Genomic DNA, 91,695 nt, shown 5'->3' on the forward strand with positions numbered 1-91,695 from the left:
TTTCAAAGTTCACTTTGTCGCGTCATTTGCGACTTTTTCATGTTAACATCTCTTTAACAGCGAGTCAACATTTTTTTTATTTTTTATTACTTTATTTCGTTTTTTGTCGAACCATCTTGGCGACGTATATAAATATAACATCCCATTTAGATTATGACAAGCCCTTTTTTTTATTTTTTTTATAAATGATAAAAAAATTTATATATAGTACGGAGGAAGTGTAATACGCAATGTCGAATTAGCCATAAACTATATAGAAAAGGGGTTTAGAAAATGGATCTACAACCAGATATCCTCATAAAATTACTAGTATCAGCAATGTTAGGTTCCGTTATCGGTTTAGAAAGAGAGTTAAAGAGAAAACCTCTTGGATTAAAGACATGCCTTGTTATATCAATAATGAGTTGTCTATTAACAATTGTTTCTATTAGTTCTGCCTTTTCATTTCATGGAAGTGATTATTTAAATATAACCATGGACCCATTACGTTTACCTGCTCAAATAGTATCAGGAATCGGTTTCGTTGGAGCTGGTGTAATTCTCCGAAGAGGCAATGATACAATAGCTGGGTTAACAACAGCTGCTATGATTTGGGGCGCATCGGGTATCGGAATAATTGTTGGGGCTGGCTTTTACGTCGAGGCTTTTGCAGGCGTAGGGTTATTAATAATAAGTGTAGAATTAATTCCTTACTTAATTAACAAGCTTGGTCCTAAAAGATTAAAAGAAAGAGATATAAGTTTAAAGCTAACAGTAATAGGAAGTGAAAATATAAATATTGTCATTGATCAAATTACCGCTCATGATATTACAGTTAAAAACATTAAAATAAAAGGATTAAATAATGATGAACATTATGTCCAAATGAAATTATTGGTTTTTAATAAACGAAGAACGACAGAAATTTATTATGATATTGAACAAATAGAAAACATCCGTGGAATTGAAATAGAAAGTATATAGTAGTGATAAGTTATTGCTTATTGGTAAAAATAAGTGTTACGAAATTGCGATGGAGGTATAAGCTTGAAAGTATTTCGTAACCAACCTATCTATTTTAAATCCTATACACTATTCAAAATTACTTTAATTTTATTATCGATGATTGCTATTTTCGGATCAATCATCCATTTCGCTGAGCCATTTACTTTTCCAACTGTTTGGGACGGTATGTGGTGGTCAATAGTAACTACATTTACAGTAGGTTACGGTGATTACGTACCTCTATCTCCAGTTGGACGTTTCTTTGCAGTTATATTAATTTTACTTGGTACTGGATTTGGTTCTTATTATATGATTTCATTCACAGCACAAACATTTAGGAACCAGGACGCGGATTTTAGAGGTGCACTTACATTTACGAAAAAGAACCATATTATAATAGTAGGTTGGAATGAACGAGTTAAAAATGTTATTAAACAACTACGTGCATCTTCAAACCAGTTCTATATTGTATTAATTGATGAAAGTTTAGAGTTATTACCTCCTGATTTAGAAAAGGTGCACTTTGTAAAAGGCTCTGCCTCTAATGACTCAGTTTTAGAAAAAGCAAATATAAAATTTGCCAATACAATCTTAATTACAGCTGATCAAAATAAAAATGAGCAAGATGCCGATATGCAAACAATATTAACAATCATCGCTACTAAAGGACTTAACCAATCAATTAACTGTATTGCAGAAATCTTAACCAAAAATCAAGTAATTAACGCAAAACGTGCTGGTGCCAATGAAATAATTGAAGCTCATTTGTTAACTTCCTTTGTAATGTCAGGTTCGATTATGCATAGAGGATATTCAGATGTTGTGCTTAAGTTAACAAATCAATTAGAAAACTTTACAGTAAAAATATTGGAAGTTGAACAAAAAATGATCGGAAAATTTTATTTCGATATTGTAGTTGAAGAATTAAACAACGATAAAATGATTATTGGAATCATTCGTAATAAGCAAACCATCATCAGACCCGATAAAAGTACTAAGATTGCAAAAGATGATTTCCTTATCTTACTTACTTAACAATCGTTATCAAAAAAGAGCCATTCCAAAAGGTTTGGCTCTTTTTTTTATAAAAGTTCATCCTCAATTCTCTTAAGAATTTCAAACCCTTTTATTTGATATTTTCTAGGAACTTTTCCATCTTTTTCAATTGGTTCTTGGAACTGGTTTAAAGATCCAGTTAAATTTCCCTCTAAACCAACATTATCATCTAGCCCTTCATTATAAATATGAGTTAATAAAAAGGGAGTTTCAAATTGTATAACCGCCCCATTCATATCTAACGAACCTGAAGTAACATTAAAGGGTAATCTTAAATATTGATACCCGTCATCATCCTGCATTAATAAATCAAAACTACCATGATCATATTCCCAGTTTGCTCCAATTACAAATCCATGATTTTTTAATTTCCCCTCAATGTCATTAAGCGGAAATATTGCATTCTCTAATTTTGATTTTAAAGGATACATGCTTTTCTCCTCCTTTTTCAATAGTATTTTCTTATTAAGTAAAAACATGAATATTAATTTTAATTTCAATAAAAAAACCGTTGTTAAAGTCAATTTAACAACGGTCTTTTTTCTTAATATTATTTTAAGCGTTCTTCTAATTGCATTTTTAGTTCTTCAAATCCTGGTTTCCCTAATAATGCAAACATGTTTTTCTTGTATGCTTCAACACCTGGTTGATCAAACGGATTTACTCCAAGTAAATATCCGCTCATCGCACAAGCTAATTCAAAAAAGTATACTGTATAACCGAAAGTATACTCATCTAATTTTGGTAATGAAACAATTAGATTTGGTACTCCACCGTCAGCATGAGCTAAGATCGTACCTTCAAAAGCTTTTTTATTAACAAAATCTACAGTTTTACCAGCAAGATAATTTAATCCGTCAGAGTCGTTATCCTCAAGTTCAATTGTTAATTCATGGCGAGGATTTTCAACAGATAAAACTGTTTCAAATAAGTCACGTCGACCTTCTTGAACATATTGTCCAAGAGAATGTAAATCCGTTGAGAAGTTTGCTGAAGATGGGTAGATACCTTTTTGGTCTTTCCCTTCACTCTCTCCAAATAATTGCTTCCACCATTCTCCAAAATATTGTAGTGATGGTTCGTAGTTAACAAGCATTTCTATTGTTTTACCTTTGTTATATAAAACATTTCGAACAACTGCATATTGATAAGCTTGATTATCTTCTAATTCTGAAGAGTTGTATTCTTTATATGCATCTTGTGCACCCTTCATCATTTGTTCAATATCAATACCCGCTGCAGCAATCGGTAATAAACCTACTGCCGTTAATACTGAATAACGTCCACCTACATCGTCAGGAATAACAAATGTTTCATATCCCTTTTCATCAGCAACAGTTTTTAATGCCCCACGTGCTTTATCAGTTGTAGCGTAAATACGATGTTTAGCTTCTTCAGCACCATATTTTTCCTCTAACAACTTTCTAAAAATACGAAATGCAATAGCTGGTTCAGTAGTTGTCCCAGATTTTGAGATAACATTAATTGAAAAATCTTTATCCTTTAAAACTTGAGTTAAATCGTGCATATATGTAGAACTAATATTATTTCCTACGAAGAAAACTTGAGGTGCTTTTCTTTCTTCTTTAGAAGCAATATTAAAAAATGAGTGTTGTAACATTTCAATTGCAGCGCGTGCACCTAAATAAGATCCACCGATACCAATTACTAAAAGAACGTCTGAATCTGATTTAATTTTCTCTGCTGCTTTTTGAATTCGAGAAAATTCTTCCTTGTCATAGTCATTAGGTAACTCTACCCATCCTAGAAAGTCGCTACCTGCACCTGTTTTTTCATGAATTGTATGGTGAAATAATTTCACTGCATCCCTTAAATATGATATTTCATGATCCTGAAAAAACATTTTTGCTTTTGAATAGTCAAATTTAATATGAGAAGTCATACATCAAACCTCCTTAAATAGTTGTAATACCTTTACAATGTACCTAATTAAATAATTGAAAGCAAGTAAATGCAATTATATTTATGTGAAAAAATTAACAAAAAATCAAAAGATATTTCTTCTTATTATTATTTTTAAGTACATAAACAAAAATAAATGAGGAAAGCTATGTTAGAAGGTCATAAAAAGGAGGTTAACCTATATGAGTACATTACAACGTATTGCACTTATTTTTACAATTATTGGGGCTATAAACTGGGGTTTAATTGGATTTTTTCAATTTGATTTAGTTGCAGCAATTTTTGGTGGTGCAGATTCTGCTTTTGCTCGAATTATTTATGGTATCGTTGGTATTTCAGGATTAATTAACCTTGGCTTATTGTTTAAACCTTCAGAAGAGCTAGGAACACATCCTGAAACAAATGAAGTAAGATAGATTGCAGACGAATTTAGTCTCTTTTGTATCTATACTTTTCTAAGAATTAAAAAGGAAGGGTAAATCCCCTTCCTTTTTAATTCGTCATATTTTCTTTCTTCATCTCAACGCGAAGCCATTCATTTAATTTTTTATGCAGGGTGCTAAATCCATCTGGTTTTAGCTCTCTTAATAGTCTAGCTGCATGTTTTAAGCTCTCGTCACCATTAAATCCTTGATCGATACTTGCTCCTTTTAAAGACAAACTTATTTTTCCTGTCATCTCATCAATAGACAGCACACGTACATTTACTAATTGCCCAACAGAAATATAGTCTCGAATATCGCGAACATATCCATTAATAATTTCGGAAATATGTACTAGTCCTTGTGTTTGGTGATCAAGTGAAATAAAGGCACCATACGTTTGAATCCCTGTTACTTTACCAGTGTAAACTTTTCCAATATTGTAGTTTTGTGCCATTCAAAACACTCCTAATTTTCGTTCAATTCCACTAACTAAATTTTAGCACACACAGACCAACTTTTAAAGTTTGCTTACTACTCATAAATGGCACTTCTTTTCTAAAATCCCTTTACTTATTATAGTCACTTTAAAGGTTGGGCTATTTCAATTATTTTAAATAAATACTTGTCTCTATTAGAATTGACGAAAAACTTATAATTTAAAAGTATTTTAGCGATTTGCATATCATATGGTGACATACAGAGCATTACTTAGATAAAGAATGTATTCCTTCCGTTTGGACATAATAATCCAAAAACTTAAAGGAGAGTTTGGATGATGAATCATTCTGGAACAATGCAGTCAACATATAAGGTTTCTGGACTTGATGTTTATTATGAACTTTACGGATACCATAATAGCAATAAGCAAGATTCAAAAGTATTTGTATTAATTCACGGTTTTTTATCATCTTGCTTCAGTTTCCGAAGACTAATCCCTTTTATCTCAAAAGATCATGTTGTTGTCGTAATTGACCTACCCCCGTTTGGTAAAAGTGGAAAACATTTAAATTTTAAATATTCGTATGATAACTTTGCGAATGTCGTTATCTCTCTTGTAAATCATTTAAATTTACAAAACATTTATTTAGTCGGACATTCTATGGGTGGGCAAATTGCTTTATATGTCACAAAAAAAGAACCGGAGCTTGTTAAAAAAGTGATTTTATTATGTAGTTCTGGTTATTTAGGAAGGGCAAATCCACATTTAATTATTTCATCTTATTTTCCTTTTTTCTATCTATATATTAAAAGGCATTTAGCTAAACAAGGTATTATGAACTCACTAATTTCAGTTGTTCATGATCAGAAGTTAATTGATGATGAAATGATAAATGGATACAAGGAACCTTTTTTGCAAGATGAAATTTTTAGAGCATTGACAAAGATGATTCGTGATCGAGAAGGGGATTTAAGTCCTGAAGATTTACAAAATATATCTGTACCTATTCTATTAATTTGGGGTGAAAATGATAAAGTTGTTCCATTAGAAGTAGGCGAAAGATTGCATCGCGATTTAAGGTACTCAACTTTATATACTTATCCAGAAGCTGGACACTTAATTCCTGAAGAAATTCCTGAACATATTTATGAACGTATATCAAATTTTGTATAGGAAAAAGAGTCCTCAAACCTGGACTCTTTTTCACATTTTTTATAATTCAAATATCGGCAAAGTAATAATAACCTTCAAACCTTTACCATCTATATTCATAAATTTTATCTTACCATTGTGTTGGTCAATAATATGCTTTACGATAGCAAGTCCTAATCCGGTTCCACCTTCGTTTCTAGATCTTGCTTTATCGACTCGATAAAATCTTTCTCCTAAATGTGGAATCTCTTCAGACGGAATCCCTTTTCCTTCGTCTAAAATTTCCAACGTGACTTGTTTATCTTGAAATAGTGTCATATAAATTGTTTTACCTGTAGGTGTGTAACGAATTGAGTTATCAAGTAAATTGTGGATTACCTGTTGAAAACGATCTGGGTCAACATTTGCGATAATCGTCTCGTCTAAATTCTTTTGTATTTTAATATTACGTTTAATGAGGATTTGAGAATATGTTTCGATTGTATCTTCAATTAGCTGAGCAATTACGTTAGGTTCTTGACTAAGTGGAAATTGCTCACCATCTAATGTGGCCAAGTCAAGTAAATCTCTAACTAATCTTTGCATCCGACTTGCCTCTTTTTGAATGATACCAACATATTTTAGTTGTTGTTCTTGTTTTATTACACCATCTAAAATTGCTTCACTATATCCTTTAACATAACTTAACGGTGTTCTTAATTCATGAGAAACATTGGCTAAAAACTCTTTTCTATTTTCATCCTCTTTTTGTAAAGAATCAGACATTGAGTTAAACGCAGTAGCTAGTTTCCCTATTTCATCCCCACTATTGTAGTGTATACGTTCGGTGTAATCACCATTTGCCATTTTATAAGATATTTGCTCCATTCTTGATAATGGCTTAATTATTTGTTTTATTATACTTCTGCCAATTAAAAGAATAATGAAAGCAAATAACAATGTACTAATCGTAAAGATCCATTTTGATTGTTGGATTAATTCAGTAACACTCCTTAAAGGTAAGTGTAAATATATAATCCCTTCAAGTTTTTCTTTTTTTACAACAGGAACAACGACACCGATTATTTGATGCTTAAATCTTTTTTCAAATCCTGTCTTAGTAATCACTTTTCCTTTTAATAAAGTTTCACGATCATCTTCAGTAATGAAAGATTCGTGGCTTACATTATAGGGGATACATGCACTTAAATCTCTTGGATTACTAATAAATAAAACATTAGCATTTGAAACAGCATCAAATTTTGAAACAAATTCTGAAAAGTCATTAACATTATTCGTTTTATGATAATGTTTTACTAAACTTGTACCTTCTTGGATTAAAGTGGAACGAACATATGAAACATATAATTGCTTATATGCAAACTGAAACATTAAAAAGAAAAAGATTGTTGTACAGATTACGATTAAACAAATCGTTAACCAAAGTTTTTGTAAAAACGATAACGAATTGAGTAATTTCCTCATCCGTTTATCCCAAATTTATACCCTACACCCCAAACCGTAGAAATATAATCTGCATCCTGTCCTAATTTAATTCTTAATGTTTTTATATGTGTATCAACTGTTCTAGCTGTACCAAAATAATCGAAACCCCAAACCCTTTCTAAAATTTGTTCGCGGCTAAAAACGTGGTCTTGGTGCTTACAAAAGAAGAGAAGCAAATCATATTCTTTTAAAGTAAGTGATAAAGGTTTGTCCGATACAAAAGCATTCCTAGACTTTTCATTTATTTTGATTTGTCCAATCTGTAAAACGGAAGCATCTGAATTTTTCGTTCTTCTTAAAACCGCATCTACTCTTGCAATTAATTCTCCAGGACTAAATGGTTTTACGATATAATCATCCGCTCCCATTTTTAATCCATTTACCTTATCCCACTCTTCACCTTTTGCTGTTAAAAAAATCACAGGTATATTTGATGTTTCTCTAATCTTTTTACAAAGGGTCCATCCATCCATTATCGGCATCATAATATCTAAAATTAATAAATCATAGTTTGATTGACTTATTTTTGATAATGCGCTCTCACCATTGTTTGCTTCGTCCCAACTATATCCACTATTTTCTAAATACATTCCAACCAATTGGCAAATTTCTTGTTCATCATCAACAATTAATATCTTTCTTTCAATCATGACGATTGCCCTCTCTTAACAATAATTGAAAAGGTCCTCTTCCTACTGCAACTTCTTTTTCAATTTTCATCGTTGTCGTATTTATTTGGTACACCTTGTTTAAATCGTAGCTAGCTGCATACGCAGCATGTTTAAAACCAATAGCCGTATATGGATTCGATCCAACTTCAGTAAACTTAGTCTGATTAACTACATTCGGATTTAGCTTATAAATTTGATTTGTTCCATGGGCGATCGTAAACAATCCATCTTCATTTTGAAAAAACGAAATAGGCATTAATGGCGTATGAAGAGACTTTTGTTGCTTACCAGTAATAGTTGAATATACTTTTACGTCCTCATTTTCCACTTCACCATTTCCGTGTCCCCCAACAAATAGTTCAGATGAATCTCTGTTTAAAATTAAGCCTACCGATGTGTACGGCACTTCAATCGTTTGTTCAATTTTAAAGCGATCCAAGTTAATACCAATCACTTTTCTCTCGTTAAACAAGCTAACATATAATTTATGATGAATCGTATCTTCAACCATCGAAATTGGATTTCTACCTATTTTAATTTTTTTAAGAACCTTACCCTTACGATTAAAAAATGTAATGTTATTCTTCTTTCCATTCGTTACAGCAATCACCTGATTACTTTTTAAAGAAATTATATTAGTAATACCAGTACCAGCATTCCAACTATCGACATGTTCCCCTGTTGAAAGATGATATATATCTATTTTTGGATTTGTTGGATGATATACGGCAATATCTTCTCCATTTTGTAATAATACTGCTCCACTTATATATCTATTTAAATTCCAATCTGTTACTTTTTGTAATTCATCTAAATTTAGGAACGTTAAGCTTCCCACTTTTTTATTTACTGAAATTAGGACATTCTCCGTATCCTTAATATGTGACATATTATTTGACACACAGCCTGTACAAAATAAGAAAAGTAAAATCGTGCTGAAGATCAAAATCTTTCTCAAAATATTCACCCCCATAAAAGCGATATCAGTCAATAGCTATTGACTTCAAGCTTTTATATAAAAGAGGCTATCCTTCTATTCATCAAAGATAGGATAGCCTTCGTTATTATTTAATTTACTGTAACCTCTTTTTCAGTATGGTCATGTAGTTCCTCTTTTTCAACATGAACCTTTACTGTATTTGTTCCTTTTTCTTTAAAGGTATAATTAACTTCATATTCACCTGGTGCAACTTCTTTTGCATCAGTATAGCCATGCTTTCCTTGCTCATCTTTCCATGTTTCAATTCGCACGTTCGCTTTTTCAAGCGGTTTTCCATCATTCGTCATAAGATGAATCGTAAAGAGATTTTCTTTATTTGCATCAATATTTTCAGTGCCCATTAAATGAATCATTACATCGCCATGATGATCATCTCCACTGTGAGTTTCATGCTCACTCTTTTCACCATTACTATTACTAGTTGAGGTAGTAGTTTGAACTTTAAAATCCTTTTTAGGCATTGAATGTTGATCCCTAGCAGTAACATGGGCAATTACATAGTAATCTCCTGGATCAGTAAATTTGTATGTAGCTGAATAAATACCATCTGCACCATTTTTTGCATCAAGCATGGCAATACTATCTTCACCATTTTTACCAATTTCAAATTGAACTTCATCAGCGTCAGAAACAACTTTATTATTTTGACTAACTTCAGCACGTATTGTAATTTCTTTATTTAAATTAATATCGGATGTCGGCAGAAGTATATTTACATCAACTGGTTTTTCGACTACTGGTTCCTTCTTCTTCTCATTAGAACATCCTGCAGTAATCACAATGCTTACAATTAATAGACTTAATAATTTTTTCATATGTATTACCTCCTAAGAAGTTATGTATTAAACGCGCTTTGTCAATCTGATTTGAGTTAGTCTATGTAGCTAATAAATTCACAAAAATAAATCTATCACAAAAATGTGATAAAAATGTGATGTAATTCAAAAAAAAAGAGACCTTCCTTAGTAAGTCCCCATTTTGAATTATTTTATTCACGTAATGATTTTTTTTCTTTCGATTCCATTAATTCTGTTATACGCTTTTCTTCTTTCAGCGATGCCTTTTTAATTAAATAAAAAGTAATAAATGCACCGATCATAAAAATAATTAATGAAATAACGGCAGGTATATACTCTGTTTTATCTTCAGGAAAATATAAAAACTCCATCATAGTCCCATCACTCCCACTGCCAATTATACAAAGTATCCTATAATAATCAAAGTAAAATGAGGTATTGTTCAAAAGATTCTTCACTGATAATTAAATAATTTAATTGACAAGGTTGTTTTTCAACAAAATAAAAACCAACTGATTTAAAATCAATTGGTTTTTAATATGAAGATATTCTTTTCTTTAGTAATGAAAAATCAATTAAGTCTCCTAAAGTCGCCGGTGCAGGTTTTTTCATGTATTGCTTATCTTTTTCTACTAATTTATAAATATGATATGTTGTTAATGCATCGTCTAGTGCTTTGTGGTGATTTCCAGTTCCATCTTTTCCATACTCTTTCATTGCGTTCCAAAGGCCAGTTTGATTTTGGTTACCGAAGAAGGTTTTATACTCAAGACATAAGTCTCTTACTTCCCCATGAATTGGGAATGATAAATTCGCAGCCTCGCAATTATGTTTTAATACTCTCATATCCATATTGCCCCAAGTAATTACCGTGGTTCTATAGTTTTTTGTCGCTTCATTTAATATTTCTCCAAGTTCATTTAATTGTATTCCATGATCGACATTTTCTTGAGAAATATTTAGAAACCTTTTGCATCTTGAGGATAACGTTGGAAATTGCAGCGGTTTAACAAATGAAGAATATGTTTGATTAATCTCATCATTAATGACACTTACAAAACCAACTTCAATGATTTCCGGAAAAAATTTAATTCCTTTTGATTTTCCATCGGGCATTGTAAACTCAAAATCAATAAACAGGAACTGCTCTTTCATTTCCTCACCTCCAGAAAAATAAATTTTCTGATTTTTACTTATTGTCTTATATGATTAACGAATATTCAAGTAAGACAAATTTACTATTTTCAACTTTATTCCTTATTTTATTAATACAACCAATTTGTGTAAAAAATAACATAAGATACCCATCAAGATGAAAAATCGTGTTAAAATAATATCGTTCGTTTAATTAATTCTTTAAACGAATTAAAAAATAGAAAGTATATAGAGGGCTATTATGAAAAAAATTATTGGATTTATTATTATTATAATAAGCTTTCTTGTCTTTTATTTCACATCTCAGCAAGCTATGATGGCGTATGAGACTTCAAAACATATTCCCAAAAAGAAGGTAGAAGAACTGCCTGTTGTTTCTTTATCACAGAACAGTGTTTTTTATGATCGAAATAATAATCCTTTTTACATTCCTGCTTCTGGTGATAATAGAATTAATTTAAAAAGCGGTGAAATTCCGCAACTAGTAAAAGATATCTTTATTTCTACCGAAGATCGATATTTTTATTCCCATAAGGGTATTGATTTATTTGGAGTTGCTAGGGCATTTATGGTGAATGTTTCGAATAGTGGAATAGAACAGGGAGCTAGTACAATTACACAGCAACTTGCAAGAAACTTATATTTAACTCAAGCACGTACAGTCGAACGCAAAATAAAGGAGATTCAAATCTCTTTACAACTTGAAAAGCAATATTCTAAAGATGAAATTTTAGAAATGTACATTAATACAATTTATTTTGCAAATCGAAACTATGGAATTGAAGCTGCAAGTAAAGCATATTTTAGCAAATCGATAAAAGATTTGAGTATTGCACAAACAGCTTTCGTATGTACAATTCCAAATAACCCAACTTTATATGATCCTTTGAAAAACTTTAATAACGCTAAAAAGCGTCAAGAAAGAATTTTAGGTATACTTAGAGATCAGGGAAAAATCACTGAACAACAGTATACTACTGCCATGAAAGAAAAAATTACGCTAAAGAAAGATAGTAAAACACAGGAATATCCTGATTACTATTCTTACGTAGATTCTGAGCTGAAGAGTATTTTAGCTGGTAAAAAAGGAAAATTTAATACTAGCAAGCTATCAGTAGCTCAACAAAGTGAATTAAAAAAGTTAAAAACTGTCCAAGAGAGAGCATTATATTTACAAAATCAGGGCTTAAAAGTCTATACAAGCTTAAATCCATCGGTACAACAAGTGACAGTCAACGCAGTTAATCGAGGAACACTCTCAACAAATACACAGGGCGCAGCAGTTGTAGTAAAAAATGATACACATGAAATTATTGCAATTTCTGGTGGAAGAAACTATGAACCTCACAATCTAAATCGAGCATTCCAATCATATAGACAGCCAGGTTCAACAATTAAACCATTACTAGTTTATGCACCATATATCGAAACCTTTGGTGCTACACCGGATTCAAAAGTAAATGCAGATAACTACTGTAAAGGCACGTATTGTCCTAAAAATGATAGTAAAAAAGAATACGGGGATGTAACTATACGTACTGCTATGCAGAACTCATATAATACAGCTGCAGTTCGATTATATGAGCAACTTACACCACGTATAGGTTATTCATACTTAGATAAGTTTGGGTTTAGAACGATTACAAATGAAGACCGTATAGAGCTAGGTCGTGCTCTTGGTGGCTTCAATGTCGGTATGTCACCATTAGAAATGACAGATGCATACTCTACATTTGGTAACAATGGAGTATTCTATGAAAATACCGCTATTAAAAAAATCACATTACGAGATGGTACCGTATTATACGATAATGAACCTAAAGCAATTCGTGTTTACAATCCATCAACGAACGAAACTATGAGAAGCATGTTAAACTCTGTAGTAAAAGATGGTACTGCTAAACATATCTATATGCCGTTAAACTATATTGGCGGTAAAACAGGTACAACTAACGATAATACGAATCTATGGTTCATGGGATTAACTTCAAATTATACAATTGGTACGTGGATTGGTAATGATAAGCAAAGAATTCCAATTGCAAAAAACTATTCTTATCCACCTACTCAGCGCATATGGCAAAATATCGTTGTGAATGGCCAATTATATTAATCTATAAACAAAAAAGTAGCACTTTTGAGATAATCAAAAGTGCTACTTTTTTTAAAATGGCATTGAAGTTTTAAATTTAGCTAGAACTGTAAAAGCGCCATATACAACTCCGCTTCCTACTAATCCCCAAATAATTAATTGGATCATAATAAAACCAATGACACCTACAATTGTATAGTTAGATCTTTGCTTTATTAAAAATAAAATATAAAATGCAATTACTGATACTACTAAAATAATAGCAATATACACTAAAGATTTATTTAAAAAGATAGCAATTAATCCACCTATTAAAAAGACAAAAGAATATTTCTTGGTTGCTAATAAGTCTACTCCTTCATTGTCCTTTGAGAATAGTAGTAGCGCAAATTGCCAGATCATATCAGAAATTAATTTGAATCCACTCAAAACTAAATAGAAAAGAAATGCTATACCTAGAAATGTAAGGATTCTAATTTCCTTCTCTGGAAGTAGATCTGTAAGTGGTTGTAGAATACCAGATACTGATAAAAAGTTTATAGTCATTTGAAAGAAGTTTAATGTAATGGCGACCGTAAACATAATTATTGATAAAAGTGCATTAAAGCCTGTGAAATATATATTTTTCATCGAATGTCTCCTTTCTTCTCTATCTCAAGAAATTTCTAATTCCTTAAATAGAGGATGTCTCACTTATCTTCGAAATTTTATATTCACAACTTAATTATTTTACCATAAGTTTAAGATAAAATTGATGAGTTTCTATTTTTTCTTTTTAGAAATAATCATTTTAAATTACATTTTAATATTTAAAAACCTGACTGATTCGTTTAACAAGTGTTATTAGTTTGATATCCTTAGTCATAAAAAAAACTGCTAAATTACATTTATAATTTAGCAGTTCTTTATGTTAATTTCGTTTATCTTTAATTGCAACTGTACATCTCGAGATACAAACTAACTGCTCATCCTCGGAGTAAATTTTTATATCCCAAACCATTGTCGTTTTTCCAGTATGTACTGCAGTTCCGATTGCTGTTACGACACCGTCACGAACAGAACGTATATGATTTGCGTTTATTTCAAGGCCAAAAGCAAGTTGATTCTCTTGATCAATCATCGAAAACGTTCCTACACTCGCAACTGTTTCAGCTAAGGCAACTGAAGCACCACCGTGTAAATAACCAAACGGTTGATGTACTTTTTCCGTTACCTCCATTTTCATCACTACTTTGCCTTCTTCAACAGACTCTATCGTCATGCCTAAAGCATGCATTAATGTCATTTTCTCTTCCATTACTCCTCCACCTCTCTATTAAAGCTTACTTACTTAAACATCTCTGTTTTCGTCATACTCGTTTGAACAAAAGATTATGTTTAATACATTTTATTTTATTATAAAATTTTACTTATTTTAAATTCGAGATAATGAAAAGATTTTCCTTTTATTCAAAATAAATATCCGATTAACGTTTTAAACCCCTTGCTATTAATGCAAGGGGCATGTTTTTATAGTACACCATCAAATCGCTTTTCTGCATATTCTTTTAAACTACTCATTTGTTTTACTACAATTCGTTTTGTGAACCAACTGAATATGAAGCCTGTCATTATTGCTACTACTGAAGACATTTCCAAGCTACATTCATAATCTAATCGGGTTTGATTTGATTCAACAGAAAAAAAGTGATAGACTGCATCGGCTGTAAAATTAGTATGCTTTAATCGAATACCTAATTCTTTTGGCGGGCTATAAGAAATGATTTCACCATCATATTCTCGAATTTCCCCGTCTTCTTCTAACTTTTGCTTAAACTTATGACCAACTGGTTTTTCTCTGTTAAAATTTTCGTCATACTTATTCTCTATGAAACCATCCATCCACTTTTTTATATGCTCATCTGAATCAACAACTTCAAAAACAGCTTCGATTGGTGCATTAATGATTAAGCTATAATTTATTTTTTCCATAATCTATTCTCCAATTTGATTCTTTGATTGCTGTCTAAATACTTGTAACGAGTTTTGTTCATTCAATTCTTTAAGATCTGATTCAGTAAATCTTCCTGACCCTTGCTTTATTATATAAACAGCCAATTTCTTCTTTCCCCAATGCTCAAATACATCACCAACAGTTTGAAAATACAAATCCAAATGATGTCCCTTTACTGCAGCACCTTTATCTGCTACTACTCCATATCCATACCCAGGAATAAATAATACCGTTCCGATCGGAAATACGTTTAAGTCGGCTGCAATGGTTGAAAATAAATCCCTCTTTACTTCGACACCTGAATAAGTGATTCCATATGAATGGTCTTTAGGACTTTTTCCTGTCGATTCTCTTCCAGCTGTATACCCAGTTGCAGTAACTGTTACCTTTTTATAATTATTCCAATTCGTATTATGTTCAATGTTTTTTGCCATCGTAATCATTATGCTTTCATTTGTGATTGTTTTATTTTCTTCAGCAAATACTTTATTTATTGCAATTGAATCACTAAACCAGCCTTTTATAGTACCGACTTGAATATTTGCAAAGATTTTTAAAGAAGAAAACAAAGCAATAATGAATAAAATAGATAAAATAACACGTCTAAATAATTTTTTATTTATACCCAATGAATCATTTCACTCCTTTTCATCTTTTCATCTTTCCCTAAAACAAAAAAATTATAAAAAAAAACTTTCTCATACATGAGAAAGTTAGAAGTTAGAACATTTGATATCCATTTTTTCTTAATGAAAGGATTACTACTCCTGACATAATTGCCCCTACTAAACCAGCTGTTAAAATAACAATATCACCTGTTCCTACTGCCATAAAGTTTGTTTTTAATGTCTCAAAAGCTGCAGTAGTATTCGTAAAATATTTTACCGTACTAATCTTGTCCACAATCATAACGATTAATAGTGGATAGATTACTACCATAAACCAAGTAGTTCGAAAAAGCATATTTGCAAGGAAACCGATTCCAAAAGCTAAAACGAAAAATAACAAAATTGAAATTAGTAAAACTGGAATACTCATCACCATATAAAAAACACCCCACATTTTTTCTATATACAGTGTAAAACCTTCTTGTCCTATCGTCAATTTTAAAAATATTCAAATTATTGAAAAATTATTTAATGAAGTGATAGGCTGTATATTGGAATTGATCTCCTGGGTTTAAACCTTTAACCACATTCATTGGTTTATTCGGAGGATTTTCAATTAAGTATTTAATTAGTAATGAAGATGTAGGATCCTTTAGTAGCTCTTCTTCAGTAATAAAACGTGCATCTGATAACTCTTCTTCTTGAATCGATATCGTTGTATCATCTGCCTGTAATAAGAAAATCAACATATTATCACTAATTTCTTCACGAATAACGCCAGTCCTAACACCTATTAAACCGATTAAGGTTGCATTTACGCCTGTTTCCTCTTTAATCTCTCTTAAAACTGCTTGGTCAACAGTTTCATCTTGTTTTACAAAACCTGCTGGTAAAGACCATAAACCTTTTAAGCCACTATATTTTTTCTTTACAACTAACCATCTTCCATCAGGGTCTTTCACTAACCCTGCTACTCCTAGCCATACACTGCTTCTTTTACTCATCATTATGACCACCTTTTCGATAAAGAAAACTCGCCGATTGGCGAGCCTTTAGGCGAAGACAGAGACGTAGTTGAACTTATACTTAATACTAAAAATTGGAAACTACGTCAACTTCTTGCTGCCAATTCACACTTGAATAATGTACAAAGAAAAAGCCCGACTTAAGTCGAGCTAATATGCTTATAGTAAGTTTAATTTACCTTTTTTAAGAACTAACATTGGTCCACCAAGTACGAATAAGTAACGGTTATCGATTACTTTCTTCATAAATGAAGCTTTCCAACCAGTTAATTTTTTACCGTAAACTACGCCAATTGCATCATCATGTCCTAATGAACATACTGTACCCTTAATGTCTGGTGTGAATTCTTCTAATTCACCTTTTCCACGAACTAGTACTGCCAAGTTGTGTGCAACATTAAATCCTTGTTGGATTGCAATTTGTGCTGTTGGTGGGTATGGACGGTTACTTGCTTCGTCAATTAATAAAGCAGAGTCACCAACGATAAATACATCGTCATTTCCAGGAACACGCATATCTTTTGTAACTTTTACACGTCCACGCATAGCTTCAAAACCAGATTGCTCTACTAATGCATTTCCACGTACACCTGCAGCCCAAACAACTGTTGCAGAGTTGATTTTCTCTTCTACATCACCTTTAGCAACGATAATTCCTTCTTCAGTACATTCTTTAATAGCTGTACCAATTTTGAATTCTACACCTTTTTTCTCTAATTGAGAAACTGCATAGTCAACTAATTCAGGATCAAAACCTGGTAATACCATTGGTGCAGCCTCTACGCAAATAATACGAACTAAATCACGATCGATATCATATTCTTTACATAATTCTGGCACACGGTTTGCAAGTTCACCAACAAATTCAATACCAGTAAATCCAGCACCACCAACGATAATCGTTAATAACTCTTCGCGCTTTTCAACTGGAGTGTTGTAGTATTTAGAGAAGCTGTACTCAATATGCTCACGAATTTGACGAGCAGCATTGATGTTAGCAATTGAGAATGCATGTTCTTTTAAGCCTTTAATTCCAAAAGTTTCTGACTCAAAACCAAGTCCAACTACTAAATAATCATAGTCTAATTCGCCGTTAGAAAGAAATACTTTCTTCTCTTCAGGTTTGATTTGAGTAACAGTATCTTGAATAAAGTTAATTTTATCTTGATTAATCACGTCTTTAATATCAAGACGTGTACGGTCATGGTGTAATGTACCTGCTGCATTTTCATGTAACCATGTTGCTTGGTAGTGGTAGCTGTTTTTATTTACTAGTGTAATGTCCGCTTCATTTGCTGATAATGTTTTTTGAAGTCGAGTTGCAGTAATAATTCCACCGTACCCAGCTCCAAGGATTACAATCTTAGGCTTATTCATGATATACATACCATCCTTTTAAATTATATTAAGTACCTACAATTTGCTGTAATATCTCTAAATTTATAACTAAGCTCAATGGTGAGCAATCTAAATCATTATAAATTAGTACATAAGTGAGCAAACGATTATATAGGGATATTTGTCTAAATATTTCGTAATAATTGTCACAAAATGTTAACAATTAGCCTATAACAATATTAAAGTTTTTTGTTTAAGATTTCAAGCATAAATCTAATCGGTAGAATTATCGAAATATTAAGCAAAATTGGTTATTTTTTGATTCACACCTCAGTTTAACGGTATAAAATATGATATTATTCTATTATAGATGACATGCATTTATACATGAGGGGGATACTTACGTTTATGAAAAACGAAAAAGTATATGATATTACGATTATTGGTGGAGGCCCAGTTGGTTTATTCACTGCTTTTTATGGTGGAATGAGACAAGCCAGTGTAAAAATCATAGAAAGCCTTCCACAGCTTGGTGGTCAATTATCTGCACTTTACCCTGAAAAATACATATATGATGTAGCTGGCTTCCCAAAAGTACGCGCTCAAGAGTTAGTTAATAATTTAAAAGAGCAAATGAAAAAATTTAATCCTACCGTATGTTTAGAGCAATCAGTTCAAATAATTACTAAAGGTGACGATGGAGTATTCCATTTAGTTTGTAATGATGGTTTTGAGCATTATACAAAAGCTATTATCATCACTGCGGGAAATGGTGCATTCCAACCACGCAAACTGGAAATCGATGGTTCTGAAAAATTCGAAAAAACAAACTTACATTACTTTGTAGATGATATGAATAAATTTGCTGGTAAACGAGTTGTTGTTTTCGGTGGCGGAGATTCTGCCGTAGACTGGTCATTAATGCTTGAACCAATCACTGAAAAAGTAACACTAGTTCACCGTCGTGATAAATTTAGAGCTCATGAGCATAGTGTTGAAAACTTAATAAACTCTAAAGTAAAAGTAACAACTCCTTGGGTTCCTGTTGGAATCGTTGGTAAAGAGCGTATTGAAAAAGTTGTACTTCAAAATGCAAAAACTGAAGAGCGTATTGAAATCGAAATTGATGATGTAATTGTTAACTATGGTTTTGTTTCGTCTTTAGGACCAATTAAAAACTGGGGCCTAAACATTGAAAAGAATAACATTGTTGTTAACTCACGCATGGAAACAAATATTCCAGGTATTTATGCAGCTGGCGATATTTGTACATATGATGGAAAAGTTAAGCTAATTGCTTCTGGATTTGGCGAAGCACCAACAGCAATCAACCATGCTAAAACATATATTGATCCAACTGCGAAAGTACAACCAGGTCATAGTTCTTCAATGTTCTAATATATAAGATTTTAATCATAAGAACTGTCTTTTAATAGGCAGTCTTTTTTTAATCTTACTTGTGATACTTTGAACAATATACATCATAATTCGTGAATCATTTCACAACCAACTTCATAAAAAACCAATTCGAATTTTTATCTACACTATATAATAGTACACAACTTCAAAAAAGATTCAATAATTTACCCTGAATTTGTAAAAATATTAACAATTAAGAATTTTGCCTAGTTTGTTTAATAGAAAAAATAGGATACAAAAGTATCCTATCAGTTTGTAGACAAAGTACTAAAAAATTGATTTAGCACTCTTCAGGTGAACCTGCATTCGTAGCTGTTCTAAAACTTGAACCACATCCACATGATGCGATTGCATTTGGATTATCGATTGTAAATCCTCCGCCTAGTAATGACTCTTTGAAATCAATTACAACTCCTTTTAAAATAGGAGCACTTTCATTATCAATTAAAAACTTAATGCCATTATATTCTAATTCTGTGTCATCATCATTTTTTTGTGGATCGAAACCAAGTCCATATGAAAGTCCAGAGCAACCTCCACCTTTTACTCCTAAGCGAACAAAAGTATTTAGATCTTCTTCGTTTTCAATCATTTCTTTAATTTTTAAACTTGCTTGTTCAGTAACTGTAATCATTTATTTCACTCCTCTTTGAGTATAGTATATGCCTTCTGTTATTGTAACTGCTGGGCCTTTCATCCATACATCCCCATCAGTAGACCAAGTAATTTGTAAATCTCCACCTTGCAGGTGAACAGTTATCGGTTCATCTCGTTTATATTTACCTTCTTGTATCATAGCGACTGCTGCAGCACAAGCTCCTGTTCCACAGGCCTGAGTTACACCAGAACCTCGCTCCCATACAACGAAATTTATCTCATTATGAGGCAAACATTCGATAAATTCAACATTTACGCTTTCCGGAAATAAATCATGTTTTTCAACAATTGGACCTAAAGTTGTTAATGGTGCCTTTTTTATATCACTTACTTCAAAAACAGCATGTGGATTTCCCATCGAAACTGCTGAAAATTCATAGTTTTTTTCTTCATATAAAATTCTGTCCTTAGCAAATTCCTGATCATTACCAATCATTGGGATTCTTGATCTTTGGAATATTGGTTTCCCCATATTTACTGTTACTTGATTAACAATATTATTTTCAACATGTACTGTTGCTTCAACAATAGTACTGATTGTTTCAATCTTAAATGAAGTATTATTTGCAATTCCATGTTCGTATGCATATTTAGCTACACATCTTAGACCATTACCACAATTTTTAGCTTCTGACCCATCATTATTAAATACTCGCATTTTTACATCTGAAACTTCTGATGGACAGATTAATATCATTCCATCACTACCAATACCTGTATTAATATTTGAAACTTCAACTGCAAGTTTAGAAAGCTCTTCTTCTCTTAAATTTTCTTCAAACATATTTACATAAATATAGTTATTTCCTAATCCATGCATTTTTGTATAACGAAAAGAATTCATTTCCATGACTCCTTACTTTTTTTATTAATTCAAGTATAAATTTTAAATGAATTGAGCACAATAAGAACATCCCCCGTTTCTCGATATAGAAACATTTTAAGAGCTTCACTTAGGTGAATGCTCATTTTTTTTTGCATTAAATTTGCTAAATAATTAAGGATAGTGTACGTAATAAAAATAATATTGGTTAAAGTAATTAATCTAAAGAATAGTAATTTCCCCCTAATATTAAATTGTTTAAATTAGGGAATGTCGAGGGATGTAAAGCGTGTTTTGAGGAAGACTAAAATATTGTTGAAATAGCTCGAAAAATAAAAAAAGCACTGTTAATTATTAACAGCGCTTCTTATATTAACATATTTTCTTCTAAGAAAATATAAATATTATCTACTAGCTCGGTTGCGGTTTCTCCAGTAACTACTTCCCCTTCAACTAGTGCAAAAAGTGATAGACTACATTTTCCACAATATCCAAGGCAGCCATATTCTAGTATGTCTAGATTTGGATCACGTTCAAGCTGTTCTAAAGCTTTTTGTGCACCGTCAGCTAGGTTTTTTATACAAAATTCGACTAATGGTCTCACTATTTTTCACTCCTTGCTCCTCATAAAGTTACTCTTTTTTTTTTAAAACGTCAATCCTTTTGAGAATTAATGGAATGAGCTTTATTTTACCGAGTTAGGCGTTGTTATTTTAACATAAAATATATATAATATAATTGTCGAAAAATAGAAAATTTTTTTCATTCAACGCTAATAAAACAAAAGGGGAACATCAACTATGAAAAACCTCGTATTACTAGGTGCCGGATATGGAAATATTCGTGCTTTGTCACGTCTATTAACATCTGATTTACCTGAGGATGTTCATATCACATTGATTGATCGAAATTCTTTTCATTGCTTTAAAACTGAGTATTATGCATTAGTTGCAGGTACGGTTCCAGAGCAACACATTAGAATACCATTACCAACTCATGAGAAATTAAAGGTTGTATATGGAGATATTACTACAATTGATACGGCAAACAAGAAAGTAGAATTAAGCAATGGAAAATCAGTTTCTTATGATGATTTAATTATCGGTTTAGGTTGTGAGGATAAATACCATAATGTACCTGGTGCACCGGAACATACTTATAGTATTCAAACAATTGAAAAAACAAGAAACGCTTATGAAAATGTAAACAGTCTACCTCCTAATTCAGTAATCGGTGTTGTAGGTGCTGGTTTAAGTGGTGTAGAAGTAGCTAGTGAACTAAGAGAAAGTAGAAGCGATTTACAAATTTTACTTTTTGATCGTGGAAGCCGAATTTTATCAATGTTTCCAGAAAAACTTAGTTATTATGTACAAAACTGGTTTATTGAGCACGATGTAAAAATTGTTAGCAATTCAAACATTACAAAAGTTGAGAAAAATACTCTATTTAACCATGATGATGAAATTCATTGTGACGCTGTTATTTGGACAGCGGGAATTCAACCAGTTGAAGTTGTCCGCAATTTAGACGTAGAAAAAGACAATACAGGAAGAATCGTTGTAACAAAATATCATCACATGCCAAACGATGAGCATGTTTATGTAGTAGGAGATTGTGCATCATTACCATATGCACCTTCCGCACAGCTTGCGGAGGCTCAAGCAGAACAAATCGTTATGATTTTACAAAAAAAATGGAAAGGTGAAGACCTTCCAGAAGAAATGCCTAAAATAAAATTAAAAGGTATTATGGGCTCATTAGGTAAAAAACATGGTTTTGGACTATTCAATGAACGCCCACTTATCGGACGAGTTCCAAGATTAATTAAGTCTGGAATCCTATGGATGTATAAATACCACAATGGTTGATTAACAAATCATCTTTTTAGTTATACTTATATGAAAAAGCCCCTTAACTTAATTGTTAAGGGGCTTTTTTTTATTCTGTTTTGTCAGATTTAATAACTTCTTTAACACTTTCAACCATCCCTAAAAGCTTTGTAGCGTCTGTCGGAATAACAAGTTTTGATGCGTGACCGTAAGCTACTTTTTCTAAAGCTTCCATTGAACGCAATTGAACCATTTCTTTAGTTGGCGCTGCATTTCTCCAAACATCTAACACAACTTGTTCCCCTCTAGCTTTCGCTTCAGCAAGTTTAATGATTGCTTCCGCTTCCCCTTCAGCGCGTAAAACTTGTGAATCTTTATCACCTCGGGCTTTTTCAACTTGGCTTAAACGTTCCCCTTCTGCTTCAAGAATTTTTGATTGCTTTTCTCCTTCTGCTTTCAGGATTTTTGATTCTTTTTCACCTTGTGCATTTAATACTTTTTCACGACGTGTACGTTCTGCTTGCATTTGTCTCTCCATCGCATTTTGAATATCAACAGGTGGAATAATATTTCGGATTTCTACACGATTAACCTTCATTCCCCATTTATCAGTTGCTTGGTCAAGAATTGCACGGAGTTTATTATTAACTGTATCACGACTTGTTAAAGTTTCATCTAAATCTAATTCCCCTATTAAGTTACGTAAAGTAGTAGCAGTCAAATTGGAAATCGCAGACAGTGGATTAGCAATTTCGTATTCATGACGCACAACATCAGTTACTTGATAAAAGACAACTGAGTCTACTTGGATACTAACATTATCTTTTGTAATCATTGATTGTGGTGGAAAATCTACTACAGTCTCACGCAATGTTTTTTTACTAGCTACACGTTCAACAAATGGCATTACAACGTGGATTCCACTCTCTAATTTACGATGGAATTTCCCTAATCGCTCTACTAGATATACTTCAGATTGTCTAACAATACGAATACTTGATAACAAAAGTAACACAACAAATAAAACAATAATACCAATAATAATTGGACCAACCATAGAACTTACATCAGACATAGCACTTCTCCTCAATTAGTTATTTTTCACGTATAAAGTTGCACCTTCTATTTTTGTTACAATGACCTTTTCATTTAAAAATAATGGTTCAGTAGAACGGATTGTCCATTCGTCACCATAAACTTTAGTCGTTCCTACTGTATCATCATTTATTTCAACAGAAGCTACAACGACCTCTTTACCAACTAATGCATACACTCCATTTTCTATCGTTTTATGCTGGTGGATTCTTTTTGCAAATTTCTTTGTACTAAGCCACAAAATTAATGCACTAATTATAAAAACGATAAAAGTAAAGGTGTTTGATCCTGTTAAATAATTTACAACTGATGCTAAAATGCTCGCAATACCAATCCATAAGAATACAAAGGTTAACGAAAACATTTCGATAATAATTAATAAAACTCCAATTACAAATAAGCTGATCGCAACCATTCCACCCCTCCTCCCAATTCTATATATATGCCAAAAATTGTAATTTATTTATGCTATACCTTTATTCTATCATGTAAATCTTCAGCATTTTACATAAAATAATGAATTTTATTAAAACATTTTAATTTTTTTGGATAAGAATCAATACAATAAGAACCCTACAAAAAACATTTTATAAACAATAAAAAACCCCTTACATTTTTGTAAGGGGTTAATTCATTATAGTTCAATAGCGTTATAAACATCTTTTAATTTTGGATTACCTTCACCAACAACGTTTCCATTTACTAATACTACTGGATAGAAAAATTCATCATTTCTAACTCGTTCAGCGAAATCTTCTTTTTCATTATTCTCTACATTAAATATATCAATGTATTGAAAATCAAAGGCTAAGTCAGGATATTTTCTTCGAAGTGCAGCTTGAAGCCATTCAAAAGTTTCAATTGATGATGGCATTCCTACACAACTTGCACATATTACTTCAGCTCCAAAAACTTCCACTAAAATTTTATTACTCATTTTCTCCTCCTAGCATACAATAAGGGTGTGTCCAAAAATAATTTCAAACACACAAAGTACTCTGTAATAGATTTTTTCCTCTTAACTGATTATAATAAAATTAGTGAAAGGAGTCGATATGAATGGACATGAGAGAACAAGTACAAGAAGTTTTAGATAAATTAAGACCGTTTTTACTACGTGATGGTGGAGACGTTGATTTAGTTGATATTGAGGATGGAATTGTTAAACTTCGCCTTTTAGGTGCATGTGGCAGCTGCCCAAGTTCAACTATTACATTAAAAGCTGGTATTGAGCGAGCTTTATTAGAAGAAGTACCTGGTGTAATTGAGGTAGAGCAAGTATTCTAATATATTTTCAATACTAAAAGAGAGGGTTTAAAACCCTCTCTTTTATTTTAGCCATTTAATTTCACGAATCCCTAACTTAGCAGTTGGTAGTCCGATCAAATCATAAAATCCACCTAAAAAAGATTCAAACTCACTTGTATTTTCAAGATAATTAACTAATTTACGCTCATACCTTTTACGATCCGCATCGCTCCTTGCCAAATAATATCCTTCAATTGTTTCAAAATAGTGTACGGGGAAAAGAAGTCTTGCAAATAATAAACGCCACGCAAAAGTAGATAATGGACTTTTCTTTTCATAACCATAAAAAAATGAGAGGATTTTCTTTTGATGATTATCAGGATTCTCTAAATATTCATCCCTCACCCATTCAGCAAGATCCCTGCTTGGATGATCGTAAATCCATTCAATCGGTACTTTCGCAAAATGAATTTCTTTCTGTCTTCGTTCAGTCATTTTTTGATGACAAATTGTTGCTGCATCAACAACTTGAGGAGTATCATCTAGTTCAGTATCTACAACATATTGAATCGCATTTTCAGTCATTCCGAGATAATAAGGAAAAGATTCAATAAATATTTGATCGAAAAAATTTTCGGGATGACTATTCACTTTACTTTGCCAAAATCTTTCTAATTGCTCTAAACGTTTTTCCCATAAATTCTTCCATTTCCCAATCCTATTTAATCTTTTCAATTCATCTGAATATTTTTTCCCTCTTAAATGAAAAATCGCCAGTTCTTCACCGTTATTATTACTGCGTTCATTTTGTCTGTTACTCTTAAATAAGGAATAATTATTTCCATCAATCTTACTCACATAGTACCCTTGAACATTTTGAACAAAGGTTGCGATCGATTGATCTCCGGTTGAGCTCATAAAATCACTTAAACTCTTCATTTCCTGCAAATCATCTTCTTTTAAATTTCCAATGGGCGCAAGAAAATACACCCTATTCCGCTGCCAAAACATGTAATATGACTGTACTTGAAGCAATTCAGCTGGTTGAATTTGATAATGAGTAAACATGTCTTGAATGATGTTTTGGTTGCGAATAAACATCATCACTCACATCCTTCTTATACCTACTTAATTAATATATATGTCACAAATCTAAAAACCTGTACCCTACTTTTTCACTTTCTATATATAAACCCGAATGGCCATACACAAAAAGGGAGAAAATGACGTAGTATATAACAAAAAGTGGAAGCGAGTTGGTCAGCCCCGACAAGCATAAGACTAAGGCCAAAAAAGGTTGCTTTTTACCTTTATTGGCATTTGGCTTATGACCTCGAGGGGCTACTCGCTGGAACTAGACATCACGAAAATGCGGAAGCGAGTTAGTCAGCCCCGACAAGCATAAGACTAAGGCCAAGAACTCGGGCGTGCTAATCACATGAACTTTACAAAAATATGAAGGCAAGTGGTTCAACAGATAAGACCTAAGTAATAAATTATATGCCTTAACAATTTTTTACTATGTTTAATTTTTTTTATAAAGGGGAATTTTGTTCAATATCGAATCATATATAATTAATCCTCTTATTTCTTAAAAATAATTTATAGTAAAAGTTTTAATTATTTTATGAAATTTCCATTTTAGTTATTTTTATAGTAATTAAATCAATCGATAAGGAAAAGGTGATGAAATGGACTATTTAAATCACGATTTAGAAAAGACTGCATTATCGTTAATAGAAAAAAGAGGTGTTACGCTCGATGACATTGCTGATTTAGTTTACTTTTTACAGAGTAAATATCATGAAAATTTATCTTTGGATGAGTGTAAACACAATGTTGAGAGAGTCTTGACAAAACGTGAGATACAAAATGCCATCATTACTGGTATTGAATTAGATATCTTGGCAGAGCAAGATAAACTACAGGAGCCTTTGTTGGCTATTATCAAAAAAGATGAAGGCCTTTATGGTATTGATGAAATAATTGCCTTATCGATCGTAAATGTATATGGTTCAATTGGATTCACGAATTACGGATACATCGATAAATTAAAACCTGGAATTTTAGAAAGATTAAACGATAAATCTACAGGCTTAGTAAATACATTTTTAGATGATATTGTTGGAGCGATTGCAGCTGCTGCATCTAGCCGACTTGCTCATCGCGCAGCACATAAAAAGGCTGATCAAATTAAAGCTGAAAATGAATAAAAAAAATGAGTGGTCTCATAAGTCAATCTACTTTGAGACCACTTTTTCATTTGAAGTATCACAAAAACCCCACAAGTAAATAAATTACTAGTGGGGTTTTTTTATGTCTAGATGTTTCATTAAATATATTTAATCCACTCTTCTAATGAGTCAACTGAATATGTTGGTTGCGTTTCGTAATTTGACAACATATCCCTTGTCGTTACTCCAGTATGAACAATCAATGTGTCAACACCAGTATTAATCCCAGCCATAATGTCTGTATCATAATAATCACCAATCATTAATGTATCCTCTTTTGCAACCCCAAGAACTTTTAATGCTTGTTCCATAATAATTGATTCAGGTTTTCCAATAAAAATTGGTTTTACTGTAGTAGACACTGCAATAACAGATGTTAGTGAACCATTTCCAGGTAATAAACCTCTTTCAGTCGGAATCGCTATGTCGCCATTAGTAGAAATAAATGTTGCGCCATTTCTTACAGCTATACAAGCCTTTGCTAATTTCTCATAATTAATACTACGGTCTAAACCACTAATTACAAAATCAGGATTTTCATCTGTAATTGTTAAGCCAACTTCCTCTAAGGCATATTGTAAGCCCTCTTCACCGATCATATAAACAGTAGCATCTGCCTTTTGTTCTTTTATGTAATTTGCTGTGGCATTACTTGTTGTAAAGACCTGTTCTTTTGTAGTTGGAATATTAAAGGAATTAAGTTTATCAGCAACTTGTTCTGGTCTACGTGTAGAATTATTCGTTACAAAAAGGTATGGAATATTTTTTTCCTTCAGAGCCTTTATAAAAAGACTAGCTTCCTCAATTTGCTCCTCGCCACGATACATAGTTCCATCTAGATCAATTAAGTATCCTTTATATTGTTTCATATTGCCACTCCTTACTAGTCAGGCTGTTCTCTCGGTATTACAAGTAAAACAGCGTTAGAATCAAATTTTACATAGAAAAATTAAGATTATTTTTCCTCCTCACTACTAAAAGCATTAATTACTCCAAGTTCCTTATCAAGAAAAGCTTGAACCGCAACCGGGAATTCCTTATATGCTTCTATATTTTCGCTTAATGTCGTCACTATATTTTCTGTAATTGAAGATGTGTAATCTTGTAATAAATGTTTTCGAATTGGAATTAATTTTTTTATCGATTCTCCAGTTGATGCAGTAATAACTTTTTCATCCATTAGAATATCAACAATGTCATCATAACTTCCTGGGTCCCTCATTATAAAGCCATCAATCATTGTATTTCCAATATCTAACATACTGTCAATCAAAAGATGTGTCATTCTTTCCAAAGCTAATTCTTCTATTTTATTTTTTGGTTGGCTGTTTGACGCATAAAATTTAAGCATTGAATTTAAAATTTCAATTCGATCTAATATGTTTTGACGATTTACAAAGTACATATGTACACTTCCTTCTCAATTCTATCTTCTACATTTTATGGACTTATATTTATTTTATAGCTAAATTCGAAAAAAATCGACAAATGAAAGCGTTTCTTACCGATTTTTGTTATATTATATAGGTGAATATTTTTCTGGGGGTTGGACTTTTGGAGCGTGAATTAGCACTTGAGATTGTAAGAGTTACTGAAGCAGCTGCCCTTGCCTCTGCTCAATGGATGGGACGCGGTAAGAAAAATGAAGCTGATGACGCTGCTACTTCTGCAATGCGTTCGATGTTTGATTCAGTAAATATGGCAGGTACTGTAGTAATTGGTGAAGGTGAACTCGATGAGGCACCAATGCTTTATATAGGTGAGAAATTAGGAACTGGTAATGGACCAGAAGTAGACATTGCAGTTGATCCTCTAGAAGGAACTAATATCCTTGCAAAAGGCCATGCAAATGCAATGGCAGTAATCGCAATTTCTGATAAAGGTAACTTATTACATGCACCTGACATGTATATGGAAAAAATAGCTGTTGGTCCTCGTGCTGCTGGTAAAATATCATTAGATGATCCGATTGAAAAAACGATAGATATTATTGCTGAAGCAAACAATAAGCGTGTACTTGATTTAACCGTAATTATCCAAGAACGTCCTCGTCACGAGGAAATTATTGAACGAATACGTGAAAAAGGTGCTCGGGTTAAATTATTTGGTGATGGAGATGTCGGTGCTGTTATCGCTACAGCATTACCTCATACCGGAATTGATCTCTTTGTAGGTACTGGTGGCGCACCAGAAGGTGTTATAGCCGCTGCAGCGATAAAAGCCCTTGGCGGTGACATGCAAGCTCGATTAGTACCAATGAATAAAGAAGAAGAACTACGTTGTATGGATATGGGCCTTAATAACCCAAGACAATTATTAACATTAAATGATTTAGTAAAAGGTGACGATGCAATTTTTGCTGCTACAGGCGTTACTTCAGGTGAATTACTTGAAGGGGTTACTTTCTTAGGTGGAGACTTAGTCGAAACTCATTCAATAGTAATGAGAAGTAAAACGAAAACTGTGCGACATATTAAAGCACATCACCATTTAGGATACAAGCCAAATCTTATTTTAGTATAATGGAGGAATAAAAAAATGTCAGAACGTTTTTTCTTATATGATGACACTATTCAAGCAAAGACTCGTTTTGTAAGCTTTATGGGAGAAGAGCAAAGACATGATCTTGCTTTAGTATATTCTGATCGTCATTATGGCAAAGTTATGATTATGGATATGCAAAGTAATCGTTTTGCAATTATTGGTTCAGATGATTTAAAAGAAGAAGGTTACTTAGAATTCGCTTTCGGAATTTCTGAAGAAAAGGCAGCTGAATTATTAGATTTTCTAAGTGAAATTATTTTCTAATTTTTCGATCCTGTGGATAAATAATTTATTTTTACTAAATAATCTGAAAAAAAGTGGATAACTAAAAAGTTGTCCACTTTTTTTGTGATTAAGTCTTTAGTTATTCACATTTTTGTTGAAAGATTCAAACTTATCCACAAGGTTTTTATTCTTTTAAAAAATCAAAAAATATTTTATCCACAAAATTTGTTTATGTAAGATCAAACATCTTTCAATAAAATTCTTAGTGCTTCTCTTTTATAAACAAAAAAAAAATGAGGTTTCCCCCATCATTTCAGTGTATAGATAAAGTTCTATAAATTTGATTTCAGACTGATTACAAGCGTGTGTCTTTCCAGGCGCGAAGCCTGGCGAGGAGCGGAATTAACCTAAACGGTAATGAGCACCGCAGACAGGCGAAGCAACGAAGAAAGCGAGCGTTTGGCGGGCAGTCTGAAACGATGGGTATCCCCAGCGTTTAATTTTTTACTTTCTTAACTACAAAATATTTACATCCAAAATTACAATACTCATAAATATATTCACGTAATGTACTTATTTTTGAATCATATGGAACATTTTTTTGAGAATCATCAAAAAATCCTCTAAGTCTTAGTTGCTCATAGCCCCAATCCCCAACAATGTAATCATACTTTGAAAGGATCTCTGCATATCTCGCTTTAAAGGCTTCTTCATTGAATCCTTCACGGTAATCTTCAACTACTTCATAGCAAATATTCTGTATGCAAACCAATTTGTATTCTCCTTCCTTTTACTCCCATAAATATGTAACAAATATTTTGGCATACTAATTTTACATTGATTATTAAAAGGTGGTATTTAATATGCGCAAATATTTAGTTTGTTTATTAACCTTATTTTTATTAACAGGATGTTCATTCGGTCCGAGTCATTCGAGACAGTTCGATTATGAGGACGTAACATATAAAAATGAACATCGAACAAATCCAACACCTAAACAATTAAATACAAAGCCGATGGATTTAGGCGATGTAAATGCTAAAATGTCAAATAACTCTTACAAAGATTATGGCTTTTCTAGACTACAAAAGCAAGATGTTTTAGGTAAAGATGGTGAATATACTTTAACAATTGATAAACAAGAAGTATCAAAATTCATTTCTTATTTAGTTGTAAAGCTTCCTGATATAGACGATGCAGCTACACTAGTTACAGACCAAGAAGTATTGATTGCTTATCGATCAGATGGTGATAAATCATTAGCTAGAAAACAGGTTGAAAAAACTGCTCAGTCTGCACTTCCTAGTTACTATCATATCTTTACTTCAAATTCGATACAAAATATTAATAATATTGAGGACCTAAATAAATATGGTCAGCTTAATGATGGACAATTAGAGCAACAAATAAAGGATTTGGCTGAAGGTTTTGATGTGGATAAACAAAGTATGCATTTTGATCAGATTTCAAAGTAAAAAATAAAAGCACTAGCATAGGCTAGTGCTTTTTTATTATGCTTGTTTAGCAGCTTCTACTTGTTCGTCAGCATGGTATGATGAACGAACTAGAGGACCAGCCTCACAGTGTGAGAAACCTTTTCCTAAAGCAATTTCTTTTAGGGCTGCAAACTCGTCAGGAGTATAGTATTTTTTTACAGTTAAATGAGTTTTCGTTGGTTGTAAATATTGACCTAATGTAATGATATTTACACCTGCAGCACGTAAATCATCCATTGCTTCGTAAATTTGTTCATTTGTTTCACCTAATCCAAGCATGATGCTTGATTTTGTAGGGATGCTAGAGTTAATTTCTTTTGCTCTACGTAAAAATTCAAGTGATCTTTCATACGTAGCTCTTGCACGAACACGTGGAGTTAACTCTCTAACTGTTTCAATATTATGGTTCATAATATCTGGTTTTGCATCCATTAACATTTTTAGGTTTTCAAATTTCCCACCCATATCAGATGGTAAAACTTCAATTGTAGTAAATGGATTTGCTTTTCTAACTTCTCTAACAGTTTCTGCAAATACAGCTGCTCCACCGTCTCTTAAGTCATCACGAGCAACCGCTGTAATTACTACGTGCTTTAAATTCATTTGTGTTACTGATTCAGCAACACGAACTGGTTCTTGTAGATCAAGCTCAGTTGGTAAACCAGTTTTAACTGCACAAAAACGACATGCACGAGTACAAACCGCACCTAGGATCATAAATGTAGCTGTTTTTCTAACTGCCCAACATTCATGGATATTTGGACAACGTGCTTCTTCACAAACAGTGTGAAGATTTTTAGATCGCATCATTTTCTTTAATTCTGTGTAAGATTCATTTGTGTTTAATTTTATTTTTAGCCACTCGGGCTTTCTCAAATATTCTTCTTTTTTTGATGCCATTTGAAATTCCTCCAACGTTTATCGTTTACGACATATTTCATTTTCTCTTCCAATAGTTTATATATTACTACATTTTTCGCGGATATGAAAAACTTTCGTTTGATTATCTCTATTATCCCTATAATTTCCATTTATGAAAGTCGCTCCTTTAACCAAACTATATATGTAAATCAATTTAAAGGATGATGGATTTGAAAAAAATAATTGTACTTTTTTGTATGGTGGTTATCTTCATAATGCCATCATTTACAAATGCAGAAGAAAGCGATCAAGCTCAGCTTAATAAAGAACGAATGGCCTTATATAAAAAAGGTGAAACGCTAACTTTTATCCCTTGGTATTACTTTGCAGCTATAGATACTTATGAACGAAATGTACGGAGTGTAAGGAACGATATACCAAAACGCGAAAATGGGGTCCTTTCGATCTATATCAAACCAGAGGATTGGAGCGGCCTATCAAATCCGGTTAAGAAAGACACATACGCTCCTACTATCCATTTATTTAGCGGCATTGGTTTAGATGGGAATAACGATGGAAAAGCTTCATTAGAAGATGATGAGGATATTCTGTACACTTTCATTCATCGATTACATTTCTATGGCCCATCCAGGCAGTATATTCGAATGATGCTATGGGATTACTACCAAAGAGCAATAACTGTTGATATTATCGATGAATACGCAAGATTGTATCAATATTACGGAAAATTAAATATAGAAGGTAATGCCTTCCCATTACCAATTCGCAGTACACATAGTTATCGTAGTACATGGGGTGCACCTCGAAGCTTTGGTGGACGAAGAGTTCATGAAGGTACTGATATTTTTGCAAATTATGGTACTCCTGTAAGGTCTACATGCTATGGAGTTATTGAGACAAAGGGCTGGAATCGAATTGGAGGATGGAGAATCGGAATTCGAGACTTATATAATAATTATCATTACTACGCTCATCTAGGTGGCTTTAACAAAGACCTTCAAAGAGGGCAAGTAGTAGAGCCAGGAACACTTATTGGGTATGTTGGAAGTACTGGATATGGACCTCCAGGGACATCTGGAAAATTCCCTCCACATTTGCACTATGGTATTTACAAAGACAATGGTTATTCAGAGTGGTCTTTTGATCCTTATCCAAAATTACGTCTTTGGGAGCGTCAGGATAGAAGCAAATAAAGAAATCTCACCGATTGGCAAATTTCAGGTAAATTGAAACCATTAATGAGAAAAAGCAGACTAATCCTAGTGTACTAAGTTAGTCTGCTCTATTTTAAATTTATTTTTTTCCTTTTGTTGTTGATGGAATTTGTTGAGTATTTGGAGTAAATGGAATATAACTTGGAACTTCCCCATCGATAATTTCAGTAGCAATTGGGACTTCTACTTTCACCTTTGTTGATTTTGTACTAAACGGGATAATTACATTCATATTTACTTCTACATTCATAATAATTTCGACTACAGAATTATCAAATCCAAATGGCTTAACTTCTTGTGTAACATTAGCCACTGCATCACCAACTACAGAAAAGCGAACTGGTATAGTAGGTCCAAGTTTTCCTAAAAGTACTGTATTAGTAACGACCCCAATCGGTACTTTTAAATAAAGCCCCTCATGATCCGCCTTCATTTTCTTCATTTCTGCTTTTGATAAAGATAAAAATGATAAATCCCCATTTTCCACTCTACGTATATTTTCTTCAACATGCTTAGTAGTAGAACCAATTATTTTATTGATTAAATATGTATTCGTACTTATTATCGCCTTACCATTCTCATCAACATCCCGAATAATAATATTCTGCCCTTGCAGTTCCTTAGATGCTGATTCATACGCTTCATTGATCACTAAAGAAGCAATTCGTCTTGTTTGTTTCTCAGAATATTTTAAGATCGTCGGAGTAAAAATTTTATCAATTTCCCAAAAAGCATATAAGGAAAAAAATAATAGAACAATACAAATAACTACATATTTATTTGGAAATATATTACGAATTGTTTGTGTTATTTGAGTTGAATCAGTTTTAAATCCGCCAAAAGATTTTCTTTTTGAAACAAAGTATTTATTTTTTGGAACACGTCTGTACTTAAATCTCTTCATCGCATCCATGCCTCCTTACTAATGGGTATGCATGTCAATGCCTGTTCATTCTAATGGATTTGTACAATTCAAAATCGCTTTTTTTATTATTTGACCACACTCGATAATCTCTAATTTCAACTCATTATATAAATTCACTTCATAAGGAATACTTAATTTCCTTCCGTTTTCTTCAATTATCAGCACAACTGGACGATCTGTAGAAGCATCATTTTGTCTAAAAACGATTCCCTGTCTACCATCACTCAATCTTACTTGTAATCCCGTTGGATAAATGGTTAGTAGATCGCTAAATATGCTGATTAATTTAGCATCGTATAATTTATCCCTACCACTCATTAATAAAGTTAAACCTTCATGCGGGAGCATTGCTTGTCGATATACTCGATTTGAAGTAACAGCATCAAAAAAGTCGGCAATCCCAATAATCTTTGAGAAAAGATGCATCTCCTCACCACATAAACCTTTTGGATAGCCGCTCCCATTGATCCTTTCATGATGCTGTAATGCACAGTCCGCAACAATTGGATGAATAGAAGGTACTTGTTGTAGCATATCGTATCCAGCAATTGTATGTTGTTTAATGAAAGCATATTCATCTTCAGTTAAACGGTCCTGTTTATTTAAAATCTTTTTTGGTATGGCCATCTTCCCGACATCATGTAAAAGTGCACCCAATCCAAGTAAATTAAGTTGGATTTTACTTAAATCTAATGCCGTTCCAATTCCTAAAGAATACATAGCCACATTTAGAGAATGAGTAAAAAGATACTCATCATATAGTAATACGTCAATCAATAAAGATAAAACATCCTTCTGTTGCCATAATTCGTTTTGCAGTGATTTTATAATTTCTTTAAGCCTAGATGAGTTTTTTTCTAAAGATAGCCCTCTTAAATAAAGATCTTCGCTAATTAATTTAACAAAAGCATCTTCTATTTTTTTTGTGATTTCAGTGCGAAGTTCGTCTGAAATAATTGTCTTTCCCATTAAATCTGATGATTGAGCATGTACTAAAACAAATGGAATAGCTAATTTATGTATTCGATTAATCATCTCTTCTGTTAAAGGAATATTTGCATTAACGATCATTTCTCCATGTTCATTATAAACCGGTTTTCTTAAGATCGTACCTGGAACAAGTGTTGATGCTTCAACAACTCTCATTGTTTTCTCCTTAAACAATTTTTTAATTAAATATATGGCTCTTCATAACAGTTAATACTTTATAATAATCAATTTTTTTAGACTTCATTTTCATAAAAAGCCACTAAAAAAATTTAGTGGCTTTTTTTATATCATCTTTAATAATGCGTCTCTTCCAATCATTCCTTTTTGAATACCTAACTTTTCTGCTTCAACAGTAATGGATTCTAAAGGCGCATTTAATAATTCTTCTATTGTTTTTACACCAACTGCTCGGCCTGCAATAATTTGACGATCGCGCAATCTTTCATTTAATAAAGCTACATCTAATGCTCCGCACATAATATACCCGTTATCATTCATAACGACCAATAATGTAGTTTTTGGAAGTAAAACCGTAACAGCATTAAATGTATGATTATCTATTTTAATTGGGCTTAAATTGATCAAGTTCAACGCTCCTTTCTCATTCTAAAATATGAGAAAAAAACAAAAGTGTAACCTGTCTAATCTTGATAAATTTTATACATCTTTTAAAGCCGAAAATAAAACATCACGAATAAATTCAGGCATAAAAAATCTTTTATGACCAGCATCTCGAATTGTAGGAATTAAATGACCAAATGTAAATAAATCCAAAGTTCCGATCGCATACATTCGATTTAAATCTAACATTTCACCATTAATAAATAGATCCTCTTTTTTTAAATGCTTTTTCTTATCTTTATTAACAATCGTGATTCCATCGTAAACCATTTTTCCAATTACTTTCCCTCTAAATCCAAAACCTTTCATCTTTAAATGAGTCAACTCTTTATCTTCACAACGATTTAAAACATTTAGTAATTCCTTACCAGACAAATTAACGACACAAGGATTAATAGGATGTGGGCAAATCCGATGAATGTCACCCTTAGTAACAAGCCCTTTTGTTAAACCTTCAAGTAAAATACCGGAATTTAGTATACTAATATCTGATTTAGTCCATTGGCGAAGTGCATTTGCTAATAATTTCAGTAATGGACTATATTTAAACCAATTTACACCCATGTTATTCGGTAGTTGTGTCACTGGTTCATTTAAAATTTCTTTACTTAATCTCATTAAATTAGCCAACATCATTTTCGTCATTTCATCTTGGTAATATGTTGGGACTGTATGTACTTCAGTAACTGAAGCTTCAGTATTTATAATACTTTTCGTCTCTTTATTTACAGTAATTAAAACCTCGCCTAAATAGTTACCGTGTTTCCCTGTTCCACAAAGTAAAGTTTCACCAACATACTCTCCATTTGGAAATAAATGATGAGTATGTGCGCCTAAGATAATATCGACTCCTGAAAATTGTTCAGCAATTCTCTGATCGTCTCTCATACCTAAATGAGAAAGTATAATGACAATGTCTGATTGCGCTTTGACAATTGGCAATATGTTATTTAACATTTCAAACGGATCTCTTATACTCCATCCTAAAGTTTCATAAAACACAGGATAAGCGACTGTTAAACCAATTACTCCTAGCTTTACTCCATTTTTTTCATATATTTCAAAAGGCTTGCTGAAACTCTCGGTACCTTCATCTGAAATGTTTAAATTACCAACTAATACATCAAACTCTGCATCTTCATAAAGGTTTAACAACTCACCTTTTGATAAAGTAATTCCTTCATTATTTCCTATTGTAATCGCATCAAACTTTGCATCATTTAAAAGTTCCACATTTCCTTTTCCTAAAGTAGCCTCCGAAATTGGATGAAATCGATCAACGAAATCCCCAATATCAAAAGTAAGGGTGGCCTCACCTTTTCCTTTAGCTATCTCTCTTTTAGACTTTAACAAACCGACGATTGTTGGCCACGTTTCAAAGTGGCTATGAATGTCATTTGTATGGAACAACCGAATATTTATAGTTTGATTTGTTTCCATTGTTCCACCATCCTTTTTTAAATATTTTCTATAATTAATTTTATGCCATAAAATAACACAACTAACCTTAAAATTAATGCGATTGTTTCAGTTTTTAATTTTTGATTAATATATGCTCCAATTTTCCCACCAAACCATGCACCAGGAATAAGTAAAAGAATGTAATAGAAATTTACTTCTCCTAATGTTATGTATGAAATCGAGCTTCCAAGAGTCGTAAACATAACGACAAACATTGAAGTCGCAACAGCTAACTGAGGTGGAAAACCAAATAAAAACGCCATCATTGGTACTAACAATATTCCTCCACCAATTCCAAATAACCCCGAGATGATCCCGATACAAATAGACAAAGAAATCGCTAATGGAAGACTATAGCTATATGTATATGCCTCGCCTTTATCATTTGTATATGTTCGTATAATCCCTTTATGTACTTCCTTTGATTTTTTATTTAATTTTGAAGAAACAAATAGAAAGACTGATATACAGATTAAAAATATACCAAAAAATAAAGTAAAGCGCTCTGTATTTAAAAGCGAATTGAGGTATGTACCTAGTAAGCTACCAGGAACACTACCTATTAAAAATAAAATACCACTCTTATAATCGATTCGTTTTTGCTTATGGTACGAAAGGGTGGATGAAAGTGAAGAAAACACAATTGTAATTAGTGAAGTTCCAACTGCAACATGGATTGGTACAGTCGAAAAAGCGGATAAAAAGTGATCAATATTCAGTAGCATTGGAACAATAATAATTCCTCCGCCTAAACCAATCAATGATCCGACTGTTCCTGCAGCAAGCCCTATACTGATGAGTATAAGAATTTGTAGAATGATATCCAACCTAAATTTCTCTCCTTTTTAAATACACTAAAAATCTATTTTCTCTTTAATTTACATAATAGTTTAACATAAAAAAACTCGGATTTCCCCGAGTATAATTAATACCTTTTTATAAACACTGGCTATTATTTTAATATACTTAAATTTGCAATCCAAGGTCCTACGTCAGTTTTGTATCTTTTTGCCATCACTCTTGTAATTTGAGTTATATGGGTCAGATCATGTACGACGAAAGTGGATAATAATTCTCTTAATTTAACAGGGCCCAAGTCAGGATGAATCCCTTCTAATTCTAGATGATTATTAGGGTCCACTAATAATTGTAGTTTTTTAATATTTTCAGTTCTTAAATTCTTAAATTCAAGCAGTCTTTCTTCTATTGATTTCTCATGTTTTTCATTTAAATGCGAAAAACGATCGAATGGCGGGAAATGGTTGTTTCCTTCTTTGTTAAGCATGCAGTTCAACCTTGTAATCCAATTTGTTTTTTCGCACTCAATTAGATGGTCGATTACTTCAGAAACATTCCAGGTTCCTTCACCTTCATTACAGTTTAACCAAGATTCAGATAAACCCGATAAAAGGGACTCTAATGATTTAGGTGTTCTTTCTAAAACTTCAATCGCTTCTTTAAAGTTAAAATTCATTAAAAACACTCCTCCATTTAAATTAAAATTCTGAGAAAGCCTTCTATAAATACAGTTAAATTTTACCATAAATAGCTACTTTAAATTAGATAAGCAATTAAATTTATTAGAACAAAAAGAGAAGTAAAGACTAAAAGTTCCAGCCTATGATGGAATCGAATTAACATTAACTATAATCCTTGCGATTTCAACTATTCTCATAGTTAGTTGTGAAAATGTGAAGTTTAAAAGGGAAAAAAATAATGATCTTCATTAGCTTAATTAAACCACTATATTTAGTGTCTTATTTTTTTTTAGAACATTTTACTACAGGCTGTATACATCATCTTACTATAAACTCAATCATTCAAGTGTCGATTACAAAAGTACACATCGTTTTAGACATCCATGCGGTACTTTTACTTGAATCTGGTGCATGTAAAAAATTTGTTTCACAACGTATAGACCATAAAACAATTAACACTACTGCAGAAACATATTTAGATATTCCTGAAAAAATAGAAGAAGACGAACTTCAAAAGTTCGTCTCCACTATAAACTCTATTAACCAATTGAACCTTCCATCTCGAATTTAATCAGACGGTTCATTTCAACTGCGTATTCCATTGGTAATTCTTTTGTAAATGGCTCAATGAAGCCCATTACGATCATTTCTGTAGCTTCTTGCTCAGAAATACCACGGCTCATTAAGTAGAATAATTGCTCTTCAGATACTTTTGAAACTTTCGCTTCGTGCTCAAGAGAAATATTATCGTTTAAGATTTCGTTGTATGGAATTGTATCAGAAGTTGATGCATTATCCATAATTAACGTATCACACTCGATATTTGAACGTGATCCAGCTGCTTTACGACCAAAGTGTACGATACCACGGTACGTTACTTTACCACCATGTTTAGAAATTGATTTCGAAACAATTGTAGAAGAAGTATTTGGAGCTAAGTGAATCATTTTAGCACCAGCATCTTGGTGTTGTCCTTTACCAGCAATTGCAATAGAAAGTGTAAGGCCACGAGCACCTTCACCTTTAAGGATTACTGCTGGGTATTTCATTGTTAATTTTGAACCAATGTTTCCATCGATCCATTCCATTGTTGCGTTCGCTTCACAAACAGCACGCTTCGTAACTAGGTTGAATACGTTATTCGCCCAGTTTTGAATTGTTGTATATCGGCAGTATGCATCCTTTTTAATGATGATTTCTACTACTGCAGAGTGAAGTGAGTTTGTTGTATAAACAGGAGCAGTACATCCTTCAACATAATGTACGTGTGCACCTTCGTCAGCGATAATTAATGTACGCTCAAATTGACCCATATTTTCTGAATTAATTCGGAAATATGCTTGTAATGGCGTATCAACTTTAACACCTTTTGGTACGTAGATGAATGATCCACCAGACCAAACAGCTGAGTTTAATGCAGAAAATTTGTTATCTGTTGGCGGAATTACTTTTCCAAAGTGCTCTTTGAAAATTTCTTCATGCTCACGTAACGCTGTGTCTGTATCAGTAAATAAGATTCCAAGATCAGTTAAATCTTGTTTCATGCTGTGGTAAACTACCTCAGACTCATACTGTGCAGATACACCTGCTAAATACTTTTGTTCTGCTTCAGGAATACCTAATTTATCAAATGTATTTTTGATTTCTTCAGGTACTTCATCCCAAGATTTTTCTGTTTTCTCTGATGGCTTTACATAGTAAGTAATTTCATCAAAGCGTAAATCAGACATGTCTCCACCCCATTGAGGCATTGGCATATCATAAAAATGTTGTAAAGATTTTAAACGGAAATCTAACATCCATTGTGGTTCATTTTTCATGCGTGAAATTTCTTCAACGATTTCTTTTGTTAATCCACGTTCCGAACGGAAGATCGATACGTCACGGTCATGAAAACCATATTTATAATCACTAATATCTGGCAAATTAGTAGACATTTTTCTTGCTCCCTTCTAATAGAAGAGGAAGATTAAATCTCAGATGTTACTCTGACTTTAATCCCTTCTCCATCGCTTTCCATGCAAGTGTTGCACATTTAATTCGTGCTGGAAACTTTGAAACACCTTGAAGTGCTTCAATATCATCTAAATCAATTGATTCATCATATTCTTTTCCAAGCATCATATCTGAAAATATTTGAGCAAGCTGTAAGGCTTCCTCTATTTTTTTACCTTTAATTGCGTGAGTCATCATTGAAGCTGACGCCATTGAAATTGAGCATCCTTCACCGTCAAAACGAGCATCTGATACAATTCCATCATCAACCTTTAAACGAAGTTCAATGCGATCACCACAAGTAGGGTTATTCATGTTTATTGTTACATCGTTTTCTGATATTGCCCCTACCCCTTTGTTACGAGGGTTTTTATAATGATCCATTATTACGCGACGATATAATGCATCTAGATCAATGTTTCGATTAATAGACATCGCTGAAATACTCCTTCGTTTTAACTAATCCTCTTACAAAAGCATCTACATCTTCTTTTGTATTATAAAGATAAAAACTTGCACGAGCAGTAGCAGATACCTTTAACCATCTCATTAATGGCTGAGCACAATGATGGCCAGCTCGAACAGCAATACCTTCTACATCTAATACAGTTGCAACATCATGTGGATGCACATCTTCCACATTAAACGTTACTAATCCTGCACGATGCTTCGGACCATAGATTGTTACTCCTTTTACAGTAGATAACTGTTCAAGTGCATAATTCGCAATCTCATGTTCATGCTTTTCGATATTATCCATACCGATTTCAGTTAAGAAATCAATAGCAGCGCCTAAACCAACTGCACCAGCAATGATTGGCGTTCCACCTTCAAATTTCCATGGTAGTTCTTTCCAAGTAGAATCTTGTAAGTCAACGAAATCAATCATTTCCCCACCAAATTCAATAGGTTCCATGTTTTCAAGAAGATGTTTTTTACCATAAAGTACACCAATACCCGTAGGAGCACACATTTTATGACCAGAAAATGCGTAGAAATCGCAATCTAAGTCTTGAACGTCGACCTTCATATGTGGAGTACTTTGTGCACCATCAACAAGCATGATAGCTCCATTTTGATGAGCAATTGCTGCAATCTCTTTAACAGGGTTAATTGAACCAAGTACATTTGAAACGTACATAATCGCAACTATTTTTGTATTTGAGTTAATTGTAGCTTTTGCTTGCTCAACGCTGATTGAACCATCTTCTTCTAACGGTATATATTTTAATGTTGCACCAGTAGCTTTAGCGACCTGTTGCCAAGGAATAATGTTACTGTGATGTTCCATATAAGAAATCACAATTTCATCTCCAGCTTTTAAGTTCGTTCTTCCGTAGCTAGCAGCAACTGTATTAATTGCAGTAGTTGTACCTCTAGTAAAAATAATCTCTTCAATTGATGATGCATTAATAAATTTACGTACTTTATCACGAGCTCCCTCGTATGCATCAGTAGCTTTTGTTCCTAGAGTGTGTACACCTCTGTGAACGTTAGAATTATATTCTTTATAGTAGTTAGCAACAGCTTCTATTACTTGAACAGGTTTTTGTGAAGTTGCAGCACTATCCAGATATACTAAAGGATGTCCATTTACTTCTTGATTTAATATCGGAAAGGCTTCACGGATTGCTTTAACATCCATTACTTAACCTTCCTCTCAATTACATCTACAAGCATTTTTTTAACTTCTTCAATTGGTAATTCCGAAACTACAGGTGCTAAGAATCCGTGAATAACTAAGCGCTCTGCTTCTTTCTTCGGAATACCGCGACTCATTAAGTAGTACAGTTGAGTTGGATCTACTTTACCAACTGAAGCAGCGTGACCTGCCATAACATCGTTTTCATCAATTAATAGAATTGGGTTCGCATCTCCACGAGCTTTTTCACTAAGCATTAATACACGTGAAGTTTGTTGTGCATTAGACTTAGAAGCGCCGTGTTCAATTTTCCCAATACCATTAAAGATTGAAGTAGCAGAATCTTTTGATACACCATGTTTTAAGATCCAACCTTCAGATCCTTTACCAAAGTGAGTAATGTTTGTTGTAAAGTTTTGAGTTTGCTCACCACGGCCTACAGTAACCATTTTCATGTCACCGAAAGAACCGTCTCCAACTAGGTTTGTAACATTTTCGAAAACTGAGTTTCCATCGTTCATAAGGCCAAGTGCCCACTCGATTTTGCTATCGCGACCAGCATGACCACGACGAACAACATAAGCAGTAACACCTTTTGCTAAAGTATCAACAGCACCATAACGAACTTTTGCATTATCTAATGTAATTACTTCTGTAATAACGTTAACAACAGCCGCATCTAAATCAGCAGATGTAGAAACATAGTTTTCAACATAAGTAACTTCACTGAATGCATCTGCAACAACAAGTACGTGGTTATATGCAGGTACGTTTTCGCCATCTACTACGAAAATAGATTGGATTGGTTTTTCTAATACTACATTTTTAGGAATGTATAAGAACGCTCCACCATTTACTAACGCTGCATGTAAAGCGATTAATTTATTTTCATCGACTTTTACAGCCTCTGTCATAAAATATTTTTTCACAAGATCTTCATGATCTTTAATCGCTGTGTGTAAATCTACGAATACTACACCTTTTTCTTTTGCTTCAGAAGAAAGAGAGTGATATACAGCAGATCCATTATATTGTACATAAACTGATTGATCAGTGTCTTCATTCATTAAAGATGTTACTGATTCTGGTAATTGATCTTTTGTAGGAACATTTCCAGCTGTAACATTAAATTCTTTTCCAAAGAAATCCCATTTAGAGATATTTGTTTTATCTGGCTTTGGAAGAGAAAGTGATTCAGCTTTTGCTAGTGCATTTAAACGGAACTCTGTGAAATATGCAGGTTCATTTAGCAGTGCAGAAAGCTGCTTAACTGTTTCTTGACTAAATGGAATTGTAGTACCAGTTGTCATGAGAATCCCTCCTATCCGATTAAGCTTCTTGCCCAACAGTCTCGTCTTCGATACCTAACTCTTGTTTAATCCAGTCATATCCTTCAGCTTCTAAACGAGCAGCTAATTCAGGACCACCTGATTTTACAATACGACCTTGCATCATAACGTGAACGAAGTCAGGAGTAATGTAGTTTAATAAACGTTGGTAGTGAGTGATGATTAAGCAACCAAACTCTTCTCCACGCATTTCGTTAACACCTTTAGATACTACTTTTAATGCATCGATATCTAAACCTGAGTCAATTTCGTCAAGAATAGCAATTTTAGGTTGGATCATCATCATTTGAAGAATCTCATTACGTTTTTTCTCTCCACCTGAGAAACCTTCATTTAAGTAACGTTGAGCCATTTCTGGATCCATTTCTAAGAATTCCATGTTTTTATCTAATGTACGGATAAATTTCATTAATGAAATTTCATCGCCTTCTTCGCGACGTGCATTCACTGCAGAACGTAAGAAATCTGCGTTTGTTACACCGCTAATTTCACTTGGGTATTGCATAGCAAGGAAAAGACCAGCTTGAGCGCGCTCATCAACTTCCATTTCTAAAACATCATTGCCATCAAGCTCGATGCTACCACCGATTACTTCATATTTAGGATGACCCATAATAGCAGAAGATAAAGTTGATTTACCTGTACCATTTGGTCCCATGATTGCGTGAATTTCTCCACCTTTTACTTCAAGGTTTACACCTTTTAAAATTTGCTTTCCTTCAATTGCTACTTGAAGGTCTTTTATTTTTAATGTAGAAGCTCCCATTTTACACCCTCCATATATTACATAAAAATTCTATAAAATAGAAAATGGCTATTTTAAGTTCATTCTCATTTTATTCTCATTCTAATCTTAAAGCAATTAAAAAGTATTTTCAAGTTGTGCACTATTTTACCAAAAAAGTTTTATTACGTGTAACTTTTTTTCACAAATAAAGAATAAATAGAGATACTATATATATAGGAAATAAAATATCTAATATCACAACTAAAAAAGAGGGGAATTTAATGTCTAAAACAACTAAACTTTCGCCAGATCAACAAAAATTTGCGATTAATCAACTACAAACATATTTCTTACAAGAAAGAGACGAAGAATTAAGTGAATTAAGTTCAATGTTGCTATTAGACTTTATTTCACAAAAACTTGGACCTATGTTTTATAATAAGGGAGTTGAAGACTCACAAAGATTTATGTCCGAACGAGTTGAAGATCTTTACGCTTTATTATTAAAAGAACAGATTGAAGATTAAGTTGTTTTAGTAAACTTCTTTGCTTTTAGTTTTTAACTACCTTTAGCACACACTTTATTAATCGTACATACTCACTTTTAGATTATTCAATATTTATATAGTTGTTCAACTTATTCTTATATTGTTAAAACAAATGAATGTTTTCATGCAGACTCTACCATTATTTACGAAAAAGCTTTGTTTCATTATTAAATTATCAAATAAATAAAGAAAAGAACCTTTTGCATAATAATGAAGGTTCTTTTCTTTACGTTGTTCAAAACAATCTTGTCAATTAGCTATCAAATTTTCGCAAAAGGAGTAAAGTGATGTTGATTTCCATTACGGATGCTCGCTTTCCATGGGGCGAGATTCTTTAGCCTCCTCGGCAAGCCTGTGGGGTCTTTAGCCTTCCCGCTTATCCCATAGGAGTCGAGCATACCTCCATTCCAATCAACTAATTCATCAAAAAAAGTTTACGATAAAAACCTAATCAAATAACTTTTACTTAGAGTAAAATAACAATGTCAATTAAGAATGAACATTAATTTATAAACTAATTAATTGGACTTATTTTTCTAAAAAATAGCTCAAAATATTTTTAACTACTGAAAAAAAACATTACAAGTGTTTGTTGGAATAATAAAATTGCTCAAAACATATTAACTTTTAAAACTAATAATAGATCATCCAAAAATGATTATTTAATCATAATGAATGTACAAATAATGTACATTATCCCTATTGAACGTTTTATATTCCAATACTCTGAAAAGAACCTTTATTAAAATGAAGGTTCTTTTTTTCAGTTTTTATTATTGATAAACCTGTACAGGTATAAAGACTTCAGGCATGCCAGCAGCATATGCAGCTACTTCATATTCTTTAAAGATTAATTTAATTCCTGCGTGGTCAAATGCCCATAATCGGTTTTTGTCGTTTAAGTCAATTTCGTTAGGAGATTTTATTAATACATATCCTTTATATTTCTTTTGTAATTGCTGATAAGCATATTCTTGGACCGATTTTGTATTTTCATTTATTAACTTAGATAGTGGAACTACATCACCAGTTTTCACGTCAAAATTAAATGTAGTACCCATTGTCATCCCATGTGCCCCACCTGTATATGAATACTCATTATAAATAAAACTCAATTTATCAAGATTATTGTATAGTACTTTATAAGTAAAAACAGATTCATAAGGTCTCCACGGTCCTTGGCTAGCATCCCATTTTGTCTTAGCTTCTTTCTCGTCTTCTAATAGCTTTAAACGATTACTATTCGCTAAATCAGCACCTTGTTTTAAGATACTATTGATCTTTTGTTGTGCGGTTGAATTAGATGCTCCACTTATTTGTGGATACTTAATCGGTGCATCATTTAGTTTTTGTTCAGTAATTTTAATATGTCGAGGTAATGAGTTTTCATTGATTTGATCTTTATTATCCGCATTAACAAATTTAATAGTTCCCAAATTAATACTGCTAGTCATTATGATTAATAAGAAATAATATAGAAATTTTTTCACTAGACTCCTCCTATTTTCTTTATCAAAAAATAGTATGAGTATCTTTTAAATTATTTATGAAATATTTTATAAGAGTCTAGATTCTTACAATCGAACAGCAAACTGTTCTCAACTCATTTTGTTAACTAGTTTAAATAAGTTCATAGCTATGTCAAAAGTGTTTGGTTTCATCTTTTGACTATTAGAAAACACAATTACATATATTTTCGAAACTGGATCGAATATATTCATACAACTAATACCTGGAACTACCCCATGATTGTATAAATACTTTCCTTTATTATAAATTCCATATGCATAATGATTTTGATACGGCTTAATAAATTGAGTAAAACTTTTCCCCAAAATAAGTTTATTCGAAATAAGTGCCTCGTCCATTTTTTGTATTCCTGAAACCGTTGAATAAATATCTCCACAGCCCAATAAATAGTTAAAATTCGGGATTTGTAATTGCTTCGGATCATTTTTAGTTTGTATTAATGAATAACCTAGTGCGTGATTCCTTTTTTTATAAAAATCATTACCTTGTCCAATTTCAGTCATATTCGCTTTATCGAAAATATGTGTTTTTATATATTCTCCATAAGGAATTCCAGTTACTTTTTCAATAACGTAAGCAAGTAAAATATAATTTGTGTCATTGTAATCCCATTTGTTTAACGGTTTATAGTTAGCATTTAACTTAACTATTTTCTTTATTAAATCAGATGATGAAATCGGATTAAATAACTCTTTTTGTCTCTTTACCCCTGAAGTATGTGAAATCAAATGAAATAATGTTAATTTTGACCCATTTGGAAAGTCCGGTATATATTTTGAAATCGGATCGTTAAACGATATTTTGCCTTCTTCTTTTAATTGCATTAACAACGTTGAAACAAAAAATTTAGAAATTGAACCGATTGGATAATACGTATTTGCTGTGTTCCGTAACTGATTTGGGATATCTCGATAACCGTATCCTTTATTAAGGATATTTTGTTCATTCTTCCTAACAAGAACCACTCCGTTAAAATGAATTTGCTGCAAGTAGCGATCAATCTCTCTAGCATTATTATTTTGATCATTCGTAATATCAACTTTATTCATCGTAGAGTGATTTGAAACTGTCACTGTAGAGTGATTCGAAATTGTCACTTTCGACTGGTTTTTATTCCAGATAAAACTACAATAAGGAGATATTATTAAAACAGATAAGAAACTAGGTATCAATAACAAATAAATTTTCTTCATTAATTCACCAATCCCTCATAGTGATGGGCCAAGAGGATTTTCCTATATTCCCTTTTTCCCATTTTTTTTACGTTCCCCTAATTACTGTTCATTCTTTATGATCCAATCACCTACTATCTTAAAGCTACCGTACCCAAAACTTTTTTAGATTTTGAACTAAAAACAATAGTTCACTTCACTAACTTATCCTAATTGTATTAACAATCTTGTCCATTAATCTTTAGAATTTAATTAAAAAAAATTTACTAAACCTTTAATAACTTATTATCTGTCTGTAATTTTAAAAGGTGTTTGGTTAATTTTTCATCTTTTTTTCGGTGTTATAATACGTCTAGCTAAAAATTAAGAAAGGTGAAAACAAATGGGTAAAATCCATATTTTCCGTTCAAAGACTTTAAGATTTTTATTTTATACTGCGTTTTATTTATCAATTTTACTTGCACTACTCTACTTATATGGATTTAAAGATTCATTTACAGGGACCTTTATATATAACGATTTTTAGGACGTGAACTGATGAATTCAATTATTGAACAAATAGATTATTGGGCAATTAACACCCCAGACACTATCGCATTTCAAAATAGTGATTATTCGTTAACATATAAAACTTTAAAGCATCAATCAGATGCGATTGCTAGCTGGATGATTAGAAATAATTATACGAATAAACCCATTATTGTGTATGGACACATGCAGGCAGAAATGATTTCTATTTTCTTAGGAAGTGTAAAAGCAGGTTGTGCTTATATTCCCGTTGATGAGTCTATTCCGTTTGAAAGACTCAAAAAAATGATTACAAATTCTGGAGCAACTTTATTAATTACACCAAAAGAAATTACTTTAGAGTTTGAATCCATTAAAATCATAAATTTTGGAGAACTACAGAAGATTATCGATTCTACAAATCTAGTCAAATCTATAACTGATTTCTATGTTAAAGACGAGGAAACATTTTATATAATCTATACTTCTGGTAGTACTGGAGATCCAAAAGGTGTACAAATTACTGAAAAAAACTTACGTAGTTTTACCGATTGGATATTGAAGGATTTTAATATCCAAAAAGGACAACGCTTTTTAAATCAAGCTCCTTTCTCTTTTGATTTATCAGTAATGGATTTATATCCATCTTTATTATCGGGTGGCACACTCATCGCTGTTGAAAAATCTTTGATTGAGCGACCAAAAGCATTATTCGATTATTTAATGGAAAGTGATATTGAGGTTTGGACTTCTACACCTTCATTTATAGAGATGTGTATGATGAATCCAAATTTCAGCGAATTGTTACTACCAAACTTAAAGACTTTTCTTTTCTGTGGTGAAGTACTATCGAATAATAGTGCTAAACAGCTTTTATCTAGATTTCCTAAAGCAGAGATTTATAATACTTACGGTCCAACAGAAGGAACAGTTGCTGTAACATTCGTCCAGATTAATGAGGAAGTCATAAACCAATATTCCCCATTACCGATTGGAACACCGAAAGACGATACATTTATCTACATTATGGATGTATTGGGGAACCCACTTCCAGATGGAGAAACAGGGGAAATTATTATAGCTGGTCCAAGCGTTAGTAAAGGGTATCTTAATAATCAGTTAAAAACTGATGCAGCCTACTATCAAATAAATGGCATGCGAGCCTATAAAACAGGTGATTCTGGTTACTTTGATCACGGACTTTTGTTCTATAAAGGTAGGATCGATTTCCAAGTAAAACTACACGGTTATCGAATTGAAATTGAGGACATTGAAAATAACATTAGAAGATTACCATTAGTCCATTCTGCAGTTATTTTACCGGAGATGAAGGATGGTAAGTGTATAGATTTACATTGCTTAGTAGTCGTTAAAGAACACGATTTCGAAAAGGAATATCATTTAACACGTTTTTTAAAACAAGAATTAAACAAATATATGCCTACTTATATGATTCCAAGAAAATTTAGTTATTTACAAACTTTACCAATGACGACGAACGGTAAAGTTGATCGAAAAAAATTATTGGAGCAAACTTACCAATGATTCCATACAGTAGTTTTACGTTTTTCGGTGTTTTATTTGTTCTGCTAATTCCAGCCGTCATATTAGGGTTTTTAGGAAGAAGATCAACTAACTACACGACATTTCTTTCTTTTGTGTTTTTATTATTAGTCTTTTCCTCTTCTAAAATACAATCACTCTATCTAGTTGCTTATATAATTTGGGTAGTTATTTTAATAAAAGGTTATAGTGTTTATCGGAAGAATGCAAACCATTCAACTGTTTATTACTTAAGTGTTTTTCTATCAATTTTACCTTTATTGATTGTAAAGATTTCACCGATTTTTGAAAGTACTACACTTGTAGGCTTTTTAGGAATTTCCTATTTAACATTTAAAGCAACACAAGTTATTATTGAAATTCGCGACAACAGTATAAAGGAAATAAAGATTGTTGATTTCTTGAAGTTTTTATTATTTTTTCCAACGATCTCTTCTGGACCAATTGATCGTTTTAGGAGATTTCAACAGGATTGTCAAAAAAAGCTAACGGCTATTGAATACAAGGAGTATTTTCAAATTGGTGTTCATAAAATTTTTATTGGTTTTCTCTATAAATATATAATTGGTTATTTAATTAACGTTCATATACTTGAAACACAGTTTGCATTAGGGCATACTTTTGTCTCAAATCTAACGTATATGTATGCATATAGTCTGTACTTATTTTTTGATTTTGCTGGTTATAGTGCATTTGCAATTGGCGTTAGTTATTTAGTAGGCATTAAAACACCTGAAAACTTTAATATGCCATTCATCAGTCGGAATATAAAAGACTTTTGGAATCGTTGGCATATGAGCCTATCATTTTGGTTTCGTGACTATGTATATATGAGAATGGTATTCTTACTGACTAAGAAAAAAATGATTAAGAATAGAAGAAGTATTTCTTATATCAGTTACACTACCTTATTTTTACTAATGGGTGCATGGCACGGGATCCAAATAAATTACCTACTTTATGGTTTATACCAAGCCTTATTGATGTGTAGTTTTGATTGGTTTGAACAATTCAATAAGAAAAAAAAGTTTTGGAAAAATAATAAATTAACACATGTATTAGCGGTTATTATTACATTCCATTTTATTTGTTTCGGATTTTTAATATTTTCAGGACATCTAGTTAACTAAAGGAGAATTAGTATAATGGAAAATTTAAGAGCAGAAGTTTTAAAAATTTTAGCAGATTTATGTAATACAGATGAAGTGATTGAAAACCCAGATATTTTGATTTTTGAAGAAGGGTTATTAGATTCATTTGGAACAGTTAGCTTATTAGTTGAAATCGAAGAACAAATCGGTATCAATGTGACGATTTCTGACTTCGATCGCGAGGAGTGGGCAACACCAAATAAAATCATTTCGATTTTAGAGGCTAGAAAATGAAAAAAGTTCAATTTTTTGGGATGATAACAGCTATTTTCATTTTTTTACTAGCTTTGTATCTTCCAAATTCTTTTTACGAACTATTTATTACAAAAGAACGATTAAATAATACAGCAGCATCTTTAAACCCTGAAACATTTCAAGGGACCCTGCTTCAAGATAAAATGTTAAAAGACCCAAAATTCCTACCTATTTTTGGGTCTTCAGAACTTGCTAGAAGAGACCCCTTCCATCCTTCTAGAATTTTTATGGGAGAAAAAAATGAATTTACTCCTTATCTAATTGGTCGAGGGGGATCACAAAGTCTCGTTCATTTTCTTGACTTAGCATCTTTAGGTGATGGAATAAAAAATAGAAAAATTGTGTTTGTTTTATCTCCACAGTGGTTTATTCCACATGGCATTGACGATACTCATTTTTCACCTAATTATTCTGCGCTTCAAACTTATTCATTCGTTTTTAATAATTCAATTGATATTTCAGTAAAGAGACAAATTGCAAAGAGACTTTTAACGCTATCAATTATCAAAAAAGACTCTTTATTAGTTACCCAATTAAATGCTTTTATTTCAAATAGCAAAAAAATCAAGTTCAAGGCTATGGCTGAAAAACCATTAGCTTACACATATTTAAAAATACTTGAAAAGAAAGATCTTTTTGATACCGTTATAATGGATCCAGATAAAAACTTCCGATTAAAAAAATCAAAATATGAAGATTTATCCTGGGATCGGGTAGCTCAAGTTGCCGATAAAATTGGCAAAAGTGAGTCAACTTCTAACCATTTCGGTATAATTAATAAATACTATATAAAACACATTCAAAATCGTCTTCCAGCTTTAAAAAATTATAAACGAAATAGTAACTATGGTGTATCACCAGAATATGATGACCTTCAAATGGTATTAGCATTATTAAAAAAAGAGCACACAAAAGCGTTGTTTATTTCTGTTCCAGTAAATGGACCATGGTATGATTACGCTGGATTTCCTAAAGAAGGTAGAGACGTTTATTACAAAAAAGTAAAAAAACAAATTGAAGATGCTGGATTCCAAGTAGCTGATTTTTCTTCACATGAATACGATGAGTTTTTCCTAAAAGATACAATTCACTTAGGCTGGAAGGGCTGGGTATACGTAGATCAATCTTTAAATAAGTTTTATTCAGTAAATCGTACTCCCCCTACTGCAAGTTTAAATCATAGATATTAAAGAAAAAAGCAGACTAATCTCTGCTTTTTTTACGCTGTTGAAAAAGAGTCCTTTCAATTAATTTTCAAATTTTCGTAAAAGGGGTAGAGTGATGTTGATTTCCATTACAGGATGCTCGCTTTCCATGGGGCGAGATTCTTTAGCCTCCTCGGCGAGCCTGCGGGGTCTTTAGCCTTCCCGCATATCCCATAGGAGTCGAGCATCCCTCCATTCCAATCAACTAATTCATCAAAAAAAGTTTGCGATAAAAACCTTATTAAAATCCTTTACTTGGTGTAACATAACAGTTTATTAATCAGTTTGGAAGTCAATTGAGATTGAAGTTCAACTTATAAAAAATCATTTATAACTATATAATCTTATATTTGCTGCTCTTTATTAATTTCAGAAAAAACAATTACTATAGCTTGTTGGCATATTAAAATTGTTGAAACACTTTAATATTTAAAATCGTTAATAAATAAATGAATTTAAACATCAATAATGTTCCACTTAATTTTGTTTTCCCTATAGACTGTTTTATATTTCAACACTCTGTGAAAAAAGCATACCTCTGTCTGCTTTTATTTTGCTGACAGACCTTAAAAATAAATATATTCTTTAATCTGCCAAATACTAAATTAAACAAAAACTTGAAACTTCATTTATAATAAAAACGTTAATATTCAATTATTAAATTCTTGAAAGAAGGTTTCTAATTTGGCACATATCTTGGTAGCGGGAAAAATCCCAGAAAAAGCTGAGGAATTATTAAAAGATCATCATGTCATTGTTTACGAAAATGAGAAATTAATTACAGAAGATGAATTGTGTGAACTTGTAGGTGGGGTAGATTCAATTTTAAGTTTACTATCCACTCCAATCACAAAAAGAGTAATTGATGCTGCTAAAAATGTAAAAATTATTGCTAATTACGGAGCAGGATTTAATAATATCGATGTTGATTATGCAACTAGTAAGGGCATTCATGTTACAAACACTCCACTTGTTTCTACAGACGCAACTGCAGAGTTAACTTTCGGAATTCTCTTAGCTGTTTCCAGAAGAATAGTCGAAGGAGACGAACTTTGCCGTACAAAAGGTTTTGAAGGATGGGCACCTTTATTTTTTAGAGGAACAGAAGTATCAGGAAAAACTTTAGGTATTTTTGGTTTTGGAAATATCGGACAAGCAGTAGCTAAGCGAGCTAAGGCGTTTAATATGAATATTATTTATCATCAACCAAGAAGAATAAGCAAAGAGCTTGAACAAGAATTAAATGCCACTTACGTATCACTGAAGGAATTATTACAGACTTCTGACTATATTACCCTTCATTGTCCTTACAAACCTGAGTTACACCATTTATTTGGAAAAGAAGAGTTTTCCATGATGAAGGATACTGCGTTTTTTATCAATGCAGCTAGAGGTCCTTTAGCGAACGAACAGGAATTAGTAGACGCATTAAAGGATGGTGTTATTGCGGGAGCGGCTCTAGATGTATTTGAATTTGAGCCAAAAATAACAGAAGAACTAATATCACTTACAAATGTTGTATTAACACCTCATATCGGTAATGCAACATATGAAACTCGTGATGCTATGTCAGAAATAGCAGCTAAAAATATTATTGAGGTTATGGCTGAACGACCACCAATCTCACCTGTAAATCAAATTCTCGTGAAGAATTAAAAATAATAAGGGGCTGTTTCATAAGTTAGATTCACTCACTTATGTGCATCCCTTTTTTTTATTAAAATTAAATCTGCAAGTACTTTGGTTTGAGAGGTATTTTCGTTCATTTGTTGTTTGTAATCGATCTTTTTTATAAATAATTAGCATACCAACTTTAGAAAGAACCCAACGTATTTGCTAATCTTCCATTAAGAAGTCTCTACAATCGTACAGTTTTAAGGTCATAATACCTTAAATGGTATTAGTAATTTTCTATTTTATTTGCAATTCCTTAGGTTTCATTTGCAAATTAGCTAATTTTATTTGCGATTCTCTAAATTTAATTGCAGTTTTGCAAATTTTATTTGCGATTTTCAAAGTTTATTTGCAATTAATAGTTTTTCAAATAAAAAAAGAGGGTTCCCATAATAAATTTCACTTGGGATACCCTTTCTTTTTTTAATTATTGACTAACAGGTACTACAGCACCTTTATATTTTTTAATGATGAAATCTTGAATTTCTTTAGAGTGTAATACTTTTACAAGCTCTTTAATTTCTTTTTTATCTTTATCACCTTTACGAACTGCGATAATGTTCACGTATGGAGAATCTTTTCCTTCTAAAGCAATAGCATCTTTCATAGGGTTTAATCCAGCATCAATTGCATAGTTTGTGTTAATTAACACTGCATCGCCTTCGTTGTTTTGATAAACTTTTGGAAGCATTCCAGCGTCTACATCAGCTTGGAATTTTAAGTGTTTTGGATTCTCAGCAATATCTTTAATCTGAGCAGTAGTTGGATCTACTCCAGCTTTAAGTTTAATTAAACCTTCATGTTGTAATAAACTTAACATACGACCATGGTCAGCTACTGAGCTACTCATAATAATTTTAGCTCCATTTGGTAGGTCTTCTAGGTTCTTATATTTTTTAGAGTATACTCCGATTGGCTCGATGTGGATTCCACCAGCGTTTTCAAATTTATAACCATTTTCTTTCATTTGTGACTCTAAATATGGAATGTGTTGGAAATAGTTTGCATCTAATTCTTTTGAAGCTAATGCTTTATTTGGTAATACATAATCTTGGAATTTAACAATCTTTAAGTTAATTCCTTCTTTTTTAAGAATTGGTTTAGCTTGTTCTAAAATAACTGCGTGAGGTACATTTGATGCACCCACAACTAATTCTTTATTTTTATCTTCTCCACCTTTATTACATGCTGCTAAAGATAATGCTAAAACACCTGCTCCTAATAAACCTACGATTTTTTTGAATTTCACTGTCAGTTCCTCCCTTATGATTAAGCTCTTTTATCTATTTTCGTTGTTACTAAATCACCAATAAATTGAAGAATGAATACGATTAATAAAATAATTACTGTCGCAACAAGAGTTACTTGGTTATTAGAACGTTGGTATCCTTCCATAAAAGCTAGGTTACCAAGTCCACCGCCTCCTACTACACCAGCCATTGCCGTATAACCAACAATTGCGATCGTAGTAACAGTTAAACCTGAAATTATTGCTGGTAATGCTTCTGGAATTAATACTTTTATGATGATTGTAAAAGTACTAGCTCCCATTGCTCTTGCAGCTTCGATTACACCTTTATCAATTTCTCTTAATCCGATTTCGACCATCCTTGCATAGAATGGTGCAGCACCAATAATTAATGCAGGTAATGCTGCTTTTGCTCCAAGCATAGAGCCAAGTATAATGATCGTAAATGGAATTAATAAAATAATTAAAATGATAAACGGTATTGAACGAAATATATTTACAAACGCTGCTAGGATTGTATTTAAAAATTTATTTTCAAGTAACTGATCTTTACTAGTTAAAAATAAGAATAAACCTATTATTAGTCCAAAAATGAACGTTGCAAGCGCAGCTATTACTGTCATGAATAATGTTTCTTGAGATGCTAAAAGCATTGCATCCCAATCAACATTCGGAAAAAGTTGTGTCATCTTATGCTACCTCCACTTCAACTTGTTTTGATTCTAAATAAGTGATTGCCTCTTTGATGTTATTTATGTCTCCAACAAGTTGAATCTTCATTGTCCCATAAGAGCCTTCAGCAGTTTGAACAATTTTTCCTTGCAAAATGTTAATCTCAATATCAAAGTGCTTAACTACTTCAGAAATATGTGGCTGATCTGCTTGACCATTTTTAAAGGTTAGCTTGTAAGTATTATCCTTTCCATCTCCCTCAGATATTACTTCACTGTCTAATTCTTCATCATTGCCTTTGATTTGCGTCACAAATTTCTTTGTAATTGCTTGTTTAGGACGAGTGAATACGTCAACAACATGACCTTCTTCTACTACATTTCCGTTTTCCATTACAGCTACTCGTTGGCAAATCTTTTGAATAACATGCATTTCATGAGTAATCAGGATAATTGTAATACCAAGCTGTTTATTAATATTTGTCAATAAAGCTAATATTGAATCTGTTGTTTCTGGATCTAATGCAGATGTCGCTTCATCACATAAAAGAACATCTGGGTTATTAGCAAGTGCTCTTGCAATTCCAACACGTTGCTTTTGACCGCCACTAAGTTCAGAAGGATAAGCATTTTCTCTTCCTTCAAGACCTACAAGTTTGATTAATTCTTTCGCACGATTAATGCTTTCCTTTTTTGAAACTTTAGCAATTTCAAGTGGGAAAAGTATATTTTCTAATACAGTTCTCGACCACAATAAATTAAAATGCTGAAAAATCATACCTATTTTCTGTCTTGCTTTTCTTAATTGACTAGATGAACATTTAGAAATCGACTGACCATTAATAATCACTTCACCTGATGTAGGGGACTCAAGACCATTTAGCATACGTAATAGCGTACTTTTCCCTGCGCCGCTATATCCGATCATGCCAAAAATTTCACCTGTTTCAATAGTTAACGAAACATTTTGTACTGCCGTAACTGTGCCCTTCTTACCTTTGTATGTTTTACTTACATTATTTATTTGAATCATACACTTGATCTCCTTTCAAAACATTCTAACAACTAATCTTTCAATTTTTTGTAAGTAGGTACTTTTTTAGTCGCATAAAACAAAAAAACCTTTCAACTCACATGAGCAGAAAGGTTTAACATACAAAAAGTATTCCTTTCTCTCATCTCTCAAAGCATATATACTTTGCAGGAATTAGCACCATTTCAATGACGATCATTGACGGTTGCTGGGTTTCACAGGGCACAGTCCCTCCACCTCTCTCGATAAGAGTAATCTTACGATCTATTAAGTTGTTTAACGTAATTTCTTTAACGTAAGTCCAATTCTACAAAGTTAGATACTAGTTGTCAACAATTTTCTAAAAGTTTTTTTTCGTTTTCAACGCTCGTATATTGAAAAATCGTTTCCATTAGTAGTAATAATCGATAATTTCCTTCAAAAGAAGCATCGTTCAGTTTTAATAAAAGTCCTAACCTTTGCGAACCTGAATATAGATATTCCCATCCATCTTTTGAAAAATTAACTCTAAGTTGCGGAATCGAACGATCAATTACCTCGATAAAAGGAGCCTTTTTACTTAACTTTATAAAAACTTTTTCATTTAGACAGTTAAATTCTACAATCCTTTCTTCTATTGGCAAAATGATTTGTAAATATTCTTTTTTTATAAATAAGTTTCTAGCTTGTCCAATCCACTCCTTGATTTCCATAATAAACACCTCTTCCGGATTCTTTAATCTTATTTTCTCATAGATAAGAGGTGTATTCTTTATATTTCGCTCGACATTTACCTTGATAAAAATCTATATTTTAATTTTATTTCTACAGCATTCAACTCATTTCCCGAGAAATATGTCTAAAATCAGGAAATCTTTTAAACCATATAAAAAGAGTGCAACATACAGTATGCACTCATCGTTTAATATATAAATTATATTTTTTTAACAATTCATGTAAATACGGAACAGATTGGAAAGCGTAGATTTTTTGTTTCATTTCCCCATTCTCAAAAATAAGTAAACAAGGTACACTTTCAATCTTCCAGCTTTGAGCTTCCTCAACGATTTCATTAATATTTACCTTACTTATCGGTAAATTTGGCAGAATCTCATTTACAATTTCCAGCATTTTAGATGCTACTTGGCATGTACCACACATTGCGGTATAGATATAAATTACTGTTGTCTCTTTTGATTGAATTCTTTGCATTATTTCATTCTTTGTCCATTGCTGCATAATCTTAATTCCTCTTTAATTTGTACGTAAATAATCTGTAAATACCGAAATATCCGCTCCTAATAATACACTAGCTAAATGTTGACTCGGAGCTGTTGCTACTTCTCGATAACTTCTATCAATGTACAGATGCTCTGCCTGTGGAAATTCTCTTTTTAACAATCTTCTAAGCTTTTCACCAGCTTCATCCGCATCGACTAATACATAAATTTCTCTTAAATCTAACATTTCAGCAAGCTCATCTAGCTTTGAAGTACCAACTGTACCATTCGTACAGATAATATCTACAGGCTCCTTTATGATCGTCTGTATTTTCCTCTTATCAGTAGTACCTTCGACAATGATAACTTTTCTTTGATCTTCAATATTCACTGGGCATCACCTAATGTATAGGACTCAAAAACTTTTGACTAAAAATCTTTTGTATATAGTATATTCGATTTTGCCTTTCTTGTTTCCTTTTTTTCCCCTAAATGAAAATGTCCCTTTAAATTATGTTTTATGTAAATAAGTTAAGCTTTATTACTTTTATTATACACATAAAATAAAAAAGCGCCCAAAAGGACGCTTAATGCTAGATAATTAATCTTGATTGATCATTTCTTCGTATTGACCAGCAGTCATTAACTCATCAAGTTGAGAAGCGTTTGTAGCTTCAACAACTACCATCCATGCTTTTTCGTATGGAGATTCGTTTACGAATTCAGGATTTTCATCTAGATCAGAGTTTACTTCAATTACTTTACCACTGATTGGAGCATATAGTTCAGATACTGTTTTTACAGATTCAACACTACCGAATGGCTCATTAATAGTAAGTTCATCGCCTACTTCTGGTAGCTCAACAAATACGATATCTCCAAGCTCTGATTGAGCAAAATGAGTAATACCGATATAGTATTTATTACCTTCAACTTTTACCCACTCATGTTCTTCTGAATAACGTAGTTCATTTGGAATTGACATTGTGAAATCCTCCTCTGATTAATTACCTTAAATTATATAGTTATTTTATAACCAAACTTTTTCAAATACTTCTTCATTAAAACCAACTGTCGCTTGATCTCCATTAAAAAGTAGAGGTCTTTTAATTAACTTACCATCTGAACTTAATAGTTCTAAAAGCTCGTCCTCTGTTTTTGTTGGAATAACATCCTTCAACCCAAGTTCACGATATTTAACGCCACTTGTATTAAATAATTTATTTATTGAAATTCCACTTGCTTTAAAAATATCAGCAAGTAATTCCTTTGAAGGTGGATTTAATGTAATATCAACTGCTTCTACAGGAATATTATGCTCTTTAAGCCATGAAGCAGCTTTTCGACAAGTTCCACATTTTGGATATGTATAAAAAATGATACTCATTTAGCAACTCCTCCCAAAATCTATTTTATCACAGGGAATAAGTGAGTTTAAATAGTTCGTTCGAAAATTCTGTAATAATTTGTCGTTAGTACCATTATACCAATATTATAACAATCAAACTAGTATAATGTTCGTGTTTTTTTAATATCACTAGTGGAAAATACTAAGAAACATTATTGCTATAAAGTAATTTCCTAATAAACCTTATAATGGTCATTTAAGCTTTCACAACCTTTACTAGTATGGCACAACTTATGGGAAAAATATCCTTTCTTCTTTTATAATAGTACTTAAAAAAATTATCTTCCTCATCCTACTATTAATGAAACTTTAATAAAAAAAAAACCGAGCAAAAACCGCCCGGTCAATATTGGTCTAGCAAATATTCTTTATCATAATCTCAATTCAATTATACCAATATTTCTCTAAATCCATGGACCCAAACCCTCGTTTTTGGCAACATGGTATACTGGGATTGATTAGAAAAACTTCGCCTTATTTTCTGTTTATGAGTAATAAAAGCTAATACACTTTTTTACGAGCAATAAAAAAAATGCCAATCAACAGATCGGCATTTTTTTAAATTAAACAGTATAACGCTCCTCATCTAATACATTAGCTGCAATTTCACGCTTCTTCGCAATTACATTAATTGGCGTATGACGTGTAAACTTACGAAGTGCTGAAGTCATCATTCTTAAAGTATCACCAGACTCTACAGCAACTAGTGTTTCTTTCGCATGAGCTTCAATTTCATTAAATGCTTCTTGGCAGAACACTTGAGTATAAAGTAATTTTTGGTTTGATTTTTCTAAACCTACTTTATTAATTCCTTTTTCAGTACGTAGAACTGTCGATTCCATTGCATAAATATTGCTTACGATATCAGCAATATTTACTAGAATTTCTTGCTCATTACTTAATGCTTTACCGAATTTTTGAACGGCTAATCCAGCGATCATGATTGCGATTTTTTTCGCATTACGTACTAAATACTTTTCTTGCTCTAATGGAGCGTCTCCAACTTCTTCAGGCATTAACATCATTAATTCTTCTTGAATTTGTTGTGCTTGTTGAAGTAATGGTAGTTCTCCGCTCATTGCTTTTCGAAGGTAAGTGCTTGGTACGATTAAACGGTTAATTTCATTTGTTCCTTCAAAGATTCGGTTAATACGAGAATCACGGTAAATACGCTCAATTTCATATTCAGCCATGAAACCATATCCACCGTGGATTTGTACACCTTCATCAGCTACATAGTCTAATACTTCAGAACAGAAGAATTTATTTAAAGAACATTCAATTGCATACTCAGCTACAGCAGCTGCTACTGCTTTTGGATCTTTTGCTTGCTCTTCTGTTAATTGACTGAAGCGATTCTCAAAAAGTCCTACAGTACGATATGCCGAACTTTCACTTGCATAAATTTTTGTAGCCATACTTGCTAATTTTTCTTGAATTAAACTAAATTTTGCAATTGGCGTTTTGAACTGTTGGCGTTGGTTAGCATACGTTGCTGATAATTCTAATGCACGTTTTGATCCACCAACTGTTCCTACTGCTAATTTATAACGTCCAATATTTAAAATATTAAATGCAATAACGTGACCTTTTCCAATTTCACCTAAAAGGTTTTCTACAGGAACTTTTACATCTTCTAAAATCAAAGTACGAGTTGATGATGATTTGATTCCCATTTTCTTTTCTTCTGGACCAGTCGAAACACCTTCATATTCTCTTTCAACGATAAATGCTGAGAAGTGCTCTCCATCAATTTTTGCATAGACAACAAATACATCAGCAAAAGCAGAGTTTGTAATCCATTGTTTTTCACCGTTTAAAATGTAGTGAGTTCCTTCAGCATTTAATTTAGCAACCGTTTTTGCTCCTAAAGCATCTGATCCTGAACCTGGCTCAGTTAATGCATAAGCCGCAAATTTCTCGCCTGATGCTAAACCAGGTAAATAACGTTGCTTTTGATCGTGATTCCCAAATAATACGATTGGAAGCGTACCGATCCCTACGTGCGCTCCTTGGGAAAGTGAGAATCCACCACCACGTGCAATTTTTTCTGTAATTAATGCTGAGCTAATTTTGTCTAGTGCGATTCCACCATACTCTTCTGGAACATCTGCAGCTAATAATCCTAGCTCACCAGCTTCTTTTAATAATCTTACTGTGCGATCAAATTCGTGTTGCTCTAAATATTCTAATTCAGGTAAAACTTCATTAATTACAAAATCTTCAGTTGTTTTTGCAATTAATTTATGCTCATCTGTAAAATCCTCTGGTGTAAAAACTTTATCAAAAGTCACTTCTGTTGTTAAAAAGCTTCCGCCTTTAAGTAAGTTACCGATTGTTTTTTCCATGGAAAATTCCTCCCACTTTCTATTTACTTGTTTAACTATTCTCTTCTTCAAAGACATATTTCTAACAATCTATTTACGTACATCTATTAAACTAATTCAAATACTCCGGCAGCACCCATTCCGCCACCAACGCACATCGTTACGATACCGAACTGCTCTCCGCGACGTTTCATCTCATGTAATAAAGATAAAGTTAGTTTAGTACCAGTACAGCCAAGAGGATGGCCTAATGCAATCGCCCCACCGTTTACATTTACACGGTCTTCATCAAGACCTAAGTGACGAATAATTTGAATTGATTGAGAAGCGAAGGCTTCATTTAATTCAAATATTCCTATGTCAGATAAGCTTAGTCCTGCTAATTTAAGAGCTTTTGGAATTGCTTCAACAGGTCCAATTCCCATAACCTCAGGAGCTACACCAGCGACTGCAAAAGAACGGAATTTTAATAATGGACTTAATCCTTCAGCTTCAGCTTTTTCGCGATCCATTACTAATACTGCTGCAGCCCCATCACTTGTTTGCGAAGAGTTTCCAGCCGTTACTGAACCTCTCACATTAAATGCTGGTCTTAATTTACCTAATACTTCAGAAGATGTACCTTCACGAACTCCCTCATCTTGAGAGAAAGTAAAATTCTTTTCTTCCAATTTATTGTTTGCGTTAACCGAACGCAGCGTCACATCAACTGGAACGATTTCGTCTACAAAACGCCCTTCTTTAATAGCTGCTGCAGCGCGCCTGTGACTACGTACCGCAAAAGCATCTTGATCTTCTCTTGAAATACCATAACGATTGGCAACTTGCTCAGCAGTATGCCCCATACCCATGTAGTACTCAGGTGCATTTTCTACTAATCTACTATTTAAACGAGCGACATGCCCTCCCATTGGAAGTAAACTCATTGATTCTGCTCCGCCTGCAATAATAGCTTCAGAGTGACCTAACATAATACGTTCACTAGCATAAGCGATACTTTGTAGACCTGAAGAACAATAACGGTTCACTGTAATTCCTGGAACTGAATGCGGTAATCCAGCAAGTGCTCCAATATTACGCGCCATGTTAAAACCTTGCTCAGCTTCCGGCGATGAGCAACCAAAAATGATATCATCGATTGGACCATCGTAATTTCCCGCACGCTTTAATGTTTCTTTTACAACTAATGCCCCTAAATCATCTGGACGAACTGTTGCTAGTGATCCTTTTTTCGCTTTACCTACAGGTGTTCTCGCACCTGCTACAATAACAGCTTCTCTCATGTTCTTCCCTCCCTCTTTAGATTAATTACGTAACGGTTTTCCTTTTACAAGCATGTGTTGCATACGTGCTTGAGATTTCATTTCAGAAATTAAACTTAAAAATGCTTCACGTTCAATATTTAATAAATACTCTTCGTCTACTAACGTTCCGAATGGTACTTTTCCACCTGCAATTACATACGCTAATTTCTTAGCAATTGTTAAATCATGTTCACTAATATAGCCAGAATAGTACATTGAGTTTGCACCAGCTAATAAAGTTGCATAACCAGACTCACCAACTACTGGTACTTTTTCACGACTTGGAGCGCTATAACCTGCTTCATATAACTCAAGTACTCGTTGTTTTGCTTCATAAATTAAGTGATCTGCATTAAATACTTTGCGATCATCATGATTTAAGAAACCATTTTCAAATGCTTCTTGAGCAGAAGTCGATACTTTTGCCATTGCAACTGTCTCAAACACACGATTTGCAAGACCTTGTAAGTCAAACTCAACACCTTCTGGGAACTGTTTTAATTGTTTAATATAAAGCTCTTTACTACCGCCCCCACCTGGGATTAAGCCTACTCCAACTTCTACTAAGCCCATATAAGTTTCAGAAGAGGCAACTACGCTAGCAGCTGGTAAACAAATTTCAGCACCGCCACCTAGTGTCATACCGTAAGGAGCGACAACTACCGGCTTATCTGAGTACTTAATTTTCATCATTGCTTGTTGGAATCCTTTAACAACCATTTCAATCTCAAAATAGTTGTCATCTTGCGCTTCCATTAAAATCATTGCCAAATTAGCACCAACGCAGAAGTTTTTAGTTTGGTTACCAATAACTAAGCCTTTATAATTTTTTGAAACTTCATCAACTGCGAAGTTAACCATTTGCGTAATATCCATACCAATTGCATTGCTCTTTGTATGGAATTCTAAACATGCAACTCCATCTCCAAGGTCAATTAGACTCGCACCTGAATTTTGTTTAATTATTCGACCTTGTTCTTTTAAAACACTTAATTTAACTTCTTTATCATTTCTTACTAGCTCTTCATATTGGCCATTATGATAGAAGCTAGTAACTCCATTGTCTTGCTTATAAAATGTTTCATTACCACTATCGATCATATTCTTAACCCAATTCGGTACAGTTAGGCCTTCGCTTTCCATTCGTACGACTGATTTAGATACACCAATTGCATCCCAAATTTCAAATGGTCCTAAATCCCATCCAAATCCCCATTTCATTGCTTGGTCAATTCCGACGATGTTATCAGAAATTTCACCAGACAATTCAGCTGAATAGACTAATACCGGGCTAATAATGCTCCATAAGAAATTACCTGCACGATCATCAGCGTATACAAGCGCTTTCAACTTATTCGCTAAGCCTTTAACTTGTTTAATGCTTTCAGTTGAAGCTGTTTTTAAGCTTTTTCTTTCTCCATATTCAAATGTGCTTGGATCTAATTCTAAGATTTCTTTACCTTGCTTTAAGAAGAATCCTTGCCCAGACTTACTTCCAAGCCAATTACGATTAGCCATTTCCTTCATAAATTCTGGAACTTTAAATACTTCCTTCTCTTCGCCTTCTACTAGCTCATAAACATTGTTTGCAACATGGATAAATGTATCTAATCCAACTACGTCCAATGTACGGAATGTAGCACTAGAAGGGCGTCCAATCATTGGACCAGTAATTGAATCAACTTCACCAACACTGTATCCGCCTTTTAGCATTTCTTGTACAGTTACAAGTAATCCGTAAGTTCCGATACGGTTTCCAATAAAGTTTGGAGTATCTTTTGCTAATACAACGCCTTTACCTAAAACGTCTTCTCCAAAACTTTTCATAAATGTAAGTACTTCTTCAGATGTATGTTTAGTAGGAATAACTTCTAATAATTTTAAATAACGTGGTGGGTTAAAAAAGTGAGTGCCTAAGAAATGTTTCTTGAAGTCATCTGAACAATTTTCAGACATTGCTTCAATTGAAATACCAGATGTATTTGAGCTCACGATTGAGCCTGGTTTGCGGTATGCATCTACCTTTGCTAATACTTGTTTTTTAATTGTTAAATTTTCAACAACTACTTCAATAATCCAGTCAACTTCGTTTAAACGACTCATGTCATCTTCAAAGTTACCTGCTTGAATTAACGTTAAGTTTTTCTTAGATGCAAGAGGAGCTGGCTTTTGTTTCAATAATTTCTGAATAGCCGTTTGACTAAATCGATTACGAAATTCTTTGGAGTCAGTAGAAAGACCTTTTGCAGCATCTTCCTCAGATAGTTCTCTTGGGACAATATCAAGTAGTAATGTTGGAATACCTATGTTTGCCAAGTGTGCAGCGATACCAGATCCCATCACACCAGAGCCGAGTACAGCGGCTTTTTTAATTTTTTGGATCATATGCATTTCTCCTCCTCATATCTTTGAATGAATACTCATTCACTTTCTGGATAAAACAATCCATTATCAATGAGCCCTCTTCTTCCACTATATGATAAATTCTCATTTTTCGCAATAAACAAAAAGTTCAAATTAATAAAATTTTATTTTCGATTGAACTCTCTCTCTGCTTTTTTTATCACACTCCATTTTTTACTAATAAGTTTATTTAAATAGGTTAGTCTAAGAAATGGAGGTGATAAGATATGAAACGTGAAAGAAATCCATCAAAGGGTGGAGTTAGTGCAGCAAGTGTTCAAGGTAATGCAAGTCATGGAGATCAAAGAGAAGAAAAAGGAAGACAAAGTAACAATCAGCAGTACGGTAAAAAAAATATGGGTCAGTAAGCTTTTTTCACTCAAATTTAATAGCAAAACTAGGCCTTTGCTGACTAAAGCAATTATATGAATAATGTTGTTTTACTAATAACTACTTATCACAAAAAAATCCTGTATAAAGAGAAAAAGGCTGACTAAAAAGGATCCTCACTCAATCCTTTTTAGTTAGCCTCTTTAATTTTAAATTATTTACTGAACATACCTTTTAATACGAATGCAACGTTTGCAGGACGTTCTGCTAGACGACGCATGAAGTATCCGTACCAGTCAGTACCATAAGGAACATAAACTCGCATATTATAGCCTTCTTTAACAAGCTCTAATTGACGCTCTGTACGAATTCCGTATAACATTTGGAACTCAAATTGATCATTTGGAATATTATGTTCTTTTACTAATTGTTTTGTATACTCAATCATTGCTTCATCATGTGAAGCGATCGCAGTAAAGTTACCGTTTAATAAGTGCATTTTAATGATTTTTTTGAAGTTTTCATCCACATCTTTTTTCTCTGGGAATGCTACTTCAGCAGGCTCTTTATAGGCACCTTTTACTAAACGTAAATTTGGTTTTAAGCTGTTTAAATCTGTAATATCGTTTTCAGTTCTGTATAAATAAGCTTGGATAACTGTTCCGATATTATCGTACTCAGATCTTAATTGCTTAAAGATACGAATTGTTTTTTCACAACGAGTGAAATCTTCCATATCAATTGTAACGAATACACCATTCTTTTTAGCTGCCTCTAAAATACGACGCATGTTTGATAAAACTAACTCGTCAGAAATATCAAGACCCATCGAAGTCATTTTTAGAGAACATTGTGAATTTAATTTTTCTTTTCCAATCGCTTCAATTGCTTCGATACAGTGATCAGCCATTTCATTTGCTTCTTCAACCGTGTCAACGAATTCTCCAAGATAATCAATTGTTACTTTTAAATTCTTTTTATTTAAGTCCTTAATAACTTTTGTAGCTAAATCGATTGTTTCGCCTGCAACAAAACGTCCTGCACCAAATCTTAGGCCATATTTTTTAGCCATTTTAGTTAAAAACTTATTTTTAGACATAAATAAAAAAGCATTCTTCATAACTTGTTCCATTACTCTACCCCCAAAATTAAACTTTACTTTTCTCTCTATATATTACTAATGTATCATTTAATGAAATTTGTTAAAACAATTATTTAATAATTTGTCGAATTTTGTTTATTGAAAAATGTATGCCCTTACTTAATATTATATTATCATAATTTATATATGTCGTCATCTTTGAAAATTATGGATAAATATTATTGCTTATTTTTGTTAGCCATTGCTTCTCTATGCTGGTCATTTAACGTTTTAATCTCTTTAATTAAATTAACAACTTCATCTTTAGCTTGAGGATATGTATCATTCCAATGTTTTACTAATGCGGGCATTGATTTTGATATGTATGTATACATAACCCACTTTTCCACTTTTGCCTGTTTTTCCTCTGACCAATCGCCTAATAACAATTCCGTATATTTTTTTAGTAACGCATCAAATTTTGCTTCAAATTCATTTTCCAAACGAAATCACCTCTCCATATTATTATTAAGTTTTCAAAATCTAATTTGAATCTTTCCTTTTTTTACCTAAACCTATTTACTATGAAATTATATTATATCTTCAACCAGTTTTACGGTGATTATTTAAAAATGTAAAGTAAAAATAATAAATAGTATATAACTTGTTCAATTTCATATTTTGTTCATAATTTCACAAACTTATCGACATTTTTTGTCTGTATACTATATATGTGTTAATCAAAGAGCGTATAGGGAGTGAAACCATTTGGAACGAGATAGTATCCAATATTGTATTGATTTAGCTCTTAAAAAAAAGAAAATACTAGATCAAAGCTTAATTAAATATTTAACTCGTGCTGCCTTAGCTTCTATTTATATAAGCTTTATTCTCATTGTCTGTTTAAAATTAGCCGAATTATTTAGATTACAAAATTCACCATTTTCATCTGTAGCTTATCCACTTGTTTTTTCTACGGCATTAATTATGATTATTTATGGTGGTGGAGAATTATTTACTAGTAATACGATGTATTTTACCTTCTCTACATTAGCTAAAAAAACTTCAAAACTAGATTTAGTAAAAAACTGGATTGCATGTTACTCAGGGAATATTATTGGAGCATTTATTTTTGCGATTATTTATTTTTTAACAGGTTTAGCAAAAGATTTTCCTGCCGATCATTTTTTAACAGGTGTAGTTGACCATAAAATTCACGCATCATTTTTCCACTTATTTTTTAAAGGTATTTTATGTAATTGGCTTGTCTGTCTCGCTTGTTTTTTACCAACTAGATTTAAAGATGATTTAGCAAAAATGTTACTGATCTTTTTATTAGTATTTGCTTTCTTCTTCTCTGGTTATGAACACAGTATCGCAAATATAGCTGTCTTTACATTATCTTATATCATTCCACATCATGTAGCCTTTACATTTGGTGATGTATTGCATAATTTAATTCCAGTTACACTTGGAAATATGATTGGTGGTTCAGTTGGTGTCGGAATGGCATATTACTACTTGAATAATGAACAAAAATTAGAAGTAAAAGAATTAAAACGTGCTTCATAAACCTAATCTACCTGTCTTCTTTTTTTTGAAGACAGGTTTTTTCGTGCAAATCTAATTTTATTATGGTAATAATGATTTTATAATGAAAATTTTTCCTTTTTTGGTGGTGTGAAATTTGAAATACAATCATTTTGTTCGGTTTATCATGTTCATTTCATTACTTTGTTTTCTTTTATTATCATATGGCTTCGTGAAAGGTGCTTATTCAGTTTTAAATCCTCAAAAGAGCAAACTAATCGTGAATAATAATGCACAGAAAAAAAATCAAAATGACAGTGTTCACAAAAACAATAAACTGAAGATTGTTGCATTAGGAGATTCACTTACGCGTGGTGTCGGTGATGATGAAGGAACAGGTTATGTAGGAAGAGTAAAAACGATTCTTCAAAAAGAGTATAAACAACCAACAACGATCACAAATTTAGCTGTTAGTGGCGCAAAAACATCAAATTTACTTAACGATTTAAAGAAAAAAAATATACAAGAAACGATTGGCTCTGCTGACATAATCGTTCTTTCCATAGGAAGTAATGATTTATTTCCTGGCGCTAATCAATTAAACGAACAATTTTTAAAGTCATATCGACCAGATGAAAAAACGTTTAAAAATAATCTACAATCAATTTTTAAACTAATACGTCAAAAAAATACTACAGCATCTATTTATGCGTTTGGATATTATAATCCATTTCATAATGTTCAAGGATTAGATGCATCGTCAAGCTTTGTATCTAGATGGAACAATCTACTTGAATTATCGGTACTTCAAACTACTAATGCATACGTCATTCCAACATTCGATTTATTTTTTAACGAAGAAAAGAAATATTTGTACACTGACCATTTTCATCCGAACAAAGACGGTTATATTGAAATGGCCAATCGCTTAACTAGTAAAATAGGAAGTCAGCTTCGAGGTGAGTCGAATGAATAAAGTTCTTAAATTAGATGGTGTTACAAAGAGTATTAAAGGAAAAGTACTAGTCCATAAAGTTTCATTTGAAGTTTATGAAGGTGAAGTATTTGGCTTTCTAGGTCCAAATGGGGCAGGAAAAACAACAACTATTCGAATGCTAGTCGGATTAATCAAACCAACAAAAGGAACAATTGAAATCGCTGGTTATCCAGTTAAAACTCATTTCAAAGAAGCAATGCGACAAATTGGTTGTATTGTAGAGAATCCAGAATTATACGGTTATTTAACCGGATGGGAAAATCTAAATCAATTTGCGAGAATGTTAGGAATTAAAGATGAGAAAAAAATAAGTGAAGTCGTAAATTTAGTTAAATTAACCGATCGAATTCATGAAAAAGTAAAGACGTATTCACTCGGAATGAAGCAAAGATTAGGAATTGCTCAAGCATTACTTGGAGGCCCTAAACTTCTAATTTTAGATGAACCTACTAATGGATTAGACCCAGCCGGTATTCGTGAATTACGTGAATTTATTCATATGCTTGTAAAAGAGCAAAATATAAGTGTTTTTATTTCAAGTCACTTATTAAGTGAAATCGAATTGATTTGTGATCGCGTAGGAATTATAAATAGAGGAAAAATGGTTAGAGTCTCAACAGTAAAAGAATTAATAAAGGAAGCTGCTGAAAGAGTTGAATGGCGGGTTTCTCCAATACAAAAAGCGCTAGATTTATTAAAAAAGGATTCTACGATTCAAGATATCATAGTAAAGGATGAGCTTATCCAATGCCGAATGTCTCCTCTGAAAATAAATGAGGTCATTCAACAATTCGTAGCAGTAGATGTGCAAGTGAATGGCGTTAAAACAATGTCTGAAACATTGGAAGATTTATTCATGGAAATGACTGGAGGCGAGGTTCGTGGCTGAACTAATTAGACTCGTCTTTAACGAAATTGAAAAAATGGTTAGGAAAAGAAGAATACTTGTTATCTTTTTCATTTTAGCAGTGCTAATCCCTATTTTTGTTTATGCTCAACTGCAGCAAACTGAAGAAACAATTAAAAGACTTGGTACTGATAATTGGAAAGTAGCACTTCAACAAAAAATAGTCGACCAGCAAAATAGATTAAATTCATCAGGAATACCTGAAGAATGGAAAAGTTGGTTAAAGGTTCAAATTGATCAAGAGCAATATTATTTGGATAACGACATAAATCCTACTACACCTGGTGCACCTACATTTATACGAAAATTAATAGAACAAAGTATTGGGTGGCTACTTCTACCTTTATTAGTCATGGTCATCACAATCGATATTATATCTGGTGAGCGAAGCGACGGAACGATAAAATTACTACTAACCCGTCCCATCAAAAGATGGAAGGTCTTACTTAGTAAATACATATCCATTTGTTTATTAATCTCTTTTCTTCTCGTTCTATATGGCGTATTAGCATATGTCGTTTCAGGATTTGTTTTCAGCTTTAAAGGCTGGACAGTACCAGTGTTAACAGGATTTGTCATCAAAAATAACCAACTACTAACTGATTCAGTTCAACTGATTCCCCAATGGCAATACATCATTATGGCATTTGGACTTGCTTGGTTTGTCTGTATAATAATTGGAACTCTTTCATTTATGGTATCCGTATTAGTTCGAACGACACCTGCTGCAATGGGCATTATGCTCGCCGCTTTAATAACAGGAAGCGTTCTAAGTGGACTAGCTACATCATGGTCAGGAGCAAAATACTTCTTTAGTGTGAACCTTGGCCTAACTGACTACTTAGCTGGTCAACTTCCTTCCATTGAGGGATTAAACATGCACTTCTCTATTATGAATTTATCAATATGGGGAATATCAGCATTACTAATCTCTTTCATCGTATTTATTAAGCAAGATATGAATTAAATAGAACGGGGATTGAAAAAGTCTAAATTCTTTTCAATCCCCGTTCCTGTTTTATCCGTCCTAATCCTTTCCTGGTCTCCCTGACCTTAATGGCTCAACATGAATATGTGTATATTGAATTCCATGTTGTTCGCTTAAGATCATTTCGATTTGGTCAGTGATGCCGTGACTTTTACTCACATCTATTCCGCCGTCTACTTCAATGACTACATCTGCGATTGTTGTATTTCCGTACATTCTTGCTCTTAAATCTACAACTTTATGTACACCTGGTACTTTATCAACCGTTTCAGTAAAGAGATTCATTTCTTCTGGATCGAATCCATCTGTTAATAGGAGGGTTGCATCATAAAAAATCTCCCATGCTGTTTTGCAAATAATCACACCTACTAAAATGGCCGCGATTGGATCGATAATAGGAAAACCAATCGAAGCACCTAAAACACCAATCGTCGTTCCGAAACTAACTAATGCATCGGAAAAATTATCTTTTGCTGATGCCTCAAGCCCTTTACTCTTTGTTCTCTTGGCAACTTTATTATTATAAAAGTAAATACCAAACATAAAAATTCCAGAAGCAAATGCCACTACAGCTGCTAGTCTATTCGGAGTCTCATATTCTCCAACGAAAAGTGAACGAATATTTTCAATAATAACCTGTAATCCAACCGACATCATAATAAAAGACGCAATTAAAGTAGCTATTTGCTCTGCTCTTGAATGTCCATAAGGATGGTCTAAATCTCTCGGTTTTCTTGCGATTCTTATTCCGATAAATACAGCCAAAGTCGCACCAATATCAGTCACATTGTTAAGCCCATCAGCTAAAAGAGCACTAGAATTTGTATAAAAACTAACAAGTACTTTTACACTCGCAAGAACTAAGTAGGAAATAACACTTAAAAAAGCAGCAAAGTCTAATTGCTTTTGAAGATTTTTATCCATGAACTCACCCCGCTCTAATAAAAAATCATATGGGTTTATCATGCCCATAATGCAATTTTTCCATTTTAAGTAAAAAAAAACAGATCCGAATTATCGAATCTGTTTTTCCTATCATACCTCTTTAATCAAAGTGGCTTTGGATTATAGCTTGATCCCGTTAAATCTGTTAAGTCACAAACCGTTTGCCATAGTTCAGGATAAAATTCAAATCGTACAGCTCGTTCTAATGCTTCTGCTGGTACTCCTTTTAAGCTCTTTGTATTCATACCAATCATGCGACGAACAAGTTGAATATGCAGTCTGCGGAATGATTGGAATCTTTCATCGAAGCAAGTTAATTCTTGCATTAATTGGAATAACTCAAAGTTTTTAGCCGCATCTTGATGTAATTGAACAGGTGTAAGTAAATTTTCATCTAATAAATCTTTAAAAGGCTGCCAAAGTGTTGGACCTAATTTTAAGATTTCATTAAATCCTGGAGAATCTTGACCGCTACCTCTTCCTAAAGCTAAACGAATAATATGATAGTCACTTGGACTTACTAGTTTAACCATATCAAAAACTGCTGGTAAATGTACTAGGTGATTATTAATGCGTTGTAAGTGATGTGTTGCTTTTGTAACCTCTTTTGCACGCATATGTTTATCTGCAAAATGAATAGATTGGATGATTAATTTAAAATGTAACTCAGCAATTTGGTGAACTGTTTGAAACGTTAATTCATCTGGACAAAATAATTCTTCGTCAGGTTTTTGTAAACTTAATAATTCTTCTGTTCGAATATACTTCTCGTAATCTGTCAGTTTTTTTTGCTCTTGTGTCATTTCCCTTTTCCCCCTAAACTAATTTACGTAAAACTGCTCGTACTGGACTACCATCTGCATCTGTTAATGGCAGCGGTAATGCAATAAGCTCATACTCACCTGGAGTTACATTTCTTAAATCAATCGATTCGAGAATATGAATACCGGCATGATGGAGAGCATGATGTGCTTCTAGATCCTTACTATCAAGTGGGTCTACTGAAGGTACATCTACTCCAACTAATTTAACGCCTTTTTCATGTAAAAACTCTGCTGCATCCTTTTCAATATGTGGAATTCTCTCTGGGAAAACGCTATCATTTTTCCATGAATTTGTTTTAATTAATAAACGTTCTACACCATCGAATTGAAAAGCTTCTAAATCCGACTTTTTAATGCTATCTACTTCAATCAACTCGATTACTTTTGCAATCCCTACATATAAATTAGGATCTAAATCTATGACTCTCTTACCATTTTCATCAAAATGAAATGGCGCATCAATATGCGTTCCTGTGTGAGTACTTAAAGTTAACTTCCCAACATTAACAGAGCCACTTTCCTCTTTTGTCCAACTCAATTGGAATGAAAAATTCGTATCACCTGGCCATACAGGCATACCATCTTCAAGTCTTCTTGATATATCAATTAATGTCATTTCATACAACCCCTAAGCGATGATTTCTCGTTCATTCTTAAACTGTTCATATTGTTTCTCAACCATGATTTTCTTTAAGATTTGTACACTATTCCAAACATCTACATAAGAAGTATAAAATGCGATTGGTGCTAATCTGATTACGTTTGGTGCTCGAAAGTCTGGTACAATCCCATTTAACTTTAATGCTTTACAAACCCTTGCAGCATCATCGTGTTCAAGACAAACATGCCCACCACGATCTGAATCCTCGAGTGGATTACCAATTGTAAAATCAAATTCACTTAATTCTTCATTGATTAAACTCATTAAATAAGCTGTACTGTGTAAAGACTTTTCACGAATTCTCTCAATTGTAGCTTCTTTACACATCTCAAGTGAGCCAACAAGCGGTGCCATGCTTAAAATATGAGGGGTACCGATTTGATAAGCGCCAACTGTATCAGATGGAACAAATTCATGCTTCATATCGAACTGCTTTTCTTTATTTGAGCCGAACCAACCAGCTAATCCAGGCATAGTTCCAAAATGCTTTTCATGAACGAATAGGCTTCCCACTCCACCTGGTCCACTATTTAAATACTTATAATTACACCAATAAGCAAAGTCCACGTCCCATTCATGGAATTGATGAGGGATTGCGCCAACAGAATGGCATCCATCAAAACCGATAATGATTCCACGCTCATGTGCAGCTTTTGTTAATCTCTCTATATCTAATAATTGTCCACTTCGGTATAAAACAGTTGGAAGAATAATTAAGGCAATTTCATCAGTCATTGCTTCAATAATATCTTCTTCTCTAATTGTTCGACCATCACGGCTTTTAACTTGAATTAAGTGAGTTGCTGGATCAAAGCCCTTTAATTTTAATTGACTTTGAATAGCATAAATATCTGACGGAAAGTTTAACTCATCCGCTAATATTTTCGTTTTTTGACCTTTTGGGTGATAAAAAGATGCAATTAATTGATGAAGATTTGTAGTTGTTGAACCAGTTACAATCACTTCATTCTCTTTTGCCCCTACTAACGGTGCACTTAATGCTCCCAATTTTTCTGCAAAATAATACCATGGATGATCGCCCTGCATCCATCCATCGATTGCAAGTGTCTTCCATGAATCTAACAAATCTAGCAAACTTTGTTCTGCTCTTTTTGAAAGAAGTCCTAGCGAATTTCCATCTAAATAGATAGTACCTGGTTGTAAGTAGAACTCATCACGATAATTTGATAATGAATCTTTTTTATCTAGAAATTCTGCAAATTCTTTTGTTGGCTGAAACATCCCCTTGTTTTACCCCCTTGCAAGAAATAACCTACTATATTAAAGGTATTGCGATTAATAATATATGTCAATATTTTCTGAATATAATATTTAATAAAAAAAGTGTCAACAAATCCAAAATATTCCTATCTTAGATTTTGACACAATTTATTCTTCTATTTAATTGCTTTCCCCTACAAATGTAAGTCCCGTTTCTTAAACGAAACATACGTGACAATCGTTAATATAATAATTAATCCGATCGAAATAGTTGTATAAATACCGTCAAATCCTCCACCGTACATAATATCTTTCGCTTCAAAGTACTTAAACGGTGTAAGATATTTTAACCCTTCAATTCGATCATTCAAATCAATTGCAATTGATAGTATAAATGTGATTAATAGAATACCAGTTGCATAAAAGGCAGCCTTTTTGGAATTTTTACAAACTGCAGCTATAGCCGAACCAATTACTAAAAATAATAGCTGTAAAATAAACATCCCAGCCATTACCACTGCTATATCACCATTTACATTCTCACCTTTACTATACTTTCCTACTATTAGTACACTGGATATCCACGTAATACCGTTAAAAATAAAAATGTTTACTAGAGCACTCATTAATTTAGAAGTTATGATCTTAATTCTAGAAATAGGTTTTACAAATAAAAACTCTGCTGTTTTATCTCGCTCTTCTTTAGCAATAATATTAGCGCCTAGCATTGCCGCATGAATCGTTGCCATTAAATATAAATATAAAACTAATATGCCAAAATAGCCGCTTGCCTTTGATAAATCCAGTGCTCCTGAGCCCATTATAGCTTGAAGAGATTTCGGCATTTGATTAAAAAGATCGGTTATTTGGCCATTGGAAGCCGTAGCTTTATATTTTGCCATTCCACTACCTACTAAAAAAACAATTCCGATACACCAAAAAATAATCGATTTTCGATATGTCTTCATTTCTCTTAAAAATATATTCATTTCCACCCTCCCTTTCCTATAAGTTATACCGCGTGAATATCTCTTTTCTTATAAATCAAGTAGCTTGCAATGATTGAAACAATAATAATCCCAATCGACGCAATCAAAAATTGTGATTCAAATCTTGAATGAGCAATGATATATTTCGGTTCAAAATATTTAAAAGGCGATAGAAAACGTTTGGCATTGCTTTCATCTGTAGCTACTACCATACCAACTACGAAAAATCCAAAAACAATCGCAAGAGAAATTGATAGTACCGCTTTGATTTTTGGAAATACAACTGATAATAAAATGCCTATTCCAAAAAATAGTAATTGCGTAATAAACAGCGATACAGAGAGTATTATAATTGCCTTACTACTATAATCCGCAGTTTTTACATGCTGAGCCATTATAATAGTTGCTATGAGATAGAATACATTTGTAATCGCTAAAGAAACAACACCTGCAAAAATCTTTGAGGTCATAACCTTTATTCTAGTTACTGGTTTTGTTAGAAGAAAATCGGCTGTTTTTTCACGTACTTCTTTTGAAATAATTGATGTACCTAAAATCATGGCTTGAATCGCTCCACAAAGAGAAATATAAATAAATACATAGGAATAAAACCCTAAAACATTCCCAAAGCTCTCAATTTCAAGTCCAAGTGCTTTTCTTACCCCTTCAGGATAACCTTCCAACACTTTTGAGAATTCTCCATAGTCCTTTGCAATAGCTGGGAATAAAGATAAGAAAAAAACGACGATTGCCATTAAAGAAACTGTCCAAATAAAGGTGGATTTCCGATAAGCTTTTAACTCATGTAAAAAAATATTCATTGCTTATTAGGCCTCCTTTTCATAATAATGTAAGAAAATTTCCTCCAGGTCAGGCTCTTCAATCCATAAATTTTCAATTTCGATTTCCGCTATTTTCTTTAAAACTATATTTATATTGCCTTTAAAAATAAAGCTAACCGTTTTACCTTTGATTTCAATATTATTTACCCCTGGCATATTGAAGAAATTTGGGTCTACACTGTTTTGAATATCTATTTTAAATCGTTTGTAATTGTTTTCTTGTAGTGTGCTTATTTTTTCTACTGTCACAATCTTACCTTCTTTAATAATTGCAACTCGATCACATAAACGTTGAACTTCACTTAAAATGTGAGATGAAAATAAAATCGTTGCTCCTTTTTTGTTTTCCTCTTCTAGTAAGTCAAAAAATCTTTGTTGCATTAAAGGATCAAGACCACTTGTCGGTTCATCCAATATGATTAACTTCGGTTCATGAAGTAATCCTTGGACAATCCCTACCTTCTTTTTATTACCTAAAGATAAATCATCAATTTTCTTCGTTAAATCGAGATCCATTACTTCAGCTAATTCTTTTATTCGTTTCGTGCAATCCTTTTTATAAAAACTAGCTGAGTATTTTAACAAATCCATCACTTTCATATTGTCATAGTAAAAAACTTCAGATGGCAAATAACCGATTTCTTTTTTTATTTCTGGAGCAAACTGTATACAGTCCTTGCCAAATATTTTAGCACTACCGCTCGTAGGATAAATTAACGAAAGTAAAGTTCGAATTGTAGTTGATTTACCTGCACCATTTGGACCAATGAATCCGAATATTTCTCCCTCTTCTATATTGAAGCTTATATCTGTGATCCCCCTTGAATTGCCATAGGTCTTCGTTAAATTATTAATTTCAATCGCGTACATAAATGAACCTCCCGCTTTGTTTTGAAATATTACATCTTGATTATTACAAAACTAGTATATACCTCAATTATAAAAAAGAGAATATGTTTTGAAATAATTTTAATAAAATATTTCAAAACATGATATACTATTGTATAGATCATGACGGAGGTATCGATTTTGGACGGATATAAAAAACGAACTCTGCAGAAAATGGAGAGCATTGAAAAAAGTACAACTAAATTATTGTCATTACCTTTAAATGATATAAAAATAGCAGATATTGCAAAATTAGCGAATGTATCACAAGTATCAATTTACAATTATTATGGTAGTAAAGAAGCCCTACTAAAAGCTACAATTATTCGATTAATGGATCATCAATACGAAGAAACAAAACAAATGCTTTCAAGTGATATTCCTTTTAAAGAAAAAATTAAAGAATTATTTATTCGTAAGAAAAACGGTCTTGATATAATTAATCTTGAAATGTTTACTGCATTGATGAAAAAAGACCCTGAACTACAAGAATTAGTTTTAGATTTTACAATGAACAAATCATTCAAATTGCTGATTTCGCTAATCGATGAAGGACGTTCACTAGGTTTAGTTCGAAATGAGGTTCAAAATAAAACATTACTAATCTATATCCAAGTCTTGAGCCAAGCCTTTTTAAATATGGACCAAACAACCTCACAATATATCCAACAAAAAGAAGTAGTAGATGAAATTATGAATATATTCTTATATGGATTACTGAAACAAGAGGACTAAAATAGAATAGTTATAAAAAAGGCATCTTTGCTTGGGCAAAGATGCCTTTTCTATTTGGAATATTATTCTAGGTAAACTTATCCATAGATTTGTATTATCCTACTCATTTTGTTCATACAATGAATTACTTATCTATATTTTAAACTCTTGGAGGAGTATATGCGCAAAACTATTCTATGGTTTAAAGAAAATTGCGACGAAATTAAGAGAGGCCTAATAGGTGGATTTACCATTTTCAGTCTAGCAACTATTTTTTTCACAACTGATTCTTCTGTAGAATACAACCAAAACGCATGTCTAAAATGGGAGTATAACAAATCTGCACAAGTCAATGTCTGCTCGATTTATAAAACATCTACTACTAACACTATTCCATACGGCTCAATGCTGAAGGAGAGATAAGAATAGAAAAAGGATAAGGCATGTACCTTATCCTTTTTTCTATTGTCCAGCAACGTCTCTTTTCTTAAATAGCTCACCAGCAGTAACAAGAAATAACAAAATATAAATAATCAGTACTGCTATAGAAAATTCAATTCTCATGCCGTTTTCTATATTGATCCCCTTTGTGTAAACCGTTAAATCAGAGTGCATAAATGGTAAAAACTTAGACCAACTTTTTGTTCTTAATAATGTTGCGATCACATCTGAGGTTGCTAGTAGGATAATGCTTATTAACAAAGAAATACTGCTTGTCCTTAACACAGTAGATAAGAAGTAAGCAACGGCAACAAAGAACAAGTATGGTAGTAGATTAATTAAGTAATCGTTTAGTAAACTTGGTAAAATACCTTGTTCTACTACATGGTTATTTACATATTGTAATACCGGTTGAGCACTAAAATGTAAGCCGTTTAATGCACTACCTATAATAAATGAGTAGATGATGATTGCAAAAGAAAAAATGAAATATAATATCACCAAACTTAAAAATTTTGCGTAATAGATCATTCTTCTTGTTGATGGTTTAACGAGCAAGAAATTAATCGTTTTCCATTGATGTTCTTTTGACATCATATTACTTGCAAAATAAATAAGAAGGATTCCTATAAAGTTCGTTACGACCGCACCTTTTTTCATAAAGTCCAACACAGTGTGTTGTTGAATTGGTGAAATATTATGTGCAAGACGATACTTATTGATCTCATATGTCTCTTTTTGCTCTTTTGCAAATGCTGGTAAGTCGGAAGAGTTTTGCTCTGCTAGTACTTCTTCTATCTTTTTATTTTCTATTTTTAATTCTGTTCTCCAGTTTTCAGCTTTTGCTGCTCCGCTTTCCTTTTCTACATAATCCCATCTTCCTAGAACAATAATTGGGATAAATAGTAAAATTAACGTTATGATAAATGATTTTTGGACGAATATTTTACGTAACTCGTTCTCAATTAATCGAATAAATTTACTCAATGACATTTCCTCCTGTCAATTGAATGAACAAATCTTCTAACCTTTCTTTTTTGCGAGTTACATAATAAATCTCTATTTCAGAAAGCACCAACTCTTTTATTAGTGAAGGAATCTCTTCTTCATCGATTTCAAAAATAATTTTTTGATCATTAATAACGTCAAATTTGTACTTGTTATCTTTATTTGTAAAACTACTTTCAAAAGCTTTCGTGCTTTTTACAACTATTTCAATAAATAACTTCTCACCACTTTTATCATTCAGATCAATTGATTCAACAAATTGACCATTTTGAATAATAATTGAGCGATCACAAATCAATTCTATTTCAGATAATAGATGACTAGAAAGTAGGATTGCAGTTTGTTCGACCTCAGCAATCTGTTTTAAATAATCACGGATTTCTCTTACTCCAGCCGGATCCAATCCATTAGTTGGCTCATCTAAAATTAAAATTGAAGGATTATGTAATAATGCTTGAGCAATTCCTAATCTTTGCTTCATTCCTAAGGAATAGGTTGAAAACTTTTTATGTATGGCATTCGAAAGTCCAAGTAAATCAATAACCTCAAGAACTCTCTCCTTTGAAACACCTTCTAACATTCGAGCAAAATACATTAGATTTTTATACCCACTATAAAAAGGGTAAAATGCAGGAGTTTCAATCATTGCCCCGATCTGTTTGATCGATTCTTTAAATTTTTCCTTAATCGAATTGCCTTGGATATAGATCTCACCACTCGTGATACTCATAAGTCCAACAATCATTCGCATTGTCGTAGTTTTTCCTGAACCATTTGGCCCAAGTAAGCCTAAAACTTCACCTTTATATAATTCAAAACTAATATCTTTAATAATCTTTTGATTACTAATCGTCTTATTTACGCTTTTTAGCTCAAGAACAATATCTGAATTCATCTTGAGGCCTCCTATATATGCAATAATCTCTTACTAACTATAAAGTTTTCCCCTTCCTTTTCTCAAAAATTAATGCTATTCTCATGGAAGGAATTGAAAGGAGAACTTTATGAAAAGAATACCATATTACTTAGTATTTGGCTCATTTATCCCATATTTATTAATCTTTGCTTTACCTTTTTTACCTGTTTCTGGGAGCTTAAAAGCTGGTCTGATCGCTCTATTAGTTATTCTTGGAGAAGGAATGTTTTGGATTGGTGGAATATTTGTAGGTAAAGATGTTATGACGAACTATCGTAAAAAATTGAGCCCGGCAAAATGGTTTAAAAATAGAAGAAAGCAAGAAAACTGATGAATAAAGGGATGCTCTCATATAGAGCCCTTTTTTTTATGCAAAATGTTGGTTGTGGATAGAATGCAACATAATGTTAACTTTGTTGATAAAGTTGTGAACAGTGTTTATAAAGTAGTGATTTTTATCCATAAAGTCATTGGATTCAAATTCAGTTGGACTTTATATGTTGATAACTAATGAGTTCAGACTGAAAAGTACGAATTTATATCGAACATTGTTGATAAAGTTGTGAACTTCTTTGATCAAGAATCCCTCTAAATCTGAAACCATTTGATTAAAAATCATAATAAAACGCAAAAAACCCACAAAATTGTGGGTAGACAAAGTACAAAAAACATAAATTACTTGCCTTCTAATTGCTTCCATTTATTTTGCATAACAGGTGGCTCATAGTTTTGCATTAGTTTTAATAGGTCGTCTGCATTTTCTGCAACAACAAATAAGGAAAGTGTATTTTCGTTCATAAATCCTTCTTTTATAGCATGTTTAAGTAAATCTAACACAGGGCTAAAGAAGTTATCAACATTTAATAAACCGATTGGCTTATTGTGGATTCCAATTTGTGCCCAACAAATAATTTCAAATAATTCATCGAAAGTACCAATTCCGCCCGGCAATGCAATAAACCCATCGGACATCTCGTTCATTAAAGCTTTACGCTCATGCATTGATTCTGTCTCAATGAATTGCGTTAGCCCTTTATGGGCAACCTCTCCACGAAATAATCCACCAGGCATAATGCCAATGACATTTCCACCTTGTTTTAATACTTCATTTGCGATTTCTGCCATAATCCCTAGTCTTGATCCACCATATATTAAATCTATATTATTACTAGCAAATAAGGCACCTAGTTTTTTTGCTTGAAGACTAAATGACTCTCTATTCCCAAGATTTGAACCAGCATAAACACAAATTTTCTTCATAAAATGTCACTTCCTTCGATGTATTTTACTTTATTTTAACATATCTTTCGATTAGGATTGTAAAGATAAAGTTAACTAATTATTTTTTAGGAGTTGAAAAAATGAATTTAGGTACCATTGGAACAAGCTGGATTACAGAAAGTTTTATCGAAGCTTCAAAGGATAGTAAATTGCTTAAATTAACTGCGATCTATTCTAGAAATGAAGAAACTGCAAGAGCATTTGCTACAAAGCACAACGCTCCTAAGTTTTTTACGAATATTGAAGAGTTAGCAACAAGCCCTGATATTGACGTAGTATACATAGCATCTCCGAACTCATTGCACTATGAACAAAGCATTTTACTATTAAAGAATAAAAAACATGTTATTTGTGAAAAACCAATTTTCTCAACAATTAATGAGTTAACTCATGCCTTTAAAGTTGCAGAAGAAAATGGAGTTTATTTATTTGAAGCAATTCGTAACTTCCACTCACCAAACTTTACAGCTTTAAAAGAAGGTCTAGAAAAAATCGGCCAAATTAGAAGTGCTAATCTGCATTATTTACAATATTCTTCTAAATATGATGCATTTCTAAGAGGTGAAAATCCAAATGTTTTCTCTCCCGAATTTTCTGGTGGAGCGTTAGTAGATTTAGGTGTTTATCCAATTTATGTAGCGATTGGTTTATTCGGAAAACCAGCCTCAGTAAATTATACACCTGTTAAATTGCGTACAGGTATTGATGGTAGTGGAACATTAGTGTTAAACTATGAAAACTTTACCTGTAGCATCCAATGCTCTAAAGTCTCTCAATCATATATTGAAAGTGAAATTACTGGTGAAATTGGAACTTTAGTTCTTGATAAACCATCTCCAATTTCAAAAATTACTTTGATTAACCATAAATCTAAGCAACGAGAGTCATTGGAAGTTAGCCAAGTACCAAATGATATGCTATATGAAATCCAAAATATTACTAGCATAATAAAGGAATCAAATCAAACAGAATATGAAAACTTAAAAGAGCTTAGCAAGTTAGTTTTAACAGTAACTGAATCTGCGAGAAAGCAAGGCGGAATTGTTTTTGGAGTTGAAAATAAAGAAAACTAGCCGATTGGCGAGCCTTAGGTGAAGACAGAGGCGTAGTTGCATTTATACTTAATTCCTAAAATTGGCAACTAACGTCGAGTTTTCTTGTGCGTTGCCAATTTATACTTTCTAGTGAAATTAAAAATACCAGTTATCCGATTAGGTGGATACTGGTATTTTTTCTGAAGTTTTTTTCGATTAATTATGTAAGAGCTGATTAAAAAAATTAATCAGCTAATTATTTTTTAATATACAACAACCCATCCAACCCCTGGCACAAAGTACCATCTTCTACCATTTAGAATATAATACCCTCCAGACCAATAACCTCCATGTCCCGGCCCATATCCTGGTCCATGTCCCGGCCCATATCCTGGTCCATGTCCTGGTCCATGTCCTGGTCCATGTCCTGGTCCATGTCCTTGACCGTATCCTGGTCCATGTCCTTGTCCATGTCCTTGTCCTGGTCCGTATCCTGGCCCATGTCCTTGTCCTTGTCCTGGTCCATATCCTGGCCCATGTCCTTGTCCTTGACCTGGTCCATATCCTGGCCCATGTCCTTGTCCTTGTCCTTGACCCGGTCCATGTCCTGGTTGAGCATATTCTGGTCCAGGATATCGACTAAATAATTCATCAAAAACCATGCACTCACCACCTAAATAGAATCATTTCCCTATAACTTATTAATTCTGATAAAGGCATGAGCAAGTACTACTACATTTACATGACTTATTTATATAATTGATGTTTTCGCCTATAAGTTTAAATGAATTCTATATAAAATAATTACCTTTTTCTCTTATTCTATACATTCTTCAAGTTCTTTATATAAAGCAATACTTTTTAAGTCTAATTCTTCAAGTTCTCGATGATAATTCTGTAAAATGGTTAGATCATTTTCAAGCGACATTTGTTTATTAATTTCACTGATTGCTTCTTCTAATGAATAGATTTCATTTTCAATGTCTTCTATCTTTCTCATTTTTGTTTTTAATTTTATCGGTTTAGAATACGAATTAGTTTTGATTACTTTCTCTTTTTCTTGATTATTTCGATAGATCGTCATTTTTTCTTTTGCAATTTGGTATTCATCGATAAATTCAAAAAGCCCACCATTGTCTAGCCAATAAATTTTTGAAAATAGTTTATTAATGAAATAACGGTCATGCGAGACGGAAAGAATCGTTCCTTTAAATTTTTCAAGAGCGTCTTCTAATACTTCTCTAGATTCAATATCCAAATGGTTAGTAGGCTCATCTACGATTAATAAATTAATATCTTGATACATAAGTTGCGCCAATCTTAATCTCATTCTCTCTCCACCACTAAGTTGACTTACTTTGCGATAGACCATATAGCCATAAAATAAAAAGCCAGCTAATATATTACGTGCTTCCCCTTCCGTAACATGTACTTCCTCCCTGAATTCCTGAAGTACGGTGTGATCCGAATGGACTGGTTCGTAATGTTGTGATAAATAACCGATCTTTACGTTACTACCTAGCTTAATTTTTCCTTCCTCCATTGCTGACTGACCTAAGATCATCTTCAACAAAGTTGATTTCCCTGTCCCATTATCTCCTACAATAACCGCTCTTTCACCATAGTATAATGAAAAGTTAAGTTGATTAAATAAAACTTTTTCCGCAAAGGATTTTGAAAGATTTTCTACAACAATTACATCTTTTCCACTACGGCCAGATTCCTCTAACTGAAATGCCATTTTCTTTTTTTGTAAGACCGGTCGTTTTAATCTCTCAATTCGTTCTAGCGCTTTTTCCATACTTCTTGCTCTTCTGTGCAAACCAGCATTCGGTGGATTTGCTTGATTAGCCCATTCTCTTAAGCGCTTAATCGTTTCTTTCATTTTTTGTATTTTCTTTTGCTGCTCTTCATAAGCCTGAAATTCATTTAGTAATCTTTCTTCTTTTTGAATAACATATTGTGAATAATTCGTATAGTAGACGTTAATTTCTCCATCTTCTAATTCTAAAATATGATTGACTACTTCATCTAAAAAGTAGCGATCATGCGAGATGACAATAATCGTTCCTTCATACTCCTTTAAGTATGAACCTAACCACTCAATAGCAGATAAATCTAGGTGATTTGTTGGTTCATCAAGTAATAATAAATCAGGTTGTTGTAAAAGGACGATTCCTAATCCAATTTTTGTTTTTTCTCCACCACTTAAAGAAGCAAATTGTTTAGTAAGTAAGTCAGTGATTCCTAATCCATTAGCAATTTTCGCAAGTGAAGCTTCCATCTCATAACCACCGTTATTACTAAACTTCTCTTGTAATGATCCATAACTTACTAGCAATTGTTCTAAAGTACGTTCATCTACCGTTTTAGACATTTTTATTTCTAATTGCTTCATTTCATTTTCTATTTTTCGTAATTCTTCAAAAACCGTTAATAAAACATCCCTACTAGTCATCTCATCTGGAAAAACAGGAATTTGAGCTAAGTATCCTGTTTTTAATCCTTTTTTAAAATGAATTGAACCAGTATCAGGTGATTCTATACCCGTTAAAAGTTTAAAAATACTAGTTTTACCACTTCCATTTGCTCCAACTAAACCTACACGGCTACCTTGATGTATTTGAAATGATAAATCCGTAAAAAGTGAATTTCCACCAAACATTTTTGAAATTTTATCTATACTACATGCGATCATAATAATTCTCCTTCTATTTTCCGTACCAATCCATAGAAAAAAGCCATAGATTAATGAACTCATCCATGGCTTAAATAATGATTTAAATAGAAGTGTGTAATCACACGATTATTTTATCAATTGAAGTCGTAGGAAAGAGTACGTTTTCGTTTTATTTGAGTTATTAAATTGTTAAAAATGGACAGACCTATCCCGTTAACAGCTAAAAACGCAAATTTTGCACGACAATAATATAAAAATTCTATCATTTGTGCGCAAACCATTTGATAACGTAACATCTTTTCTACACCTCCTTTTCGAACTTAAATTTATTTAAATTATAAAATATTTTAACTTTTAGCACAATACTTATTCTATTTGGCTATACTTAAAACTGTCAGTTATTGTTCGCAATTCATACATAAATATTCTATAAACTTAAAAGAAAGAGGAGAAAGAATGAAAAAGATTTTACCTCATATTTACGTTGAAAACTGTAAAGAAGAACTTGATTACTACAAACAAATCTTTGGAGGAGAAATAAAAAACACACAAACCGGCGATGGTATTGAAATGTTTAAAGGGCACGAAGGAAAATACATACACGCAGAATTACACATCAATGAAAACTGTGTAATTTATTTTGCAGATGCTTTTAGACCATTAATTAAAGGTGACAATGTTTGGACAACGCTAGACATGACTTCTGAAGATGAAATTAATTCAATTTATGAAAAGTTAGCAAAAGACGGAGACATTCATATGGAGCTTCAAGACACATTTTGGAATTCTAGATTTGCTGTTGTAAAAGATAAAAATGGATTTACTTGGGAGTTAAATTATTCTAAGCAAGTGTAACCGGAAAAAATAAAAGCGAAGAACTTAAATTCTTCGCTTTTTCTATACTATTACAATTGGGTTAAGATTATTGGCTCGCCTTTTGTTACAACAATTGTATGCTCACATTGAGCAACTAAACTCTTATCTGGCGTCACAAATGTCCAGCCATCTCCTGACTCGATAATATGGTCTGCATTTGCAGAGATAAATGGCTCTACCGCTAATACAAGACCATCCTTTAATAACGCTTTATCCATTGGATCGAAATAACTTAAAATATGTTGTGGGCTTTCGTGAAGGCTTTTTCCAATTCCGTGGCCAGTTAGATTTTCAATTACATTTAAACCATTTTTCATTGCTTCATTATATACTGCTCTTCCAATTTGGTTTTGCTTTGAACCTGCTTTTGTTTTTTTCATTGCAGCCCAAAATGCATCTTCTGCAACTTTACAAAGCTTCTCTTTTAGTAAGTCACCTTTTCCAACTACAAAAGAGATTCCAGTGTCTGCATAGTATCCATCTAATGCTGCTGACACATCGACATTAACTAAATCGCCATCTTGAAGTACTCTTTCTCCCGGAATTCCATGAGCTACTTCTTCATTAACACTAATACAAGTTGTGCCAGGAAAATCATACTCTTTTTGTGGGGCTGAAGTTGCACCATGCTCCTCTAAAACTTGTCTACCGATTTCATCTAATTCTTTTGTTGTCATTCCAACGACAGCTCTTGCCTTCATTTCTTCTCTCGCTAATGCTACGATACGGCCGATCTTTCTTAAAGCTTCTAATTCTTGTTCATTATTGATAATCATTTTACTGCTCCTGATTCTTTTAATAATTTGACTTTCTTATATTATGCCATAATATTACTATGTTATAGTCTTTTAAGCACTTATACAAGACAAAAAAGGCAGGATTAATGGAAGAGGTTTAGGGGACGAAATCGATTTTAAGAGACTAAGGCACCTTTATTTAACCTTGAAACGTATAAGGAACAGATGATTCTAATAATTTTTCGATTCCCAACCTATGATATGGCATTAATTGATTTGCCATTTTGAGATCCATCCATTTAATTTGTAGGATTTCCTCTTCATGTGAAATAACTTGATCTCCACCGATTATTTTTGCACTAAATGTAATTAAAATTGCATGATGCCCTCTTTCAGGAAAAAAAGCTTCATTAATCGCGACAATATTGCCTACTTCCACTTCTAATCCAGTTTCCTCAAACGCCTCTCGTACTGCTGCTTGTTTTAACGTTTCATTTTCTTCAACAGCACCACCAGGTAATGTCCATACTTCATTTTCATTTTGTACCATTAAAACACTTTTATTTACTTCATCATAGATAAGCGTATAAACCACATTGACCTTTTTCATTTTGCCACCTTTACTAGACCTTAATAAGATTTTTAAATTTCAATAAAAAAATAAGCGTTCTTCTATAAAAAAACGCTTCGTGTTTTTGCATTATATAAAACTCTGTACAATCTTACCTTTTCCACCCTTAACATCTACTTCTGCAAATGCTCCATTAATCAAAGTAATTTGAGGTGGCACATGCCCGCAATCAATATCATAAATAATTGGGATTGCTAATTCTTTATTTAACTCATTATATACATCTTCTATTGTATAGTTATCTACAGTTTGATTTGCCGCACTACGTCCAAATAATATCCCAGCGCAACTTTCAAACCATCCTGCAAGTTGCATTTGTACTAAGGATCTTCTTAAATCTGTTGTATTCATTTCACAATTCTCGAAATACCAAATGATTGGTTCCTCTTCAATGTATTTACTTCTAAAAGAGCGTACATCTCCATAGGGAGTTCCGACAAGATGTCTAATCACATCAATACATCCACCTAGCAATCTTCCTTTGATTTTCTCATTTTCATTCGATGTAGTTTTCCAATTTGTTTTTTCGGACAAATGAAATACATATGGTGATGGATTTTCATGCTGCCATTTTGCTTGGAACAATTCGGATGAAGTTTGAGTGATGGAGCTACCGGATTTAGTTGCTAACACCTTCTGCCACATAGCCGTTGTATCGTCAGAGTATTCTCCTCTTAAATCGATTAAATTCGTACCGTGTGCAGTAGCAATCCCTGTTGTTAACGTTAATGCTAATAAAATAATACTCGTATCAGAATATCCTAAAATCCATTTTTCCTTATAGCTTTCAAATGCTAATTTATTAAGAATCTCTATTGCAAGCTCTCCACCCCACGGTGGAAAAATTAAATCTATTTTCTCATCTTTCATCATTCGATTTAGTTCATATGCACGTTTGTTAGCATTCGCTGATTTTGCTTTATCCTGCGTCCAAACAATATCTCCACATTCCACTTTAAAACCATCTCTTTCCATGCGGTTTATGGATTGCTTCATCAATTCGTGGAACTGCTCTTTTAAGCCTGATGATGGTGCGGTCACCCCAATTGTTGCACCACTTTTTAAAACTGGATACTTAATCATTTTATCACCCATTTTCTTTTAACTGATTCTAATAGAATACGATTGGATATACAATAATAATTTCTAAATTATGGAATTTTACTAAATTACATACCATTTTCATTTTCCTTTCATAAAACTTGTTTACATTATATTTAAATCCAGTAAGGAGGATTATGAAATGGAATCAATTGAACAAAAGCAAACAAATAAGACAACAAGTGCACCAATACAAAATATATTAAAAAAAGTTCCAGAGGTAACAATCTTTTTCTGGCTTACTAAATTGGTAACGACTGGTATGGGCGAAGTTTTTTCCGATTATATTGTAAAAACTTTAACACCAGTAATAGGTGTTGCAGTAGCTTTAATCGTCCTAATTCTGTCTTTAATCTTACAATTTAAAGTCCGTAAATATGTACCTAGTATATATTGGTTAGTTGTTGTAATGATTAGTGTATTTGGTACAGTAGCCGCAGACGTTGTACACGTTGGTCTCGGAGTTCCATATGTGATATCAACGGTGTTTTTTGCAGTTTCGTTGGCAATTATTTTTATGATTTGGTATAAGATGGAGAAAACTCTTTCTATCCACAGTATATACACACGACGCCGTGAGATTTTATATTGGTCGGTCGTAATGGGAACTTTCGCTTTAGGAACTGCTGCTGGTGACATGACTGCCTCAACAATGCATTTAGGTTATTTTACATCAGGTTTACTGTTCGCAGCTTTATTAGCAATTCCCGTTATTGGTAGAAAATTCTTCAAGCTAAATGAAATTTTCTCATTCTGGTTTGCTTACATTATGACTAGACCTGTTGGAGCATCGTTTTCTGACTGGAGTTCTGTATCTCAAAAGCACGGTGGACTTGGATTCGGTGGTGGGCCAGTAAGCCTAGTATTATCGATTATCATCATTATCCTAGTTGGTTACCTTTCTTTTTCAAAGAAGGATGTACAAAATGAGGTTGATGTTCCCCAATCTACAATCGCTTAATAACATATTAAAAAAAGAGCTGATGTTGAAATACTGTCATCAGCTCTTTTTAATTATCTATTTTTAAACAAGATTGTGTATCGCAATCAGCACCAATATAATTCCACTAATAATGGAACTAAATTGTCCAAGCGACCATCCACCAATTTTCACATTAGCGACTTTTTTTCCTAACAGGACGCCTAACCAGATTGCTAAAAAGCTAAAAATACTGGCCGCTATCGATATTGCAAATGGTGAAAGTCCGATTAAACCAACACCTAAGCCATTCGTAAGTGCATTCATTGAAACAGCAGTCCCTAGTATGATTGCTTCAAAACTACTTATGTCTCCTGAATGATCAACATCGGCTTTCTCCGGTGAACTTAAATAATTTGTAACGATATTTGAAACTGATTCGTCATCATTATTTATTATGGTCTGTTTATCTTTTCTTGGAAAAGTAAGTAGAACAATTCTAAGTCCAATTACTAGTAAAAAAAATGCACCAATTACATTCGAAAGTGTTCCTGGAAACACTTTTGAAATATATTGACCTGAAACAATACCTGCTTCACTGAAAATAAACGCTATGATTGAAATAATTAAATTCGCTAATAAACCAACCTTTATACCTCGAATTCCATAAGTTATTCCTACTCCAAAATTATCAATACTAGATGAAAAGGCAAGAAATAAAACAGTGATCCAAATTGAATAATGCATAGTTTATGCTCCTTACTTCATCCTTTTTTGCGACAAAAGTTATTTGCCTAGCTTTTTATAACCTATGAAGAATTTATGATTAGTCAACTTGTTCAAAGTTTAAAAATTTACTAATAAAAAGATTATGAGAGTATAGACTTTTTAATAAACCTTATAAAAATGCTTTGAAACAAAAAGAGGTAAATGAGCTTTTTAAAATGTACCCTATAGA

102 protein-coding genes and 1 riboswitch are annotated in these 91,695 nt (G+C 32.7%); of the genes, 32 read left to right on the forward strand and 70 right to left on the reverse strand.

The genetic code is table 11. From position 1 onward, the window contains the following. Positions 1-273 precede the first annotated feature (273 nt). Entirely contained in the window at positions 274-963 is a 690-nt protein-coding gene (locus CN946_RS10210; protein WP_098861033.1) for an MgtC/SapB family protein, read from the forward strand. A 63-nt stretch (positions 964-1,026) separates the two neighbouring features. Continuing rightward, positions 1,027-2,019, forward strand: a complete 993-nt coding sequence (locus tag CN946_RS10215) for a potassium channel family protein (protein ID WP_098861034.1) — start codon at positions 1,027-1,029, stop codon at positions 2,017-2,019. A gap of 47 nt (positions 2,020-2,066) precedes the next feature. Here the strand turns inward: CN946_RS10215 and CN946_RS10220 are convergent, their stop codons facing one another. Together CN946_RS10220 and CN946_RS10225 are read right to left on the reverse strand one after the other, a co-directional pair. Further along, on the reverse strand, positions 2,067-2,471 hold the full coding sequence (locus CN946_RS10220; RefSeq protein WP_069034796.1) for a YugN family protein: 405 nt from the start codon (positions 2,469-2,471) through the stop codon (positions 2,067-2,069). Positions 2,472-2,590: 119 nt separating this feature from the next. Then, positions 2,591-3,943, reverse strand: coding sequence for a glucose-6-phosphate isomerase (locus tag CN946_RS10225; protein ID WP_069034797.1), 1,353 nt, complete (start codon positions 3,941-3,943; stop codon positions 2,591-2,593). 202 nt (positions 3,944-4,145) lie between these two features. On the opposite strand from CN946_RS10225, the gene CN946_RS10230 reads away from it, so the two are divergent. Next, complete coding sequence (locus CN946_RS10230) at positions 4,146-4,379, forward strand: DUF378 domain-containing protein (protein ID WP_056468643.1); 234 nt, start codon at positions 4,146-4,148, stop codon at positions 4,377-4,379. A gap of 76 nt (positions 4,380-4,455) precedes the next feature. Here CN946_RS10230 and CN946_RS10235 read toward each other — a convergent pair whose 3' ends face one another. Further along, the gene (locus CN946_RS10235; RefSeq protein WP_098861035.1) at positions 4,456-4,842 is read right to left on the reverse strand and encodes a CvfD/Ygs/GSP13 family RNA-binding post-transcriptional regulator; all 387 of its coding nucleotides are present in this window, start codon (positions 4,840-4,842) and stop codon (positions 4,456-4,458) included. Positions 4,843-5,163: 321 nt separating this feature from the next. Here CN946_RS10235 and CN946_RS10240 point away from each other — a divergent pair, with 321 nt between their 5' ends. Beyond that, a complete protein-coding gene (locus tag CN946_RS10240; RefSeq protein WP_483295385.1) occupies positions 5,164-6,000 on the forward strand; it encodes an alpha/beta fold hydrolase in 837 nt (278 codons plus the stop codon). 39 nt (positions 6,001-6,039) lie between these two features. Here the strand turns inward: CN946_RS10240 and CN946_RS10245 are convergent, their stop codons facing one another. The 6 genes from CN946_RS10245 to kapD form a co-directional block, all read right to left on the reverse strand. Then, the gene (locus CN946_RS10245; RefSeq protein ID WP_098861037.1) at positions 6,040-7,443 is read right to left on the reverse strand and encodes a sensor histidine kinase; all 1,404 of its coding nucleotides are present in this window, start codon (positions 7,441-7,443) and stop codon (positions 6,040-6,042) included. Next, on the reverse strand, positions 7,440-8,114 hold the full coding sequence (locus CN946_RS10250; RefSeq protein WP_098861038.1) for a response regulator transcription factor: 675 nt from the start codon (positions 8,112-8,114) through the stop codon (positions 7,440-7,442). The genes CN946_RS10245 and CN946_RS10250 overlap by 4 nt, the downstream gene beginning before the upstream one ends. Continuing rightward, a complete protein-coding gene (locus tag CN946_RS10255; protein ID WP_098861039.1) occupies positions 8,107-9,093 on the reverse strand; it encodes a YncE family protein in 987 nt (328 codons plus the stop codon). Before CN946_RS10255 ends, CN946_RS10250 begins: the two co-directional genes overlap by 8 nt. 110 nt (positions 9,094-9,203) lie before the next feature. Beyond that, entirely contained in the window at positions 9,204-9,950 is a 747-nt protein-coding gene (locus tag CN946_RS10260) for a FixH family protein (RefSeq protein WP_098861040.1), read from the reverse strand. Positions 9,951-10,123: 173 nt separating this feature from the next. Next, positions 10,124-10,306: a hypothetical protein gene (locus CN946_RS10265; protein ID WP_069034802.1), complete on the reverse strand. Its 183-nt coding sequence runs from the start codon at positions 10,304-10,306 to the stop codon at positions 10,124-10,126. A 160-nt stretch (positions 10,307-10,466) separates the two neighbouring features. Beyond that, complete coding sequence (gene kapD / locus CN946_RS10270) at positions 10,467-11,087, reverse strand: 3'-5' exonuclease KapD (RefSeq protein WP_098861041.1); 621 nt, start codon at positions 11,085-11,087, stop codon at positions 10,467-10,469. 241 nt (positions 11,088-11,328) lie between these two features. On the opposite strand from kapD, the gene CN946_RS10275 reads away from it, so the two are divergent. Next, positions 11,329-13,200 carry a transglycosylase domain-containing protein gene (locus tag CN946_RS10275; RefSeq protein WP_098861042.1) on the forward strand — a complete coding sequence of 624 codons (1,872 nt, stop codon included), beginning with the start codon at positions 11,329-11,331 and terminating at the stop codon, positions 13,198-13,200. A 51-nt stretch (positions 13,201-13,251) separates the two neighbouring features. Here the strand turns inward: CN946_RS10275 and CN946_RS10280 are convergent, their stop codons facing one another. The 7 genes from CN946_RS10280 to CN946_RS10310 all read right to left on the reverse strand — a co-directional run bounded on the left by CN946_RS10280 (position 13,252) and on the right by CN946_RS10310 (position 18,182). After that, positions 13,252-13,809: a DUF5366 family protein gene (locus tag CN946_RS10280; RefSeq protein WP_098861043.1), complete on the reverse strand. Its 558-nt coding sequence runs from the start codon at positions 13,807-13,809 to the stop codon at positions 13,252-13,254. A 280-nt stretch (positions 13,810-14,089) separates the two neighbouring features. Further along, a complete protein-coding gene (locus CN946_RS10285) occupies positions 14,090-14,476 on the reverse strand; it encodes a PaaI family thioesterase (protein WP_286131624.1) in 387 nt (128 codons plus the stop codon). A 212-nt stretch (positions 14,477-14,688) separates the two neighbouring features. Continuing rightward, positions 14,689-15,150: an SRPBCC family protein gene (locus tag CN946_RS10290; protein WP_098861044.1), complete on the reverse strand. Its 462-nt coding sequence runs from the start codon at positions 15,148-15,150 to the stop codon at positions 14,689-14,691. A gap of 3 nt (positions 15,151-15,153) precedes the next feature. Continuing rightward, positions 15,154-15,801 carry a 3D domain-containing protein gene (locus CN946_RS10295; protein ID WP_286133898.1) on the reverse strand — a complete coding sequence of 216 codons (648 nt, stop codon included), beginning with the start codon at positions 15,799-15,801 and terminating at the stop codon, positions 15,154-15,156. A gap of 91 nt (positions 15,802-15,892) precedes the next feature. Then, positions 15,893-16,210 carry a YuiB family protein gene (locus CN946_RS10300; protein ID WP_098861100.1) on the reverse strand — a complete coding sequence of 106 codons (318 nt, stop codon included), beginning with the start codon at positions 16,208-16,210 and terminating at the stop codon, positions 15,893-15,895. 94 nt (positions 16,211-16,304) lie between these two features. After that, positions 16,305-16,784, reverse strand: coding sequence for an NUDIX hydrolase (locus CN946_RS10305; RefSeq protein ID WP_098861045.1), 480 nt, complete (start codon positions 16,782-16,784; stop codon positions 16,305-16,307). Between the two features lie 180 nt (positions 16,785-16,964). Next, entirely contained in the window at positions 16,965-18,182 is a 1,218-nt protein-coding gene (locus CN946_RS10310; RefSeq protein ID WP_141546891.1) for an NAD(P)/FAD-dependent oxidoreductase, read from the reverse strand. A 369-nt stretch (positions 18,183-18,551) separates the two neighbouring features. On the opposite strand from CN946_RS10310, the gene CN946_RS10315 reads away from it, so the two are divergent. Further along, complete coding sequence (locus CN946_RS10315; protein WP_141546892.1) at positions 18,552-19,541, forward strand: NAD(P)/FAD-dependent oxidoreductase; 990 nt, start codon at positions 18,552-18,554, stop codon at positions 19,539-19,541. 301 nt (positions 19,542-19,842) lie between these two features. Here the strand turns inward: CN946_RS10315 and CN946_RS23455 are convergent, their stop codons facing one another. From CN946_RS23455 to CN946_RS10325, 3 genes are all read right to left on the reverse strand, one after another. Next, the gene (locus tag CN946_RS23455; protein WP_176547287.1) at positions 19,843-20,196 is read right to left on the reverse strand and encodes a HesB/IscA family protein; all 354 of its coding nucleotides are present in this window, start codon (positions 20,194-20,196) and stop codon (positions 19,843-19,845) included. After that, positions 20,197-21,063 (reverse strand): diaminopimelate epimerase, encoded by an 867-nt coding sequence (dapF, locus tag CN946_RS10320; RefSeq protein ID WP_176547288.1) that lies wholly within the window; start codon positions 21,061-21,063, stop codon positions 20,197-20,199. Between the two features lie 346 nt (positions 21,064-21,409). Next, positions 21,410-21,646 (reverse strand): YuzB family protein, encoded by a 237-nt coding sequence (locus tag CN946_RS10325; RefSeq protein WP_056468696.1) that lies wholly within the window; start codon positions 21,644-21,646, stop codon positions 21,410-21,412. Between the two features lie 196 nt (positions 21,647-21,842). Here CN946_RS10325 and CN946_RS10330 point away from each other — a divergent pair, with 196 nt between their 5' ends. Further along, complete coding sequence (locus CN946_RS10330) at positions 21,843-22,910, forward strand: NAD(P)/FAD-dependent oxidoreductase (protein ID WP_098428641.1); 1,068 nt, start codon at positions 21,843-21,845, stop codon at positions 22,908-22,910. Positions 22,911-22,980: 70 nt separating this feature from the next. Here the strand turns inward: CN946_RS10330 and CN946_RS10335 are convergent, their stop codons facing one another. The 3 genes from CN946_RS10335 to CN946_RS10345 form a co-directional block, all read right to left on the reverse strand. Next, positions 22,981-23,946 (reverse strand): SPFH domain-containing protein, encoded by a 966-nt coding sequence (locus CN946_RS10335; RefSeq protein WP_218012652.1) that lies wholly within the window; start codon positions 23,944-23,946, stop codon positions 22,981-22,983. 15 nt (positions 23,947-23,961) lie between these two features. Further along, positions 23,962-24,381, reverse strand: coding sequence for an NfeD family protein (locus CN946_RS10340; protein WP_098861047.1), 420 nt, complete (start codon positions 24,379-24,381; stop codon positions 23,962-23,964). A gap of 219 nt (positions 24,382-24,600) precedes the next feature. Then, the gene (locus tag CN946_RS10345) at positions 24,601-24,903 is read right to left on the reverse strand and encodes a DUF1462 family protein (RefSeq protein ID WP_098861048.1); all 303 of its coding nucleotides are present in this window, start codon (positions 24,901-24,903) and stop codon (positions 24,601-24,603) included. 122 nt (positions 24,904-25,025) lie between these two features. On the opposite strand from CN946_RS10345, the gene CN946_RS10350 reads away from it, so the two are divergent. Next, positions 25,026-25,253, forward strand: coding sequence for a NifU family protein (locus tag CN946_RS10350; RefSeq protein WP_098861049.1), 228 nt, complete (start codon positions 25,026-25,028; stop codon positions 25,251-25,253). 42 nt (positions 25,254-25,295) lie between these two features. Here CN946_RS10350 and yutH read toward each other — a convergent pair whose 3' ends face one another. Further along, complete coding sequence (gene yutH / locus CN946_RS10355; RefSeq protein WP_098861102.1) at positions 25,296-26,294, reverse strand: spore coat putative kinase YutH; 999 nt, start codon at positions 26,292-26,294, stop codon at positions 25,296-25,298. Positions 26,295-26,905: 611 nt separating this feature from the next. Between yutH and CN946_RS10360 the strand changes: the two genes are divergently transcribed. Beyond that, entirely contained in the window at positions 26,906-27,427 is a 522-nt protein-coding gene (locus CN946_RS10360) for a phosphatidylglycerophosphatase A family protein (protein ID WP_098428639.1), read from the forward strand. A 119-nt stretch (positions 27,428-27,546) separates the two neighbouring features. Here the strand turns inward: CN946_RS10360 and CN946_RS10365 are convergent, their stop codons facing one another. Together CN946_RS10365 and CN946_RS10370 are read right to left on the reverse strand one after the other, a co-directional pair. After that, positions 27,547-28,317, reverse strand: a complete 771-nt coding sequence (locus tag CN946_RS10365; RefSeq protein ID WP_098861050.1) for a TIGR01457 family HAD-type hydrolase — start codon at positions 28,315-28,317, stop codon at positions 27,547-27,549. Positions 28,318-28,403: 86 nt separating this feature from the next. Continuing rightward, positions 28,404-28,853 carry a DUF86 domain-containing protein gene (locus tag CN946_RS10370; RefSeq protein WP_098861051.1) on the reverse strand — a complete coding sequence of 150 codons (450 nt, stop codon included), beginning with the start codon at positions 28,851-28,853 and terminating at the stop codon, positions 28,404-28,406. 149 nt (positions 28,854-29,002) lie between these two features. On the opposite strand from CN946_RS10370, the gene glpX reads away from it, so the two are divergent. Beyond that, complete coding sequence (gene glpX, locus CN946_RS10375; protein ID WP_098861052.1) at positions 29,003-29,971, forward strand: class II fructose-bisphosphatase; 969 nt, start codon at positions 29,003-29,005, stop codon at positions 29,969-29,971. Between the two features lie 15 nt (positions 29,972-29,986). Continuing rightward, a complete protein-coding gene (locus CN946_RS10380) occupies positions 29,987-30,256 on the forward strand; it encodes a DUF3055 domain-containing protein (RefSeq protein WP_025672291.1) in 270 nt (89 codons plus the stop codon). Between the two features lie 457 nt (positions 30,257-30,713). Here the strand turns inward: CN946_RS10380 and CN946_RS10385 are convergent, their stop codons facing one another. After that, complete coding sequence (locus CN946_RS10385) at positions 30,714-30,989, reverse strand: YutD family protein (RefSeq protein ID WP_056468720.1); 276 nt, start codon at positions 30,987-30,989, stop codon at positions 30,714-30,716. A gap of 91 nt (positions 30,990-31,080) precedes the next feature. Here CN946_RS10385 and CN946_RS10390 point away from each other — a divergent pair, with 91 nt between their 5' ends. Further along, positions 31,081-31,692, forward strand: a complete 612-nt coding sequence (locus CN946_RS10390) for a YhcN/YlaJ family sporulation lipoprotein (RefSeq protein ID WP_098861053.1) — start codon at positions 31,081-31,083, stop codon at positions 31,690-31,692. Positions 31,693-31,728: 36 nt separating this feature from the next. Here the strand turns inward: CN946_RS10390 and lipA are convergent, their stop codons facing one another. Beyond that, positions 31,729-32,613: a lipoyl synthase gene (gene lipA / locus CN946_RS10395; RefSeq protein WP_098861054.1), complete on the reverse strand. Its 885-nt coding sequence runs from the start codon at positions 32,611-32,613 to the stop codon at positions 31,729-31,731. Positions 32,614-32,798: 185 nt separating this feature from the next. On the opposite strand from lipA, the gene CN946_RS10400 reads away from it, so the two are divergent. Next, on the forward strand, positions 32,799-33,788 hold the full coding sequence (locus tag CN946_RS10400) for a M23 family metallopeptidase (RefSeq protein WP_098861055.1): 990 nt from the start codon (positions 32,799-32,801) through the stop codon (positions 33,786-33,788). A gap of 100 nt (positions 33,789-33,888) precedes the next feature. Here the strand turns inward: CN946_RS10400 and yunB are convergent, their stop codons facing one another. The 6 genes from yunB to CN946_RS10430 form a co-directional block, all read right to left on the reverse strand. Then, positions 33,889-34,713 carry a sporulation protein YunB gene (yunB, locus tag CN946_RS10405; protein WP_176547289.1) on the reverse strand — a complete coding sequence of 275 codons (825 nt, stop codon included), beginning with the start codon at positions 34,711-34,713 and terminating at the stop codon, positions 33,889-33,891. 45 nt (positions 34,714-34,758) lie between these two features. Further along, positions 34,759-35,880 (reverse strand): HD-GYP domain-containing protein, encoded by a 1,122-nt coding sequence (locus CN946_RS10410; protein ID WP_098861057.1) that lies wholly within the window; start codon positions 35,878-35,880, stop codon positions 34,759-34,761. A gap of 126 nt (positions 35,881-36,006) precedes the next feature. Then, complete coding sequence (locus CN946_RS10415) at positions 36,007-36,309, reverse strand: YunC family protein (RefSeq protein ID WP_069034827.1); 303 nt, start codon at positions 36,307-36,309, stop codon at positions 36,007-36,009. A gap of 72 nt (positions 36,310-36,381) precedes the next feature. After that, positions 36,382-37,785, reverse strand: coding sequence for a bifunctional metallophosphatase/5'-nucleotidase (locus CN946_RS10420; protein ID WP_098861058.1), 1,404 nt, complete (start codon positions 37,783-37,785; stop codon positions 36,382-36,384). A 17-nt stretch (positions 37,786-37,802) separates the two neighbouring features. Beyond that, positions 37,803-38,624, reverse strand: a complete 822-nt coding sequence (locus tag CN946_RS10425; protein ID WP_098861103.1) for a sulfite exporter TauE/SafE family protein — start codon at positions 38,622-38,624, stop codon at positions 37,803-37,805. A gap of 134 nt (positions 38,625-38,758) precedes the next feature. Then, positions 38,759-39,280 (reverse strand): DinB family protein, encoded by a 522-nt coding sequence (locus tag CN946_RS10430; RefSeq protein ID WP_098861059.1) that lies wholly within the window; start codon positions 39,278-39,280, stop codon positions 38,759-38,761. Between the two features lie 242 nt (positions 39,281-39,522). Here CN946_RS10430 and CN946_RS10435 point away from each other — a divergent pair, with 242 nt between their 5' ends. After that, positions 39,523-39,855: a hypothetical protein gene (locus CN946_RS10435; RefSeq protein WP_286133899.1), complete on the forward strand. Its 333-nt coding sequence runs from the start codon at positions 39,523-39,525 to the stop codon at positions 39,853-39,855. Here CN946_RS10435 and sufB read toward each other — a convergent pair. From sufB to sufC, 5 genes are read right to left on the reverse strand one after another with little or no spacing between them, the layout of a single operon-like run. After that, on the reverse strand, positions 39,824-41,221 hold the full coding sequence (gene sufB / locus CN946_RS10440) for a Fe-S cluster assembly protein SufB (protein WP_098861060.1): 1,398 nt from the start codon (positions 41,219-41,221) through the stop codon (positions 39,824-39,826). The genes CN946_RS10435 and sufB overlap by 32 nt on opposite strands. Before the next feature lie 46 nt (positions 41,222-41,267). Beyond that, entirely contained in the window at positions 41,268-41,714 is a 447-nt protein-coding gene (sufU, locus tag CN946_RS10445; RefSeq protein WP_098428627.1) for a Fe-S cluster assembly sulfur transfer protein SufU, read from the reverse strand. Next, a complete protein-coding gene (locus CN946_RS10450) occupies positions 41,704-42,924 on the reverse strand; it encodes a cysteine desulfurase (protein WP_098861061.1) in 1,221 nt (406 codons plus the stop codon). The genes sufU and CN946_RS10450 overlap by 11 nt, the downstream gene beginning before the upstream one ends. After that, the gene (gene sufD, locus CN946_RS10455) at positions 42,924-44,231 is read right to left on the reverse strand and encodes a Fe-S cluster assembly protein SufD (protein ID WP_098861062.1); all 1,308 of its coding nucleotides are present in this window, start codon (positions 44,229-44,231) and stop codon (positions 42,924-42,926) included. Before sufD ends, CN946_RS10450 begins: the two co-directional genes overlap by 1 nt. A 19-nt stretch (positions 44,232-44,250) precedes the next feature. Beyond that, positions 44,251-45,036: a Fe-S cluster assembly ATPase SufC gene (gene sufC, locus CN946_RS10460; protein WP_091023520.1), complete on the reverse strand. Its 786-nt coding sequence runs from the start codon at positions 45,034-45,036 to the stop codon at positions 44,251-44,253. A 242-nt stretch (positions 45,037-45,278) separates the two neighbouring features. Here sufC and CN946_RS10465 point away from each other — a divergent pair, with 242 nt between their 5' ends. After that, complete coding sequence (locus tag CN946_RS10465; protein WP_098861063.1) at positions 45,279-45,524, forward strand: DUF2164 family protein; 246 nt, start codon at positions 45,279-45,281, stop codon at positions 45,522-45,524. A gap of 794 nt (positions 45,525-46,318) precedes the next feature. On the opposite strand, the gene CN946_RS10470 is transcribed toward CN946_RS10465, so the two are convergent. Beyond that, positions 46,319-47,035, reverse strand: coding sequence for a DUF3298 and DUF4163 domain-containing protein (locus CN946_RS10470; protein ID WP_098861064.1), 717 nt, complete (start codon positions 47,033-47,035; stop codon positions 46,319-46,321). A 108-nt stretch (positions 47,036-47,143) separates the two neighbouring features. Beyond that, complete coding sequence (locus CN946_RS10475) at positions 47,144-48,268, reverse strand: serine hydrolase domain-containing protein (protein ID WP_098861065.1); 1,125 nt, start codon at positions 48,266-48,268, stop codon at positions 47,144-47,146. Between the two features lie 361 nt (positions 48,269-48,629). Here CN946_RS10475 and dltX point away from each other — a divergent pair, with 361 nt between their 5' ends. The 6 genes from dltX (at position 48,630) to CN946_RS10505 (ending at position 54,584) form a co-directional block, all read left to right on the forward strand. After that, positions 48,630-48,773, forward strand: a complete 144-nt coding sequence (gene dltX, locus CN946_RS10480; RefSeq protein ID WP_082459405.1) for a teichoic acid D-Ala incorporation-associated protein DltX — start codon at positions 48,630-48,632, stop codon at positions 48,771-48,773. An 11-nt stretch (positions 48,774-48,784) separates the two neighbouring features. Beyond that, positions 48,785-50,299 carry a D-alanine--poly(phosphoribitol) ligase subunit DltA gene (gene dltA, locus CN946_RS10485; RefSeq protein ID WP_098861066.1) on the forward strand — a complete coding sequence of 505 codons (1,515 nt, stop codon included), beginning with the start codon at positions 48,785-48,787 and terminating at the stop codon, positions 50,297-50,299. Beyond that, entirely contained in the window at positions 50,296-51,447 is a 1,152-nt protein-coding gene (gene dltB / locus CN946_RS10490) for a D-alanyl-lipoteichoic acid biosynthesis protein DltB (RefSeq protein WP_098861067.1), read from the forward strand. Before dltA ends, dltB begins: the two co-directional genes overlap by 4 nt. 15 nt (positions 51,448-51,462) lie before the next feature. Continuing rightward, positions 51,463-51,702 (forward strand): D-alanine--poly(phosphoribitol) ligase subunit 2, encoded by a 240-nt coding sequence (gene dltC / locus CN946_RS10495; RefSeq protein ID WP_098428619.1) that lies wholly within the window; start codon positions 51,463-51,465, stop codon positions 51,700-51,702. After that, positions 51,699-52,913 carry a D-alanyl-lipoteichoic acid biosynthesis protein DltD gene (gene dltD / locus CN946_RS10500; RefSeq protein ID WP_098861068.1) on the forward strand — a complete coding sequence of 405 codons (1,215 nt, stop codon included), beginning with the start codon at positions 51,699-51,701 and terminating at the stop codon, positions 52,911-52,913. Before dltC ends, dltD begins: the two co-directional genes overlap by 4 nt. 699 nt (positions 52,914-53,612) lie before the next feature. Then, complete coding sequence (locus tag CN946_RS10505; protein WP_098861069.1) at positions 53,613-54,584, forward strand: 2-hydroxyacid dehydrogenase family protein; 972 nt, start codon at positions 53,613-53,615, stop codon at positions 54,582-54,584. Between the two features lie 445 nt (positions 54,585-55,029). Here the strand turns inward: CN946_RS10505 and metQ are convergent, their stop codons facing one another. The 11 genes from metQ to CN946_RS10560 all read right to left on the reverse strand — a co-directional run bounded on the left by metQ (position 55,030) and on the right by CN946_RS10560 (position 66,175). Continuing rightward, entirely contained in the window at positions 55,030-55,851 is an 822-nt protein-coding gene (metQ, locus tag CN946_RS10510) for a methionine ABC transporter substrate-binding lipoprotein MetQ (protein ID WP_098861070.1), read from the reverse strand. Between the two features lie 20 nt (positions 55,852-55,871). Then, positions 55,872-56,540: a methionine ABC transporter permease gene (locus CN946_RS10515; protein ID WP_098861071.1), complete on the reverse strand. Its 669-nt coding sequence runs from the start codon at positions 56,538-56,540 to the stop codon at positions 55,872-55,874. Position 56,541: 1 nt separating this feature from the next. Next, positions 56,542-57,555, reverse strand: a complete 1,014-nt coding sequence (locus tag CN946_RS10520) for a methionine ABC transporter ATP-binding protein (RefSeq protein ID WP_098861072.1) — start codon at positions 57,553-57,555, stop codon at positions 56,542-56,544. Between the two features lie 139 nt (positions 57,556-57,694). Further along, positions 57,695-57,807, reverse strand: a riboswitch (SAM riboswitch). A 77-nt stretch (positions 57,808-57,884) separates the two neighbouring features. Then, positions 57,885-58,247: a hypothetical protein gene (locus tag CN946_RS10525; RefSeq protein WP_098861073.1), complete on the reverse strand. Its 363-nt coding sequence runs from the start codon at positions 58,245-58,247 to the stop codon at positions 57,885-57,887. A 202-nt stretch (positions 58,248-58,449) separates the two neighbouring features. Continuing rightward, entirely contained in the window at positions 58,450-58,773 is a 324-nt protein-coding gene (locus CN946_RS10530) for a thioredoxin family protein (RefSeq protein WP_098861074.1), read from the reverse strand. A gap of 15 nt (positions 58,774-58,788) precedes the next feature. Further along, positions 58,789-59,139 carry a ribonuclease M5 gene (locus CN946_RS10535; protein WP_091023583.1) on the reverse strand — a complete coding sequence of 117 codons (351 nt, stop codon included), beginning with the start codon at positions 59,137-59,139 and terminating at the stop codon, positions 58,789-58,791. A gap of 216 nt (positions 59,140-59,355) precedes the next feature. Next, positions 59,356-59,739 carry a glycine cleavage system protein GcvH gene (gene gcvH, locus CN946_RS10540; protein ID WP_098428612.1) on the reverse strand — a complete coding sequence of 128 codons (384 nt, stop codon included), beginning with the start codon at positions 59,737-59,739 and terminating at the stop codon, positions 59,356-59,358. Positions 59,740-59,784: 45 nt separating this feature from the next. Further along, positions 59,785-60,141: an arsenate reductase family protein gene (locus CN946_RS10545; RefSeq protein ID WP_098861075.1), complete on the reverse strand. Its 357-nt coding sequence runs from the start codon at positions 60,139-60,141 to the stop codon at positions 59,785-59,787. Positions 60,142-60,725: 584 nt separating this feature from the next. Next, positions 60,726-62,510, reverse strand: a complete 1,785-nt coding sequence (locus CN946_RS10550; RefSeq protein ID WP_098861076.1) for an acyl-CoA dehydrogenase family protein — start codon at positions 62,508-62,510, stop codon at positions 60,726-60,728. An 86-nt stretch (positions 62,511-62,596) separates the two neighbouring features. Then, positions 62,597-63,772, reverse strand: a complete 1,176-nt coding sequence (locus CN946_RS10555) for an acetyl-CoA C-acetyltransferase (RefSeq protein ID WP_098861077.1) — start codon at positions 63,770-63,772, stop codon at positions 62,597-62,599. Between the two features lie 21 nt (positions 63,773-63,793). Next, positions 63,794-66,175 (reverse strand): 3-hydroxyacyl-CoA dehydrogenase/enoyl-CoA hydratase family protein, encoded by a 2,382-nt coding sequence (locus CN946_RS10560; protein ID WP_098861105.1) that lies wholly within the window; start codon positions 66,173-66,175, stop codon positions 63,794-63,796. A 248-nt stretch (positions 66,176-66,423) separates the two neighbouring features. Between CN946_RS10560 and CN946_RS10565 the strand changes: the two genes are divergently transcribed. Continuing rightward, positions 66,424-66,564, forward strand: a complete 141-nt coding sequence (locus CN946_RS10565) for a YuzL family protein (protein WP_098232476.1) — start codon at positions 66,424-66,426, stop codon at positions 66,562-66,564. 176 nt (positions 66,565-66,740) lie between these two features. On the opposite strand, the gene CN946_RS10570 is transcribed toward CN946_RS10565, so the two are convergent. Next, positions 66,741-67,658: a proline dehydrogenase family protein gene (locus CN946_RS10570; RefSeq protein ID WP_098232477.1), complete on the reverse strand. Its 918-nt coding sequence runs from the start codon at positions 67,656-67,658 to the stop codon at positions 66,741-66,743. Between the two features lie 188 nt (positions 67,659-67,846). Beyond that, positions 67,847-68,110: a DUF2573 family protein gene (locus tag CN946_RS10575; protein WP_097976287.1), complete on the reverse strand. Its 264-nt coding sequence runs from the start codon at positions 68,108-68,110 to the stop codon at positions 67,847-67,849. Between the two features lie 265 nt (positions 68,111-68,375). Here CN946_RS10575 and CN946_RS10580 point away from each other — a divergent pair, with 265 nt between their 5' ends. From CN946_RS10580 to CN946_RS10595, 4 genes are all read left to right on the forward strand, one after another. Then, entirely contained in the window at positions 68,376-69,179 is an 804-nt protein-coding gene (locus CN946_RS10580) for a formate/nitrite transporter family protein (protein ID WP_098861078.1), read from the forward strand. Between the two features lie 115 nt (positions 69,180-69,294). After that, positions 69,295-70,113, forward strand: a complete 819-nt coding sequence (locus tag CN946_RS10585; protein ID WP_286133900.1) for a GDSL-type esterase/lipase family protein — start codon at positions 69,295-69,297, stop codon at positions 70,111-70,113. After that, the gene (locus tag CN946_RS10590; RefSeq protein WP_098861079.1) at positions 70,106-71,023 is read left to right on the forward strand and encodes an ABC transporter ATP-binding protein; all 918 of its coding nucleotides are present in this window, start codon (positions 70,106-70,108) and stop codon (positions 71,021-71,023) included. The genes CN946_RS10585 and CN946_RS10590 overlap by 8 nt, the downstream gene beginning before the upstream one ends. A 25-nt stretch (positions 71,024-71,048) precedes the next feature. Continuing rightward, positions 71,049-72,008 (forward strand): ABC transporter permease, encoded by a 960-nt coding sequence (locus CN946_RS10595; protein ID WP_286133901.1) that lies wholly within the window; start codon positions 71,049-71,051, stop codon positions 72,006-72,008. 60 nt (positions 72,009-72,068) lie between these two features. On the opposite strand, the gene CN946_RS10600 is transcribed toward CN946_RS10595, so the two are convergent. The 7 genes from CN946_RS10600 to CN946_RS10630 form a co-directional block, all read right to left on the reverse strand. Then, positions 72,069-72,953, reverse strand: coding sequence for a cation diffusion facilitator family transporter (locus CN946_RS10600; protein WP_098861107.1), 885 nt, complete (start codon positions 72,951-72,953; stop codon positions 72,069-72,071). Positions 72,954-73,078: 125 nt separating this feature from the next. Then, the gene (locus tag CN946_RS10605; RefSeq protein WP_098428603.1) at positions 73,079-73,777 is read right to left on the reverse strand and encodes a tryptophan 2,3-dioxygenase family protein; all 699 of its coding nucleotides are present in this window, start codon (positions 73,775-73,777) and stop codon (positions 73,079-73,081) included. Between the two features lie 13 nt (positions 73,778-73,790). Next, positions 73,791-74,423, reverse strand: coding sequence for an arylformamidase (kynB, locus tag CN946_RS10610; protein ID WP_483295384.1), 633 nt, complete (start codon positions 74,421-74,423; stop codon positions 73,791-73,793). Between the two features lie 3 nt (positions 74,424-74,426). After that, positions 74,427-75,701 carry a kynureninase gene (gene kynU / locus CN946_RS10615; protein ID WP_098861082.1) on the reverse strand — a complete coding sequence of 425 codons (1,275 nt, stop codon included), beginning with the start codon at positions 75,699-75,701 and terminating at the stop codon, positions 74,427-74,429. Between the two features lie 173 nt (positions 75,702-75,874). Continuing rightward, entirely contained in the window at positions 75,875-76,669 is a 795-nt protein-coding gene (locus CN946_RS10620; protein WP_098861083.1) for an ABC transporter permease subunit, read from the reverse strand. Positions 76,670-76,692: 23 nt separating this feature from the next. Next, on the reverse strand, positions 76,693-77,490 hold the full coding sequence (locus CN946_RS10625; protein ID WP_098861084.1) for an ABC transporter permease subunit: 798 nt from the start codon (positions 77,488-77,490) through the stop codon (positions 76,693-76,695). Between the two features lie 6 nt (positions 77,491-77,496). Beyond that, positions 77,497-78,381: an ABC transporter ATP-binding protein gene (locus CN946_RS10630; RefSeq protein WP_098861085.1), complete on the reverse strand. Its 885-nt coding sequence runs from the start codon at positions 78,379-78,381 to the stop codon at positions 77,497-77,499. Positions 78,382-78,540: 159 nt separating this feature from the next. Between CN946_RS10630 and CN946_RS10635 the strand changes: the two genes are divergently transcribed. Beyond that, positions 78,541-79,134, forward strand: a complete 594-nt coding sequence (locus tag CN946_RS10635; protein WP_176547290.1) for a TetR/AcrR family transcriptional regulator — start codon at positions 78,541-78,543, stop codon at positions 79,132-79,134. Positions 79,135-79,293: 159 nt separating this feature from the next. Then, a complete protein-coding gene (locus tag CN946_RS10640; RefSeq protein ID WP_098861087.1) occupies positions 79,294-79,536 on the forward strand; it encodes a hypothetical protein in 243 nt (80 codons plus the stop codon). 39 nt (positions 79,537-79,575) lie between these two features. On the opposite strand, the gene CN946_RS10645 is transcribed toward CN946_RS10640, so the two are convergent. Continuing rightward, positions 79,576-80,541 carry an ABC transporter permease gene (locus CN946_RS10645; protein WP_176547291.1) on the reverse strand — a complete coding sequence of 322 codons (966 nt, stop codon included), beginning with the start codon at positions 80,539-80,541 and terminating at the stop codon, positions 79,576-79,578. After that, positions 80,534-81,457 (reverse strand): ABC transporter ATP-binding protein, encoded by a 924-nt coding sequence (locus CN946_RS10650; RefSeq protein ID WP_098861089.1) that lies wholly within the window; start codon positions 81,455-81,457, stop codon positions 80,534-80,536. The genes CN946_RS10645 and CN946_RS10650 overlap by 8 nt, the downstream gene beginning before the upstream one ends. A 109-nt stretch (positions 81,458-81,566) precedes the next feature. Between CN946_RS10650 and CN946_RS10655 the strand changes: the two genes are divergently transcribed. Continuing rightward, positions 81,567-81,809 (forward strand): transporter suffix domain-containing protein, encoded by a 243-nt coding sequence (locus CN946_RS10655; RefSeq protein WP_098861090.1) that lies wholly within the window; start codon positions 81,567-81,569, stop codon positions 81,807-81,809. Positions 81,810-82,153: 344 nt separating this feature from the next. On the opposite strand, the gene CN946_RS10660 is transcribed toward CN946_RS10655, so the two are convergent. Then, positions 82,154-82,738 (reverse strand): LOG family protein, encoded by a 585-nt coding sequence (locus tag CN946_RS10660; RefSeq protein WP_098861091.1) that lies wholly within the window; start codon positions 82,736-82,738, stop codon positions 82,154-82,156. 101 nt (positions 82,739-82,839) lie between these two features. On the opposite strand from CN946_RS10660, the gene CN946_RS10665 reads away from it, so the two are divergent. After that, the gene (locus CN946_RS10665; RefSeq protein ID WP_098861092.1) at positions 82,840-83,832 is read left to right on the forward strand and encodes a Gfo/Idh/MocA family protein; all 993 of its coding nucleotides are present in this window, start codon (positions 82,840-82,842) and stop codon (positions 83,830-83,832) included. Between the two features lie 224 nt (positions 83,833-84,056). On the opposite strand, the gene CN946_RS23145 is transcribed toward CN946_RS10665, so the two are convergent. The 3 genes from CN946_RS23145 to CN946_RS23815 form a co-directional block, all read right to left on the reverse strand. Further along, complete coding sequence (locus tag CN946_RS23145; protein WP_141546894.1) at positions 84,057-84,455, reverse strand: hypothetical protein; 399 nt, start codon at positions 84,453-84,455, stop codon at positions 84,057-84,059. Positions 84,456-84,610: 155 nt separating this feature from the next. Further along, a complete protein-coding gene (gene abc-f / locus CN946_RS10675; RefSeq protein WP_098861093.1) occupies positions 84,611-86,491 on the reverse strand; it encodes a ribosomal protection-like ABC-F family protein in 1,881 nt (626 codons plus the stop codon). Between the two features lie 116 nt (positions 86,492-86,607). Beyond that, positions 86,608-86,769 carry an RAxF-45 family protein gene (locus CN946_RS23815; RefSeq protein WP_353616192.1) on the reverse strand — a complete coding sequence of 54 codons (162 nt, stop codon included), beginning with the start codon at positions 86,767-86,769 and terminating at the stop codon, positions 86,608-86,610. A 160-nt stretch (positions 86,770-86,929) separates the two neighbouring features. On the opposite strand from CN946_RS23815, the gene CN946_RS10680 reads away from it, so the two are divergent. Beyond that, entirely contained in the window at positions 86,930-87,328 is a 399-nt protein-coding gene (locus tag CN946_RS10680) for a VOC family protein (RefSeq protein ID WP_098861094.1), read from the forward strand. A 50-nt stretch (positions 87,329-87,378) separates the two neighbouring features. Here CN946_RS10680 and map read toward each other — a convergent pair whose 3' ends face one another. The 3 genes from map to CN946_RS10695 all read right to left on the reverse strand — a co-directional run bounded on the left by map (position 87,379) and on the right by CN946_RS10695 (position 89,800). Further along, positions 87,379-88,125 carry a type I methionyl aminopeptidase gene (gene map, locus CN946_RS10685; RefSeq protein ID WP_098861095.1) on the reverse strand — a complete coding sequence of 249 codons (747 nt, stop codon included), beginning with the start codon at positions 88,123-88,125 and terminating at the stop codon, positions 87,379-87,381. Positions 88,126-88,285: 160 nt separating this feature from the next. Further along, positions 88,286-88,696 (reverse strand): NUDIX hydrolase, encoded by a 411-nt coding sequence (locus CN946_RS10690; protein ID WP_098861096.1) that lies wholly within the window; start codon positions 88,694-88,696, stop codon positions 88,286-88,288. Positions 88,697-88,786: 90 nt separating this feature from the next. Continuing rightward, the gene (locus tag CN946_RS10695) at positions 88,787-89,800 is read right to left on the reverse strand and encodes a S66 family peptidase (RefSeq protein WP_098861097.1); all 1,014 of its coding nucleotides are present in this window, start codon (positions 89,798-89,800) and stop codon (positions 88,787-88,789) included. A gap of 160 nt (positions 89,801-89,960) precedes the next feature. On the opposite strand from CN946_RS10695, the gene CN946_RS10700 reads away from it, so the two are divergent. Continuing rightward, positions 89,961-90,779 (forward strand): COG4705 family protein, encoded by an 819-nt coding sequence (locus CN946_RS10700; protein ID WP_098861098.1) that lies wholly within the window; start codon positions 89,961-89,963, stop codon positions 90,777-90,779. Between the two features lie 63 nt (positions 90,780-90,842). Here the strand turns inward: CN946_RS10700 and ytaF are convergent, their stop codons facing one another. After that, positions 90,843-91,484, reverse strand: coding sequence for a sporulation membrane protein YtaF (gene ytaF, locus CN946_RS10705; RefSeq protein ID WP_098861099.1), 642 nt, complete (start codon positions 91,482-91,484; stop codon positions 90,843-90,845). Positions 91,485-91,695: the final 211 nt, after the last annotated feature.

Source organism: Bacillus sp. AFS053548 (assembly GCF_002575105.1).
In the GTDB taxonomy this organism is placed as follows: domain Bacteria; phylum Bacillota; class Bacilli; order Bacillales; family Bacillaceae_G; genus Gottfriedia.

Bases quoted from the DNA above. Each gene is read 5' to 3' on its own strand.
- CN946_RS10210 (WP_098861033.1), top strand. From the start codon at position 274: ATGGATCTACAACCAGATATCCTCATAAAATTACTAGTATCAGCAATG.
- CN946_RS10220 (WP_069034796.1), bottom strand. From the start codon at position 2,471: ATGTATCCTTTAAAATCAAAATTAGAGAATGCAATATTTCCGCTTAAT.
- CN946_RS10225 (WP_069034797.1), bottom strand. From the start codon at position 3,943: ATGACTTCTCATATTAAATTTGACTATTCAAAAGCAAAAATGTTTTTT.
- CN946_RS10230 (WP_056468643.1), top strand. From the start codon at position 4,146: ATGAGTACATTACAACGTATTGCACTTATTTTTACAATTATTGGGGCT.
- CN946_RS10235 (WP_098861035.1), bottom strand. From the start codon at position 4,842: ATGGCACAAAACTACAATATTGGAAAAGTTTACACTGGTAAAGTAACA.
- CN946_RS10240 (WP_483295385.1), top strand. From the start codon at position 5,164: ATGAATCATTCTGGAACAATGCAGTCAACATATAAGGTTTCTGGACTT.
- CN946_RS10245 (WP_098861037.1), bottom strand. From the start codon at position 7,443: ATGAGGAAATTACTCAATTCGTTATCGTTTTTACAAAAACTTTGGTTA.
- CN946_RS10250 (WP_098861038.1), bottom strand. From the start codon at position 8,114: ATGATTGAAAGAAAGATATTAATTGTTGATGATGAACAAGAAATTTGC.
- CN946_RS10260 (WP_098861040.1), bottom strand. From the start codon at position 9,950: ATGAAAAAATTATTAAGTCTATTAATTGTAAGCATTGTGATTACTGCA.
- CN946_RS10265 (WP_069034802.1), bottom strand. From the start codon at position 10,306: ATGATGGAGTTTTTATATTTTCCTGAAGATAAAACAGAGTATATACCT.
- kapD (WP_098861041.1), bottom strand. From the start codon at position 11,087: ATGAAAGAGCAGTTCCTGTTTATTGATTTTGAGTTTACAATGCCCGAT.
- CN946_RS10275 (WP_098861042.1), top strand. From the start codon at position 11,329: ATGAAAAAAATTATTGGATTTATTATTATTATAATAAGCTTTCTTGTC.
- CN946_RS10280 (WP_098861043.1), bottom strand. From the start codon at position 13,809: ATGAAAAATATATATTTCACAGGCTTTAATGCACTTTTATCAATAATT.
- CN946_RS10285 (WP_286131624.1), bottom strand. From the start codon at position 14,476: ATGGAAGAGAAAATGACATTAATGCATGCTTTAGGCATGACGATAGAG.
- CN946_RS10290 (WP_098861044.1), bottom strand. From the start codon at position 15,150: ATGGAAAAAATAAATTATAGCTTAATCATTAATGCACCAATCGAAGCT.
- CN946_RS10300 (WP_098861100.1), bottom strand. From the start codon at position 16,210: ATGAGTATTCCAGTTTTACTAATTTCAATTTTGTTATTTTTCGTTTTA.
- CN946_RS10305 (WP_098861045.1), bottom strand. From the start codon at position 16,784: ATGAGTAAAAGAAGCAGTGTATGGCTAGGAGTAGCAGGGTTAGTGAAA.
- CN946_RS10310 (WP_141546891.1), bottom strand. From the start codon at position 18,182: ATGAATAAGCCTAAGATTGTAATCCTTGGAGCTGGGTACGGTGGAATT.
- CN946_RS10315 (WP_141546892.1), top strand. From the start codon at position 18,552: ATGAAAAACGAAAAAGTATATGATATTACGATTATTGGTGGAGGCCCA.
- CN946_RS23455 (WP_176547287.1), bottom strand. From the start codon at position 20,196: ATGATTACAGTTACTGAACAAGCAAGTTTAAAAATTAAAGAAATGATT.
- dapF (WP_176547288.1), bottom strand. From the start codon at position 21,063: ATGAATTCTTTTCGTTATACAAAAATGCATGGATTAGGAAATAACTAT.
- CN946_RS10330 (WP_098428641.1), top strand. From the start codon at position 21,843: ATGAAAAACCTCGTATTACTAGGTGCCGGATATGGAAATATTCGTGCT.
- CN946_RS10335 (WP_218012652.1), bottom strand. From the start codon at position 23,946: ATGTCTGATGTAAGTTCTATGGTTGGTCCAATTATTATTGGTATTATT.
- CN946_RS10340 (WP_098861047.1), bottom strand. From the start codon at position 24,381: ATGGTTGCGATCAGCTTATTTGTAATTGGAGTTTTATTAATTATTATC.
- CN946_RS10345 (WP_098861048.1), bottom strand. From the start codon at position 24,903: ATGAGTAATAAAATTTTAGTGGAAGTTTTTGGAGCTGAAGTAATATGT.
- CN946_RS10350 (WP_098861049.1), top strand. From the start codon at position 25,026: ATGGACATGAGAGAACAAGTACAAGAAGTTTTAGATAAATTAAGACCG.
- CN946_RS10360 (WP_098428639.1), top strand. From the start codon at position 26,906: ATGGACTATTTAAATCACGATTTAGAAAAGACTGCATTATCGTTAATA.
- CN946_RS10365 (WP_098861050.1), bottom strand. From the start codon at position 28,317: ATGAAACAATATAAAGGATACTTAATTGATCTAGATGGAACTATGTAT.
- CN946_RS10370 (WP_098861051.1), bottom strand. From the start codon at position 28,853: ATGTACTTTGTAAATCGTCAAAACATATTAGATCGAATTGAAATTTTA.
- CN946_RS10380 (WP_025672291.1), top strand. From the start codon at position 29,987: ATGTCAGAACGTTTTTTCTTATATGATGACACTATTCAAGCAAAGACT.
- CN946_RS10390 (WP_098861053.1), top strand. From the start codon at position 31,081: ATGCGCAAATATTTAGTTTGTTTATTAACCTTATTTTTATTAACAGGA.
- lipA (WP_098861054.1), bottom strand. From the start codon at position 32,613: ATGGCATCAAAAAAAGAAGAATATTTGAGAAAGCCCGAGTGGCTAAAA.
- CN946_RS10400 (WP_098861055.1), top strand. From the start codon at position 32,799: ATGGATTTGAAAAAAATAATTGTACTTTTTTGTATGGTGGTTATCTTC.
- yunB (WP_176547289.1), bottom strand. From the start codon at position 34,713: ATGAAGAGATTTAAGTACAGACGTGTTCCAAAAAATAAATACTTTGTT.
- CN946_RS10410 (WP_098861057.1), bottom strand. From the start codon at position 35,880: ATGAGAGTTGTTGAAGCATCAACACTTGTTCCAGGTACGATCTTAAGA.
- CN946_RS10420 (WP_098861058.1), bottom strand. From the start codon at position 37,785: ATGGAAACAAATCAAACTATAAATATTCGGTTGTTCCATACAAATGAC.
- CN946_RS10430 (WP_098861059.1), bottom strand. From the start codon at position 39,280: ATGAATTTTAACTTTAAAGAAGCGATTGAAGTTTTAGAAAGAACACCT.
- CN946_RS10435 (WP_286133899.1), top strand. From the start codon at position 39,523: ATGATCTTCATTAGCTTAATTAAACCACTATATTTAGTGTCTTATTTT.
- sufB (WP_098861060.1), bottom strand. From the start codon at position 41,221: ATGTCTACTAATTTGCCAGATATTAGTGATTATAAATATGGTTTTCAT.
- sufU (WP_098428627.1), bottom strand. From the start codon at position 41,714: ATGTCTATTAATCGAAACATTGATCTAGATGCATTATATCGTCGCGTA.
- CN946_RS10450 (WP_098861061.1), bottom strand. From the start codon at position 42,924: ATGGATGTTAAAGCAATCCGTGAAGCCTTTCCGATATTAAATCAAGAA.
- sufD (WP_098861062.1), bottom strand. From the start codon at position 44,231: ATGACAACTGGTACTACAATTCCATTTAGTCAAGAAACAGTTAAGCAG.
- sufC (WP_091023520.1), bottom strand. From the start codon at position 45,036: ATGGGAGCTTCTACATTAAAAATAAAAGACCTTCAAGTAGCAATTGAA.
- CN946_RS10465 (WP_098861063.1), top strand. From the start codon at position 45,279: ATGTCTAAAACAACTAAACTTTCGCCAGATCAACAAAAATTTGCGATT.
- CN946_RS10475 (WP_098861065.1), bottom strand. From the start codon at position 48,268: ATGAAGAAAATTTATTTGTTATTGATACCTAGTTTCTTATCTGTTTTA.
- dltX (WP_082459405.1), top strand. From the start codon at position 48,630: ATGGGTAAAATCCATATTTTCCGTTCAAAGACTTTAAGATTTTTATTT.
- dltA (WP_098861066.1), top strand. From the start codon at position 48,785: ATGAATTCAATTATTGAACAAATAGATTATTGGGCAATTAACACCCCA.
- dltB (WP_098861067.1), top strand. From the start codon at position 50,296: ATGATTCCATACAGTAGTTTTACGTTTTTCGGTGTTTTATTTGTTCTG.
- dltC (WP_098428619.1), top strand. From the start codon at position 51,463: ATGGAAAATTTAAGAGCAGAAGTTTTAAAAATTTTAGCAGATTTATGT.
- dltD (WP_098861068.1), top strand. From the start codon at position 51,699: ATGAAAAAAGTTCAATTTTTTGGGATGATAACAGCTATTTTCATTTTT.
- CN946_RS10515 (WP_098861071.1), bottom strand. From the start codon at position 56,540: ATGACACAACTTTTTCCGAATGTTGATTGGGATGCAATGCTTTTAGCA.
- CN946_RS10520 (WP_098861072.1), bottom strand. From the start codon at position 57,555: ATGATTCAAATAAATAATGTAAGTAAAACATACAAAGGTAAGAAGGGC.
- CN946_RS10525 (WP_098861073.1), bottom strand. From the start codon at position 58,247: ATGGAAATCAAGGAGTGGATTGGACAAGCTAGAAACTTATTTATAAAA.
- CN946_RS10530 (WP_098861074.1), bottom strand. From the start codon at position 58,773: ATGCAGCAATGGACAAAGAATGAAATAATGCAAAGAATTCAATCAAAA.
- gcvH (WP_098428612.1), bottom strand. From the start codon at position 59,739: ATGTCAATTCCAAATGAACTACGTTATTCAGAAGAACATGAGTGGGTA.
- CN946_RS10545 (WP_098861075.1), bottom strand. From the start codon at position 60,141: ATGAGTATCATTTTTTATACATATCCAAAATGTGGAACTTGTCGAAAA.
- CN946_RS10550 (WP_098861076.1), bottom strand. From the start codon at position 62,510: ATGGAAAAAACAATCGGTAACTTACTTAAAGGCGGAAGCTTTTTAACA.
- CN946_RS10555 (WP_098861077.1), bottom strand. From the start codon at position 63,772: ATGAGAGAAGCTGTTATTGTAGCAGGTGCGAGAACACCTGTAGGTAAA.
- CN946_RS10565 (WP_098232476.1), top strand. From the start codon at position 66,424: ATGAAACGTGAAAGAAATCCATCAAAGGGTGGAGTTAGTGCAGCAAGT.
- CN946_RS10570 (WP_098232477.1), bottom strand. From the start codon at position 67,658: ATGGAACAAGTTATGAAGAATGCTTTTTTATTTATGTCTAAAAATAAG.
- CN946_RS10590 (WP_098861079.1), top strand. From the start codon at position 70,106: ATGAATAAAGTTCTTAAATTAGATGGTGTTACAAAGAGTATTAAAGGA.
- CN946_RS10600 (WP_098861107.1), bottom strand. From the start codon at position 72,953: ATGGATAAAAATCTTCAAAAGCAATTAGACTTTGCTGCTTTTTTAAGT.
- CN946_RS10605 (WP_098428603.1), bottom strand. From the start codon at position 73,777: ATGACACAAGAGCAAAAAAAACTGACAGATTACGAGAAGTATATTCGA.
- kynU (WP_098861082.1), bottom strand. From the start codon at position 75,701: ATGTTTCAGCCAACAAAAGAATTTGCAGAATTTCTAGATAAAAAAGAT.
- CN946_RS10620 (WP_098861083.1), bottom strand. From the start codon at position 76,669: ATGAATATATTTTTAAGAGAAATGAAGACATATCGAAAATCGATTATT.
- CN946_RS10625 (WP_098861084.1), bottom strand. From the start codon at position 77,490: ATGAATATTTTTTTACATGAGTTAAAAGCTTATCGGAAATCCACCTTT.
- CN946_RS10630 (WP_098861085.1), bottom strand. From the start codon at position 78,381: ATGTACGCGATTGAAATTAATAATTTAACGAAGACCTATGGCAATTCA.
- CN946_RS10640 (WP_098861087.1), top strand. From the start codon at position 79,294: ATGCGCAAAACTATTCTATGGTTTAAAGAAAATTGCGACGAAATTAAG.
- CN946_RS10650 (WP_098861089.1), bottom strand. From the start codon at position 81,457: ATGAATTCAGATATTGTTCTTGAGCTAAAAAGCGTAAATAAGACGATT.
- CN946_RS10655 (WP_098861090.1), top strand. From the start codon at position 81,567: ATGAAAAGAATACCATATTACTTAGTATTTGGCTCATTTATCCCATAT.
- CN946_RS10660 (WP_098861091.1), bottom strand. From the start codon at position 82,738: ATGAAGAAAATTTGTGTTTATGCTGGTTCAAATCTTGGGAATAGAGAG.
- CN946_RS10665 (WP_098861092.1), top strand. From the start codon at position 82,840: ATGAATTTAGGTACCATTGGAACAAGCTGGATTACAGAAAGTTTTATC.
- CN946_RS23145 (WP_141546894.1), bottom strand. From the start codon at position 84,455: ATGGTTTTTGATGAATTATTTAGTCGATATCCTGGACCAGAATATGCT.
- abc-f (WP_098861093.1), bottom strand. From the start codon at position 86,491: ATGATCGCATGTAGTATAGATAAAATTTCAAAAATGTTTGGTGGAAAT.
- CN946_RS23815 (WP_353616192.1), bottom strand. From the start codon at position 86,769: ATGTTACGTTATCAAATGGTTTGCGCACAAATGATAGAATTTTTATAT.
- CN946_RS10680 (WP_098861094.1), top strand. From the start codon at position 86,930: ATGAAAAAGATTTTACCTCATATTTACGTTGAAAACTGTAAAGAAGAA.
- map (WP_098861095.1), bottom strand. From the start codon at position 88,125: ATGATTATCAATAATGAACAAGAATTAGAAGCTTTAAGAAAGATCGGC.
- CN946_RS10690 (WP_098861096.1), bottom strand. From the start codon at position 88,696: ATGAAAAAGGTCAATGTGGTTTATACGCTTATCTATGATGAAGTAAAT.
- CN946_RS10695 (WP_098861097.1), bottom strand. From the start codon at position 89,800: ATGATTAAGTATCCAGTTTTAAAAAGTGGTGCAACAATTGGGGTGACC.
- CN946_RS10700 (WP_098861098.1), top strand. From the start codon at position 89,961: ATGGAATCAATTGAACAAAAGCAAACAAATAAGACAACAAGTGCACCA.
- ytaF (WP_098861099.1), bottom strand. From the start codon at position 91,484: ATGCATTATTCAATTTGGATCACTGTTTTATTTCTTGCCTTTTCATCT.